The 104,411-nt window shown below is 58.6% G+C and carries 87 protein-coding genes and 6 pseudogenes; 57 read left to right on the plus strand and 36 right to left on the minus strand.

The window, feature by feature from the left end:
- A partial coding sequence (locus GUY40_RS13745) for a transposase domain-containing protein (protein WP_166569492.1) occupies window positions 1-185 on the plus strand: 185 nt, incomplete at its 5' end.
- A 201-nt stretch (window positions 186-386) separates the two neighbouring features.
- On the opposite strand, the pseudogene GUY40_RS13750 reads toward GUY40_RS13745, so the two are convergent.
- Window positions 387-715: pseudogene (locus tag GUY40_RS13750) on the minus strand (transposase); the annotation flags it as partial.
- 495 nt (window positions 716-1,210) lie between these two features.
- Here GUY40_RS13750 and GUY40_RS13755 point away from each other — a divergent pair.
- Entirely contained in the window at window positions 1,211-1,528 is a 318-nt protein-coding gene (locus GUY40_RS13755) for a helix-turn-helix transcriptional regulator (protein ID WP_166569493.1), read from the plus strand.
- Window positions 1,521-2,807, plus strand: a complete 1,287-nt coding sequence (locus GUY40_RS13760; RefSeq protein ID WP_166569494.1) for a type II toxin-antitoxin system HipA family toxin — start codon at window positions 1,521-1,523, stop codon at window positions 2,805-2,807. Before GUY40_RS13755 ends, GUY40_RS13760 begins: the two co-directional genes overlap by 8 nt.
- Before the next feature lie 532 nt (window positions 2,808-3,339).
- Here the strand turns inward: GUY40_RS13760 and GUY40_RS13765 are convergent.
- Window positions 3,340-4,377, minus strand: a complete 1,038-nt coding sequence (locus tag GUY40_RS13765) for a LacI family DNA-binding transcriptional regulator (protein ID WP_166569495.1) — start codon at window positions 4,375-4,377, stop codon at window positions 3,340-3,342.
- Between the two features lie 510 nt (window positions 4,378-4,887).
- On the opposite strand from GUY40_RS13765, the gene GUY40_RS13770 reads away from it, so the two are divergent.
- The 9 genes from GUY40_RS13770 (at window position 4,888) to GUY40_RS13810 (ending at window position 15,640) form a co-directional block, all read left to right on the plus strand.
- Window positions 4,888-6,474, plus strand: coding sequence for an acyl CoA:acetate/3-ketoacid CoA transferase (locus GUY40_RS13770; RefSeq protein WP_166569496.1), 1,587 nt, complete (start codon window positions 4,888-4,890; stop codon window positions 6,472-6,474).
- On the plus strand, window positions 6,471-7,256 hold the full coding sequence (locus GUY40_RS13775; RefSeq protein WP_166569497.1) for an enoyl-CoA hydratase/isomerase family protein: 786 nt from the start codon (window positions 6,471-6,473) through the stop codon (window positions 7,254-7,256). Before GUY40_RS13770 ends, GUY40_RS13775 begins: the two co-directional genes overlap by 4 nt.
- A 1-nt stretch (window position 7,257) precedes the next feature.
- Window positions 7,258-8,769 carry an aldehyde dehydrogenase family protein gene (locus GUY40_RS13780; RefSeq protein ID WP_166569498.1) on the plus strand — a complete coding sequence of 504 codons (1,512 nt, stop codon included), beginning with the start codon at window positions 7,258-7,260 and terminating at the stop codon, window positions 8,767-8,769.
- A 58-nt stretch (window positions 8,770-8,827) separates the two neighbouring features.
- Window positions 8,828-9,613 carry a 3-ketoacyl-ACP reductase gene (locus GUY40_RS13785; RefSeq protein WP_166569499.1) on the plus strand — a complete coding sequence of 262 codons (786 nt, stop codon included), beginning with the start codon at window positions 8,828-8,830 and terminating at the stop codon, window positions 9,611-9,613.
- 8 nt (window positions 9,614-9,621) lie between these two features.
- Window positions 9,622-11,259 (plus strand): GMC family oxidoreductase, encoded by a 1,638-nt coding sequence (locus GUY40_RS13790; RefSeq protein ID WP_166569500.1) that lies wholly within the window; start codon window positions 9,622-9,624, stop codon window positions 11,257-11,259.
- Entirely contained in the window at window positions 11,234-12,406 is a 1,173-nt protein-coding gene (locus GUY40_RS13795; protein WP_166569501.1) for a dihydrodipicolinate synthase family protein, read from the plus strand. Before GUY40_RS13790 ends, GUY40_RS13795 begins: the two co-directional genes overlap by 26 nt.
- A gap of 114 nt (window positions 12,407-12,520) precedes the next feature.
- Window positions 12,521-12,889 (plus strand): MHS family MFS transporter, encoded by a 369-nt coding sequence (locus tag GUY40_RS13800; RefSeq protein WP_166569502.1) that lies wholly within the window; start codon window positions 12,521-12,523, stop codon window positions 12,887-12,889.
- A 60-nt stretch (window positions 12,890-12,949) separates the two neighbouring features.
- Complete coding sequence (locus GUY40_RS13805; protein WP_256675738.1) at window positions 12,950-14,158, plus strand: sugar MFS transporter; 1,209 nt, start codon at window positions 12,950-12,952, stop codon at window positions 14,156-14,158.
- A 255-nt stretch (window positions 14,159-14,413) separates the two neighbouring features.
- Complete coding sequence (locus GUY40_RS13810; protein ID WP_166569504.1) at window positions 14,414-15,640, plus strand: carbohydrate porin; 1,227 nt, start codon at window positions 14,414-14,416, stop codon at window positions 15,638-15,640.
- On the opposite strand, the gene GUY40_RS13815 is transcribed toward GUY40_RS13810, so the two are convergent.
- The 6 genes from GUY40_RS13815 to GUY40_RS13840 form a co-directional block, all read right to left on the minus strand.
- Complete coding sequence (locus GUY40_RS13815; RefSeq protein ID WP_166569505.1) at window positions 15,616-16,242, minus strand: TetR/AcrR family transcriptional regulator; 627 nt, start codon at window positions 16,240-16,242, stop codon at window positions 15,616-15,618. The genes GUY40_RS13810 and GUY40_RS13815 overlap by 25 nt on opposite strands.
- 243 nt (window positions 16,243-16,485) lie before the next feature.
- Window positions 16,486-17,385 (minus strand): alpha/beta hydrolase, encoded by a 900-nt coding sequence (locus GUY40_RS13820; protein ID WP_166569506.1) that lies wholly within the window; start codon window positions 17,383-17,385, stop codon window positions 16,486-16,488.
- A 99-nt stretch (window positions 17,386-17,484) separates the two neighbouring features.
- The gene (locus tag GUY40_RS13825) at window positions 17,485-18,435 is read right to left on the minus strand and encodes a PDR/VanB family oxidoreductase (RefSeq protein WP_166569507.1); all 951 of its coding nucleotides are present in this window, start codon (window positions 18,433-18,435) and stop codon (window positions 17,485-17,487) included.
- A 25-nt stretch (window positions 18,436-18,460) separates the two neighbouring features.
- Window positions 18,461-19,513: an aromatic ring-hydroxylating dioxygenase subunit alpha gene (locus GUY40_RS13830; protein ID WP_166569508.1), complete on the minus strand. Its 1,053-nt coding sequence runs from the start codon at window positions 19,511-19,513 to the stop codon at window positions 18,461-18,463.
- 47 nt (window positions 19,514-19,560) lie between these two features.
- Window positions 19,561-20,754, minus strand: a complete 1,194-nt coding sequence (gene fdhA, locus GUY40_RS13835; protein WP_166569509.1) for a formaldehyde dehydrogenase, glutathione-independent — start codon at window positions 20,752-20,754, stop codon at window positions 19,561-19,563.
- A gap of 56 nt (window positions 20,755-20,810) precedes the next feature.
- A complete protein-coding gene (locus GUY40_RS13840; protein WP_166569510.1) occupies window positions 20,811-22,253 on the minus strand; it encodes an NAD-dependent succinate-semialdehyde dehydrogenase in 1,443 nt (480 codons plus the stop codon).
- A gap of 304 nt (window positions 22,254-22,557) precedes the next feature.
- Between GUY40_RS13840 and GUY40_RS13845 the strand changes: the two genes are divergently transcribed.
- The 12 genes and pseudogenes from GUY40_RS13845 to GUY40_RS28785 form a co-directional block, all read left to right on the plus strand.
- Window positions 22,558-23,367 (plus strand): p-hydroxycinnamoyl CoA hydratase/lyase, encoded by an 810-nt coding sequence (locus tag GUY40_RS13845; protein WP_371924807.1) that lies wholly within the window; start codon window positions 22,558-22,560, stop codon window positions 23,365-23,367.
- Window positions 23,368-23,386: 19 nt separating this feature from the next.
- Window positions 23,387-25,492, plus strand: coding sequence for an acetate--CoA ligase family protein (locus GUY40_RS13850; RefSeq protein WP_218585451.1), 2,106 nt, complete (start codon window positions 23,387-23,389; stop codon window positions 25,490-25,492).
- 50 nt (window positions 25,493-25,542) lie between these two features.
- Window positions 25,543-26,007, plus strand: a complete 465-nt coding sequence (locus GUY40_RS13855; protein ID WP_166569513.1) for a DUF3237 domain-containing protein — start codon at window positions 25,543-25,545, stop codon at window positions 26,005-26,007.
- 9 nt (window positions 26,008-26,016) lie between these two features.
- The gene (locus tag GUY40_RS13860; protein ID WP_166569514.1) at window positions 26,017-27,672 is read left to right on the plus strand and encodes a GMC family oxidoreductase; all 1,656 of its coding nucleotides are present in this window, start codon (window positions 26,017-26,019) and stop codon (window positions 27,670-27,672) included.
- On the plus strand, window positions 27,669-28,742 hold the full coding sequence (locus GUY40_RS13865) for an aromatic ring-hydroxylating dioxygenase subunit alpha (RefSeq protein WP_166569515.1): 1,074 nt from the start codon (window positions 27,669-27,671) through the stop codon (window positions 28,740-28,742). Before GUY40_RS13860 ends, GUY40_RS13865 begins: the two co-directional genes overlap by 4 nt.
- Entirely contained in the window at window positions 28,726-29,535 is an 810-nt protein-coding gene (locus GUY40_RS13870) for an alpha/beta fold hydrolase (protein ID WP_166569516.1), read from the plus strand. The genes GUY40_RS13865 and GUY40_RS13870 overlap by 17 nt, the downstream gene beginning before the upstream one ends.
- Before the next feature lie 53 nt (window positions 29,536-29,588).
- Entirely contained in the window at window positions 29,589-30,998 is a 1,410-nt protein-coding gene (locus GUY40_RS13875) for an NAD-dependent succinate-semialdehyde dehydrogenase (RefSeq protein WP_178117823.1), read from the plus strand.
- Window positions 30,999-31,012: 14 nt separating this feature from the next.
- Complete coding sequence (locus tag GUY40_RS13880) at window positions 31,013-32,464, plus strand: aldehyde dehydrogenase (protein WP_166569518.1); 1,452 nt, start codon at window positions 31,013-31,015, stop codon at window positions 32,462-32,464.
- 21 nt (window positions 32,465-32,485) lie between these two features.
- The gene (locus tag GUY40_RS13885) at window positions 32,486-34,177 is read left to right on the plus strand and encodes a GMC family oxidoreductase (RefSeq protein WP_166569519.1); all 1,692 of its coding nucleotides are present in this window, start codon (window positions 32,486-32,488) and stop codon (window positions 34,175-34,177) included.
- The gene (locus tag GUY40_RS13890) at window positions 34,174-35,664 is read left to right on the plus strand and encodes an aldehyde dehydrogenase (protein ID WP_166569520.1); all 1,491 of its coding nucleotides are present in this window, start codon (window positions 34,174-34,176) and stop codon (window positions 35,662-35,664) included. The genes GUY40_RS13885 and GUY40_RS13890 overlap by 4 nt, the downstream gene beginning before the upstream one ends.
- 108 nt (window positions 35,665-35,772) lie before the next feature.
- Window positions 35,773-36,158, plus strand: a pseudogene (locus tag GUY40_RS13895) (transposase); the annotation flags it as partial.
- Between the two features lie 23 nt (window positions 36,159-36,181).
- Window positions 36,182-36,271 (plus strand): annotated as a pseudogene (locus GUY40_RS28785) (hypothetical protein); the annotation flags it as partial.
- 195 nt (window positions 36,272-36,466) lie between these two features.
- Here GUY40_RS28785 and GUY40_RS13905 read toward each other — a convergent pair.
- Together GUY40_RS13905 and GUY40_RS13910 are read right to left on the minus strand one after the other, a co-directional pair.
- A complete protein-coding gene (locus GUY40_RS13905; protein WP_166569521.1) occupies window positions 36,467-37,939 on the minus strand; it encodes a carotenoid oxygenase family protein in 1,473 nt (490 codons plus the stop codon).
- Between the two features lie 44 nt (window positions 37,940-37,983).
- Window positions 37,984-38,943: a LysR family transcriptional regulator gene (locus GUY40_RS13910; protein WP_166569522.1), complete on the minus strand. Its 960-nt coding sequence runs from the start codon at window positions 38,941-38,943 to the stop codon at window positions 37,984-37,986.
- 623 nt (window positions 38,944-39,566) lie between these two features.
- On the opposite strand from GUY40_RS13910, the gene GUY40_RS13915 reads away from it, so the two are divergent.
- A complete protein-coding gene (locus GUY40_RS13915) occupies window positions 39,567-40,631 on the plus strand; it encodes an aromatic ring-hydroxylating dioxygenase subunit alpha (RefSeq protein ID WP_166569523.1) in 1,065 nt (354 codons plus the stop codon).
- Window positions 40,632-40,826: 195 nt separating this feature from the next.
- On the opposite strand, the gene GUY40_RS13920 is transcribed toward GUY40_RS13915, so the two are convergent.
- On the minus strand, window positions 40,827-41,879 hold the full coding sequence (locus GUY40_RS13920) for an amidohydrolase family protein (protein WP_166569524.1): 1,053 nt from the start codon (window positions 41,877-41,879) through the stop codon (window positions 40,827-40,829).
- Window positions 41,880-42,042: 163 nt separating this feature from the next.
- On the opposite strand from GUY40_RS13920, the gene GUY40_RS13925 reads away from it, so the two are divergent.
- The 10 genes from GUY40_RS13925 to GUY40_RS13970 all read left to right on the plus strand — a co-directional run bounded on the left by GUY40_RS13925 (window position 42,043) and on the right by GUY40_RS13970 (window position 55,703).
- Window positions 42,043-43,206 carry an acyl-CoA dehydrogenase family protein gene (locus GUY40_RS13925; RefSeq protein ID WP_166569525.1) on the plus strand — a complete coding sequence of 388 codons (1,164 nt, stop codon included), beginning with the start codon at window positions 42,043-42,045 and terminating at the stop codon, window positions 43,204-43,206.
- Window positions 43,207-43,500: 294 nt separating this feature from the next.
- A complete protein-coding gene (locus tag GUY40_RS13930) occupies window positions 43,501-44,916 on the plus strand; it encodes an MFS transporter (RefSeq protein WP_166569526.1) in 1,416 nt (471 codons plus the stop codon).
- A gap of 43 nt (window positions 44,917-44,959) precedes the next feature.
- Window positions 44,960-47,098 (plus strand): PQQ-dependent dehydrogenase, methanol/ethanol family, encoded by a 2,139-nt coding sequence (locus GUY40_RS13935; protein ID WP_166569527.1) that lies wholly within the window; start codon window positions 44,960-44,962, stop codon window positions 47,096-47,098.
- Window positions 47,099-47,150: 52 nt separating this feature from the next.
- Window positions 47,151-47,582 (plus strand): carotenoid oxygenase family protein, encoded by a 432-nt coding sequence (locus GUY40_RS13940; RefSeq protein ID WP_166569528.1) that lies wholly within the window; start codon window positions 47,151-47,153, stop codon window positions 47,580-47,582.
- Window positions 47,583-47,812: 230 nt separating this feature from the next.
- On the plus strand, window positions 47,813-49,423 hold the full coding sequence (locus tag GUY40_RS13945; RefSeq protein WP_166569529.1) for a DUF1302 family protein: 1,611 nt from the start codon (window positions 47,813-47,815) through the stop codon (window positions 49,421-49,423).
- Window positions 49,424-49,487: 64 nt separating this feature from the next.
- The gene (locus GUY40_RS13950; RefSeq protein ID WP_166569530.1) at window positions 49,488-50,852 is read left to right on the plus strand and encodes a DUF1329 domain-containing protein; all 1,365 of its coding nucleotides are present in this window, start codon (window positions 49,488-49,490) and stop codon (window positions 50,850-50,852) included.
- A gap of 73 nt (window positions 50,853-50,925) precedes the next feature.
- A complete protein-coding gene (locus GUY40_RS13955) occupies window positions 50,926-51,975 on the plus strand; it encodes a YCF48-related protein (RefSeq protein WP_166569531.1) in 1,050 nt (349 codons plus the stop codon).
- A gap of 16 nt (window positions 51,976-51,991) precedes the next feature.
- Complete coding sequence (locus GUY40_RS13960) at window positions 51,992-54,484, plus strand: RND family transporter (protein ID WP_166569532.1); 2,493 nt, start codon at window positions 51,992-51,994, stop codon at window positions 54,482-54,484.
- A gap of 35 nt (window positions 54,485-54,519) precedes the next feature.
- Window positions 54,520-55,011, plus strand: coding sequence for a DUF3237 domain-containing protein (locus tag GUY40_RS13965; RefSeq protein WP_218585452.1), 492 nt, complete (start codon window positions 54,520-54,522; stop codon window positions 55,009-55,011).
- 83 nt (window positions 55,012-55,094) lie between these two features.
- Window positions 55,095-55,703: a TetR family transcriptional regulator gene (locus tag GUY40_RS13970; RefSeq protein WP_166569534.1), complete on the plus strand. Its 609-nt coding sequence runs from the start codon at window positions 55,095-55,097 to the stop codon at window positions 55,701-55,703.
- Window positions 55,704-55,856: 153 nt separating this feature from the next.
- On the opposite strand, the gene GUY40_RS13975 is transcribed toward GUY40_RS13970, so the two are convergent.
- Window positions 55,857-56,327, minus strand: a complete 471-nt coding sequence (locus GUY40_RS13975; protein ID WP_166569535.1) for a MarR family winged helix-turn-helix transcriptional regulator — start codon at window positions 56,325-56,327, stop codon at window positions 55,857-55,859.
- Window positions 56,328-56,501: 174 nt separating this feature from the next.
- Here GUY40_RS13975 and GUY40_RS13980 point away from each other — a divergent pair, with 174 nt between their 5' ends.
- On the plus strand, window positions 56,502-57,482 hold the full coding sequence (locus GUY40_RS13980; protein ID WP_166569536.1) for a MarR family transcriptional regulator: 981 nt from the start codon (window positions 56,502-56,504) through the stop codon (window positions 57,480-57,482).
- A gap of 148 nt (window positions 57,483-57,630) precedes the next feature.
- Here GUY40_RS13980 and GUY40_RS13985 read toward each other — a convergent pair whose 3' ends face one another.
- The 6 genes and pseudogenes from GUY40_RS13985 to GUY40_RS14010 form a co-directional block, all read right to left on the minus strand.
- Window positions 57,631-58,125, minus strand: a complete 495-nt coding sequence (locus tag GUY40_RS13985) for a flavin reductase family protein (RefSeq protein WP_166569537.1) — start codon at window positions 58,123-58,125, stop codon at window positions 57,631-57,633.
- A gap of 145 nt (window positions 58,126-58,270) precedes the next feature.
- Window positions 58,271-59,731: a 4-hydroxyphenylacetate 3-hydroxylase family protein gene (locus GUY40_RS13990; RefSeq protein ID WP_166569538.1), complete on the minus strand. Its 1,461-nt coding sequence runs from the start codon at window positions 59,729-59,731 to the stop codon at window positions 58,271-58,273.
- 13 nt (window positions 59,732-59,744) lie between these two features.
- Window positions 59,745-60,428 (minus strand): TetR/AcrR family transcriptional regulator, encoded by a 684-nt coding sequence (locus GUY40_RS13995; protein WP_166569539.1) that lies wholly within the window; start codon window positions 60,426-60,428, stop codon window positions 59,745-59,747.
- A 443-nt stretch (window positions 60,429-60,871) separates the two neighbouring features.
- Window positions 60,872-62,299, minus strand: a complete 1,428-nt coding sequence (locus GUY40_RS14000; RefSeq protein ID WP_166569540.1) for a carotenoid oxygenase family protein — start codon at window positions 62,297-62,299, stop codon at window positions 60,872-60,874.
- 273 nt (window positions 62,300-62,572) lie between these two features.
- A pseudogene (locus GUY40_RS14005) lies at window positions 62,573-62,770 on the minus strand (transposase); the annotation flags it as partial.
- The gene (locus GUY40_RS14010) at window positions 62,700-63,449 is read right to left on the minus strand and encodes an RraA family protein (RefSeq protein ID WP_256675739.1); all 750 of its coding nucleotides are present in this window, start codon (window positions 63,447-63,449) and stop codon (window positions 62,700-62,702) included. The gene GUY40_RS14010 and the pseudogene GUY40_RS14005, both read right to left, overlap by 71 nt.
- 105 nt (window positions 63,450-63,554) lie before the next feature.
- Between GUY40_RS14010 and GUY40_RS14015 the strand changes: the two are divergent.
- A pseudogene (locus GUY40_RS14015) lies at window positions 63,555-63,665 on the plus strand (LysR family transcriptional regulator); the annotation flags it as partial.
- Between the two features lie 118 nt (window positions 63,666-63,783).
- Window positions 63,784-64,893, plus strand: a complete 1,110-nt coding sequence (locus GUY40_RS14020; RefSeq protein ID WP_166569541.1) for a P1 family peptidase — start codon at window positions 63,784-63,786, stop codon at window positions 64,891-64,893.
- 60 nt (window positions 64,894-64,953) lie between these two features.
- Here GUY40_RS14020 and GUY40_RS14025 read toward each other — a convergent pair whose 3' ends face one another.
- Window positions 64,954-65,736, minus strand: coding sequence for a helix-turn-helix transcriptional regulator (locus GUY40_RS14025; RefSeq protein ID WP_166569542.1), 783 nt, complete (start codon window positions 65,734-65,736; stop codon window positions 64,954-64,956).
- A gap of 130 nt (window positions 65,737-65,866) precedes the next feature.
- Here GUY40_RS14025 and GUY40_RS14030 point away from each other — a divergent pair, with 130 nt between their 5' ends.
- The 3 genes from GUY40_RS14030 to GUY40_RS28315 all read left to right on the plus strand — a co-directional run bounded on the left by GUY40_RS14030 (window position 65,867) and on the right by GUY40_RS28315 (window position 68,077).
- Window positions 65,867-66,682: a carbon-nitrogen hydrolase family protein gene (locus tag GUY40_RS14030; RefSeq protein ID WP_166569543.1), complete on the plus strand. Its 816-nt coding sequence runs from the start codon at window positions 65,867-65,869 to the stop codon at window positions 66,680-66,682.
- A 35-nt stretch (window positions 66,683-66,717) separates the two neighbouring features.
- Entirely contained in the window at window positions 66,718-67,827 is a 1,110-nt protein-coding gene (locus GUY40_RS14035; RefSeq protein ID WP_166569544.1) for a polyamine ABC transporter substrate-binding protein, read from the plus strand.
- A 127-nt stretch (window positions 67,828-67,954) separates the two neighbouring features.
- A complete protein-coding gene (locus tag GUY40_RS28315; protein WP_256675740.1) occupies window positions 67,955-68,077 on the plus strand; it encodes a hypothetical protein in 123 nt (40 codons plus the stop codon).
- 26 nt (window positions 68,078-68,103) lie between these two features.
- Here the strand turns inward: GUY40_RS28315 and GUY40_RS14040 are convergent, their stop codons facing one another.
- The 5 genes from GUY40_RS14040 to GUY40_RS14060 all read right to left on the minus strand — a co-directional run bounded on the left by GUY40_RS14040 (window position 68,104) and on the right by GUY40_RS14060 (window position 71,975).
- Complete coding sequence (locus tag GUY40_RS14040) at window positions 68,104-68,865, minus strand: SDR family NAD(P)-dependent oxidoreductase (RefSeq protein ID WP_166569545.1); 762 nt, start codon at window positions 68,863-68,865, stop codon at window positions 68,104-68,106.
- A gap of 51 nt (window positions 68,866-68,916) precedes the next feature.
- On the minus strand, window positions 68,917-69,696 hold the full coding sequence (locus tag GUY40_RS14045; protein ID WP_166569546.1) for an amino acid ABC transporter ATP-binding protein: 780 nt from the start codon (window positions 69,694-69,696) through the stop codon (window positions 68,917-68,919).
- The gene (locus GUY40_RS14050) at window positions 69,689-70,351 is read right to left on the minus strand and encodes an amino acid ABC transporter permease (protein ID WP_166569547.1); all 663 of its coding nucleotides are present in this window, start codon (window positions 70,349-70,351) and stop codon (window positions 69,689-69,691) included. The genes GUY40_RS14045 and GUY40_RS14050 overlap by 8 nt, the downstream gene beginning before the upstream one ends.
- 12 nt (window positions 70,352-70,363) lie before the next feature.
- Window positions 70,364-71,005, minus strand: a complete 642-nt coding sequence (locus GUY40_RS14055; protein WP_166569548.1) for an amino acid ABC transporter permease — start codon at window positions 71,003-71,005, stop codon at window positions 70,364-70,366.
- Between the two features lie 76 nt (window positions 71,006-71,081).
- Window positions 71,082-71,975, minus strand: a complete 894-nt coding sequence (locus GUY40_RS14060) for a transporter substrate-binding domain-containing protein (protein ID WP_166569549.1) — start codon at window positions 71,973-71,975, stop codon at window positions 71,082-71,084.
- A gap of 200 nt (window positions 71,976-72,175) precedes the next feature.
- On the opposite strand from GUY40_RS14060, the gene GUY40_RS14065 reads away from it, so the two are divergent.
- Window positions 72,176-73,672 carry a PLP-dependent aminotransferase family protein gene (locus GUY40_RS14065; protein WP_166569550.1) on the plus strand — a complete coding sequence of 499 codons (1,497 nt, stop codon included), beginning with the start codon at window positions 72,176-72,178 and terminating at the stop codon, window positions 73,670-73,672.
- Between the two features lie 77 nt (window positions 73,673-73,749).
- Here GUY40_RS14065 and GUY40_RS14070 read toward each other — a convergent pair whose 3' ends face one another.
- On the minus strand, window positions 73,750-75,072 hold the full coding sequence (locus tag GUY40_RS14070) for an aspartate aminotransferase family protein (protein WP_166569551.1): 1,323 nt from the start codon (window positions 75,070-75,072) through the stop codon (window positions 73,750-73,752).
- 202 nt (window positions 75,073-75,274) lie between these two features.
- Here GUY40_RS14070 and GUY40_RS14075 point away from each other — a divergent pair, with 202 nt between their 5' ends.
- The 6 genes and pseudogenes from GUY40_RS14075 to GUY40_RS14100 form a co-directional block, all read left to right on the plus strand.
- A complete protein-coding gene (locus GUY40_RS14075) occupies window positions 75,275-76,066 on the plus strand; it encodes an aldolase (RefSeq protein WP_166569552.1) in 792 nt (263 codons plus the stop codon).
- A 256-nt stretch (window positions 76,067-76,322) separates the two neighbouring features.
- Window positions 76,323-77,180 (plus strand): sugar phosphate isomerase/epimerase, encoded by an 858-nt coding sequence (locus GUY40_RS14080; RefSeq protein ID WP_166569553.1) that lies wholly within the window; start codon window positions 76,323-76,325, stop codon window positions 77,178-77,180.
- Window positions 77,173-78,222: an isopenicillin N synthase family oxygenase gene (locus GUY40_RS14085; RefSeq protein WP_166569554.1), complete on the plus strand. Its 1,050-nt coding sequence runs from the start codon at window positions 77,173-77,175 to the stop codon at window positions 78,220-78,222. The genes GUY40_RS14080 and GUY40_RS14085 overlap by 8 nt, the downstream gene beginning before the upstream one ends.
- A 26-nt stretch (window positions 78,223-78,248) precedes the next feature.
- Window positions 78,249-79,046 carry a transporter substrate-binding domain-containing protein gene (locus GUY40_RS14090; RefSeq protein ID WP_371924810.1) on the plus strand — a complete coding sequence of 266 codons (798 nt, stop codon included), beginning with the start codon at window positions 78,249-78,251 and terminating at the stop codon, window positions 79,044-79,046.
- Window positions 79,047-79,095: 49 nt separating this feature from the next.
- A complete protein-coding gene (locus tag GUY40_RS14095) occupies window positions 79,096-80,643 on the plus strand; it encodes an amino acid ABC transporter permease/ATP-binding protein (protein WP_166569556.1) in 1,548 nt (515 codons plus the stop codon).
- A gap of 31 nt (window positions 80,644-80,674) precedes the next feature.
- A pseudogene (locus GUY40_RS14100) lies at window positions 80,675-80,980 on the plus strand (LysR substrate-binding domain-containing protein); the annotation flags it as partial.
- 119 nt (window positions 80,981-81,099) lie between these two features.
- Here GUY40_RS14100 and GUY40_RS14105 read toward each other — a convergent pair.
- Entirely contained in the window at window positions 81,100-81,876 is a 777-nt protein-coding gene (locus tag GUY40_RS14105) for an IclR family transcriptional regulator (protein WP_166569557.1), read from the minus strand.
- 164 nt (window positions 81,877-82,040) lie between these two features.
- Between GUY40_RS14105 and GUY40_RS14110 the strand changes: the two genes are divergently transcribed.
- From GUY40_RS14110 to GUY40_RS14125, 4 genes are read left to right on the plus strand one after another with little or no spacing between them, the layout of a single operon-like run.
- Window positions 82,041-82,799 (plus strand): ABC transporter substrate-binding protein, encoded by a 759-nt coding sequence (locus tag GUY40_RS14110; RefSeq protein ID WP_166569558.1) that lies wholly within the window; start codon window positions 82,041-82,043, stop codon window positions 82,797-82,799.
- Between the two features lie 60 nt (window positions 82,800-82,859).
- Entirely contained in the window at window positions 82,860-83,516 is a 657-nt protein-coding gene (locus GUY40_RS14115; protein ID WP_166569559.1) for an amino acid ABC transporter permease, read from the plus strand.
- Window positions 83,513-84,259 (plus strand): amino acid ABC transporter ATP-binding protein, encoded by a 747-nt coding sequence (locus GUY40_RS14120; RefSeq protein WP_166569560.1) that lies wholly within the window; start codon window positions 83,513-83,515, stop codon window positions 84,257-84,259. The genes GUY40_RS14115 and GUY40_RS14120 overlap by 4 nt, the downstream gene beginning before the upstream one ends.
- Window positions 84,256-85,545, plus strand: coding sequence for an FAD-binding oxidoreductase (locus GUY40_RS14125; RefSeq protein WP_166569561.1), 1,290 nt, complete (start codon window positions 84,256-84,258; stop codon window positions 85,543-85,545). The genes GUY40_RS14120 and GUY40_RS14125 overlap by 4 nt, the downstream gene beginning before the upstream one ends.
- Window positions 85,546-85,818: 273 nt before the next feature.
- Here GUY40_RS14125 and GUY40_RS14130 read toward each other — a convergent pair whose 3' ends face one another.
- Window positions 85,819-88,656 (minus strand): AMP-binding protein, encoded by a 2,838-nt coding sequence (locus GUY40_RS14130; RefSeq protein WP_256675743.1) that lies wholly within the window; start codon window positions 88,654-88,656, stop codon window positions 85,819-85,821.
- 161 nt (window positions 88,657-88,817) lie between these two features.
- On the opposite strand from GUY40_RS14130, the gene GUY40_RS14135 reads away from it, so the two are divergent.
- Window positions 88,818-90,122 (plus strand): MFS transporter, encoded by a 1,305-nt coding sequence (locus GUY40_RS14135; protein WP_166569562.1) that lies wholly within the window; start codon window positions 88,818-88,820, stop codon window positions 90,120-90,122.
- Between the two features lie 214 nt (window positions 90,123-90,336).
- The gene (locus tag GUY40_RS14140; RefSeq protein ID WP_166569563.1) at window positions 90,337-90,657 is read left to right on the plus strand and encodes a hypothetical protein; all 321 of its coding nucleotides are present in this window, start codon (window positions 90,337-90,339) and stop codon (window positions 90,655-90,657) included.
- A 275-nt stretch (window positions 90,658-90,932) separates the two neighbouring features.
- Here the strand turns inward: GUY40_RS14140 and GUY40_RS14145 are convergent, their stop codons facing one another.
- The 8 genes from GUY40_RS14145 to GUY40_RS14180 form a co-directional block, all read right to left on the minus strand.
- Window positions 90,933-92,204: an OprD family porin gene (locus GUY40_RS14145; protein ID WP_166569564.1), complete on the minus strand. Its 1,272-nt coding sequence runs from the start codon at window positions 92,202-92,204 to the stop codon at window positions 90,933-90,935.
- Between the two features lie 72 nt (window positions 92,205-92,276).
- Window positions 92,277-93,482 carry a 3-(3-hydroxy-phenyl)propionate transporter MhpT gene (gene mhpT / locus GUY40_RS14150; protein ID WP_166569565.1) on the minus strand — a complete coding sequence of 402 codons (1,206 nt, stop codon included), beginning with the start codon at window positions 93,480-93,482 and terminating at the stop codon, window positions 92,277-92,279.
- An 83-nt stretch (window positions 93,483-93,565) separates the two neighbouring features.
- A complete protein-coding gene (gene dmpG / locus GUY40_RS14155) occupies window positions 93,566-94,585 on the minus strand; it encodes a 4-hydroxy-2-oxovalerate aldolase (protein WP_166569566.1) in 1,020 nt (339 codons plus the stop codon).
- Window positions 94,586-94,595: 10 nt separating this feature from the next.
- Window positions 94,596-95,531, minus strand: a complete 936-nt coding sequence (locus GUY40_RS14160; protein ID WP_166569567.1) for an acetaldehyde dehydrogenase (acetylating) — start codon at window positions 95,529-95,531, stop codon at window positions 94,596-94,598.
- A gap of 32 nt (window positions 95,532-95,563) precedes the next feature.
- The gene (mhpD, locus tag GUY40_RS14165) at window positions 95,564-96,370 is read right to left on the minus strand and encodes a 2-keto-4-pentenoate hydratase (RefSeq protein ID WP_166569568.1); all 807 of its coding nucleotides are present in this window, start codon (window positions 96,368-96,370) and stop codon (window positions 95,564-95,566) included.
- Between the two features lie 12 nt (window positions 96,371-96,382).
- Window positions 96,383-97,252, minus strand: coding sequence for an alpha/beta fold hydrolase (locus GUY40_RS14170; RefSeq protein WP_166569569.1), 870 nt, complete (start codon window positions 97,250-97,252; stop codon window positions 96,383-96,385).
- A gap of 49 nt (window positions 97,253-97,301) precedes the next feature.
- On the minus strand, window positions 97,302-98,246 hold the full coding sequence (mhpB, locus tag GUY40_RS14175) for a 3-carboxyethylcatechol 2,3-dioxygenase (RefSeq protein WP_166569570.1): 945 nt from the start codon (window positions 98,244-98,246) through the stop codon (window positions 97,302-97,304).
- Window position 98,247: 1 nt separating this feature from the next.
- Entirely contained in the window at window positions 98,248-99,918 is a 1,671-nt protein-coding gene (locus GUY40_RS14180) for a bifunctional 3-(3-hydroxy-phenyl)propionate/3-hydroxycinnamic acid hydroxylase (protein ID WP_166569571.1), read from the minus strand.
- Between the two features lie 133 nt (window positions 99,919-100,051).
- On the opposite strand from GUY40_RS14180, the gene GUY40_RS14185 reads away from it, so the two are divergent.
- Window positions 100,052-100,834: a DNA-binding transcriptional regulator gene (locus GUY40_RS14185; protein ID WP_166569572.1), complete on the plus strand. Its 783-nt coding sequence runs from the start codon at window positions 100,052-100,054 to the stop codon at window positions 100,832-100,834.
- Window positions 100,835-100,868: 34 nt separating this feature from the next.
- Here GUY40_RS14185 and GUY40_RS14190 read toward each other — a convergent pair whose 3' ends face one another.
- The gene (locus tag GUY40_RS14190) at window positions 100,869-101,546 is read right to left on the minus strand and encodes a nitroreductase (RefSeq protein WP_166569573.1); all 678 of its coding nucleotides are present in this window, start codon (window positions 101,544-101,546) and stop codon (window positions 100,869-100,871) included.
- Window positions 101,547-102,207: 661 nt separating this feature from the next.
- On the opposite strand from GUY40_RS14190, the gene gabP reads away from it, so the two are divergent.
- Window positions 102,208-103,617, plus strand: a complete 1,410-nt coding sequence (gene gabP, locus GUY40_RS14195) for a GABA permease (protein WP_166569574.1) — start codon at window positions 102,208-102,210, stop codon at window positions 103,615-103,617.
- Window positions 103,618-103,999: 382 nt separating this feature from the next.
- A complete protein-coding gene (locus GUY40_RS14200) occupies window positions 104,000-104,218 on the plus strand; it encodes a hypothetical protein (protein WP_166569575.1) in 219 nt (72 codons plus the stop codon).
- Window positions 104,219-104,411: the final 193 nt, after the last annotated feature.

Consider the following 104,411-nt stretch of genomic DNA (forward strand, 5'->3'; position numbering starts at 1 on the left):
ACTGGCTCTTTGCTGGATCGCTGCGCAGTGGCAAACGCGCTGCTGCGCTCATGAGCTTGATACAGACGGCTCGCAACAATGGGCATGATCCGTATGCCTATCTCAAAGATGTGCTGACGCGCCTGCCGACGCAGCGGGCAAGTGAGATTGCGGAGCTGCTGCCGCACAGGTGGCAACCGGCTTAGTTAGGCAAGACGGGTTGGCCGTACGCTTACGGTTGTTCGCCGTGAGCGAGGCGTGGGTGTGGCTGGCCGAGGCACGCATACATGTGCGCCGACTCACCACATGATTTTGTCTACACCCTCTTAGCAATATCTCCAGTCTCTGCACGAAGATTACTGGCCTTGAGGGCATTTTGCCACTGGTGTGGTATTTCGCAAGTAAGGTCGGGACTGTTCCCGGTCCTCTTTTTGCTGGGCCTTTTCCGACTTCTGGCCGGTGATGAAGGCTTGTCGCCACGCGGTGATTTTGCTCGGGCGGGTTAAAGGCCTTTGCGGCGGCAATACTCGCTCAGGTCGATCTCGGACAAGCCGGCAGCTTTAAGGACGACAGCAAACTTGGTTTCGGCTGACCAGTTCTCGGTCGATTGCTTGTTTTCGGACACTGCACTTCCTTCAGCACTGAGCTGCTTGCGCCAGTTGGACAAAGACATTTCGCTGACCCCTTCGTGCCGGGAAACCTCTGCTATCGACAGGTTAAGCGGGGGAAGCAGCATCTTGAGCAATGCGGCTTTACGTTCAGGTGAATAGTACGGCACGACCAGTCTCTTTCCGCCCCCGATATGCTTTTTCAGGAAAAACCGGAGAGGCGACAACTATCCTGACACCGGGGGGTCCTCCGACGTTCATTTGCTTGTGCCCTCCATGTGGCCGAGCTCGGGCGGAAGGCAAGTCGTCACGATAGCGATACCGATGGAAGAAGTTGGTATCGCCGAGTCTCGTCGGGGAGGCCTGCCTCGTGCCGCCAACAATACGATTCTGAGCTGCCCCCGATAGTCAGCGAAGGCCGGGAGATCGCCAGCCAGGGCCAAGAGATCGGCCTGTCCGGCTCCGCCCTTGGCCTGGCTGGGGGTAAATCCAATAAAGTGTGGCCTCTGCCCGTATTCAGGCTATAAAACACCGAATTAGGGAATTACGCTGCTTGATCTAAACTGGGGGCTAATTCTATAATTTTGGGTGCTAACTGGCGCAAAACGAGCTAGGTACACACTATGTTGGATTTAAGCTTCAGCAAGCCGAGTGAGGTCGTCAAGCGACTTTGCGAGCGCCTGCGCACAGAGCGGCTGGCGCTGGAGATGACGCAAGCCGACTTGGCCGGGCGTGCCGGCATCGGCACCAATACCGTGTCCAACCTGGAAGCCGGGCGCAATGTCGGGTTCGAGAGCGTGGTTCGCGTGGCAATGGTCCTTGGCCGAACCAAGGAGCTCGAAGGTCTGTTCCTGCCAAAGCTGGACAGCCTCGAGGACATTCGCCGCTACGAAAACAGCGCCAATCGTCACCGTACAAAGAGGAAGCCCGGCAATGCTTGAGCAAGTGAACGTCTACTACGAAGGCTGGGGTGAACGATGGCAATGGGGCACGCTGATGTCTACGACCGTCCTCACTGGTCGCCCACAGGTAGTGTTCGAGTACAGCAATGACGCAAAGCAAAGAGGCCTGGAGCTGTCCTCTTACAAGCTGCCGTTGCAGGGGCCCCAGTTGCGCCGAGGCTTTCCGCCCCACCAACTGGACCTGCCAGGACCTGTCTATGACTCGTTGCCTGACGGTTGGGGCATGTTGCTGATGGACCGTATGTTCAGGCGCCGCGGTCTCACCACGGCGCGCATCGGTCCACTGGAGCGGCTGGCCTACATTGGTAACAATGCAATGGGAGCTATGACGTTCGAGCCTGTGGCGGCCGAAGGGCAGGAACCGGAAGTGCATATCCCACTGCAACAGCTTGCCGCGCAAGTGCAGGAAGTGCTCCATGGAGAAGGTGGCGAGTTCCTGCAAACGTTGCTGCTGGTGGGCGGCTCGCCCCAAGGCGCCAGACCAAAGGCCCTGGTCTATCGCGATCCCCAAACCGGCGAGTTTACCACCGCCGTCACACCGGGCTTTGAAGCCTGGCTGGTGAAGTTCCCGGCCAGAGAAGAGCATGCCGAGGTGTGCGCTATCGAAATGGTCTACGCCCAGTGCCTGCGCATGTGCAGCATCGAGACCCCGAACACGCAGTATTTCAGTCTGCCCAATGGGTTGGCGGCGTTTGCCAGCAAGCGCTTTGACCGCCAGGATGGTCTGCGCATACCTATGCAAAGTCTCGCGGCCTTTACAGGTGCCGATTACCGGTCTCCAGGGGTCTTGGACTACGTCAACTTCTTGCGTGCAACGCAGATGTGTACCAACGATGCGCGAGAGATGGCGCTGGCCTTCGAGCGTGCCGTCTTCAATGTCGCGTTCAACAACAGAGACGATCACCCCAAGAACTTCTCCTACCTCATGTCGCCAGATGGTGAGTGGAAGCTGGCACCCGCTTACGACGTGACCTTCTGCGAGGGGCCAGGTGGATACCACCAGATGGACGTGATGGGGGAGGCACTGGCGATTTCCCGCGCAGACATGCTTCGGCTTGCTGAGGAAGCTGAGGTGCCACAGGAAGCTGCCAGCAGAATCATCGACGGCATTTGCGACGTGGCCAGCCAGTTTGCAGCCATCGCCGACAATCTGTACCCACAGGTTATTACTCGAGACACCCTGCGCACGATCCAAAGCCGCATCGACCAGAACGTTGCTCTGCTGCGCCAAGGTCACACGGGCCGCAGTCGCAGGTGAAGATCAGGCGGCGAGACCGCGGCTCAGTAGTACTCCAGCCTCTCGTCCGGTAAGGCGTACTGCACACGCTGGTACAAGGGGAACACGGTGGGCAGGAATTACAGTAAACCCTTATATTTCAACGGGTCGGATGCCTGATGTGAGTCTCGTTTCCCGCTCCAATTATTGCGCTGCAGAGTTCCACTGAATTCTGTAAGCGATTGAAATCAGGACCTTCGGGTCCTTTTTTCGTTCCGGCGGAAAACCACTGAAATCCAGCACAATCCGGTACTTTTAAGTCTTGGATTGAGTCCTGATTGGATGCCCTCCAAATCGGATTTATGCTGGAGCAGTGTAGCTTGTGAGACGAGCATTTGGCCTCTGACTGGCACTCTCGGAAATGGCGATTCGTCACGCTCGGATCACCGGCAAGGAATACTCCCTGGCAGACAGCGACGGCCTGTCCCTTCAGATCACAGCTGGTGGCGGAAGCGCTGCCTGTGGCTATGAATTGACGTTCGCTCAGCTGAGTCGTAAGCGCCCGCGCTTCGACTCAGCGGTTTGCGCGTTTGGCGCCGCAGGTGTCACGAACGATCAATTTGGGTTTGAGGAGATACTTCATTGGAGGCGCATCAGGATTCTTCAACCTGGCCAGAAGCATTTCACTGGCGACCTCACCCAGGTGTTCGGGCTCCAGGGCAAGAGTAGTGAGCGGAGGACTGCAGTAGGCCGATCCCGCAACGCCATCGCTCCCGACAATTGCCATATCTTCTCCGGCTTTCAACCCTCGATTGCCAAGCTCGCTGAGGGCGCCAGTCGCGATGAGGTCGTTGTAGCAGACCACTCCAGTGGGCCGATGCGTCTGATCAAGCAGCCGGCTCATCCCGTCCTTGCCACCAGCCAGGCTGATCGCGGTTTCTATCATCCAGTCGGTATTAGGGGTAATGCCGTTTTTCTCAAGGCAGTCACTGTAGCCGCGCAACCGTTCCATGCTGACCGCATAGGTGCTGTTGCGACCGATAAAGGCGATGTCCTTGTGACCCAGGTCAATCAGGTGTTGGGTGGCCATCTGAATGCCGACGTAGTTGTCAGCACCCACGAAATCGGTCTCTTCGCCCTCAAAAGCACGCATCACTGTCACGAAAGGCAAGCCCCACTGCCTTAGTGATGTGACCAGCTCTGCCGGCGTTTCAAAGCTCGGGCAGATGATGATCCCGGCAGCTTTGTGCTCACGCATTGACGCCAATACCTGGCGTTGTACGTTCTGGTCTTCGGCAGTGTGGGCGAGGAGGGTGATGTAGCTGGACTCCAGCATTTTGCGTTCAGCGCCGATGAGCAACTCCACAAAAAAGGAGTTACTCAGGTCGTTGACCACCATTCCGATCACATTTGATACGCCCTGACGCAGATTCGCGGCGCTTCGGTTGTAGACGTAACCCAGCTGCTCCGCAGTGGCGCGCACCTTCTCAGCAGTGGCGGGGCGAACGAGTGGACTGTTGTTCAGTACCAGCGAAACGGTGGATTTCGACACACCGCTCGCTTTGGCGATGTCGGTGATGGTGACCTTTTCTTCGCTTTGGCGCGTGTTCAACTCAAAAATCTCTGCTGGTCGGGGAATCGGAACGTTCCAAACGTACCAATTTTTTGCTCCTCAAGGCTAGCTAGATATCGACGATGTCGCCGATTCTTGGTGGTTTTTCTCAATCAGATTGTTTGTGTTCCTGTAAGTGAGAATCATTGCTATGTCGGCGCCGACGAAGGGCCTTGACAGCGCAAGTGAAGCGAATTACATTTTTGGAACGTTCCAAAAGCAATATGGAACGATTTAATAACAAAAATGGTGATCATCATGAACGTCGTCTTCTCTCTGCTCACTCGGCTCCACTTGCGTTCTCGTACTCGTCCTTCCTCTTCGTTTTCACGTCCATCCGCCCCCGCTGGCCTTACTGCGCAGTCCGCTCGTTTGCATGAGAGTGTCGACCCGTTCGCGGGTGCACTGGGATTGGCCGTGCTCGCGAACATCGCAAGTTTCAGCCCCAGGCATTGAGGGACAGCCGCTCTTGAGCGCTGCCATTTCAAATTCAATACGGCGTAAGGATCTATGAAAAAGCTCATCACTGCTGAACAGGCTGCGAGCCTTATCCACAACGGCGACACGGTCACTGTCAGCTCATCCAGTGGTCTTGCCTGCCCAGATGCAGTGCTGGCCGCCATTGGGCAACGCTACCGTGATACTGCTCACCCTGCAGGCCTGACGATGCTGCACCCCATTGCCGCTGGTGACATGTACGGCATCAAGGGGATTGAGCATCTCGCACAGCCTGGCCTGATCAGCAAAGTGATGGCCGGCTCCTACCCCAGTGGCCCCTCGTCGCTGCCGATGCCAGAGATCTGGCGGATGATCACCGACAACGAGATCGCCGCGTACAACGTGCCAAGCGGCATTCTCTTCGATCTGCACAAGGATGCTGCGGCCAAGCGCCCAGGCGTGCTGACGAAGGTTGGTCTCGATACCTTCGCTGACCCTTCCCGTCAGGGTTGTGCGATGAACGAACTCGGCGCTGAGCACCCGATTGTCGAAAAGGTCTCCTTCGCCGGCGAAGAGTGGCTGTTCTTCCCTACAGTCGTTCCTAAAGTCGCGATCATCCGTGCGACTACTGCAGACGAGCGCGGCAATCTTTCCTATGAGCACGAGGGTGGCCTGCTGGGCGCACTCGACCAGGCCCTGGCAGTGCGCAATAACGGCGGCATTGTCATCGCTCAGGTCAAGCGGGTGGTTCGTGCCGGCTCGCTCAAACCTCATCATGTCCATGTTCCGTGCAACCTGGTGGATCACATCGTTGTTGATCCCGACCAGATGCAAACCACTCAGGTCGCCTACGACCCAGCCATCAGTGGCGAAATTCAGCAGCCCGAGTCGGCCTTCGAGATCGCGCCGTTCAATCCGGAGAAAGTCATTGCCCGCCGCGCGGCTATGCAGGTCGAGCAGGGCATGGCAGTAAACCTGGGCTTCGGTATCTCCGCCAACGTGCCACGCATCCTCCTGGAGGAGGGGCACAACGGTGCTGCGACCTGGGTCATCGAGCAAGGCGCTGTGGGTGGCATGCCTCTGCTGGGCTTCTCCTTCGGCTGCGCCGCCAACGCGGATGCGATCATGCCGTCCTCGGCCCAGTTCACCTACTTCCAGGGCGGCGGCTTCGACCTGACCCTGCTGTCGTTCCTGCAGATCGACCGGCACGGCAACGTCAATGTGTCGAAGCTTCCAGGCAAGCCATACCTCACTGCCGGTTGCGGTGGCTTCGTTGATATCACCACGCATGCCAAGCGCATCGTGTTCTCGGGCTTCTTCACTGCCGGCGCCAAACTGGAGGCGGGTGAGGGCCGGTTGCAGATCCTGCAGCACGGCAAATCTCGCAAGTTGGTCGAAGCTGTCGATCACGTGACCTTCAGTGGCCGGATGGCTCTGGAGCGTGGGCAGGATGTCACTTACATCACTGAACGCTGCGTGATGAAGCTCACCGCCGAGGGCCTGATGGTCACCGAAGTGGCGCCTGGCATCGATCTCGAAAACGACGTGTTGGCGCAGGCGGAGTTCCCGCTGCTGGTGGCCGATAAGGTCGGCGTCATGGATCCCGCCCTGTTCACCGATGCGTTGATGGGCCTTCAACTCAAGGAGCACCAAGCATGAGCTCCCCTGAAGGCTTTGTATCCGTAGAAGTGCAGGATCTGGTTGCCGTAGTTCGTCTTGAGCGTCCCGCCAAGCTGAATGCGCTGACACCAGAGATGATCAACCAACTGGGCCAGATCGCCCTGGATCTGGACAAGCGCACCGACCTGCGTGCCGTCGTTCTGACTGCCAATGGCGACCGTGCGTTCTGCGTCGGCGCGGACATCCGGGTCTGGTCTGGCCTGCAGCCGCTGGACATGTGGCGTCAGTGGGTTCGCGATGGACATCGTGTGTTCGATGCCTGGGCCAACCTTCGCTTGCCCGTTATCGCCGCCATCAATGGTCATGCATTTGGCGGCGGACTGGAGCTGCTTGCGACCGCTGACATTCGTGTGTCTGAGCCTGGCGCGACCTTTGCCCTTCCTGAAGCTGGCATCGCTACCTGCCCAGGCTGGTCGGGCACCCAGCGTCTGGTCAAGTTGATCGGCCCAAGCCAGGTCAAGTTGATGGCGTTGACCGGTCGCCGTATTGACGCCAACGAAGCGCAGCGCGTGGGACTCGTTCAGGACGTCTGCGAGCCAGGCAATGCCTTGGCTCATGCACTGGAACTGGCACAGCAAATCAGCAAGCAGGCACCGATCTCGGTGCAACTGACCAAGCAACTCATCGACGCGGGCACTGGCATCAACGTAGCGGCTGTGCTCGAAGGGATGGCCGGCGCACTGGCCGCCACCACCGAAGACGCGAAAGAAGGCTTGGCCAGCTTCAGCGAGCGTCGACCAGCCGATTACCAAGGAGTTTGAAATGCAATTCTTGACCGTAGATAACACCGCTCAGATCATTGGCCAGCCATACAAGGGCCGCATGCTGATTGATGGCGAATTGTGTGAAGCGCACAACGGCGCTCAGGCCGAGCGTCGCAGCCCTGCCCATGACGTGGTTGTGGGTATCTATCCCGACGCTGCCCGAGGTGACGCCGAGCGTGCTGTAGATGCAGCACGTGCAGCATTCGATGAAGGCACCTGGCCAAACATGTCTGGCCGTGAGCGTGCTGAGGTACTGCTAAAGGTTGCTGAGGGCATCTGCGCTCGTGTCGAAGAGATGGCCCTGATCGAGTGCCTGGAAACCGGTAAACCATTGAGCCAGGCTCGTGGTGAGGTTAGCGGCTGTGTGGATCTGTGGAAGTACGCAGCCTCTCTGGCGCGCACCCTTCACGGCGAGAGCTACAACACCCTGGGTGAGTCGCACCTGGGTGTGGTGCTGCGTCAGCCGGTGGGCGTGGTCTCGATGATCACCCCTTGGAACTTCCCGATCTGGATCCTCAGCCAGAAGCTGCCATTCGCCCTGGCGGCAGGTTGCACCGCTGTGATCAAGCCGAGCGAGCTCACCAATGGCACCACGCTGATGTTGGGTGAAATTCTGCTCGAAGCAGGTCTTCCGAAAGGCGTGGTCAACATTGTTACCGGCCTTGGCCCAGCAGTCGGTCAACCGCTGGTTGGCCATCCGAAAGTGGACATGGTTTCGTTCACCGGTTCCACCCGTGTCGGTCGCTTGATCGCTGCCGAAGCCGGCGCTGCCCTGAAAAAGGTTTCTCTCGAGCTGGGTGGCAAGAATCCACAGATCATCTTCCCTGACTGCGATTGGGATGCTGCAGTGGATGCGGTGGTTTTCGGCGTGTACTTCAACGCTGGCGAATGCTGCAACAGCGGTAGCCGGATCCTGGTGCATAAAGACATCGCCGAGCGCTTCACCGATGCCGTAATTGAGCGTGCCCGTCAGGTACCGGTCGGTGATCCACTGCACCCTGACGTGAAAGTAGGCGCGATCATCAGCGAGATGCAGCTCGGCGGAATCCAGGCCGCAATCGACGAAGCGCGCAAAGCGGGTGCGACCATCAGCCTGGGCGGTGAGCGTCACGAAACAGAGCGTGGCCTCTACCTTCAGCCGACCATCGTCACGGGTGTCACTCCTGACATGACCATCGCCCGGGAAGAGGTCTTCGGCCCTGTTCTGTCGGTGCTCACATTCGAGTCGGTAGACGAAGCCATCGCGCTGGCCAACGACACTTGCTACGGCCTGTCGGCTGCAGTGTGGAGCAAAGATATCGATGTTTGTCTGAAGGCTGCTCGGAAAATCGACGCAGGCACCGTGTGGGTCAACACGTTCCTGGATGGCTTCGCCGAACTGCCATTTGGTGGTTTCCGTGACTCCGGTCTGGGCCGTGAGCTGGGTCACCACGCGGTTGAGGATTACACCGAACAGAAGACCATCCAGTTGCATATCGGTGATCGGCAGAACTGGTGGCTGCCGAAGTAAAACACCGGATTTTTTTTGCATAAAAATTGGAACGTTCCAAACGATTGAGAATGCAGCCATGACAAACAACAACAACGTTTCGCAACGCCCCGTCGCACTGGTTACCGGAGGCCGTCGCGGCATTGGTGCCGCCATCGTTCTGCGACTGGCCCGTGATGGTTTCGACGTTGCCTTTACCTGCCGTAGCGAAGATGAAGTGGCACAACAGCTGTGCGCAGAGATCGAGTCACTGGGCGGACGAGGACTGGCGGTCGCCAGTGAGTTGCAGAGCTTGGAAGCACACGCGCAGTTGCTTGAGCGTGTGCAAGCCTGGGGTGGTGCAGTCGATTGCCTGGTGAACAACGCAGGCATCGGCTCTCCGTCTCGTGGAGACCTCTTGGCCATGAAACCTGAGGCGTTCGATCTGGTGCTGGAAACCAACCTGCGTGGGACTTTCTTCCTGACGCAGCAGGTGGCCAAGCAGATGATCGAGAATCCTTCGTCGCACGCTCGCAGCATCATCAATGTTTCCAGTGTGAGTGTGGAGCTCGCGTCCCCGGAGCGAGGCGAATACTGCATGTCCAAGGCCGCCTTGGGCATGTCCACCAAGCTGTTCGCCCTGCGCCTGGCTGCGGAGAACATCGGCGTGTTTGAAGTGCGTCCGGGGGTAATTCGCACTGATATGACAGCGGGTGTCGCCGACAAATACGAGCAGCGCTTCAAGGATGGTCTGGTGCCGATGGGCCGCTGGGGTGAGACCAGCGATATCGCCTCCATCGTCAGCTCGCTGGCTGCCGGGCAGTTCGGCTTCGCGACCGGCTCTGTCATTCACGCCGATGGCGGTCTCGCCATCCCACGTCTGTGAGTGCCGTCATGACTTACGACTACATCATTGTCGGAGGCGGTTCGGCGGGCTGCGTGCTCGCCAATCGGCTCAGCGAAGATCCCCGCAACAAGGTACTGCTGCTGGAAGCCGGTGGAGGGGATCGCCATCCACTGTTCAGCATGCCTGCCGGTTTCGCCAAGATGACCAAGGGAAGGGGCTCGTGGGGCTGGTCGACCGTCCCGCAGAAGCACCTGAAGAACCGGGTATTGCATTACACCCAGGCCAAGGTCATCGGCGGCGGTTCGTCCGTTAATGCGCAGATCTACACCCGTGGCGCCGCTGCGGACTATGACGAGTGGGAGAGCGAGTGTGGTGCCGAGGGCTGGGCTTACAAGGATGTGCTGCCCTACTTCAAACGTGCTGAAAACAATCAGCGCTATGCCAATAAGTATCATGGCTACGAGGGGCCGCTGGGCGTCTCGAATCCCATCAGCCCATTGCCAATTTGTGAAGCCTATTTCCAGGCCGGACAGGAACTGGGAATCCCATTCAACCCGGACTTCAACGGGGCCGAGCAGGATGGTTTGGGCTACTACCAGCTCACCCAGCTGAATGCCAAGCGCTCCTCCACGTCGGTTGCGTATCTGCGCCCAGCCATGGGCCGCTCAAACCTGACCGTCATGCTGGGTGCCCTTACTCATCGTGTCGTGCTCAACGGCAAACGGGCAGTAGGGGTTGAAGTAGTGTCGCAAGGCGCTACTCAACCTGCTCTCTACCTGGCGTCGCGTGAGGTGATCGTCAGCAGCGGAGCCATCGGCTCCCCAAAACTGCTGATGCAGTCCGGTATTGGCCCAGAAGAACACTTGCGTGAAGTGGGCGTGAAAGTCGAGCACGCGTTGGCAGGCGTCGGCAGCAATCTTCAGGATCACCTGGATCTTTTCGTTATCGCGGAATGCACCGGCAACCACACCTACGACCCATACGGCAAACCTCATATGGCGGCCTGGGCGGGTCTGCAATACCTGCTGCTGAAGAAGGGCCCAGTGGCGTCCAGCCTGTTTGAAACGGGCGGGTTCTGGTACGCCGACCCTGCGGCGCGGTCGCCAGACATCCAGTTCCACCTGGGTCTTGGTTCGGGCATCGAAGCCGGTGTCGCGCAGATGAGCAATCCTGGTGTGACCCTCAACTCAGCATTCCTGCGGCCTCGCTCTCGCGGCACCGTTCGTTTGGCAAGCGCCAACCCGACCGACGCTCCGCTGATCGATCCGAACTACTTCGCCGATCCCTATGATCGCGAGATGTCCATCAAGGGCCTGCGCCTGGCTCGGGAGATCCTTGCGCAGCCAGCATTGAAACGCTTTGTGCTGGCCGAGCGGCTGCCAGGCCTCGACAAGCTCAGTGACGAGCAACTGTTTGAGTACGCCTGCGCCAATGCCAAGACCGACCACCACCCTGCCGGCACTTGCCGCATGGGCCATGGCGACGATGCGGTGGTGTCCACCGACCTCAAGGTACATGGCATCGACGGATTGCGTGTGGTGGATGCGTCGATCATGCCTCGCCTGAACAGCAGCAACACCAACGCTCCGACCATCATGATCGCCGAGAAAGCGGCGGATCTCATTCTTGGCAAAGTCCCCCAGTCAGAGGAAAAGTCTCGTGAATATTCTGTTGCCCACGCTTGATGGCCGTATTGAACGCTACGACCTGCAAAACGCTGACGCGCCGTATGCCAAGTTCGAGAAGCGCCCGCTGAGCCGCATTGCGTATGCAGCTGCCCACGTGGTGATCGATCCTGCTCGTCCGGCCAATCCTTGGGACGAAACCGTCGCCATCGACTGGGACAAGACCCTGGGCTTTCGCGAGTACCTATGGAGCCTCGGTTTCAAGATCGCTGAAGCCATGGACACTGCTCAACGCGGCATGGGCCTGGGCTGGAAGGAATCCGCCGAGCTGATTCGCCGCAGCGTGACTCACGCACGGCAAATCGAAGGCGCTGACCTGAGCTGTGGTGTCGGCACCGATCAGCTGGTTGTTACGCCGTCGACCACCCTGGACGATGTGTTGGGCGCTTACCGCGAACAGTTCGAAGTGGTCGACAGCGTTGGCGGCAGCGCCATCCTCATGGCCAGCCGCGCACTCTGTGCAGTGGCCAAGAGCGGGGAAGAGTACGAGAAGGTCTACTCGACGCTGCTGGGCGAGGCACGCCAGAAGGTTGTCCTGCACTGGCTGGGCGAGGCCTTCGACGCCAACCTGCGCGGCTACTGGGGCAGCACCGATGTACCGACTGCGATGAACACTGTCCTGTCGATCATCGAGTCCAACGTCGACAAGGTCGACGGCATCAAGATCTCGCTGTTGGAAGCGGAGTGGGAAATCGAACTGCGTCGCCGTCTGCCAGAAGGTGTGAAGCTCTATACCGGTGACGACTTCAACTTCGGCGAACTGATCGCTGGGGATGCAACTCACCATTCACACGCGCTCCTGGGGATCTTCGACCCAATCGCTCCGGTAGCTGCCCATGCCTTGGCGGCACTCACCGATGGCGACGTAGCCCGCTATCACGCGTTGATGAATCCGACCGTGGCGCTCTCTCGCGAGATCTTCAAAGCACCGACCCGCTACTACAAAGCAGGCGTTGTACTGCTTGCTTGGCTGAATGGTCACCAGGATCACTTCAGCATGCTCGGCGGCATGCAATCGGCTCGTTCGCTTTCCCACTACAGCGAAGTGTTCCGTCTGGCGGATCAAGCCGGCGTGCTGATTCAACCTGAGCTTGCAGTTGAGAGAATGAAGGGACTCGCCTCGGTGTACGGCGGCATCACCGGCTAATCGACGCAGCACAACCAGGCGTAGGGTTCGTGCGTGCTAACCCTACTGTGCGAAACAAGAACAATAAGGGGATCCCCATGGGCACCATCGCCAATAGAGTTTCGGAAACACCGGGTGACATCGCTGATCACTGCGCTTTGGGCGTTCCCCGCCTTCTGGTTGTTCAACACGATGGACCCGACCCTGATCGTCTTGGGCATGGTCGTTGCCATCAGCTTGGGTGCCTTTGGCATGTACTCGGTGCAAGCCGCGTACTTTCCCGAGTTGTTTGATGCCAGATACCGCTACACCGGCATCGCGGTGAGCAAGGAATTTGCCGCGCTGGCATCAGGCGGTATCGCTCCCTTCGTTGCCGCAGCGCTGCTCAGTTGGTCGGGTAATCACTACTGGCCGGTGGCGACCTACGTAGTGGTGTTGGCGGGTATCTCATTTATCGCGACTTTCTTCGCACCTGAAACACGCGGTTCTGAAATCAGCATCTGACTTTCAGCGATTACACCTATCCAATAAAAAAATGAGGCGTGTATGAACGTTCAACTCGAAATGCCTGTGCAGGCGACTGCACCGTCTGCAACCAAAATTGCCTTCATTCTGGTTACCAGTTTGTTCTTCATGTGGGGGCTTTCCCACGGCCTCCTGGATGTGCTCAATAAGCATTTTCAAGACACGTTGAATGTCAGCAAGGCCCAATCGGGCTACCTGCAGGCCGCCTACTTCGGTGCGTATTTCATCGTTGCCTTGCCCGTGGGGGCGTTCATGGATCGCTGTGGTTACAAAGCAGGCATCCTCGTGGGCCTCGCTTTGTTCGCCCTCGGTGCGTTGCTGTTTATCCCCGCGACCAGTGCCGGTACTTTTGCGGCGTTCCTGGGGGCGTTGTTCATCCTGGCCTGTGGTCTGGGCTGCCTGGAAACCGCTGCCAACCTCTACGCGTCGGTGCTGGGTAGACCAGAAACCGCAGAGCGCCGCTTGAACTTCGCTCAATCGTTCAATGGCCTCGGTGTATTTATCGGCCCTCTGATTGGCGGCTCACTGTTCTTCGCTCCACCCGTAGCTCTGGTTGGATTCACTATCGATCCGGTGATGTTGACCTACGCGACCTTGGGCCTGGTTGTCATCCTGATGATGGTCGTGTTCGCCGCCGTGCCACTGCCTGAAATTCAGGCGCAGAGTTCGTCTTCTGAGAAGGCCGGTACAACTCGCTCGCTGTGGTCGCATTCGAACTTCACCGGCGCACTGATAGCACAGTTCTTCTATATTGCTGCTCAGGTGGGTGTAGGTGCATTCTTCATCAATTACGCCATCGAGCACTGGAGCGGCCTGACCACGCAGAAAGCATCCTACCTTCTGTCTATCGCCATGCTGAGCTTCATGATTGGCCGCTTCGTCAGCACCTGGCTGATGCGCTACATCCCCGCGACCGCCATGCTCATTGGCTATGCACTCATCAACACCGCACTCTGTGCTGTGGCGGTTGCCGGCATTCAAGAGCTCTCGGTCTACGCATTGATCGGCGTGTTCTTCTTCATGTCCATCCTGTACCCCAGCATCTTTGCAATGGGTGTTAAAAACTTGGGCGGGCACACCAAGAAGGCTGGATCATATCTGGTCATGACTCTGGTCGGTGGCGCCATTGCGCCTTACTGCATGGGTGCCATTGCTGACGTCTACGGCACTGGCGTCGCCTTTATCGTTCCTCTTGTATGCTTCTTGGTCGTCGCTGGCTACGGCATTAAGCAGCGTCGCGAGGTGTAATTGCAGGCGATTGATAATACCTAACCAACTTTGGTCTTTCTATCAGTCGCTAGCTACCTGTGGTCACTTTGCACCGGCATTGCCTGAGGCTTTCTCACGCTTTTGCCTGAGGCAGTCCGGTGCCTTTTTTAAATCAAGAATTTTGACTTTGGTTTGGTATCACCTGTTCTGGGTATGCCATGCCCTGCGGGCTACTCAGTAGCTCTGCATTTCGCTGACCTTGACGAATAAATAAAATAACCAAAGGCTTTATCCATGAAATTCAAAACTCTCGGCGTTGTTCTGGGTGCGTTATCTGCTGCTGGTTTTCTGCCTCACGAAGCATATGCAACAAATTTCAGCGGGTATTTCAGGACGGGAGTAGGGGACTCTACTGAAGGGGGCAAGCAATCGTGCTTCCAATTGCCGGGCGCTGGTTCGAAATATCGTCTGGGTAATGAATGCGAACAGTATCTTGAGCTGGATTTGCGCCAAGATCTTCTGGCCCTGGACGATGGTTCAGTGGTCAGCGTTGAAGGGATGGCTCAGTTTTTCAACGAATATGCTCATGCTCCAAAGTTCGACGGTGAGTACGGTTACACCCGGATGGCTCAGCTCTATGCCGAGTGGAGCAAAGTGCCGGTGTTGAACGGTGGCTCATTCTGGGCGGGTCGCCGTTACTACAATCGAAACGATATCCACATTACTGATTACTACTACTGGAATCAGAGCTCGACCGGTTTTGGCTTCGATCAGGTCGCCTTGGGTGATTTGAAGTACAGCTATGTGTTCTCGCGAAAAGACAACATTTTCCAGAAGGAAATGGTCACGCGCCATGACCTGACTGTCAGTGGGTTCAACACCAACCCGGGCGGTGAGCTCCAGCTTGGCGTCAGCTACCTGGACAAGCCGAGCCGTGAAGGGGCCCATCAAGGCTGGTCGGTCATAGCCCAGCACAAGCAGACCGAGTTTCTGGGCGGCGTGAACAAGTTCGCTGTGCAGTATGGCCAAGGCTCTGGTACCGCACTGAGCTATACCGGCGACTCGTCTCTGGATCAGGCCAACAGGAGTTGGCGGGTGGTCAAATTCTTCGATTGGCAGATGACTCACGCCTTCAGTGGCCAGGTACAACTGGTCTATCAAAAGGACATCCGCCCGGACGGTGATGATCAGAACTGGTTGTCGGTCGGTATCCGCCCGGTTTACGCGATCAGTGATCAATTCAAATTCGTCACTGAGGTAGGCCGCGACCAGGTTGAAGCCCCTGGGGGAACGCGCAAGCTCACCAAATACACCATCGCACCAACGTGGTCACCCAAGGGGTTAGGCTTCTGGGATAGGCCAGAGATCCGCCTCTACTACACCTACGCGACTTGGAACAAAGCTGCCCAACGTGCTGCAAGCCTGCAGTCCCCCGGTTCGGCGCTTTCTGATACCGGTTCGTTCGGTACCGATCTGCACGGATCCAACGTGGGTGTTCAGGTCGAGTATTGGTGGAAGTAGCCAGTCGTTTTGCCACTGGCGATAATGCACACGACAAAATGTGTGAGTGCTTCTGTCAGTTGCTGTTCCGTTACCTCAAGACAAACCCACTGTGACTGCCCGTACAGCATTCCAATGACTGCACTCGTGATCAGGTGGACCTCATCATCAAGCTTGCCTTCCTCCCGGTACTCATCAGAGATGCTTGTGCTCAATAGCGTCGCGTAGGCATTTTTAAGCTGGTTAGCCTGGTGCTGGTGCTCTTCGTTGAGATTCACGAACTCACGGGCCACCAGCACCAGCCTGTGCTTTTCACTCAGGCTAAAGGCGACGAAGGCTTGAACAAAGCGGCGTACACGTTCAGATGGGGTCCTTGCGCCCTTCATTCGATGCTTTGTATTGAATAATAAATCCGACAGTGCGGACTCAATCAGCTCGAACAACAAGCATTGTTTACTTTCAACATGGTGGTACAGCGATCCGGCATGCAGACCCAGGTAGCTCGCCAGATCGCGCAAACTGATTGCATGAAAGCCGCGTGTTGCGAAAAGCTCAAGCGCAACCTCAAGAAGTCGATCACGGGTGCTGGGGGCTGGATTGGCTGAGGTGATGGTTACTTCCATTGCGAATTCTCAAAAAAGTATTCACGTTCAATCAATGGGGGAGGGCTGACTGAGTGTGCAGCCAAGTCGCAGATAGCCAAACACGGCGCTTACGCCGATCACAAGCAGCACCACGCAGACGGCGCGCCACCCGTACGTGCCACTCAGCACGCCTCCCAAACTCGATGGCAATGGGGCGCTATTTTCCGTCATCCGACCTGACCGTTGTAGGTCGTCTGGCACAGGTCGGTTGAAAACGTTAATTTATGCTTGGGAGGCAGGGGTGGTTGTAATGAAGTTATGCAATTCTTCAGAGAAAGAATCAAACTCGGCGCCTACTTGAAATATAGGTGATATGTGGTTGTGTCCGGCCAAGAAGTGCATGGGTGGCCAGCAACCATTTCGTTCGAAAAATTGGTCAAGCAATTCTTTGGCTTGTTGCTGGAAGTTAGGAGGATCTAGCTCTGATACGGTAAAAAGTAATGGGATTTTTGCATCCAGAAGCTTCGGCAATGGCGATTGACTAGCAAATTGACTAGCATCATCGCCAAAGTAAGCGGCTTCCCTTTCACTGTGCGCAAGCGTAGTCAGGTCATAAAGGCCCGACATGATGATGGCCGAGGATACCGGTCCGCCTGCGCTGCAGTGCTCCGCAACAAATCCTGCAACGTGAACAGCGCCTGCCGACTGCCCCCAAAGAACGATTCGTTTTGTATCGCCGCCATGTATTGAAGGATTGTCGACAAGCCAGCGGATTGCCGAATGGATATCTTCTTTGCCTGCCGGATAGCGATAATTGGGGGCCAGTCGATAATTCATGACGACCCCGATAAAGCCTTGCCGGGCTGCCCAACGGCCAACGTTGGAATAGAATGGATCGCTTGGGTGACCTTTGGATCCAGCGACAAAGCCTCCGCCATGCACGAAAATTACGATCGGAGGTTTCTCAGCCAGGTGCCCTGCCGGCTGGAAAAGATCTAACCGATGACGCTCGTGTGTGCCATAGGTTAGATCGCGAGTTTCTAAGCAGGTGGTTGAGTCCTGGCGTGGTGCTCCGGGGAGGTACAGTGCTTTGGTGGCAATGATTTGCTCGAGGCTTAGGGTGCTTCCTAACTGGGAAATTTGCGTGCGAAGAACATCGGGCATTTTATTATGAGAGGTCATCAAGGTGCTCCAATTGTAATGCAGGGTGAAGGGTTCCCCACGGCGTAGATTGTGTTATCTGCTGAATCAAGTCCTTGTCAGGGCAACGTTCAATTTAACCTAGATATCCAAGACCAATACAGCTGTTTTAGACCGCGAACAGCAAGGAGTGAATTGATCATTACACGCCTGCTCATCTTCTGTGAGAAACATATCCCGATGCTCAGGAGTTCCTTCCAGTACCCTGGTAAGGCAGGTCCCACATACACCTTGCTCACAGGCAATTGGAATGTCGAAGCCGTGTTGATGCAGTACCTGAACGACACTTTGATCGGAGGTCACCTCTAATAGCTGACCGGTGCTCGCGACCTTGATGGTGAAAGCGTCATCCTGTGAGGTATTGACCGGCGAAGCGCTAAAGTATTCTCGGTGAAGGGCATTGGGAGGCCAACCCAGTGCCTTTGCTGTACCCAGGATGTGCTCCATGAAGCCGGTAGGGCCACACACGTAAAGGTGCGAGCCTGGTTCAGGATGGGCGAGTAGCGCCTCGGCCTGCAATTGTGTTGCCGGCTCTTCGTCAAAGTGAAAGTTTACTCGATCGCAGAATGCCGAGTGCTCCAGACGGTCCAGAAAGGCCGCTCGCTCTTTCGAACGAGAGCAATAGTGCAGTTCAAAGTTTGCCTGGGTCTGCTCCAAACGTTCTGCCATGCACAGAATGGGCGTGATGCCGATGCCACCTGCAAACAATAATGTACGGTTCGCCTGTTGGGTGAGTTCGAAGAGATTGCGAGGTTCGCTGATGTGCAATCGATCGCCACACTGGACCTCTTCATGCATACAGGTTGAGCCACCTCGCGAGTCAGGACTTTTAAGCACACCTATTTGGTAACGATGGCGCTCGTGAGGTGGATTGCAAAGAGAGTACTGGCGGATTATTCCATTTGGAAGATGAACATCAATATGGGCACCGGCGCTGAACACCGGCAGCGGACGACCTTCGACGCTCGCAAGCTCAAATGTACAAATGTCCTTTGCTTCGTCAGTGCGCGACACTACAACTACTTCAATCATGATTAACCCTCTACATCAGCTGGTGTCAGTGGCTGGCAACCCATTGCGCAGTCGTGTGCTCGCAGGCGATAAGGCGATCCAGGACGCGCCGCGATTGAACGCCCCCGGCATCGATGTTGAGTTTGAGCAGGTCGCGATGTGGGTTTTCCAGAAGATTGCGTTGCTGACGTTCGAGCATTTCCAAATCTTCACTGAAGATTTTTCCTTGGCCGTCCCGAATGCTGTCAGTCAGCGATTGGTCCGCGGTGTTGAAGTTACGTGCCATCCCCCAAAAGTACCAGATAGAGGTTTCTGTCTCGGGGGTGATGAAATCCACAACGATACTCGAAACCTTATGTGCCGGGGCCGCGTGGTATCCACCGAACCCAGCATGCGCAACGCCAACTTCGATTAACACGTGACTCGGAGGGGTGAAGCGACAGATCTGCCAGCGATCCACCGGGACGTCATCGGCTAAATTATTGCCTCGTAACGCCATACGCCAGAATGGCGGGGCCATGATGTTTTCCATATGCCGCGCGGTCACTACTTCATCACCTTCAGTCGTTGTAACGGGTGCTGCCTCGTCGATTTCTTTCTGACCAATACTCGAAGCATGGACATAGGTTTCGTGGGTCAAGTCCATGAGGTTGTCGATCATCAGTCGATAGTCACAGGCGATATGGAACAGTCCTCCCCCGTAAGCCCACTCGTCGCTTACGGCCCACTCTAGATGATGAATCAAAGCAGGGTCTGCTTGATGTTGGTCACCAGGCCATACCCATATGAAGCCATAGCGCTCCACCACGCAGTAGCTTTTATTGCAGGGAAATCCGCGCACCCTTTGCCCGGGCATCGAGACTGTTTTGCCGTCACAACCCATGACCAATCCGTGGTAACCGCACACTAGGTTCCCATCTTCTACATAACCCAGTGAAAGCGGTGCCCCGCGATGGGGGCAAAAGTCTTCAACTGCAACGACCTGTTGATCTTTGCCGCGGTAGAATACGATTTTTTCACCACAGATCTGCCGGCCCAACGGCTTCTCGGCAATTTCGTCTGGTGTACAGGCGACATACCAGGTGTTCTTTGGGTACATGCTCACTCTCCTCAGGGGCTTATTTTTGTTGGGGTCAGCTGCGGCACTCACGAACTGAAGAGACGATGTGGGTCGATGACGAATTTTTTTGGTACGCCGGCGTCGAACTCGCCGTAACCCTGGGGTGCCTCGTCCAGGGCGATGACTTGCACTCCAACCACTTCGGCAATGTTGATGCGGTCCCACATGATTGCCTGCATCAACTGGCGGTTGTACTTCATCACCGGGGTCTGGCCAGTGTGGAAGCTGTGGGATTTAGCCCAGCCCAGGCCGAAGCGGATACTCAGGCTACCCATTTTGGCGGCGGCATCGATTGCACCCGGGTCTTCGGTGACATAGAGGCCGGGGATGCCGATCTTGCCAGCGACACGGACCACGCCCATCAGTGAGTTCAATACCGTGGCCGGTGCTTCGTGCTGCGCACCGGCATGACCATGGCCGCGAGCTTCGAAGCCAACGGCATCGACTGCGCAGTCGACTTCTGGTTCACCCAAGAGGGCGGCAATCTGTTCATGCAGTGGAGTGTCCTGCGACAGATCGGCGATTTCAAAGCCTTGGGCTTTGGCATGGGCCAGGCGCACCGGGTTGACGTCGCCAACGATGACCACTGCTGCCCCCAGCAGGCGCGCAGAGGCTGCGGCCGCCAAGCCAACCGGACCGGCACCGGCAATGTACACCGAGCTCCCGGGGCCAACACCAGCGGTTACGGCACCGTGGTAACCGGTCGGGAGGATGTCGGAGAGGCAGGTCAGATCACGGATTTTTTCCATGGCCCGGTCGCGGTCTGGCAGTTTTAGCAGGTTGAAGTCGGCGTATGGCACCAGCACGTATTCGGCCTGGCCACCGACCCAATCGCCCATGTCCACATAGCCATAGGCACCACCGGCACGAGCCGGGTTGACGGTCAGGCAGACGCCCGTGTGCTGTTCCTTGCAAGAGCGGCAGCGACCGCAGGCCACGTTGAACGGCACCGAGACCAGGTCGCCAACCTTGAGGTGTTCTACGTCGCGGCCGGCTTCGATGACCTCACCGGTGATTTCATGCCCCAGCACCAGCCCGACCTGCGCCGTGGTACGGCCGCGCACCATGTGCTGGTCAGAGCCACAGATGTTGGTGGACACAACCCGCAGGATCACCCCGTGTTCAATACGCTTGCCGCGTGGATCCTGCATTTTGGGGAAGTCGATCGATTGCACTTCGACCTTGCCATCGCCCAGATAAACTACGCCTCTATTGGACATATTCCGCCTCTTATTGTTGTTGACCTGATGTCTTTTCAGGCCAATGGGAAACTGCCTCAGCTCAAACTGATCAGTTTGGTAGACAGATAACCGTCAAGTCCCTCGCTTCCACCTTCGCTGCCAAAGCCGCTGTGCTTGACACCGCCAAAAGGTGTTTCGGCAAAATTGATTTGCATGTTGTTGATACCAAGCATTCCGCACTCGACTTCATTGCTCAGTGTGTGCGCTGTCTTGATCGACTCGGTAAACCCGTAGGCTGCCAGCCCAAAGGGCAAACGATTCGCGAGCTCCAGTGCTTCTTCCAAGTGGCTGAAAGTGGACGTCAATGCCAGCGGCCCGAATGGTTCTTCCTGCATGACCCGCGATTCGGCTGGTACGCGAGCCAGCAGGGTAGGGCGAAAGAAATGCCCTTCACGCCCTATGTCTTGTCCACCGCAATGGAGTTCTGCGCCTCTGTCCAAGGCATCCTCGATCAGGCCCTTGAGTGCATGGGGGCGCCGGCTGTTGGCCAAGGGGCCCATCTGAGTTCCAGGCTGCAGGCCGTGACCGACCTTCAACGCCGCCGTCCGTTCGACGAAACGTTGAACGAAAGCGTCATGTACTCGTTCGTGCACATAGAAGCGAGTTGGCGATATGCAGACTTGCCCTGCATTACGAAACTTGTTTTCCACGCAAATCGCAGCTGCCCGGTCCAGATCAGCGTCCTCGAACACCAGGACTGGAGCGTGTCCTCCCAGCTCCAGAGTGCTGCGCTGCAATTGCTGCGCGGCCAGACTGCCCAGTTGACGGCCAACAGCGGTTGAACCGGTGAAGGAAATTTTTCGGATGATATTGCTGCGCAGAAGATAGTCGGAGATGAAGCCGGGATCACCCGTAACAACGCTTAACACGCCTGCGGGTAGGCCTGCGTCGGACAGCGCCTGAGCTAGCGCAAGGCACGTTGCAGGGGTTTCCTCTGCAGGTTTGATGATGCACGTGCAGCCGCTGGCCAGGGCTGCTGCGATCTTGCGCGCGGGAATCACGGCTGGAAAATTCCAGGGCGCAAAAGCAGCTACCGGCCCGACAGGCTCACGCAGTACCTGGTAGCGGATATCCACCGAGCGCGAAGGGATTATCCGTCCATAAGCGCGCCGGCCTTCTTCGGCAAACCACTCAAAAATATCGGCGGCGGCTGCGATCTCGATGCGTGCTTCGGTCAGCGGTTTGCCCTGTTCAAGCGTCAGGTTTGCTGCCAGGGCGGGTAAGCGTTCTCTGAGAAGCTGTGCGGCTCGTTTTAGCAGGTTACCGCGTTCCATTGCGCAGGTTTGACGCCAGGCCTTGAAAGCAGATTCAGCACCATTCAATGCCTGGTCGAGATCATCGGCTGTGGCGTGGGGTAGATGACCAATCAACGTTCCACTTGCAGGATCATGCAATGCTGTTGTGACACGGCCTGCGGCAGCTTGCCAGCGACCGACCAGAAACAGCTGCAAAACGGGATAATCGGCCGCGACAATCATGGCGAGTTCCTTTGGCGGGAGGAGGGGAATGCTTTGTTTGTAAGCAAACCTTATGTAAGAATGATTTCTACGTCAAGCCCTCGCTTGGAGCCAAAACCCATCGGTATGGCAAACAAAAAAACAGCGTTTATGGCTTGACTGCATATATGGCTACCTTATATAAGTATTGTGTGCTTACGCCGCGGCTGTTCAATGTTCGTTGACAGTCCTTCGTCAAGCATATAAGCATTGCTTACATAACGCTCGCCTATACTTACAACAGGAGCTGCCCCTCATGAGCGCGACACCTAAAGATCAACCACCGGTGCTGCTGGAAATCGAAGACGGCATTGCTTGGGTGACCCTGAATCGTCCAGAAAAACGCAATGCCATCAACCCTGGCATCGTCTATGCAATGCGCGAAATCATGGCGCAGGTCGAAACTGATGATCGTTGCAAGGTCATGGTGTTGACCGGTGCAGGCGAAGCCTTCTGCGCTGGAATGGATTTGAAAGAGTATTTTCGCGAAACCGATAACGACCCGGTCGAGCGAGCCCGCTTGGTACGGGCCAACGGTGACTGGCAGTGGCGGCACCTGCGGGTCTTCTCCAAGCCGACCATTGCCATGGTCAATGGTTGGTGCTTTGGCGGGGCCTTCACGCCCTTGATTTCCTGTGACCTGGCTATCGCTTCGCAAGATGCTGTTTTCGGGCTTTCGGAAATTAACTGGGGCATCATTCCGGCAGGTGTGGTCAGTCGCGCTGTGGCAGCCGTGGTGCGCGAACGTGAGGCGATGTACTACATCATGACAGGCGACAAGTTCGACGGCCGTCGCGCTGCGGAAATCGGCCTTGTCAACGAGGCTGTGCCGGCTGAACAGCTCCGTGAGCGGACAGTGGAACTGGCGCGAAAATTGATGGACAAGAACCCCACCGTGCTCAAGCAGGCCAAGATTGCCCATCGTATTGCTTCGGAAATGAGTTGGGAGCAGGGGGCCGATTATCTGATGGCTAAAAGTGATCAGTCGCTGTTGCATGATGCCGAACGTGGTCGTGATACCGGCATGAGCCAGTTCCTGGATGAGAAATCCTTCCGCCCAGGTCTGGGTGCCTACCGCCGCGATACCAGCCTTTAATCTTTTAGGGAGTGACACTGTGGACGTGACTCGCAATTCATTGACGCGGCTGCTGCAACCGCGCTCGCTTGCAGTAGTGGGGGCTTCTCCGGAGCCAGGGACGGTGGGCAATCTGGTGTTGAACAACCTGTTGCGCTTCAACTACCCCGGTTCTCTGCACCTGGTCAGCCGTAGCCGCGACGAAGTGTTGGGTCGCGCCTGCGTGCGCTCTATTGACGACTTGCCCGAAGGTATTGATGCCGCAATCATTGTCGCTCCTCAGGTTGCTATTGCCGATGCAATGGCTGCCTGCGGGCGTCGAGGGATAGGTGGCGTCGTGGTTTTCGCGTCCGGCTTTGCTGAAATGGGTGAAGCCGGTCAAGAGGCTCAGCGGCAACTCACCGAATTAGCTGCTGCGCATAACATCGCCATGCTGGGCCCCAACTGCATGGGGTTCGTCAACTTTCTTGCTGCAACCCCCATGACGTTCGAACAGGTGCAGCCGCAAACGCTCCGGCCGGGTCCGCGGCTGGGAGTGATCGCACAAAGTGGTGCCATGAGTGGAAACCTGCGCCAGGCGCTGTTGGCCAAGGGCTTGAACGTAGCCTGCTCATTGTCCACGGGTAACGAAGCCGCTCTGGGGGCGGAGGATCTGCTGGCCCACTTGGTGGATTCAGACGATATCGATGTGTTTGCCTTGTTCGTGGAGATGATTCGCAAGCCTCAGGTTTTTCTGGAGGCCGCCGCCAAGGCTCGTTCAGTGGGCAAACCGATTGTCTTGATGCATCCGGGACGCAGCGCCAGGGCGAGAGAGGCCGCGCAATCTCATACCGGCGCACTGGCAGGCGACCACTTGATCATGCGCACGCTGGTCGAGCGAGAGGCCGTGGTGGTGGTTGAAAGCCTCGATGAGTTGTTCGATACCTGCGCGATTCTTGCGCGCTACCCCACGCCGGTCAAGCAGCCGGCGATTGCAGTAGCATCCAATTCTGGAGCGGTGAAAGGGATAGCCATCGATTTCTGCGAAGACCTGGGTTTGCCATTGGCAGATCTGCAGCCGCGCACCGTGGCGGCCCTGGCGGCGGTATTGCCGGATTTTGCGACTGTGGAGAACCCTCTCGATCTGACGTCCAAAGGCATGCAGCAGCCTGAACTGTTTGGCTTGTGTGCTCGGGCATTGCTGGATGACTCCGACGTGGGAAGTCTGCTGATGCCATTGATGGGCGGTGGCCCCTCACAGCAGATGGACAAGGTGCGTTCTTTGTTGCCCGCAATGACCGACTCGCAAAAACCCGTGGCTTTTGCCTTCATGGGGGATGGATCGGAGTTGGCCGACGAGGTCACCGCATGTATCAGAGACAGTCAGGTACCGTTTTTCCGTTCACCCGATCGTGCATTGCGTGCCTTGGCGAAGGTGCATGAATACGGTCGCCTGTTCCATGCTGCTCAGGTCCGTAGCGACGTAAGGTCGGTACCTTTGCTCGAAGGCCTGAGCAGCGGACCGTTGGCCGAGTACAAGGGTAAGCAGTGGTTGGCTGAGTTGGGGCTTGAAGTGCCAGACGGTCGCCTGGCGCGGAGCGTTGATCAGGCTGTGGCTATAGCTGCTGATATCGGCTATCCGGTAGTCCTCAAGGCCCAGGCCGATACGCTGACCCACAAGAGTGACATTGGCGGGGTAGCAATCGGCATGAAGGATGAGCCGAGCCTGCGCCAGGCCTGGAGCCGGATGATGCATCAGGTAGGCGACGCGATGCCGGGGCTGACGCTGGACGGTTTGCTGGTTGAGCGTTTGTCGGCGCCAGGTCTGGAGCTGGTGGTCGGCGCGCGTCGCGATCCTCAGTGGGGGCCTGTAATCCTGATTGGGTTGGGCGGTATCCATATCGAGGTGCTCAAGGATGTGCGGTTGATGGCTGCCGATCTGAGCGAGGCACAGATCCTGGAACAGCTTCGTCTGCTCAAAGGGGCCGCACTACTGGACGGAGTGCGTGGCCAACCACCGAGGGACATCAATGCCGTGGCCAAGGTAGTGCGCCGAGTGGCGGATTTGATGCTCGGCAATCCGAATTTGCTGGAAATCGATATCAACCCATTGGTGGTCCAGCCGCAAGGTTGCGTGGCACTGGATGCGCTGTTGGTCGTTGCCTGAGAGGGCCGAAGTTTTTCAGCCTGCTGCATTAAATTGGAGGGATAACAATAATGAACCTCACGTTGCACCAAGAGCACATTTTTGACATCCGTATCGACTTTGACCAGCGCCAGCGCTTCGGTCCAGTCTGTGGCGGTGGGGAAGTCGGCTTTACCTCAGTGGCGGGCGGGGTGGTCGAAGGCCCGCGACTCAATGGCCGAGTGGTCCCCCATGGGGGGGCGGATTGGGCAGATATTCGGCCCGATGGCGTGGTGGTGATCAATGCTCATTACCTGCTCGAGCTCGATGACGGCACCACGGTGTATGTGCAAAACCGCGGTTTTGTGGTGCCAGCCAAGCGCCCTGCCGATGCCACACCGGATCAGTTGATTCAGCCGGCCTACTTTCGTTTGGCGCCAACTTTCAAGGTCCCTTTGGGACCTCACGACTGGCTGAGCCGCACGGTGATCGTTGGTTGCGGCGAGCGACACCTGAACCCGGATTACACGTTGTTTCGCTATTACGCCATGGGCTGAGGCTAACGGATGAACACTTTCGATTTCATCATCGTTGGCGCCGGTTCGGCCGGGTGTGTGCTGGCCAATCGTTTGAGCGCCGACCCTTCTCACCGCGTGCTCCTGCTCGAAGCCGGACGTACGGACAACGTGTCATACATGAGTATGCCGTTGGCGTTCCGCAACATGTTCACCAACCCGGCCATTGACTGGGGCTATGTGAGCGAACCCGAGCCTTATGCCGACAATCGCCGCCTACCGGTTTTTCGCGGCAAGGTCCTGGGCGGATGTTCATCGGTGAACGGAATGCTCTATGCCCGTGGCCATTCCCGCGACTATGACGAATGGCGGGACATGGGCTTGAAAGGATGGGGCTATGAGGACGTGCTGCCGTACTTTCGTCGCAGTGAGTGCAACTGGCGTGGCACGTCACGTTTCCACGGAGGCGAGGGGCCCATGGGCGTTTCTCGGCACCAAGGTGATGCGCACCTCTACGATGACCTGGCACGGACCGCGCAGCGATTGGGACATCGCTCGGTCGATGACTTCCACGGTGAGGATCAGGAAGGCTTCGGCGCGCCTGACTTCACCGTTGCCAAGGGGCGCCGGGCAAGCACTTCGCAGGCATTTCTGCACCCAGTACATGCTCGGCACAATCTGGTAGTGCGAACGGGCTGTATGAGCACCCGCGTGTTGCTCGCGGGGCATCGAGCCACCGGGGTGGAGTACATCGAGCAAGGCCAGCGCCGTCAGGTGTTCGCCGATCGCGAGGTCATCCTCAGTGGCGGTGCGTTCAACTCACCACAGTTGCTGATGCTCTCGGGCATCGGCCCGGCCCAGTCACTTCGCAAGCACGGCATCGACGTGCACCTGGACCTGCCCGGTGTCGGGCAGAATCTTCAGGATCACCATTCCATCCGGGTAGAGTTCGCCGCCAACGGTCCGATTGCCTTCGACTCGCAACTGCGCTACGACCGTTTGGCCCGTTCGGTGATTCAGTGGAAGTTGTTCGGCACCGGGCCTGCGGCTGGGCTGCCGGTCAGCGGCATGCTGTTCTATCACAGCGAGGTGGGGCTGGACCGCCCCGATGGCCAGACGCTGATCAGTCCCGTGGCGGGTCATGCCAAGGTCTGGTACCCACTGGTAGGTAAGGGCGTTGGCCATCAGTTTTCCACCGCCAACGTGCGCTTGCGACCCGACAGCAAGGGGCATGTTCGGCTACGTTCGGCAGATCCCCTCGCCAAGCCGGTGATCCAGTTCAACCTGCTGCAGGCCGAAAGTGATCGGCTGTTCTTTCGCCGTGCCGTGCGCGGCATGCGTGAGTTTTTTGCCACACAGCCGGCTGCGCGATTGATCAGCCACGAGCTGGTGCCGGGTACCACTGTCCAGAGTGATAGCGAGATCGATCAGTTTGTACGGGGCATGATCGGCACTGCGTTTCATCCTGCCGGGACCTGTGCCATGGGCCTGGGGGCCGACGCGGTGGTGGATGCCGGGCTGCGTGTGCATGGCATCGAAGGGTTGCGGGTGGCCGACGCCTCGGTGATGCCTCGCATTGTGGGCGGCAATACCAATGCGCCAGCGATCATGATCGCAGAGAAAGCTGCCGACCTGATCTTGCGCAAACAGGCAAGTAGCGTACCGACGCCTGAATTGATTTCCTCACCAATGGAGATGAGCCAATGAAGTATTTGAAAGAGTGCTGGTACATGGTCGGATGGGCAGACGATTTTGCGCCGGAGACACTCGTGCCGTTCACCTTGCTGGGTGAAGCAGTGGTCATCTTCCGCAAAAGCGATGGCTCGTTCGGTGCCCTTGAAGATCGTTGCTGTCACCGCTTGGCCCCCTTGTCTTGCGGCCGCCTCGAAGGTGATGACGTGCGTTGCATGTATCACGGTTTGAAGTTCAATGCCCAAGGCGCCTGCATCGAGATTCCTGGGCAAGAGCGTATATCGGCCAAGGTGCGGGTACGCAGTTACCCAGCTCTGGAACGCCACAGTGCGATCTGGCTATGGATGGGCGAGGGCGAAGCTGATGAACAGCTGATCCCTGATTTCGTCGGCGTAAATCATCCGGATTGGGCGATGGTTCCCGGCCGTATGGATTATCAGGCCCATTACCGATTGATCAACGACAATCTGCTTGACCTTTCCCATTTGACCTACGTGCACAATGCGTCGGATTCGTTTGCGGCCGAAGATCAATGGGCCCTGTCGAAGATGCAGGTGCAACCGATATCGCGCGGTGTTCGCGTCGGGCGCTGGATCGAAGCTGCTCGCCTACCTGGCACCCTCGGGCAGTCGGACGAAATAACCGACCGCTGGACCACGTACGACTTCCTCGTGCCTGGCATTTTCCTTCTGTACGTCTACGTATTCGAGGCGGGGACGGCGGCACGCTGCAATCACCAGGAACCGCCGGCAAACCTGACACCGCTGCGTCAGAACTTCACTTGCCAGGCAGTCACACCCCTCACCGAGAAGACTTCGAGCTACTTCTTTGCCATCGGCCCAAACGTTGAGCACGCCGATAAAAAACATCTGTTTTTCCAAATGGCCAACACCGCTTTTGCAGAGGACCGGCAGATCATCGAGGCGCAGCAAAAGTGCATTGATCGTTCGCCGGATGTTGCCATCATGCCGCTGGCGATGGACCAGGCCGTGACGCGCTTCAATCGCATGTTTGATGAAATGATCGCTGCCGAGACAGGTCGTCTCAACCTCAGGGAGGTCGAAGCCGATGCAGTGCATCAATAAATGGATACCCACCTTTGATGGTTGCTTGATCCATTGCCAGGTAGAAGGGCCCGTCGACGCTCCCGCGGTGCTGCTGAGCCACCCTCTCGGATGTGATCTGAGCTTTTGGGATGAACTTGCGGCAGTACTTGCAGTGCAATTCAAAGTCATCCGCTATGACAGTCGAGGCCACGGTCGTTCCGACAGTCCCGAAGCCGAATACGGAATCGACACATTAGGCCGCGATGCGCTGGCAGTGCTCGCTGCACTTAACGTGAAACGTACGCATTTTGTTGGGTTATCCCTGGGCGGGATGTGTGGTCTGTGGCTGGCGGCTGAAGTGCCTGAACTCATTGAACGGCTGGTCGTTGCCAACAGCACGCCATTTATAGCCAGAAAGGAGCCTTTCGCGGCGCTGGCTGCAAGGGCTCAGGCAGAGGGGCTGGTCGAGGTTGCACGGACAATGATCGATGGCTGGCTCAGTGATGAATTCAAGGTCCGCGAACCACGCATGACCAACCAATTAAAGACGCAGATGGCCTCAATGTCCGTGGCAGGATTCATTGGCAACCTCGCAGTCTTGAGGGATGTCGATCTGCGTGACTCACTTCGTGCCATTGAGCGCCCGGTGTTGGTCATCTGTGGAGCGCAGGAACATCCAGCACTTCAGATGGCGGCGCAGGAGATAGCAGAGGGCGTGGCGGGTGCCACGCTAAATACGTTGGAAGGCGCGGCTCATCTCAGCAGCCTTGAAAATCCGACCCTGTTCAATGAGCGGGTACTGGACTTCCTGTCGGAGCCGGACAGGCGCTGACGAATTCATCATTTACTCATGAGAGGCCTGCCGTGAACTACCCCGAGATCAAGATGTACATCGATGGCCAATGGATTGCTGCCGACGGCCGCGACACCCAGCCGGTCATCAACCCCGCCACTGGCGCAATCATCGGCCAGGTGCCGTTGGCTACAGCTGACGACCTTGACCGTGCGCTGGACGCAGCGCAGCGAGGATTTGCGCTGTGGCGGGCCACGCCAGCGCTGGAGCGGGCGCGAGTGCTACGCCGCGCTGCGGACTGGTTGCTGGCGCGGCGCGATGAGATCGCCGCCATTGCTACGTTCGAGCAAGGCAAGCCCTTGCTCGAAACTCGCATTGAACTGCAAGCCGCCGCCGAATGCCTGGAGTGGTATGGCGAAGAGGGGCGACGTGCGTATGGAAGGGTTATTCCGCGTCAACCCGGTTCGCGCACAATGGTCGTCAAGGAGCCCGTGGGCCCCGTGGCAGCGTTCGCGCCCTGGAATTTTCCGTTGGGCAACCCGGCGCGCAAGCTGGGCGCGCCGATCGGTGCCGGTTGTTCGGTCATTCTCAAGCCGCCGGAAGAAGCACCGGCCTCGGCGATGCTGATCGCTCAAGCCTTGATTGAGTCTGGATTGCCGGCGGGTGTCATGAACATTGTCTACGGGGTGCCGGACCAGGTTTCGCGGCACCTGCTGGCATCTCCTATCATCCGCAAGCTGTCGTTCACCGGCTCGACTGCGGTCGGCAAGCACCTGATGAAACTGGCGGCCGACGGTGGCCAGCGTACGACCATGGAACTTGGAGGGCATGCGCCAGTACTGGTGTTCGATGACGCCGATCTGGATCAGGCGCTGAACCTGATGGTGGGCAGCAAGTACCGCAATGCCGGTCAGGTGTGCATCTCGCCGACCCGATTTTATGTCCAGGAAAACGTCTACTCGCGCTTTCTTGAAGAGTTTACCTTGCGTGCCCGCGCCGTGACGGTCGGTAACGGCCTGCAAGCAAGTACACGCATGGGGCCGCTGGCCCATGAGCGGCGTGTCGATGCGATACAGGCACTGGTCGAGGACGCCCGTCGCCAAGGCGGGCAGATTCACACTGGCGGTCATCCTATCGCGCTCGATGGAGGGTACTTCTTCGAGCCCACGGTGATTAGCCAATTGCCCCTTAGTGCGCGGGTCATGAATGAGGAGCCTTTCGGGCCGCTGGCACTGATACAGCCGTTCAGGACCTTTGATGAGGTCATCGAACAGGCCAACAGACTGCCTTTTGGGCTGGCCGCCTACGCCTTTACCCAATCGGCGAAAACCGCACTTCTGGTGGGTGATGCGTTGGAGGCAGGGATGGTGGGCATCAACACGACGGCTGTAGGCTCGGCCGATGCACCGTTCTGCGGGATCAAGGATAGCGGCCATGGTGCTGAAAACGCCATCGAAGGGCTTGAAGCCTGCCTGACCATTAAGCAGATCAGCCAAGGCTGAACCCGGGAGGGATCATGCACCATTGCCAATTGTTGATAGATAATAATCCGAGTGCAGCCAGTCAGCGGCGAACATTCGAGCGCATTAACCCACTGACCGCCGAGGTGGCCACCTGCGCCGCCGCCGCAAGCCCTGACGATGCGCGGCGCGCGGTCGACGCCGCCGCACAGGCGTTTCTCGGCTGGAGCGAGACAGGGCCGAATGCCCGGCGCACATTGCTGCTTCGGGCAGCGGAATGCCTGCAAGCCAAGGAGCCGCATTTTGTAACGGCCATGGCCGCTGAAATCGGCGCCACTGCTGGTTGGGCCCGATTCAACGTAATGCTGGCGGCCAATATGCTGCGTGAAGCGGCTGCCATCACCACTCAGATTACCGGTCAGGTCATTCCGTCGGACAAACCCGGTTGCCTGTCCATGGGTATTCGCCAGGCCGCTGGCGTTGTGTTCGGCATAGCGCCCTGGAATGCACCGGTGATTCTGGGGGTGCGTGCACTGGCCTGGCCGTTGGCATGCGGCAACACAGTCGTGCTCAAAGCGTCGGAAATCTGTCCCTATACCCACTACCTGATTGGAGAAGCCCTATGTGAAGCGGGCTTTCCCAGCGGGGTGGTGAACGTTATCAGTCATAGCGCGCAGGAGGCCGCGGCGGTGGTCGAGGCGGTGATTGAGCATCCCGCGGTGCGGCGCATCAACTTCACCGGGTCTACCCGAGTGGGCCGACTGATAGCTGAATCGGCTGCTCGCCAGCTTAAGCCAGTGCTACTGGAACTGGGTGGAAAGGCACCGCTACTGGTCCTCGATGATGCCGATCTGGACGAGGCCGTGAAGGCGGCAGCATTCGGCGCGTTCATGAATCAAGGGCAAATCTGTATGTCCACCGAGCGGCTAGTCGTGGATGAACAGGTTGCCGACGCGTTCGTCGACAAGCTGGCCGGCAAGGCCGCGACCCTCACAGCGGGTGACCCGCGCGAGGGCCGCAGCCCTCTTGGCTCAGTGGTAGACAAGCGCTCGGCACTAGCCCTGCAGGTGCTTGTCAATGATGCCTTGGCCAAAGGGGCCACTTTGGTCTGCGGTGCTGCCAAGGGGGAGTTGCTGATGGATGCCACAGTGCTCGACCACGTCACCCCCGACATGCGCATTTACCATGAAGAAAGTTTCGGTCCGGTGGTCTGCGTGGTGCGGGTCAAAGACGAGACCCAGGCCATCGCTGTAGCCAATGACAGCGAGTACGGGCTATCGGCAGCAATTTTCAGTCGTGACATTGCCCGCGCCTTGCGGGTTGCCAAACGGATCGATTCGGGCATCTGCCACATCAACGGTGCCACGGTGCACGATGAAGCACAGATGCCCTTTGGCGGTGTGAAGGCCAGTGGTTACGGACGGTTTGGCGGCACGGCCGGGATTGATGAGTTCACGGACTTGCGCTGGATCACCGTGGAAACCCAGGCCGGGCATTTTCCTCTTTGAAGCACATGAGTTGAACCTGATATGCACACAACAACAAAAGCGGGTTACGACTACATCATTGTCGGCGCGGGTTCGGCAGGCTGCGTGCTTGCCGAGCGCTTGAGCGCAGACGGGCGGTATTCGGTGCTGTTGCTGGAAGCAGGGGGGAGTGATCGCAGGTTTCTATTGACCATGCCCATGGGTTTTCTCAAGGCTCTGCGTCGGCCCGAATTTATCTGGAACTACAAGTCCGAGACCGAGCCCACCCTCAATGGTCGATCAATCCTGATACCCCGGGGCAAGGCCTTGGGCGGTTCGTCGTCGATCAATGGCATGCTCTACATGCGCGGCCATCCACGTGACTACGATCAATGGCGCGACATGGGCTGCGAAGGGTGGGGCTATGCCGATGTGCTGCCCTATTTCAAACGTGCCGAATGCAGCTGGCGCGGCAGTGACGCCCTGCATGGCGGTACAGGTCCTTTGAGCATTACGCCGATCGAAACCCGGGGGCGCCTGCACGAGCCGTTGATGCGAACTGCCGAAGCGGTGGGGTACCAGACCAGCGATGACCTGGATGCGCAGCCGGAAGGGTTTGCCCGGGGTGAAGTGACCATCGATGCGCGCGGGCGCCGCGCCAGTACGGCGCGTGCCTACCTGCACGGTGCGCTCAAGCGCCCGAACCTGACGGTCATCACCCAGGCGCTGACCCAGCGGGTACTGCTGGACAATGGCTGTGCCGTAGGCGTCGAGTACCTCAAGGACGGTCAGCTGCAACGGGCCATGGCCCAGCATGAAGTGATCCTCAGTAGCGGTACCTACAACTCGGCGCAACTGTTGATGCTGTCAGGCATCGGCCCCCGTGACGAACTGCAGCGCCATGGCATCGAGGTACTCAAGGAACTCCCCGGGGTAGGCCGCAACCTGTCGGAGCACCCACGGGTCAACATCGACTTCGAAGCCAGCCGGCCGGTGACCTTCATCAACGAGCTGCGCCTGGACAAGGCTTTGTGGTCGGTGGTGCGGTGGAAACTGTTCGGTACCGGCGCATTCGCCAGCCAGATCAATAGCTGCAACATCGTGCTGCGTACCCGGGATGATCTGGAGCAGCCCGATATCCAGTTGTTGTGCAACCCGGTTCGCCTCGATGCCGGGCTTTGGTTTCCCGGTGTGGTCAAACCCAAGGCTCATCGCCTGTCCGTGTCGATCTGCCTGCTGCATCCGCAAAGCCGTGGCTGGATGACCCTGCGTTCGCGTAACCCGGCCGACCCACCGAAAGTGCAGTTGAACATTTTCGATAATGAAGAGGATTTTGCCACGCTGAGGCGAGGTATCGAAGCGGTACGCCGGATTTATGCTGCCCGGCCCCAGGCCGACTGGGTCGGCGCCGAAGTCTTGCCGGGCATCGAGATCCAGAGCGACGCCCAACTGGACGCCTTTATCCGCGAAACGGCTGGGGTTACTCAGCACCCGGTAGGCACCTGCAGCATGGGCCATGGTCCGTTGGCAGTAGTGGACCCGCAACTTCGGGTGCACGGGGTAGGTCGGTTGCGCGTGATCGATGCCTCGATCATGCCTACGGTTCCCGGCGCCAATACCAATGCTGCGGCGATCATGATCGGCGAAAAAGGGGCCGATCTGGTGTTGGGGCGCTCAAATTCCGCTTCAAGTGCCACACGACAGAACTCAGCCACTACCCCTCAAACCATTGATAATCAGGAGTTGTCATCATGACCGTACAAGAGCGCATTCAAACGCTGCAGTCGGGCTTTCTCGCCCAGCCACAGCAACTGTACATCGATGGTCACTGGCAGGCGGCCCAGTCCGGCGAGACCTTTGAGGTCTTCAACCCGGCGACAGGGAAAGTATTTGCTTACGCCGCTGCAGGCGCAAGCGCGGATATCGACCTGGCCGTACGTGCGGCACGCCGAGCGTTCGACAGCGGCCCCTGGTCAAAGATGAACGGTGCCCAACGCACCCATCTGCTGTGGAAGCTTGCGGAGCTGATCAGTAGCCATGCCGACGAGCTAGCGTTGCTCGAATCGCTGGACAACGGCAAGCCACTGGCCGCTGCACGGATGATCGACATGAACGGTGCTCCGGAAATCCTGCGATACAACGCGGGCTGGGCAACCAAACTGACGGGCGAGACCATTCCTGTGTCAGTGCCTGGTGAGCACCATGCCTATACGGTGCGCGAACCAGTCGGGGTAGTAGGCCAGATCGTTCCCTGGAACTTCCCGATGTTGATGGCGGTGGGCAAGCTGGCCCCCGCTTTGGCTGCTGGTTGCACCATTGTATTGAAACCTGCCGAGCAAACGCCGCTGACAACGGTGCGTCTGACGCAATTGATTGAGCAAGCGGGCTTTCCGCCAGGGGTGTTCAATCTGGTCACCGGGCTTGGGGAGTCGGCGGGCAAGGCGCTGGTCGAGCATCCGATGGTGGACAAAATCTCGTTTACAGGTTCAACCTCGGTGGGCAAGGCGATCATGGCCTCTGCGGCGCGTACACTCAAGCGTGTCACTTTGGAACTGGGCGGTAAGTCACCCACTTTCATCTTCGCCGACGCAGACCTCGAACGGGCGATTCCGGCTGCGGTACAAGGGATTTTCAGCAACTCCGGGCAGGTGTGTGTGGCCGGGTCACGGTTGTACGTACACCGCAAGGTCTATGACCAAGTGCTCGAAGGCATTACTGCCCGGGCCCGGCAGCTGCGTGTAGGCGCGGGCACGGATGAAGGTACTGAAATTGGCCCGCTGGTTTCCCGCGAGCAGAAGCAGCGTGTCAGCGGATTCATAGAAGCTGGTCGCAGGGAAGGTGCGCAAGTGTTGGTGGGCGGGCAGTCGCCTGACCGTGAAGGCTATTTCGTCAACCCGACCGTGCTGGCTCATACCACACCGCAAATGAGCGTCTTCCGCGAGGAGATCTTCGGGCCGGTACTCAGCGCCATGATCTTCGATGACGAAGACCTGGATACCCTGGCGGAGCGCGGTAATGACAGCCCTTATGGGCTGGCTGCCTCGGTCTGGACCCGTGACATCAGCACCGCACACCGCCTGGCTCGCAAGCTGAAGGCCGGAGCGATCAAGGTCAACACCCCGTTTGGCATGGACTTCGCCTTACCCTTCGGCGGGTTCAAGGAGTCGGGTGTCGGGCGGGAAAATGGGCAGGAAGGTGTACTGGCCTACACCGAGACCAAGTCGGTGATCGTGGGGCTCTGACACGTAACCCGTAAAAAAGCCACCGCGACAGACTGTGTGAAAACCCAGCAGTCTGCGCGGCGCTCAAAGAGAATGCTCCCTATCGAAAGATACGGAGCATTTTTCGTTATGGCTTACATCCAAGGAGAATCCCGCAGCCAGACCAGTCTGTTTCCGGTCTCGCTGGAAGAGTTGATCCCCGAGGACCACCTCGTTCGTGTGATCGACACTTACGTCGCCAAGCTCGATCTTGTGTGTCTGGGTTTCGATAAAGCCCTACCCAAAGGGACCGGGCGCCCCTCCTACGATCCCGCCAACCAGCTAAAACTCTACCTCTACGGCTATTTCCAGCGTACAAGACTGCTTTGGCGCAACTTAAAGTCAGGCACTCGAATAACCTGACTTGCCAGGCGCTGATGAAATCGATGGAGCTTGAGCAATTTAATACCCACGAAAGCGATGCCCGAATGATGCGAACGCACAAAGGGCCACGGGTCGTGTACAACGTGCAAACGAAGCGGGTAAACCGATCATCCTGATGCACCGCAGCGCTCGTGCAAGGGAAGCGGCTCAGTCGCACACCGGTGCGTTGGCCGGCGACGTCCAGGTAATGCGTACCCTGGTAGAGCGCGAGGCCGTGGTGGTGGTGGAAACCATGGATGAAATGTTCGATATCGCCGCCATCCTGGCCCGCTACCTGCGTGAAAGGCCTTCATCCTGTTGCGCAGTCGCCTACCAGGGGCGCGTGCAATTCGGCAAAACGGCGAAAACAAAAAGGCGCGACCATCCAACCATCGGTCGCGCTTTTGTACGCCGTGATGGCTCAAACCACCGACGCTTTGCCTTTGGTCAGCTGATCTGCAGGTACCCAGTTACCGTGCAAGCCGCTGCGCAAGTGCGTCGGAATGTGGATCGTAGCAATAGGGCCTTCGTCGACATGTTGCGCATCGAGGATTACCAGTGCTGACGACATGGTCTCGTAGACATTCATCAGCCCCATCAGATAACCATCGCCTTCGGGGGCGTTTGCATTGCGGGGGACAAAAACTGGCTCCTGCAGGGTGGTCTTCGGCCCGCAGAACCATTGTTTGCTGACTCCGGTGGCCATGTCGATATGGCCCCAAGCATTTATCAGAAGGCCGGAAATACTGCGTCCGGTGGTGGGATCCAGCGGCAGACTGGGATCCATGACACACATGTAGCCGTGGCGATACGAGTGGCAGGCGTAGCGCTCATCGATCTTCGGGAATTCACCCATCATGTTCGAGAGTGTGCGAGCTTCCCAGCTGCCATCCTTGGAGCTCAGGTCCAGGGTCCAGCGCGTCATACGCGCGGAGCCTCCTTCGCGATCGAACGGGGCGCCGGTGATGTCCGGGAAGAAGGGGAAGGCGTTGCTACGAGCTACCGGCGTGTCGAAATGAATTTTTGTGCCATCGTTGAACGCGTTCATCACATGGGAGCAGAATTGATTCGGCGCCCTGAACAGACGCAGGTCCTTGCCCTCGCCGCGGCGCGGCAGAACTGCAAGATAGACATCCTTCGAACTGTCCCAGCCGAATACCGGCTTGCCTTCACGAGCGCGTTCCAGGCTGGTGCAGACGGGCACGATGGGCCAAACAACATAGTCTTCGGTAACGCCGAAGTCATGCATCAGGTTGGCATAGGGAACCTTGAACCAGGTTTCGTGAACCACTTGGCCGTGGCGGTCGATTACGTAGTAGGCGACATCGTCTGACCCTATGCCTTTGGCGTGGTAACCGAAGCCAATCATCTCCCCGGTCGCATAGTCGTATTTCGGGTGAGCAGTGAACGCTTCGCTGGTTACCTTTCCGCCGAAGCTGGTATCGCCAATGGTTTCCAGAGTGAAGGGATCCATCTCCGTGGGAAGGCTGTCTTCCTTCATCGCATACAGGCGTCCCTCGTGGAAGAAAATATTGGTGTTGGCAGTGCTGCGACTGATGCCTTCCACACTCGGGTCGTCGGTGTACGGGTTGCGGTAGGCCCCGAACAGGGGATGGCCAGCCTTCTCCTCAGCGAGGAACTTTTGAGTACGGGCGTAGCGGGTCTTGAGGCTTACGCGCCCCTTCTCGAAACGGAACATGGAGATCATGCCGTCGCCGTTGAAGTAAATGTCATTCCCCAGCAGCGGTGGGTAGTGCGGGTCTGGCCCGACGCGATAGAACGCCCCTTCGATGTCCGGCAGCTGACCCTCGATCTCCAGGTCGGAAATGTCGAGCTCCATGCGGTTTGGTCGGTTGAAGCCGGTATAGATTGGCAGTTGCGGAAAAGTCTTCATCGGGCGTCCTCGCTGAGGTTTTGTAATGGGACCGGGATGACAGGCTAAGTCGTATGTGGGCGTGCGGGTAGGGCCAAGGACGGAATCCGGTGTTCCGTTTCTGGAACGCTCTTGGCTCTGGAGTAGTTACTGAATTCCGCGCGCAGCACCTCGAGAAATGCGTTCAACCGTGCGGGTTGATGTCGTCGTTCGACGTAGGAGGCATAGGCTTGGGTGGGTGGTAACGAAAGCTCGGGTAGCAGGCGTTGCAAGCGGCCGGCGGCCACTTCAGCGGTGCACATGGCCACCGGCAGAATCGATATTCCGACCCCTTCCAGTGCCAGTTGGAAGGCAACGCCAATTTCCGACACCAAGGCGCGCACTCTTGGGCTGTTGGCGTTGCCGGCCTCCACTGGCCAGGCACCGTCGCGTAAATGTGTGTCCAGCAAAACCCAATCGAAGTTTGCAAGGTCTTCGATTGAGTTTGGTTTACCTGAGCGGGCGATGAACTCTGGGCTGGCATAGAGCCCACGTTCCAGTTCCGCTAGCAAGCGGCTAGGTAGATTTGGATTGCCAACCCGGCCGACATGGATGGCAACATCATAGGCGCTTTCGCCGAGGTCCACCGGATTGTTGGTCGCCATTATCTCCAGCTTAACCAGGGGATACTGGCGAGCGAAGCAAGCAATCACGCGGGTCACCACCGCTCCGCCGAAGCCGAAGGGCATGCTGATGCGAAGGGTGCCGGTGGGCTCCGAGTGCGTCTCACTTGCTAGGTCGGTGACGCTCGCCACTTCAGTGCGGATGCGCTCACAGTGCTCCAGGATCGCCTTCCCGGCTTCAGTGAGCATAACGCCCCGGGCGTTGCGCTTGACCAGGACCAATTCCAACTGCTCCTCCAGAGCCCGCAATTGGCGGCTGAGGGTGGCCTTGGGTACGCCGCAACGAACACTTGCGCGGGCCAGGCTCCCTGCAGTGGCGATCTCGTGAAAAAGCATCAGTGCATTCAGATCGATGGTCGGCACGAAGGATCCTGCTAAGTAAGGAGACCTGATGGATAGTACCGCAGATGAAACGGTGGGTGGTGGGGCGGGGAATGTGGCCGCGCTTGCGGAGGCCGAGTAATGGGCTCTTGCGAGCATCCAGGTAGGCTGCGGCGCACCGAAAGCGGGGTACGAGCAGTTACCGTATGAAAATAGCAAGCAAGCCTTATGTAAACAATGCGATGACGTCAAGACTGTGTTCGAAACCGTTGACGCAGGCCTGCTGGTTGCCTTATATAAGAAATGCTTACTTGTGTGATGAAGAGATCACATGGCAGGACGAGAGCACCAACAATAATGAGCCTCATACCGGAACGCGCGCATGCCCCTCAACACTCCCATCGGCACTGATGCCGTTAAGCCCATAAGCGTTGGCTGGGATGCTTGCGAAATCGACTCCGCTCTACTGCTTCGAGAGTGGGAGGATGGTCCTGAGCTGGGTGGCACTGAGCTGCCTCGACTCCTGTCGGCTAATCGTGGAGCCGCTTCTCAGGGGCGCGGGGGGTAGCTGCGTTCAAGGGGCTGGAAGGAATAGGGGAGTCGGGGTTTGATTCGGCCGCACATGTTCCGGCGGCATCCATCAAACAACCATAAGAGGATTAGCTATGAAATACGTAAGAAATTGTTGGTACATGGTCGGCTGGAAAGAAGACTTTCCTGCCGGTGAAATCAAGCCGTTCACTCTTCTTGAAGAATCCGTAGTGCTCTTCAGAAACGCAGATGGCAAATTGGTGGCCCTGGCTGACCGCTGCTGCCACCGCTTGGCCCCGTTGTCGGTCGGGCGTCTCGAAAGCGATGGGCTGCGCTGCATGTATCACGGATTGAAATTTGCAGATGATGGGCGGTGCATCGAAGTGCCCGGGCAGGACAGGATTTCGCCCCTTCTCCGCGTGCCGACTTATCCAGTAGTGGAGTTGCACGGTGCCGCATGGATCTGGATGGGGGATCCGGCAAAGGCTGACGAATGCTTGATTCCTCCCTTTGTCGGCCATATCCATCCTGACTGGTCGATGATTCCTGGTCGAATGGACTATGACGCGCACTACCGCCTGATCAATGACAATCTGCTGGATTTGTCGCATTTGACTTATGTGCATGGCGCCCCCGACTCCTTCGCTGCAGAAGAGCAGTGGGTTGGTGCCAAGGTAAGCGTGCAGCGTTTGGAGCGGGGGGTTCGAGTTTCTCGCTGGATTGAGGGAACCCCTGGGTTGGATGGGAATGGCGGGAAGAGGGACCTCTGGACCAGTTACGACTTTCTGGTGCCGGGAATCTTCCTTCTTCGAGGTGATACCTATCCGCTGGGCACGGCGGAGAAGTTCAACCGCCAAGAGCCGGACTCAAGCGTAGAGCCGTTGCGTAAGACGCTGTCCTGCCAGGCGGTTACCCCTCTCACTGAATTTACCAGCTGCTATTTCTTCGCGTTTGGTCCTTGGTCGAAGGAGCCAGACAAGAAAGAACTCTTCCTGAAAATTGCCCAGCAAGCATTCAGTGAGGACAAGGTCATCGTGGAAGCGCAGCAGCGTACCATCCTGCGCTCGCCCGGGGTGCGCGTCATTCCGCTTGCCGCGGACCAAGCCATTGTTCAGTTCAACAAGTTGCTTGAGCAGATGATGGAGGAGGAGGCGCGGGTCGCAAGTGCTCCGGTAGAGGTTCACTCCGCAGCGGGTTGATCCCCCCGATCGCTCGATGCCGGCACTGAATGGATTCTAGTGCCGGCCGGCTTTGCTCCGCTTGTATTGTTTCAGTCGATGGGAGGCTGCTTGCTGCGCGGTTTCCAAGCGGATGCTGAAAGTCGGGGGCACAAAAAAGGTATCCGGTGTCCCGTCCTGAAGGTTTACACCTGTTTCAGGACGGAACAGGGTGTTTCAATCGAGCTTGAAGAGTCGCGTGGCATTGGTCTCGAAGAACTTCTTCTTGGCCTGGTCACTGATGTTCATGTTGTCCAGGGCCGTGACTTCGGCAGGATCGTATTGGTAAGGGTAATCCATGGCATACATGACGCGGTCTTCGCCGATCTGCTCTTGGGTGAATTGCACTGCAGGCTCCCAGGCCATGCCACTGTTGGTGATGTAAAAGTTTTCCTTGAGGTAGTCACTGGGCTTGCGCTCGAGCGGTTGCATGCTGGCGTAGCGCTTTGAACGTACGGTCGCGGCATGCATGTAGTCCAGGCGGAACATCCAGAAAGGTAGTGCCTCGCCCATGTGCCCGAGGATCATCTGCAGTTTGGGGAAACGGTCGAATACTCCGGCTGTGATGATGCGCAAGGCGTGCATACCGGTTTCAACCCCAAAGCCGAAAATGGCACCGTCCAAGCCACAGTCGAGCATCGGCTCGATCATGTTTTTTGGTGGCGTCATGGGGTGTAGGTAGATCGGTACACCCAGAGCTTCGGCTGCTTCGAAGATTTCCCAGAATTTGGGATCGGACAAGTATTCGCCGTGAGTATGGGAGTTAATGATAACCCCCTTGAGCCCAAGCTCGGTGACTCCGCGGTGAATCTCCTTGGCGGCCGCAGCTGGGTCTTGAGGGGCTGCGGCTGCCAGGCCAGCGAGGCGACCAGGGTGACGTGCGACGGCCTCTGCAAGCCAGTCATTGGAGTAGCGGGCGAAGGAGACGGCGTCGGCTTTGTCCATGACCTGTACGCCCGGGGATGTCAGCGAGAGGATCTGCATGTCGATACCGGCAGCGTCCATGTGGCGCAGGCGCTGAGTCTCCATCTCTTCCAGGCCGTCGATGATAAAGCGCGCACGCTCACTGGTACCACTGAGGTAAAAGCTCCACATGGTATTGAAGCCAGGATCATCCAGGGTCTTGCCCGTGGTCATGCGTCGATAGATATCGATCATCTCCGGCGGAGCGAAGGCTTCTTCGGTGGCGATGCGTCGATAGGGGGCCTTGCTCGGGGGCTGGTTTGTCATTGTTGTGCTCCAGATGGGTTGTTGGAAGTATAACGTATATAAGGTTTACGTATCTTGTAAAGGTGCGTCCATACGATTTTGGTCAGAATAGAGGCTTTACAATCTATATAAGATAGGCTTACATGTGATGCATAACTCCAATCAACCCACAGGGATCTGCTCCATGGCCAGCGCATTTGATTCTCAAAGCTTTCAGGCACTCCTGGATACCGTCGAACGTTACGTGAAAAACCGTCTGATGCCTCTCGAAGAGCTCGTCGAAGAGAAAAACGCCGTGCCGGAAGAAATCGTTGCCGAGATGCGCGAGATGGGCCTTTTTGGCTTGGGTATCCCTCAGGAATATGAAGGCCTGGAGCTGGATATCGAGCAGGAGATGCAGGTACAGATGCTGTTCAGCCAGACCTCCCAGGCCTTTCGCCTGGTGTTCTGGCCTAACGTGGGGATTGGCAGCAAGGGCATTGTGTTGGCTGGTACTCCCGAGCAGAAACAACGCTACCTGCCCAAGTTGGCCAGCGGTGAATACCGAGCGGCCTTCTGCCTGACGGAGCCTGAGGCAGGCTCCGATGCTGCCAGCTTGAAAACCACGGCGGTGCGTGACGGTGACCACTATGTGCTCAACGGCACCAAGCGTTTCATCACCAACGCCTTGCACGCCGATATTTTTACGGTGATGGCCCGCACGGACAGGAGCAAACCTGGCGCGGACGGTATCAGCGCCTTTATCGTGGAGCGCAATACGCCCGGCCTGCACATTGGCAAGCAAGAAAAGAAGATGGGCCAGCGAGGCTCGGCCATTTGCGATGTGATTCTCGAGAATGTTCGCGTGCCGGCCGATGCCATCATTGGCGGGGCGCAAAATGAAGGTAAGGGCTTTCGCATTGCCATGCAGGTGCTCGATAGCGGCCGTGCCAGCGTGGCCGCCTCTGCCGTAGGGTTGGCTCGGCGGATTATCGACGAGGCGGCGCGTTACGCGTTGCAACGCAAACAGTTCGGTCAGCCCATCGCGAATTTCCAATTGATCCAGGCGATGCTTGCTGACTCTGAAGCCGAATACCTTGCGGGTCTGGCGCTGGCCCTGCGGGCGGGTCAGGCCCTGCAGCAGGGCGAAGATGCGCGCACGCTAGCGGCCTCTGCCAAATATTTCTGTTCGGAAATGGTGGGCCGTGTCGCTGATCGCGCCGTGCAGATCTTCGGTGGTAGCGGATATGTCGCCGAGTACCCGGTGGAGCGCCTTTATCGCGATGCGCGGGCCATGCGCATCTACGAAGGCACCAGTCAGGTACTGCAACTGGTCATCGCCAAGACCATGCTCAAACGCTACGAGTGAAACCTTGGAACGTCCCGTAACGGGCCGAGTTGATATGGGCCTGGAGCCCTTGCAGTCTGGTCTTGGTGTGTAGATCAAGTGCGATCTCGTCGTTCTGAAGGTGGCTGACCCCTTCAAAGTCATTGTGGGTGAATCGCGCGCTGTCAAATGCTGGCTATTATTTAAGCAATACTTATATAAGCTATATTGCCACTGCTGGCTGAAGTCGCTAGGCTAGGGCAACAAACGTCTGCTCTGGCCCAAGCGTTTCCAACAACAAATAGAAGTCGCGCAGCGGCTCGACAGGAGTATGTGATGAGTCTCTCCAGCACCCGCCAGACCCCCGTGTCTGTGCAATCACCCGTGTCAACGACACTCAATTCACGTGGTTATCGAGCCTGGCTGCTGTGCATGCTGGTGCTGGTGTATGCGTCCAGTTTCATGGACCGCATTATCATGGCGACGGTGGGCCAGGCCGTTAAAGAGGACTTGCAACTGAGCGACTTACAGCTTGGGTTGCTGGGCGGCCTGGCATTCGCACTGTTCTACACCGTGCTGGGTTTACCGATTGCTCGTTTCGCCGAACGTCGAAGCCGTGTTCGCATCATTGGCAGTTGCGTAATTGTGTGGTCGGCGATGACCGCCTTGTGCGGCACCGCCAACAACTTTGTCCAGTTGTTGCTGTTCCGCATGGGGGTCGGGGTAGGGGAGGCAGGGTGTGTCCCCGCTGCGCATTCGCTGATTGCCGATCACTTCCCTCGCGAGCGGCGTGCCACGGCCCTGGCCCTGTTCTCCCTGGGCGTGCCACTGGGCGCCGCGGGCGGTGCTGTGTTGGGAGGGTGGATGGTGCAGCACTATGGCTGGCGCGAGGCGTTTTACGTGATGGGCTTGCCGGGTATTGCCCTGGGCCTGCTGGTGTACGCAACACTCCGCGAGCCCCAGCGTGGTCTGTCCGAAGAGCGTTATCAGGACAGTGACAATGTCCCGTCGTTCGTGACCGTATTGAAGCGAATGTTCGGTCTGGCAACGTTTCGTCGAATATCACTAGGTGCTGGGTTGGGCGGGTTTGCCGTCTACGGTATCAATCTGTTCATACCGGTGTACATGATCCGTGCCTTCGATATGAGTTACGCCAAGGCTGGGTTGATGTTCGCGATCATTTCCGGCGGTGCGGGGATGATTGGTGGTGCGCTGGGCGGTGTGATCAGTGATTGGGCTGGGCGGCGTGGAGAGAAATGGTATGGCTGGGTACCGGCCTTGAGTTTTCTGGCCGCTGCTCCTTGCTACGTAGTCGGTTTCCTGCAGGAGAGCTGGCAGTTGAGCGTGGTTTGGATTGCCATCGGTTGTATGTTCGTGATGTTTCACCAACCTCCAACGTTTGCTGTGACCCAGAACCTGGCCGAGCCACGGATGCGAGCATCGGCGTCGGCCATCCTGCTATTTGTACTCAATCTCATTGGAATGGGCCTGGGGCCACTGTTTATTGGCTTGGCCAGTGACCTTTATGCCGCTCGCGACTTTTCGCTCGGTGATTACAGCACGCTATGCCCAGGTGGTATGGCTCCGGCGAATGCCGAAGCGATACTGGCCGAGGCCTGTCATGGTGCCTCAGTGATTGGCTTGCGCAGTGCCATCGTGACCTGTGCTGGGGGCTTCATCTTGGCGGCAATGGTGTACTACCTCGCTGGCAGGAGCATGGCCCGCGACTTGAATACCAGCGTACACCCCTGAAGTAGCCAGGCGGGACAGCTACCAGCCGGACGATGAGGACACCATGAGTTTAATGCCTACCTATACGAGAAAACATGTTTTACGGCTAGTGGTAACCCTGCTGGTGCTGACAGGCCTTGGGCCAGCGCAGGCAGAAGAGCAGGCACCAGCCGCCGACAGTTGGCCGCAGGGCGGGGGCTTTCGGAAGCAATACTACTCACCTTTGCAGCAAATCGATGAACGCTCGGTCGGACGTCTGGGGTTGGCCTGGGAGGTCGACGCCAGTGTCCGCCGAGGTCGGGTTCAACGCGGTATGCAGGCGACACCAGTGATGGCCGACGGAGTGCTGTATGCCGCGGGCCCCTGGGGTGTTGTGCAGGCCGTCGACGCTGTCACGGGCAAGGAACTATGGCGTTTTGATCCGCAATTGGATGGTGCTTGGGCCCGCAAGACCTGTTGCGATGTCAGTAACCGTGGGGTGGCCTTGGCGGACGGTCGCATCTATGTCGGCCAGTTAGATGGTTACCTGGTCAGCCTCGACGCAAAAACTGGCAAGGTGCTTTGGAAGGTCGATACTTTCGTAGATCGCAGCCGTGGCTATACCCTATCCGGCGCCCCACAGGTCGCTGGCAATACTGTAGTAATTGGCAACGCTGGCGCCGAGTTCGGCGTGCGTGGCTATGTCACAGCCTACGACCTGAAGACCGGTGAACAGCGCTGGCGTTTTTTCACGGTGCCGGGCGATCCGAAAAACGGTTACGAAAGCCCGGAAATGGAGATGGCGGCCAAGACCTGGAGCAAAGACACGCTATGGGAGGCGGGTGGCGGCGGCACTGTTTGGGACAGCATGGTCTACGACCCACAACTTAACCTGCTGTACATCGGTGTTGGCAATGGCGCACCCCATCCAGTCTGGCTGCGTAGTCAGGAGCAGACCGACAATCTGTTTCTGTCTTCAATTTTGGCTATCAACCCGGACACCGGACGTATGGTCTGGTACTACCAGACTACGCCGGGTGACAGCTGGGACTTCACCGCGACCCAGCCGATGGTGCTGGCAGAACTGAAGATAGATGCGCAAATCGTACCTGTGCTGATGCAGGCACCGAAGAACGGCTTCTACTACGTACTGGATCGGCGCAACGGCAAACTGATCTCGGCCGAGAAGTACGTCACGGCAACCTGGGCTGACCATGTTGATCTAGCCACCGGGCGTCCGGTCAAGACCGAACAGGGCGACTACAGCAAGAGCGCCAAGCTGATCTACCCTTCACCCCTTGGCGGTCACAACTGGATGCCCATGGCGTTCAGTCCCCAAACCGGCCTTGCCTACATTCCTGTGATCGATGTAGCCATGGTGTTCTCCACCGAAAAAGCCTGGCATTACCAGAAGGGCAGCATGGATTGGGGATCGACCTACACGCCCTTTTTTGCCCTTCCTCAGCAGGCCTTGGCGCAATTGACCGCCAACCAGCCCAAGCCGCGCTTCGAGGAATACCTGATGGCCTGGGATCCTCTCAAGCAGAAAGAGGTTTGGCGGGTACCCAATAGTGGCATGTGGAATGGTGGGACTTTAGCGACTGCCGGAAATCTCGTGTTCCAAGGTACCACCGATGGTCATTTGCGAGCCTACCGAGCCACGGATGGTCAACTGCTCAAGGACATCGACGTTGGCACCGGCATCATGGCTGCGCCCATGAGTTACTCGATCAACGGTGAACAATACATTGCTGTCCTGGCAGGTTATGGCGGCCTGGTCGGCTCCCAACTGATGCCGGGCGCCGCAGCTTACGAAAACTCCAACCGTGGTCGATTGTTGGCATTCAAGCTCGACGGCACTCCCACGCCTTTGCCCGAGAGACGCCCAGAACCGGGGTTAAACGAGTTACCAGCGCGATTGCCAGTAAACGCCGAAGACCTGGCCCAGGGGGCGAACTTGTTCGCTCTGCATTGTGCGCGCTGCCATGGAGGCGGGATCGGCGTAACGCGTTCCAATTACCCGGACCTGTTCAACATGCCGCTGGGCATGCACACCGCGTTTGAGCAGATCGTGCTCGGCGGCATCCTGGCCAATGGTGGTATGGCGTCTTTTGCTGATGTGCTGGATGCCAAGGGAGTGAGCAGTATTCATGCCTATCTGATCGACACGGCCCACCGGCAGCGTGACGGTGAAAAAGTCGCGCCGTCAGTACGTGGCCACTGATAACAATAAGCACTTTTGCAGGAGAGTGGCGAGATGATCCAAGCCAGGCGAGATGATCGAAGAGACTACGATTGGCCCGCCAGGCGATTTTCCACGGGTTGCGGATAAGGACTTCATGGTCAATTACCGCATTGGCTACTACCAGGGTTACAACCCGGAAAACGGCCCACCACTGATCAGTGGGCCCGTTGGGGCGGGGTTCAATACCATTATGCGTCTGGACCTGCATACGGGCGAGATCAAGTCTTTCGCACCGGGACCGTCCTGTACCGTGCAAGAGCATGTACACATCGCTTCCCGACAGCCGGGGCATGAAGGCTACCTGGCATTTGTCGTGGACCTGCATGACCAGCAACTCAGCGAGATCCTGTTGCTGGAAGCCGAACACCCCGAGAGTGGGCCGATTGCCCGCATCAAGTTGCCCCTGCGCTTGCGTTGCCAGGTTCACGGTAACTGGGTGAGCGCCCAAGCTCTGGCCCGCTGATCCCCACTATCCTGCCGCAACCTGCCGTACGCACGGTCTGACTGCCCATTCGAGGCGGTCGACCGCTGCCTGCGCGTGTCACCATCATTTATTTTTTGCCTTACATAAGGCTTCCTGACATTTACTCGTTGAAAAGAACATTTATATAAGTAATATTGTCATTGTGTGCAGCGTCGACAACGACCTGCTGGCGGAACGACGTTCTTATAAAAATAAACGAGGAAGACGTTGTGAAGAATTATCTCAACCGTAACAAGCGCATGTGGTTCGTGGTCCAGGCAGCGAGCGCCTGCATGGTCAGTTTGGCGGGCACGACCAGTGTGCAGGCTTACACCTTCGACACCGGCAACCCTGATTACAACCTCAGCCTGGGCAGCACGCTGCGTTACAACCTGGGCATGCGTGCCGAAGGCCGCCAGGATGATGTAGTGGCCGCCGGCAACAACAGCACCTACAGCTACGCCAAGGGTGGCATCTACACCAACCGCCTGGATCTGCTGACCGAGCTGGATGCCGACTTCCGGCAGACGGTAGGCGTAAGGGTCAGTGGCTCAGCCTGGTACGATCAGGCCTTCAACAACTCGCCACCTGACGAGGTCACGAACTACACCAACAATCACTGGTCCGACACTGCCAGACGCTATAGCGAGGGACCTTCGGCCGAGTTCCTTGATGCGTACGTCTGGGGTGCTCATTCGTTCGCCAACGGCATGGATGTCACCGGGCGGGCAGGGCGTCAGGCGGTGCTTTGGGGCGAGGTCATCGCCTCGTCGGCGCACAGCATCTCCCACGCCCAGGCACCGACGGATCTGAACAAACTGTTTTCCAACCCGGGTGCCACGGCCAAGGAAACCGCCTTGCCGGTTGGCAGTCTGTGGGGCCAACTGCAACTGAACCCGCAGTGGTCGGTAGAGGGCCAGTACTTCTATGAGTGGCGCCCCAACCGTTGGCCCGAAGGTGGTACGTTCATGGCGCCGCTGGACTTTGTCCTGGAGGGGCCGGACACCGGCTTTGGCAGATTGCGCAACGGCGGTATCGACTCGCCCCATGCGCCCCAGTTTGGTGTCGCCGTACGCTATGCCCCGCAATGGTTCAGTGGCGCGACGCTTGGCCTGTATGCGCGACAGTTCAACGAAACCAGCTTCTGGACAGACATTGACTTTGCCGGCGGTGAATACAATTTCCGCTACGCCGAAAAGACCAAGTTGTATGGCATCAGCCTGGCCAAGAGTTTCGAAGGCGTGAGCACCGGTTTCGAAATGAGTGTGCGCCAGGACGCGGCACTGAACTCGACTTCGACACTGATTGATGGTGAAGGCGCCACAGGTAATACATTTCACGCCTTGGTCAACGGACAGATGTTTCTGGGCAGCAACCCACTGTGGTCGTCCGCCTTGCTGATGGGCGAATTGGCTTACAGCCGCTGGATGAGCGTCGACCACAATGAGCAGTTGTTCAACCGCTGTGACACCGACGCTCGACGCACTGCCGGTACTGACGATGTCGACTATGGCTGTGTCACCAAAGATTTCGCCTCCGCCTTTCTGGTGTTTACCCCCCAATGGACCGCTGTCGCACCAGGGTGGGACCTGTCCGCGTCCAGCAGTCTGAGCATCGGCTTGCACGGTAATGCCGCGACGCTGAGTGGTGGCAACGAGGGGGCTGGAAGCTATGGCCTTTCGCTGACGGCTTCTTACAACCAAAAGCATGACTTTACCCTGGCGTTCAACGACAACCTGGCCAACAGCAAGCGCACCCCCGCGGGTATCGACACCACCAACGGGCTGCCGTTGCAGGATCGAGGCCGCATTGTGTTCACCTATCAGACCTCAATTTTCTGATCGCCCAGCCGGCGACCTGTACGTACTGAATAAAAACAATCAAGCATTGACAGGAGATTGCAGAATGAAAACGACACACTCGATGCTCACCACCGTGCTCGCGACCTTCACACTGGTCGGTCATGCATTGGCAGTTCCCAGCGCTGCGGAAATCGCCGAGCTAGGCAACAAGCTCACCCCTTGGGGAGCTGAAAAGGCGGGCAATGCCGATGGCAGTATCCCGCCTTATACCGGCGGCCTGACAACGCCACCCGCAACTTATGATCCTGCCAGGCCGGGCTGGCGCACCGACCCGTTCCCGAACGACAAACCGCTGTACACCATCGATTCCAAAAACATGGACAAGCATCCGGATAAGCTTTCGCCGGGCACTCAGGAGTTGATGCGCAGATACCCAACGTTTCGTATCGACGTGTACCCCACTCGGCGTACCGCAGCCTATCCACAAGCTGTGCTGGAGAACAGTCAGGCCAACGCAAGCCGTTGTACGCTCAATGAAAAGGGAGGGATAGCCGATCCTGCGGTCTGCTATGGCGGTATTCCATTCCCGATTCCCAAGACGGGTCAGGAAGCGATTTGGAACCTATTCGCGCGCTATTATGGCAAGGCGATCGAATATCAGTGGACTGCCAATTACGTAAAACCTTCTGGCGAAGTGGTCAGCCCCAGTGTGACCAACCGACAGGAAGCTTCGGGTTTTTATTCAGACCGCAAGCCGAACTGGCGCGGCTATACCCGAACTGAATACACGGGGCCCGCGCGGCTTCGTGGTCAAGCCACCTATTGGTGGGACATGTACAGCGATCTGGACCGCCAAGCCTGGACTTACAGCCCGGGTACCCGGCGCGTCCGCCTTTCCCCTGACTTGGCTGCAGATACGCCCATCGCGGCGTTGGGTGGAGCCGTGCTGTACGACGAGGCTTACCTTTACGACGGCAATTTCGATCGCTTCGACTTCAAGCTGGTCGGTAAGCAGGAAATGTACATCCCCTACAACAATTACAAACTGATGTACGCCGACACCAATTCACCTTGCCATGCCAGCAAAGAATTGCTGCAGGCCAACTTCCCCAACCCCAATTGCATGCGTTGGGAGCTGCGCCGCGTGTGGCATATCAAGGGCACATTGAAATCTGGGCAGCGCCATGTGTTCGCAGAGCGCGACATCTATGTGGAAGAGGACGCTTGGTATGGTGGCATCCATGAAGGTCGTGATTCCGCTGGCAAGCTTTATCACATGACCCCAGTCGGCATTGCCGCGTCCTACGATATCAAGGCCCCGGCACAAGGCACTGCGATGTCGTTCGATTTCAGCACTGGCATTTACGTGTACAACGCCTTGGGGGTCAACGGCAATCGCCCGGTTGAGCCTCACTCGGAAAATCAGATGACCTCGAACTCGCTGAATCGATTCATTCTCAATCCTTGACGTAAGGAGGCGTGTGCAATCGCAACGAGGTTGCGCACCCTTCACCAGTACAAGAATAACAAGGTGAAAGATTATGCTGATCGAAAGAGTTGCCCAACTACTGGTTCTTATGCTGTTTGTTGTCAATGGGTCCCCTGCCATGGCCGACTCACAGGATATCCCGGCACGGGTCAGTGACAAGTCATCGGTGAATCGCTTGACAGCGGTCGCTCGCACTCCGCAGGGGCTGGTGGCTGTAGGCCCATGGGGGCGGATTTTGTTGGGCGACGCCGCAGGTAAACACTGGCAGCAGGTACCTGTGCCAGTCAGTTCGGACCTGGTAGCTGTCAACTTTCCCGATGCACTCAATGGTTGGGCTGTGGGTCATGACGGGGTCATCCTGCACAGTCAGGACGGGGGGCAGAGCTGGTCCAAGCAACTCGACGGCCGACACCTTGGAAAGTTGCTCACCGAATATTATGAGCCGCGAGTCAGCAGGGGCGAGGTGGATGCGAGCGTCATGGACAGCGTCAATCGCATGGTTACGGACGGTCCCAACATGCCTTGGCTCGATGTGTCGTTCAGCGACGCTCGCAATGGCCTGGTGGTGGGTGCGTTCAATCTCGCTCTGATGACTCACGACGGCGGTCAGACCTGGATACCGTTGCTTGAGCGTACGGCCAACCCGGAGGGCATGCATCTTTATGGCCTGGCGCGATCGGGGGCCGACCTGTATCTGGCGGGCGAGCGCGGGCTGCTACGACGCTGGAATCAGGCACGTAACACCTTCGAACCTTTACCCACGCCCTATCGCGGCACCTTTTTCGGGCTCTCGGCCAACGGCAATACATTGATCGCCTACGGACTGCGGGGCAACGCGTTTGCCAGCCATGATCGCGGCGATCACTGGCAACGTATCGAGACAGGAGCAGACGCATCCATTACCGGTAGCGCGACCCTGGCAGACGGCTCTTTGGTGTTGGCCTCCCAGAGCGGCCAGCTCATGGTCAGTGATCCTGCAGAGAACACCTTCGCCCCAATGACCCCTACACGATCGATGCCCTATTTTGGCATCGCCGCGGGGCCGGGCCGTTCAGTGATAGCGGTGGGCCCCTACGGTGTCCGCGTCGAAACGATCAAGTAATTTATCAGGGGGCACTATGGCTATCGACATGAATCAAAATGGCCTGTCTGGCGCACCTGTCACGCTGCACGACTTTGACCGGCGTTCGGGCAATCTGATGGAACGCGCGTTGTTCAACCATCGGCTGCTGTTCATCCTGCTCTGTCTGTTCGCCACACTGGCGCTGGGTTGGCAGGCAACCCGCCTGGTAGTGAATGCGGGATTTGACAAGGTCATTCCTCAAAATCACCCCTATGTGCAGAACTATTTCGCCAACCAGGACAAGTTGGTCGGCCTTGGCAACTCGGTGCGAGTTGTAGTGGAAAACACCCAGGGTTCGATACTCGATCCTGGCTTTCTCGATGCCAGCTTCAAGATCAATCAGGCACTGTTTCTCACGCCCGGGGTGGACAGAGCGTGGATGAGCTCGATCTGGATGGCCGCGGTGCGTTGGACCGCGGTCAACGAGGATGGCTTCGAGGGTGGGCCGGTCATGCCGGAAACCTACGACGGTTCCAGCAAGAGCCTTGAGCAATTGAACGCCAATATTCACAAGGCGGGCATTCTGGGCAGCTTGGTGGCCACCGACATGAAGTCGATTATGTTGGTTGTGCCCATGCAGGACCGGGACCCCGAAACCGGTGTGCGTCTGGACTACAGCACTTTTGCCGCCAATCTCGAGGCTATTCGGCAGCAGTACTCGACGGTAGGCAAGGGCGGTAACGTCGACGTGCATATCATCGGTTATGCCAAGCTGGTGGGTGATCTGATCGATGGGCTGGCTAACATCGTCAACTATTTTCTGATCTCGATCGCCATTGCTGCCTTGTTTCTTTACGCCTACACCCGCTGTGTGCGAAGCACTGTGTTGGTGGTGGTCGCCTCCTTGGTCGCAGTGCTCTGGCAACTCGGCATCGTGACCAGTCTGGGCTTTGAGTTGGACCCGTACTCGGTGCTGGTGCCCTTTTTGATCTTCGCTATCGGCGTCAGCCATGGCGCACAGAAGATGAACGGCATCATGCAGGATGTTGCCCGCGGAACTCCGGCCTATGTCGCGGCACGTTTTACTTTCCGCCGGCTATTTCTGGCGGGACTCACTGCCATTCTCGGCGACGCGGTGGGGTTTGCGGTATTGATGATTATCGATATTCCGGTAATCAAGGAGTTGGCCCTGACCGCCAGTATTGGCATGGCGACGCTGATTTTTACCAATTTGCTGCTGTTGCCGGTGGTGCTCTCATACACAGGCGTAAGCCGCACCGCGGCAGCTCGGGCATTGTGCATCGAGAAAAACGAAGACGCCGGCAGGGGACTGGGACGAGTGCTGGACGGCCTGGCACGGTTTACCGAGCGCCGACATGCGGTGGCGGCATTGTCGGTGGCTCTCGTGCTGGCGGTGGTAGGGTACGGAGTTCGCAGCCACCTGGCCATCGGTGACCTGGATCCTGGTGCTCCCGAGCTTTGGCCTCAGGCGCGCTACAACCAGGATATCAATTTCATAAACGATCATTATCGATTGTCGAGCGATCAGTTTGTCGTCATGGTCAAGACGCCAGCAGACGCTTGCTCCACAAGTGAGACGCTCAAGGAGGTCGAACGTTTCACCGTGATGCTACAGGAGTTACCCGGGGTTCTGCAGGCGAGCGCCTTGTCGGATAACGTGCGCAACATGATTGCCGGCCTTAACGAAGGCAGTCCCAAGTGGCTGACGATCTCGCGTGACCCCGCACTGACCGGCGTGGCGTCCTTTCAGGCCATGACAGACAACCCAGGGGCTGCAGACCGCATTTGCACCCTGTTGCCGGTGATCGCCTACCTCAAGGACCACAAAGCCGAAACCTTGAAGGCCGTGGTGGCTGCCGCCCAGGCTTTTGCCGACGAGAATTCCACCCCTGAGCGGCAGTTCCTTCTGGCCGCCGGCAGTGCCGGGATAGCGGCCGTGACCAACATTGTGGTCGAGCAGGCCAACCACACGATGCTCTTCTACGTCTTCGGTGCTATCACGGTGCTTTGCCTGATCACGTTCCGCAGTTGGCGCGCAGTACTGGTGGCGATCATCCCGTTGATATTGACGGCGATTCTGTGTGAGGCCCTGATGGTGTGGCTGGGCATTGGCGTCAAAGTGGCGACCTTGCCGGTTATTGCTCTTGGAGTGGGCATCGGCGTCGACTATGCGTTGTACCTGTTGTGTGTGCAACTGGTGCTTCAGCGTCGCGGTGTGCCTTTGAACCAGGCCTATCGCCAGGCGCTTGGTTTCACTGGCAAGGTGGTGGGCCTGATCGGTGTGACCATGGCGGCAGGTGTGGTGACGTGGATCTGGTCACCGATCAAGTTCCAGGCTGACATGGGTATTCTGCTGACCTTCATGTTCGTCTGGAACATGTTCGGGGCACTGATCCTGATTCCGGCGCTGTCGCATTTTCTGTTGCAGACCCGCGTACCGTCACCTCAATCTGCCGCGGAAGATACGAGCAAAGTGCGGCGCAAGGTCGATGCGGATGTCTGCCGGGTTGAAAATCTGAGTGTCTGAACGCAGTCATCATGACAATAACGAGAGAGATCGATATGAGCGAGCAAGTATTGCCCCCGCATCCATTTGAACCCCGCTTCGAGTTTGCTTTCACCGTCAGTATCAATCTGAGCAAGGGCCGCTATCTGCGGCCAGGCAATATGGGCGCAGAGCGAGCAGCGGTGTACGTGGAGTCAGGAACCTTCGAGGGGCCGAGCATCCGCGGGACAGTCGTCCCCTTCAGCGGGGGCGACTGGCCGCTGGTAAGGCCCAATGGGGTCATCGACTTCGATGCTCGCTATTTGCTCGAGGCTGACGACGGAACCCTGATCTATATGCAGAACCGAGGATACCGGTGGTCCAGCCCTGAAGTACTGGCGCGGCTGATGCGCCAGGAACCGGTCGATCACGACGAATACTATATGCGAGTTTCGCCCAAATTCGATGTGCCGGCAGGCCCGCATGACTGGCTGGATCGCCATGTGTTCGTAGGGGTTGCCGAGAAAACACCTGGGTCCAACCGAATTCACTATTTCAAAGTGCTTTAACGTACTGCGCTGCAGGTTGAACCAGCGGCTTGTAGCGCCTTAATTAGCTTCTTCGCTTTGCTGGAGAATAGGGAAAGTTTGCGATGGGTAAACGATGTGCCGCAGACAGTGCGATTACCCGGCAAGCGCTCCTGGATGCAGCTCTGGATGTATTTGCCGAGTCAGGATGCGCATTTGCCACCATGGAGAGGGTGGCAAGCAGGGCAGGAATGAGTCGCGGTGCCATCTACTGGCACTTCAAAGGACGGGCCGCACTGCTCGGTGCACTGCTTGATGAGCGACGATTGCCAGTTGAGGATCTGAATTGTGCAGGCTTGGATTTGGAAAGTGGTATTGGCCAGTTGCAAGCAGCAGTAGAGGCGACACTCAGCGATCCTCGATCACGTCAGTTGTGTGAAGTGCTGTTGCATAAAAGCAAGCTTGCGCGTGAAGACCGCATGATCTCGAAACGGCTAGGAGAAGCCCAGTATCGATTGGCCAGGCAGCTCGAAATCATGTTGGATAATGCTGTTGAAAATAGCCAGTTGATGGCTGATTTTAACATCTCAACGACGATTCACTTTTTCGAAATCTGCTTTACGGGGTTGATGTTCGAGTGTCTGCGCAAGCCAGTAGAATGCACGCAGAAAATTGCTTCGGTACTGCTTTGGCTGCGTGCCGCGGTTGAGTCCGGTCAAGAGGTTGTTATTTAGCGATCTTCGTCAGCTTCGCCGGGGGCATCCCCGCAATGATTTGATCACTCTGTATCGTGGGGGCAGAGCCCCCGGCTTTAATCGGACCAACTGTTTCAAGGTAGATTGACCCCAGCTGTTGTCAGGCAGAGTGGGCTGATCGCTGCGCGGCTCCTACCTTTCGCGGATCTTGCCAATCACCTTGTGCAAGGTGCCGCGAAACTTCTCCAACTCCTTCTCACTCAAGCCGCCGAACACCTGTTCTTCGATCAATTGCATGTCAGCTTGGCACGATTCGACGAGTGCGTGGCCTTCTGCTGTCAGGCTCATGGACAACAGTCGACGGTTTTCCGGGTTCTCTGCGCGTATGAGCAAACCGCGGGACTCTAGTGCTGTCAGCACCTGCCCCATCGTTTGAGGGGTGACGTAGAAACGCCGAGATAAATCAGCTGACGACAGGCCTGAATGGCGAGCAACCACTGCCAGCAGGGTGAACTGCAGCGACGTGATGTTTTTTTCTTTAAGGGCGGGCTCGATCCACAACGCTCGCAAGGCATGGAAGGCCTGGGCCATTATGTACATGGTGGTTTGCGTGGACGGGTGTTTGGCTTTGACGGTTGTTTCGGACTCAACGGATATGTTCATAGGGTTGCCGTTAACGCTATAAGAATGATTTCTATAAGGTAGCATTATATAGAGGCGGGCTCCAGATCGTTTCAGAGTGAGATCGACAAGATTCACCTCGGCCGCTTACGTTACGCTATGATCAGCGATTAGCTTGACCTCCGTAATGAACCCTTTACCTTGGCTCTTTCAAGCATGACAAATCAGAAACACGTGGATCCGAACCTGGAGGCTCTCGGCCACCTTTACGCGCGAATCCCATTTCTCGTGCAGCGGCTGGATCAGGTTACCGCTGCGTTGTTTGCCCTTCATCACGGGCAGCGTAGCACACCTACCCAGTTCCACTCGTTGGCTGTTCTACAGTCACGCGGCCCCATGATGCAGGTCGAGTTGGCAAGGCTGATGGGAGCGGACAAGTCAACTATCAGCTTGGTCGTTGCGAACCTTTTAAAACATCAATTGATAGCGCGCGCGGTAGATGAGGATGACAGGCGCAGAAAGCTTGTCTCGCTAACAGAGAAAGGGAAGGAGTTCTTACATGCGGGACACGAGAGTCTAGAGAACGCTGAACGCGCTCTAATGGCTCCTCTTTCAGAGAGGCAGTGGGAGCAGCTCTCTTTCCTGTTGAATAAGTTGGCCCCCCAAGCGCCGACCTCCGAGCCTCTATCTTGGGTGCACAACCGGCCAACCTGGCTTGCCCACCGCTGCCTGCAGTCCATCGAGTCAAGGTTATCAGGTGAAACCGGGCTGTTTGGGCTGACCCTGCGCCAGTACGCAGTGCTGTACATCGTTTTCTGTCATCCAGGCATCAGCGAATCACAAGCAAGGCGATTTTTGGGTTACGAGACGTCCAATATCACTCTGGTCGCAAATATCTTGGCCGATAAAGCGATGATTGAAAGGGGGCAGACGGCTCGTTTTTCTCGGAAATGCTATCGCGCTAGCACGTTAGGAGGGGATGTGCTTCGTACAATTGAGCCTCGACTCCGAGCGATAGAATTTGAATGGCTATCAGGAATGAGCGAGGAGGAAAAATGCACACTGATCGAATTACTTTGCCAACTTGTGGTGGCGCACGCGGATAAGGTCAAGGCACCTATTGAACCGCTGGAAGATGTATCGCGAATCCCCACCTGGCCGGTCAGCTGTATCCGTAGTTCCACTTTCATTGAATGATCATCAGTTCCGCCCCTGATATGTTCGTCGCTACGCGCTGCACCAGCAATCCCGAGCCCATACTCATGAGAACGTATAGGCTGCTCTAGACAACGATGGAGCGCCCGCTGGCCTGATTTAACCAGATCGGGCGTATAGAACACCTATTTCACGCGGATTTTGCAATATTAAAACGACCGTACTGCCCGTCTCCGTACAGTAGGCATTCCGATCGCTCTTGCGACAACAAAATCTCTTTAATACTGCCAAGAAATATAGTGTGCGTACCGACATCAATGACCTGCGCCGTCTCGCAGTCGAAACAAGCTTCTGCCGTCAAAAGTACCGGTGCTCCAGTGGCTAATTCCCCCCAGTCTCCGTCCTGAAAGCGCTCATCGGCACTCAATCGGCCAGCAAAACGGGTGGCGATTGAATTGTCGCGCGTCCCTAACAGGTTGACCGCAAACCGCCCACTTTTCAAAAATGAATCGTAAGATCCATTGCTGCGATTCATACAGCACAACAGCATAGGAGGATCGGCGGTTACCGAGCAAACGGCAGTCGCGGTAATTCCATACCGTACACCCATCAGGTCTTGGGTTGTGATAATGCAGACACTTGCGGCGAGCCGCCGCATTCCTTCCTTAAATATTTCCGGCTGCATGGCCCCCTCCGTTATTGTTTTTTGAGCAGACGCTCAACCACTGATTTTTTCGTCGCCCGAAGAGGGTCTGGAAAACCCGCACATGAAAAATGCGGGTCAATAACCAGGTCACTTGTGGGCCTGCAATTTCGTGAAAAAGGGATTTTCAGAGGAGCCCTGGTTTGCGAGGCACGGGTTCGCTCAAGAAACGAGCGACCAGAGCACGGGCTCTCTCTTTATTCGCAACGCGTTGGCTAACTTCGAAAGCGCGTGGCGAGGAACCTAAATAGAATCGCTCGTAGAGATCGCCGCGGCTTGCCAGGGCTGATCCAGCGAAGTCCCATGCCAAACGACACAAGCGGGTACGCAGCTCCACATCCACATCACCTGCTCCCCGCAGATACTTGTTCAGCACCGGCCGGAGTTCCGAATTTTCCAGCATCGACAAGGTAGGAGTGGTCAACAGGTGGTGCGAACCCACCTGGCGAATAATCTCACTCACTCGCGGCATCCAGATCGGCATCATTGCCTGCAAAGGTTGGAGCAACTCTCGATTCGGTAGTACCAATCCGTTGCCATAGTCCATGGCTTGTTCTTCCGCCGCGACCAAGGCGGCCCGAGTCAGCGATGCGTAGCTCCAGATTTCCCCCAATAATTGCGCAGTGCGGGGCGAGCTATCGCCAACCGCTTCGGCCATAGCAGTGGCGATCCCCCAAGCAAACTCAAGCTTCGTCTGGGCTCGAATAAAGGTCTGTTGAAAAACGTTTGCCGCCCATGTGCGCCGGGTGACCTGGTTGTGTACAGAGACGTTCCCGTCGATAAAAATCCGCTCCCTGGGCACTTCTACGTTGTCAAACACAACAAAGGCGTCCTGCTCATCAAAGCGAGCTGAAAACGGCTGATCAAAGATATTGTTTGCAGTTGTATAGCTGTCGCGGCAGAAGAACTTCAGCCCCGGCGTATTGATAGGGATAGCGAAGGAGAGTGCGAATCGCTGGCCATCCTCTGAAACCGGGGTGGGAGAATAGACAAGGAGTTCGTCTGCAAAAGGTGCAAGCGTGGCCAGCACTCGTGCTCCCCGGACCAGGATTCCCTGCTCAGTGTCCTCGACCTTCTGCAGACAGACTTGGGCGTTGTCGCCGCTGTTAGGATGCTGTGATTTGTCGGCCGTGGCATTCAGCAGCGCGTGTGTCAGCAACAAATCATTACGTCGCAGGTGCTTTTGATATTCCACCAGCCGTTCTGCACCCGCTTCGTTACCATTCTTCGCCCATTCAACGTAATCACCTGCAAACCCAGCAACGGTGACATTTTTGTAGCACGGTGTTCTTCCCAATACACCGACAGTTTTCTCGGCGACGCGTTGTATGCAGCGATGGCGATTCTGCAGATCCTCTTTCGAGCGAGGAATGACATGGGTTATGTTGATCATTTCTCCGGTTTCAGGGTCAACCGTAAGACAATCCTCCGCTGCTTCATGCTGGAGGTCATAGATATCGGCCAAAACGTGAGCTGTAGCACTGAGTTGAGGATGTTCCGTGACATCTTCAACGCGCTGGTCCCCCATCCAAACCTCGCGCTCGCATTTCATGCCTTTTAAAAGTTCTGCCCCAGTTCGTGCTGTCATAATGACCCCTGTTTTATACTTGTTTTGGGTTGCTGCCGACCGTAAAGCCACCTGGCTCAAGACCGGAAAACAACATATGGATGAATGAGTCGTATTTTGAGTTCATTTCCTGCCGAGCAAGGTTTCCGTTTAGCCAGTCACGCATGACCAGCATGAAAATGCCGAGCACCAGTTCCGCCAAATGGTCTGCATTAACGTGATCTGATATTTCTCCTTTTGTCTTGGCTTCATCGATTAACTTTGCGATGCGCTCAATCCAACTGCGAATAAACCGCTTGAGCTCGACTCGGCAGGCGCCGTCCAGGTAAAGGATCTCTTTCAGAAAGTGGCGGCAGAGCGAAAAGTTTTGTTCATGGTGGTCTGCCACTACGTCGAAGATAGTGCGTAACTGTCTCTGCAAACCATCGCTTGGCAACGTTTCAAATCCAGCATTAATGAGCGGCTCGAGCTCCTCTTCGAATACCAGTAGCAGGAGTTCTTCTTTAGTCTTCGCATAGAGAAACACGGTTCCCGTTGCCACCCCGGCCGAAGCTGCTATATCCCGAAGCCTCGCCATTTCAAACCCTATTTCTGCGAATGCCTTACGAGCCGCAGCCATGATGGCTGATCGCTTGGCCGTTTTATTGCGCTCTCGGAGTCCGGTTGATAGTTCCATTTCGCCATGCACCGTTGCTGCGTAGATAATGATCTGGATCATAAATGATCCAGATCATTTATCAAGGGAAATTTTTGACTGCTGACGTTTTTTGAGGCTTGGCTGCCTTGAACTTCGGGAACAAATACGCCGAAACCCAAAGACCATGGGCCTTCCCTTGATCGGCGTGATGCGGTTTTTGATGCTCTCAAGCGAGTAACTGGTTCTGGATATCAATGTAACGCTGAGCAGAAAAGCCTCGGCCTAGCCGAAAGCGCCACTGAGTAGGGGCATGAAGGGGGCTGCAGTCAGGCATTACGAGGTCATCGTATGACTGGCTGCATGTTACGTTGCCTGGCGCGGCACTTTTGTACAGGTCCGCGCGATGCGGCCGGCGCGAGAAGGGGAGACTTGACCTGCGTTCCATGGGGGCGCAGGTCAAGCTTGAACTCAGGTCCGCGATAAGCGTGATCCGTCAATTTACGGGACTGGTAACTCGCTTGCCATTAAGGCTCATAGTTCTTGAGTTCATCTTCCGGGATAAAGCATCCGTGGAACTGGTATGGCATGTTAAAAGGTAGTTTAACGGTTGCCAGAGGCGGTTGCGAAACGTCCCGCCCATCCAGAATCACCAGATCGGCGCGGTTTTCTTTTGGGCGGTTGACCACGGTGAGGAGAAATCCATCCCCTTCGGGAGCATCCTTGTGCCGCGGGACGAACAACGGTTCTTGGCTTGTGGAGTCCGACATGTTGTGGATTTTTACCTCTTTGGTATTCCAGTCCACCTGACCAATGCCGAAGTGAGGCGGATTGCGATAGCCGAAGTAGCCAAAGTTGTACTTCGACATCGAGAAACGTTCGTCGAGTCTAGGCATGTCACCAAAAGCGCCATCCACGGGACTCAGCGTGATCGCTTGGTCATCTGGTTTGCTCAAGTCAAAAGATAAACGCGTGATGGTGGTAGTAGCTTCACGTGGATCGCTCCAGGTGCCGTCGACGTTAGGGAAGAAGCAAAAGACATTTCCTGGACTTATAGCGGCATCGATGTGAACGACATTACCCTCAGTGAAGCCATTCATGATGTGGCTCATCATGACATTAGGGAGCTTAAACCAACGGATGTCGGACACCTTACCGTCGCGAGGCATAATACCCCACATCGACGGGAGGCTCGGATCCCACGCATAGAAGGGCCCCCCTGCTTCGATGCGCTTGATATCCGCGGTGAGCGGCATAACGGGGAAAATCACGTGATCGCGAGTCACTACCCAGTCGTGGGCGACCCCCGGATAGGGCGTTTTGAAAAACTCTTCTCGTATCAACACACCATTTTTATCGAACACGTGAAGCGACATGTCAGTGGTCGGCTCGCCATTTGCAAAGAGGCCAATCGACCACCACTCGCCAGTGACCGGATCAATCTTTGGGTGTGCCGACACGCTTTTGCTTTTCAGGTCGCCAGCAAAGTGCTCAACCGGAAGCGTATCCAGCGTGATCGGATTTATTTGGTACGGATGGGAGTCCTCACGTAGAGCAAACAGACGTTGGTGGTGGGTGAAGGCGAATGTATTGGCGGTATTGTTGCGATTGGTACCCTGGACGGAAGGGTCGTCTGTGAATTTGTTGCGATAGTTACCATAGAGGCGACGACGAGCTTCCCGCTCCTTCAGAAGTCTCTCAGTCTTGACGTATCGCATCTTGAAAGAGACGTGGCCATCTTCGAACCGAAACATCGACAAGAGGCCATCGCCGTTGATGATGTTGTCATCCTTCAGACTGGGGAACTCCCGGTCGCCACCCACGCGATAGAGGGCTCCGTTTAGCTCCCTGGGGATTTCTCCGATGACCTCACATTCAAAGACGTCTGCTTCGAAGCGGACTGATTGCTTGGTGACGCCACCGAAGGATGCAACAGGATAGAAAGTCTCTGGCATTTTATTTTTGTCCCTTTCAAAAGGTCTGCGGTTCGAGGTCGGCTGAAACCATATTTCGCTGAAGTCTTCTCAATCGGTGATTAGTAAGACATCCTTACTTTATGGCCATTCGAGCCATACGGTCAATGCCGTTTCTACCTTCATAGATCGCGTGGGGTCTGCGTGGAGGCGTTGAGCGGAGAAATCATCACCTGCGCGCCGGCAGGGGGACGACTGAACAGTCGGCAACCTTCGTGTAGTCGAGACGCCCCTCCGGGCGATGACAACGTCAACTCAGTTCAGCGAGACCATCGCCGCAAAGCTTTTCGCGAGCTTGTCGAAGCGTGTTGCGATACGGCGGTTCACCTTCAACCAACCAAACATCCGTTCGATGATATTGCGCTGTCGATACTTTGGCCGATCAAACAGCCTGGGAAGGCCAGGCTTGGGCTTGCGTTTCATGGTACGCAGCGGGGTGACGGGCTGTATGCGTTGTCCGAAGCGGTGTCTCGGTACGGAACGCTTGCTGCAAATCGGGCTGAAAGCCTTTCCCATCGGGTGGCTTCGGGGGGAACTCAAAAGCCAGCATTGGAAAACCTGAATCGCCTGTACTTGATACCCCCTGAAAACGAGTCTTGTCGATATGCCCTTGGGGGATGAAGACCGTGCCGCAGTTGTCGGCGATTACATAGTCGCCTTCGTTGACCGCAACACCTGCCATCTGGACGGGACAGGCCGCGTCGACCTGAACCACGCGGTTGCGCGCGCTGATCATGGTCACACCGCGGCCATAGACCGGGTAGCCGATTTCGGCACTGCCGTCGATGTCGCGGCTGCAACCGTCGATGATGCTGCCGCGTACGTTTTTGGCAACGGCGGCGTTGGCCAGGATGTCGCCCCAGCAGGAGATTCCCTCGATACCGCCGGCGATTACCAGCACCCGGTCTTCACTTTCGATAGCTTCGATCACCGGGGTGATCAAATGAACGGTAGGTGCGCGGTCGGTCTTGGCGGCCAGCTGTACGGTGCTGGCTCGGCCGACCACTTTGGGGCAGTTCCACAGTGGACGCAGCCCGAACGTCGCGCCAGGCAGGCCGAGGAAGTCGAGGGCGTCGGACACGGTATTGGTGTCCAGTGCCTCCAACCGTTCTAGAACGGTGTCTTGGCTCATGGGTGAACCTCTCTGGTGAAGGAGGTTCTGAGTGTCGGACAGGTCAGCTCATAGGTATATTACTAATAAAGGATGTTTAACATACGCCGAACCTATGGAATAACCTTGATCAACTTTCGCCTGATTCGGCACCTATGGCTGTTCCTCGCTGTGGCTGAGGAGCAGAACTTTGGCCGCGCCGCCAAGCGCCTGGGTATGATCCAGCCGCCCTTAACCCTCGAGCGAGTTTCTGACCTGTACCTACTTGGGGGTAACGAATGCGGGTTATCGCTAAGTACCTGTCAGGTTTCTAAACTCCTCGCACTCTCAATCATCGAACGTGGAGAAGGGAACAATGCGCTTACGCGATCTAGGTATCAGCATCGGCCTGGGTAAACCCGGCGTTTACAACGCCATCACCGATGTGCCGGGCGTGCGAGTCGGCCATCACACGCTCAATGTCGAATCGGGCGAAACCTCTATCCATACCGGCGTCACCGTCATCGAGCCGCGGGCCGGTGCGGCACATCTTCAACCCTGCTTTGCCGGGGTGCATGTGCTCAATGGCAATGGCGATGCCACGGGGCTGGAGTGGATTCGCGAAGCGGGCTTGCTGACCACGCCCATCGCTTACACCAACACTCACAGTATCGGCGTGGTACGCGACGCCCTGGTGGCTGCCGAGCGGGACATGGCCAAGCAGCACACTTACTGGTGCATGCCGGTGGTACTGGAAACCTACGATGGCGTGTTGAGCGACATCTGGGGCCAGCATGTCACCGCCGGGCATGTCCATGAAGCCCTGGCTGCCGCGCGTCCCGGGCCGGTGGCAGAGGGTTGCGTGGGCGGTGGCACGGGCATGATCTGTCACGAATTCAAGGGCGGCATCGGTACCGCTTCGCGGGTCTTGAGTGCCGAGCAGGGGGGGTGGACAGTAGGCGCGCTAGTGCAGGCCAATTACGGCGTGCGCGAAGAACTGCGCGTGGCGGGCTATCCGGTCGGCCGGGTGCTTTCTGACACGCCGTCGCCGTATCGCAGTGCAGTCAATGTCGGGGTGCCAGGCATGGGTTCGATCGTGGTGACCATTGCCACCGACGCGCCGTTGCTGCCGCACCAGTGCACACGCCTTGCACAGCGGGCCAGCGTTGGCCTGGCCCGGGTGGGGGGCGGCACGGAAGACGACAGCGGCGATATCTTCGTGGCCTTTTCCGTGGGCAACAGCAATTTGCCGGCCGCCAACCATGGCCATCCCGGCGAGTCGACCACGGCCTTGCAGATGGTCAACAACGACTATATCTCGGCCCTGTTCCTGGCGGCCGCCGATGCGGTGGAGGAAGCCATCCTCAATGCCATGCTGGCCGCTACCGACCTGGAGGGCTGCGGCAACCGCGCGCTGGCGCTCAAGCCCGAGCAGTTGTTGTCGGCCATGGCAAAAGTCGGTTGGCGCGCCGACCAGACAAACTGATTGCCGGCCCTTATAGCCCCCGGCACGCCTGGCGTGCCGGGGGCTATTTCATTGGCTATTTCATTCCTGGGCCTGCAAAAACAGCGAAAACAACTCAGACTGCGACTTGATCCCGAGCTTGCTGTACATGTGCTTGCGGTGCACCTTCACGGTTTCGGCGGAAATCGCCAATTTGCGGGAGATTTCCTTATTCGAGCAGCCGCTGAGCATCAAGCGGGCGACCTCCAGTTCGCGCGCCGAGAGCGGTGATGCCATCTGCCTGGCGGTCGAGTCCAGGCGGCTCTGCCAGCTGGGTGGCGGGGCCGGGGCTTGTTCCAGTTCCCGTTCGAATACCATGCGTTGGCGCATCAGGGCGGCGACCCAGGGTTGGATCAGGCCCAGCAAGGCAATTTGCTCCAGGCTGAAACGGCACTGACTTCCCAGGGACAGGCTAAGAGTGCGCTCGGCATCGAGCTGGACGTTGATGTGCACCTCGTCGGTGACGATGTTGAGGCGGAAATAACGCTGGTAGTAGTCGGTCTGCTCGAAGCATTCCGGGGCCACGTCATCCAGGCGGAACATCCCGCTTCGCGGTGCCTCGCGGTTGGCGATATAGAAAGGGTCGAGCAGGTACAGGCCCTTGAGGTAATCCTGGAACAGTGAATCGAGCCCTCCGTCCGCGCCAGGGGATTCGGCCAGCACCTGCGGCCGGCCGGCGCTGAAGATCAGCACCACCCAGTTGTCCACCGGCACATAGCGGTCGAGCAAGCGCACCAGCGCGGTCCAGAAATTGGGCCGGTCCAGCGTTTCGATCAGCCGGCCCACGGCGTCATGCCAGGCCACGTCCTGCAGTGTCAGGTTCATGTCGCTACCCATTGAGGGGTACCCCATCGATGTAATTACTTGTCGCCGTGCGGCGCCTCATACTCTGCCCAGCCCTGGCGGGTGCTGTTTGCAGATCGGGCCCCTCATTTAACCTGTGCAAGGAACAAAGATGAAGATTGAACTGGTACAACTGGCAGGCCGTGACGGCGACACCGCTTATAACCTGGAGCGAACCCTCAACGCCATCGCGACCTGCGCAGCCGCCACGGACTTGCTGGTTTTCCCCGAGACCCAGCTGATGGGGTTTGCCGGCGCCGACCAACTGGCCAGCGTTGCCGAACCCCTGGACGGCCCGGCCTTGCAAGCCGTCCTCAATGCAGTGCGCGAGCGCAATGTCGCGGTCGTGGTCGGCATCGCCGAAAATCATGCAGGTACCTTTTACAACACCTCCGTACTGGTGACGCCTGAAGGTATAGCCTTGAGCTACCGCAAGACCCACCTGTGGCCTTCGGAGCGCGGCGTATTCTGCCCAGGCGACCGCTATGCCACGGCCCTGTGGAAGGGTGTGCGCGTGGGTATCCTGATCTGCTACGACATCGAACTGCCGGAAAGCAGCCGTGCCCTGGCCCAGCTCGGCGCCGAGCTGATCATCGTCACCAATGGCAACATGGACCCGTACGGCCCCGTCCACCGTACCGCGATCATGGCCCGGGCCCAGGAAAACCAGGCCTTTGCGGTAATGGTCAATCGGGTGGGCGAGGGCGATGACGGCCTGGTGTTCGCCGGTGGCAGCGCGGCGGTCGACCCGTTCGGGCGCGTGCTGTTCGAAGCCGGACGCCAGGAGTGCCGCCAGATCGTGGAACTCGATCTCAAGCAACTGCAACGTGCCCGCCGCGAATATGACTACTTGTGCGACCGTCGCTTGCACCTGCCAGGCGAGCGCATCGACCATGTCGATGGTCGTCGTGAACTGCTGATCCCCTGAACCCATACAATAACAATATGTTCTGGAGTACTGCGATGAGCCCCAAGCGCTGTTTGCCCGTGGCCCTGGCCGCGCTGCTGATGTCAGCCTTCACCTGCACCGAGGCATCCGAGAGTGCCAACCCCAGCGTGCATATCTACAACTGGTACGACTACATAGCCCCCGATGCGACCAAGAAGTTCCAGCAGGAGATGGGCATCGATCCGGTGTATGACGTGTTCGACAACAGCGACGTCATGCAAAGCAAACTCATGGCCGGCCGCAGTGGCTATGACGTGGTGTTCGCCAGCGGCGACCTGCTGCCGAACCTGATCAGGGCGGGCGTGCTCAAGGAACTGGATCGGACTCAGTTGCCCAATCTGCCCCATCTCGATCCGGAAATCCTCGCCAAGCTGCAGAACAACGACCCAGGCAACCGTTACGCGGCGCCCTATATGTGGGGTACGACCGGTATCGGCTACGACGCTGACAAGGTCAAGGCGATTCTCGGCACAGAGGCCCCCGTCAACTCCTGGGACCTGATCTTCAAGGAAGACAACATCGCTAAATTGAGCCAATGCGGCGTGGCCATGCTCGATGCGGCCAATGAGATCGTGCCCATTGCCCTGCATTACCTGGGGTTGCCCTATAACAGCCAGAACCCGGACGACTACCGCAAGGCCGAAGCGTTGCTACTCAAGGTACGGCCGCACATTCGTTACTTCGACTCGTCGAAATTCATCTCTGACCTGGCCAATGGCAACGTCTGTGTGGTGCTGGGCTGGTCGGGCGGGGTGCTGGAAGCCAGGGGCTCGGCAGAAGCGGCAGGCAATGGCCGCACCCTGCTTTACAGCATCCCCCGTGAAGGTGCGCCGGTGTGGGTGGAAAGCATGGTACTGCTCAACGATGCGCCCAATCCGAAGGAGGGCATGGCGTTCATCAACTACATGCTGCGCCCGCAAGTCATTGCTGAGTCGTCCAACTACCTGGGCTACCCCAACGCCAACAAGGACGCCACGGCGCTGGTCGAGCAAAAGATCCGGGACAACCCGGCCGTCTATCCGCCCAGGCAGGTGCTGGACACACTGTTCCCGCTTGAACCCTTGCCATTGAAGCTCGAGCGTATAAGGACGCGCCTTTGGAGCAAGGTCAAGACCGGGAGTTAGTTGTTTGGCCGGCAACTGTCCCGGTGGTCTGGTTGCGATGCTGCGCTTCTCTGTGGGAGCTGGCCGGCCTGTGTCTGCTTGGCAGTGTGCTGGTGCTGGTTAAACCCGCCGCCGTGCGCCGGCGCTGGTGGGTAATCTGCTGGGGCAATGGTTGTTTCGCTACAAGCCGATGTCGCTGCAACGGGTGATTGGCGTGTTGCTGGTATTGCTGTCAGCGGCGACCCTGTTCAACAGTGTTGGAACGTTGTAGGTCGCCGCACCGTGCAGGAGGTCCGATCACTTATCGCGGTCTACCGCAAACGGCGACCACGCCTGTCGGCTCGGCATGATTTCCAGGCGGTTGATGTTGATATGGTCGGGCAGGGTACAGACGTAGTAGATCTGCTCGGCGATGTCTTCTGCGCTCAGCGGTGTGGTGGTGCCGTACATGGCATCCGACGCCGCCTGGTTGCCCTTGGTGCGCACCAGGGTGAATTCGGTTTCGGCCATGCCTGGCGCAATGTCAGTGACTCGCACACCTGTGGCGATCAGGTCGCAGCGCAGATTGTAACTGAACTGTTTGACGAAGGCTTTGCTGGCGCCATAGACGTGGCCGCCCGGATACGGCCACTCACCCGCGACCGAACCAATGTTGACGATGCTGGCGCCCTTGCCGGTTTCCAACAGTTTGGGCAGCACCGCGTGAGTGACATTGACGAGGCCGGTGATGTTGGTGTCGATCATGGTGTGCCAGTCCTGCAGCGCCACGTTTTGTGCAGGCTCCGGTGCCAGCGCCAACCCGGCGTTGTTGATCAGGCTGCGCACGTTGCGAAAATCTCCCGGCAGGTCGTTGACCATCTCTTGCACGGCCTTGGTATCACGCACATCGAGGGCGGCGATATGCACCGGGACCTTATCGCCGAGTTCCTGTTGCAGCGCTTCAAGACGTTCCAGGCGCCGACCGCTGAGTACCAGTGCCCAGCCTCCGTCGGCAAAGCGTCGCGCGGTGGCACGACCGAAACCCGATGTCGCGCCTGTGATGAAAACCACCTTGTTCATGTTCTACCTCGTTTGACTGTGCGTAGGTAACGGCAGAAACTCGGCGGCCTGTCAGGCCGAGATCTCCAGGAATTTTCGCACCCGCTCGGCATCCGGGTTGCTGAAGAATTTTGCTGGCGGTGCTTTCTCGATGATGATGCCCTTCTCGAGGAACACCACCTGATCGGAAACGGCGCGGGCGAACTCCATTTCGTGGGTCACCACAATCATCGTGTAACCCTCGCTGGAGAGGTTTTTCATCACGGTCAGTACCTCGCCGACCCGCTCTGGGTCGAGTGCCGAAGTAGGTTCGTCGAATAGAATCACTTCCGGGCTCATGGCCAGTGCTCGGGCAATGGCCACCCGTTGCTTCTGCCCACCCGAGAGGGTGAAGGGGTAGGCGTCGTGTTTGTCGGCCATGCCGACCTTCTCCAGCAGCTCGATGGCGACAGCGCGGGCCTGTTCCTTGAGCATGCCTTTGACGTAGATCGGTGCTTCCATGACGTTCTGGATCACGGTCAGGTGCGGCCACAGGTTGAAACCCTGGAACACCATGCCGGTTTTGGCCCGCAGGGTCGCCAGCTCCTTGTTGGCCATCTTGCGCCCGGTCCGTTCGTTGACGCCGATACGCTCCCCGGAGATATGAATGGTGCCGCGGTCGGGCTCTTCCAGCCAATTGATGCAGCGCAACATGGTCGATTTACCGGAGCCGGAGGATCCCAGCACGCTCACCACCTCCCCCTTGTGGACCACCAGATCGATATCGCGCAGCACCTCGATGTCGCCAAAACTCTTGGACATTTTCTTGATGCTGACAGCCGGAACGCGGGCAGCGGATGTTTGTTCAGACATAATCGAAACCTCGTTTGGCGCCGAACCGGGCGGCCCACTTGAGTGCCAGTTCGAGGCAGATGCTGATCAGCCAATACAGCGCGATCACCACCACGAAGGCCAGGGTTGGAATGAAATAGGTCGACTGCACCGAGTTGGCGGCGGCAGTCAGCTCCTGCACAGTGATGATGGTCAGGAAGGCGGTGTCCTTGAGGGCGATGATCAACTGGTTGCCCAGCAGCGGACGGGTCTTGATCACCAACTGCGGCAGGATAATCCGCAGATACAGCCGCAACGGCGTAAAACCATGGGCCTTGGCCGCTTCAACATAGCCCTCGGGCAGCACCAGGCGGCTGCCACGCAGAACTTCGGCGAAGTACGCCGAGTGGTAGGCAATCAATGCCAACAGCCCGGCGGTCCAGGCGTTCATGCGCAGGCCGAGTTGTGGCAGGCCGTAGTACAGCAGGTAGGCGAGGATCAGGAACGGCAGGGCGCGCATCAGATTGATCAGGATCCGCAGCAGTTTTGCCAGACCGTTGTCTTCCTCCAGCAGATAGACCAGCACGCAGCCAAGCATGAAGGCACTGATGGTCGAGAGACTGAACAGCACCAATGTGCTGATCAACCCGTTGAGGAAAGCCTCGCGGGCCTCCCAGAGAATGCTCCATTCAGTCATGTCGGTGGCTCCTTACATGGCCAGACGGTTGGCTTTCTTTTCCGCAATTCCCTGCAGCTTGAGCAGTACGCTGATGATCAGCATGTACAACAATGCGGCGGCGAGGATGGGCGGTAGTGGATCGTAAGTCACGGCGGAAATGCGGTTGGTCACGCGGGTCAGGTCGACAATGCCGATGACGGCAATGGCCGGGCTGCCCTTGATCAGGAAGGACATCTCATTCACCAGACCGGGAAGGCTGGTGGTGATCATCTGCGCCAGCATGATGCGACGAAAAAACACCCTGCCGGTCATGCCGCAGGCCAGCGCTGCTTCCTTCTGCTCGCGGGAAAAACCGAGAAATGCCGCGCGCCAGATCTCCGCATTGAAGGCTGCGGTATTGAGGGTCATGGCCACTATCGCGGCGGTGGTGCGGTTCATGTTGATGCCGAACATCGGTGCCGAGAGAAACAGAAACAGCACAAAGGTCACCAGCGGGGTGGCGCGGGCCAGGCTGATGTAGAGCACCAGCAGTTGTTCGACAAAGGGAATCCTGGCCATGCGTATCAGGGCGATACCCAGGCCGAATACGACGCCCATGGCGATGGCGATAGCGCAGATCCACAGGGTCGTCCAGGCGCCTTCGAGTAGCAATAACCAGGCTTGTCCGTTCATGCTCGGCTCCTATGAAATACGCAGGTGTCCAGCCGAACGGTTGCGGGGGGTGCGCTCGGCTGTTATGGCGAGTGAGTCACTGCATGCCGGCGAGTCTATGGAATTGTTCGACGGTGCTGATCGGCTCTTTGGGCATGTCCGGGAAAGCCTCGCCGAACCATTTGGTCTGCAGGGCAGCCAGGCGGCCGTCTGCGCGGATGTGGTCCATAAAACCAGTAAGGAATTTCAGCAGCTGCGGGCTGCTTTTCGGCATTGGCCAAGCGGCGAATCCGGGACCGGAGACGGCGATGCCCTTGGCGAAGACATCGCCACGGGTTTTCACCAGATCATTAACGGAGATCAGCGCGTTTACCGCATAGTCCAGACGGCCGTTGGCCAGGTCGGCGTAGACCTCCGGGTAGGATGGGTACTCGATCACTTTGCCCATTTCGCAGCCCTTTTCGGCCATCATTTTTTTCAGTTCCGGCAGACGCGCCAGCAGTGCGCTGCCGGCCTGTACCCCGACGGTTTTGCCGCACAGGCTGGCAATGTCGCTGAGGCTTTTGTCGCCGGCGCGTTTGACGTAGAAGTGCTGAGCAGAGGCAAAGGGTGGGCTGAAGTCGAATACCCGCAGGCGTTCGTCGGTCACCAGAGCGCCGGTGAAGGCCACGTCGTACTGACCAGAAGACACCGATGCGAGCAGGCCGGTCCAGGGCAGAATGTCTTGCTTGATCTCGAACTTCTGCTCTTTGGCGTAGGCCTTGAGATCTTCAAGCAGATCTTTGTGGAAACCCTCGGGCTTGCCATCAACAATGAAGTTGAATGGCGCGTAGTCGTCCTCGGTGGCGACACTGAGCAAACCCTTGCTCTTCACCTCGGCGAGGTCCGCATGCGCGCCGAAGGGTACCGACAGGACAAAGCCGGCGAGGGTCAGCTTGCGCAACAGGTCAAGGGATTTAACGCAGATCGAATCCTTGCTTGAGTGCTTCATCTTTGCTGCTCCAATGGTGAGAAGTGGTGAGCCTGGCCGCTTTCGTCGGGGGCTTTGTACTGGCTTGGCTTCAACCATAGAGAGGCGCTTTGACGCAGTGATAGGGACAGTTCAGTGCATTCGCCTGGCCAGTCGAAACGGGTAAAAATCATGGCGCGCTATTTGCTTTGGTCATAGGTCAGCAAGCGAATGGAAAGGCTATGATCGACCATTTATTTCACCTGGACTTCGACCATCAGCGCGGCCTTCAGGAGCAGCTCAGAGAGTCCCTGGTGTCGACCATTCTGGGTGGCGGGTTTCCCGCAGACGAGCCACTACCGTCATGCCGCAAGCTGTCGCAACAACTGTCGATTTCCCGCAATACCGTGGCGCTGGTGTACGAGAGCTTGCTGGACAATGGCTATCTGGTCAGTCGCCCGCGCAGTGGCTACTACCTGCACCCGGATTACTGCGGCGCTGAATTTGACGATGCCGTGCTGCGTTTTTCGCTGGAGCGCAAACAGGTGCATTGCGATGAACCGGGTAGTGAGCGCGCACCGGATTGGGCCAGGCGCTTCAAGATGTTGCCCAGCTTGAAGCACGGCGTACTGCGTCCAAGTAACTGGCCGAGCTTTACCTACCCCTTCGTCTACGGCCAGCCGATCCGCGATCTGTTTCCGCTGGAGCGTTGGCGCGAAGTGTCGCGTAATACCCTGCGTAGCGAGCGCGACCAATGCTGGATGCATGACCGCTTCGATCGCGACGATGAAATGCTGATCGAGCAGTTGCGTACTCGGGTCTTGCCCAAGCGCGGGATCTGGGCTCGCGCCGACGAAATTCTGGTGACCCTCGGTTCGCAGAACGCACTGTATCTGCTGGCGACGCTGTTGATGAGCAAGGGCGTCAAGGTGGCGATAGAGAACCCCGGTTTTCGCGACGCCCTGAGTATCTTCGATCTGCAAGGCGCACAGGTGCAGTTACAGAGCGTCGATGATCAGGGGCTGGTGGTCGATTCGCGCCTCGATGATTGCCAATACCTGTATGTCACTCCCGGCCACCAGGTGCCGACCGGCATTGCCATGAGCCCGGTGCGGCGCGACGAGCTGTTGCGACAGATCCGCCAACACGACCAGGTGCTGATCGAGGATGACTACGATGCCGAACTCAACCTCGATAACCACCCACTGCCGGCACTCAAGGCCAGCGACAGCAACGGCCGGGTGATTTACCTGAGCAGTTTGTCCAAGGCTTTCTCGCCGGGCCTGCGCATCGGTTACATGGTGGCCGATGCCGAACTGATCAATGAACTGCGTGCCCTGCGCCGCCTGATGTACCGCCATCCGCCGCTGAACAACCAGCGCATGCTCGCCGAGTTTCTTGCTCAGGGACATTACGATGCACACTTGCGGCGTTTTCGCGAAGAACATGGCCGTCGCCGCGAGATGCTGCGCAAGGCTGTCAGCGAGGACCTCAGCTGTTGCCGGCACGTTGGCAGTCGGGGGTCCAGTGCGTTTTGGCTGGCGACGCCGGAGGGCGTCGACACGCAAAAGCTGGCTTGGGCAGCGGCTCAGCACAGTGTATTGATCGAGTCGGGGGCGCAGTTCTTTTTCAATCAAGCGCCGCCGGTGAACTTCATGCGGCTGGGCTTTCATGCCGTTGATGCAGAGCGGATTCGGCCGGGGATTCGCAAATTGGCGGACGTTTTGGAGCGGCTGTAAAGACCTGCGAATTTCTCCTGGTCCAATGGCCTGACAGGCGCCCAGGCAGGATGCCTGCCTGGACAGCAACCTGAGTTTCAGCTGGCGTATTTAGCTGAAAATTCGCCGATCACTTCATCGAAAATCCCCAACGCCTGCGCTACCTGGGCTGGGCTGACGATGCACGGAGGGACGACATGCAGGCGATGGTCGACCACGAAGGTCAGCAGTCCGCGGGCCTGGAACGCCGCCTTCATCTGCGCCATCACCGGCGCTGCCAGCGGGGTTTTGTGTTTTACGTTGCTGACGAACTCCAGCGCCCAGAACAACCCGATGCCGCGGACTTCGCCAATCAGCGGGTGCTTCGCCGCCAGCGCTTGAAGGCCCGGCCCCAGCAATTCCTGGCCGATATGGCGGGCGTTGTCGACGATGCCTTCCTCGTCCATCACATCCAGGGTGGCGACGATGGCGGCCATGGCCAATGGGTGGCCGGAGTAAGTCAAGCCACCCGGAAAGAAGTGGTTGTCGAAATACTCGGCAATCGGCTGGGAAATCATCACGCCGCCGGCGGGAACGTAGCCGGAGTTGACCCCTTTGGCGAAGCAGATCAGGTCCGGGACCACGGCGAAATTGTCCAGGGCCAGCCAACTACCGGTACGGCCAAAACCGGCCATGACTTCGTCGAGGATCACTAGCATGCCGAACTCGTCGGCCAGGGCGCGCACGCCCGGCAGGTAGCCGTTGGGCGGCACCAGAATGCCGGCGGTGCCTGGCACGGTTTCCAGGAGTATGGCGGCAATTGCGTTAGGGCCTTCGCATTCGATCACCCGGCGCAGATGCTGTAGCGCCCGTTGGCATTCTTCTTCTTCACTGTTGGCGTGGAATTCGCTGCGGTACAGGTAGGGGCTGAAGAAATGCACGTGACCACGGGCGAATTCATTGGGTACCCGACGAGGGTCGCCGGTGGCGACAATCGCAGCACCGGTGCTGCCATGATAGGAGCGGTAGGCTGAGAGAATCTTGTCGCGACCAGTGAAAATGCGCGCCATGCGCATGGCGTTTTCATTGGCGTCGGCGCCTGCGTTGGTGAAGAACACCTTGCTGAAGATGCCGGGGGCATGGGACAGAATGCGTTTGGCCGCTTCACCGCGCATCAGGTTGGCGGTGGCGGGGGCTACCGTCACCAGTGTGCCGGCTTGCTCCTGGATAGCGGCAATGACTTTCGGATGCTGATGGCCGATGTTGGTGTTGACTAACTGGCTGCTGAAGTCGAGGTACTCGCAACCATCGTAATCCCACAGCTTGCAGCCTTCGCCGCCGGCGATCACAAGCGGGTTGAGGTTGCCCTGGGTGGACCAGGAGTGAAAGACGAACTGGCGATCCAGGGCATGGACGTATTCATTGGAAGCAGGCTTGCTCATGTTCGACCTCTCTACCGACGATGGGGTGGCCAAGAGGCCACGGCTCTGCAGCCACGATAGAAACAAACGCCGACGCGTCCGTAGGGCCAGATGGGGGGAAAGGGCGGGTCAGGGGGCTGACACGGCAAATCCGCACAACTGTCCCTTGGCGTGGTTGGGGATTTGGCTAGTCTTTGGCACATTCCCCTTCAGGACATGAACCATGGCACACGCATTCGAAATCAACCACGCGCCGGTCGCGCCAAACCTCGCTGACGAGTTGGACAGTCCGGCGATTCGCCTGGCGCGCATCGATCTGGCTGCGTGCTTTCGCATGGCGGCACGGCTGGGGATGGGTGAAGGCATCTGCAATCACTTCTCCTTTGTGCTGCCGGAGCATCCCGAGTTGTTTCTGGTCAATCCGTTCGGCCTGGCGTTCGCCGAGGTGACGGCGTCATCGCTGCTGATCTGCGATTACCACGGGCGCGTCGTGGTGGGTGAAGGCAAGCCCGAGGCCACTGCATTTTTCATTCATGCACAATTGCATCGTCTTAATCCGCGCGCGACAGCCGCCTTCCACACCCATATGCCCAACGCTACAGCGCTGTGCATGCTGGAGGGCGATCCCTTGGTCTGGGCCGGGCAGACCTCGCTGAAGTTCTACGAGCGCCTGGCGGTCGACGAGGATTACAACGGCCTGGCCCTGGACTTTGCCGAAGGCGAGCGCATTGCCAGGGCCGCGGGCACGGCGGACGTGGTGTTGTTGAAGAATCATGGCCCGCTGGTACTGGGACCGAGCATCGCCGAGGCGTGGGATGACTTGTATTATCTGGAGCGCGCCGCCCAGGTGCAGCTCAAGGCGATGTCCAGTGGCCGGCCTTTGCTGCGCGTACCCCACGAAGTCGCCAGCGCGACCTGCAGACAGATGCTTATCGGCAATGCTGACAGTGCGCGTCTGCACCTGGACAGCATTAAGCGGCAACTGGCACGTACAGAACCCGAATTCGCTAAGTAGTGTGCGTCCTGTGCAGATGGCCGACATCACGGTCATAGGCGGCCTGATCTTTGCCAAGGAAAACCGGCGTCGATAGTTCATGAATTTCTGAACTAACTATTTGCTGCAGCCTATTCAATCATTTGCCACCCTGGCCTTAGGATCCGCCAAACGGGACTGAAGCCATCAGAGCAGCAGCCCGCAGCATCTCCTTTTCGACTGCCCAGCAACGCCACAGCCCAATCCGCTAGTGGCTCGACGCAGCCGAGAGGAATGCATGAAGCTAGATATTTTCCGTACTTTGTGGGGTTATACCGGCAGCAAGACATCCGCCCTGGATGAACTGCTCGCCGCCGGCTTCGATGGCCTCGAAGCGCGCCTGCCTCTGCAGGCCGATGAGCGTGGCGAGTTCGGCGCTTTCCTGCGCAGCAATCAGCTTCCCTACATCTGCACCCTGTTCAGTGCCTACGATGTCTTGCCCGACCAGAGCGCCACGCCTGCCCAGCACCTGGCCGACATTGATCGCAAGCTCGGCTGGGCCTCGGAACTGACCCCTCGTTTCGTCAATCTGCTCGCGGGCAACGACCGTTGGCCACTGACGCAGCAGGTCGAGTTCTTCGGCCAGGCCATGGAATTGGCCTCCAGGCATGGGGTGTTCTGCAGTTTCGAGACGCACCGCGCCCGCTCCTTATACAGCCCATGGGTGACCCTGGAACTGATCCGCCAATTGCCGCAGCTGCGCTTCACCAGTGACATCAGTCACTGGGTGGTGTGTTGTGAGCGGTTGCTGGACGACCCGGCCGACGATCTTTCGAGCTTCGTCGAGCGTGTGCATCACATTCAAGCCCGGGTCGGTTATGACCAGGGCCCGCAAGTCCCCCATCCAGCCGCCCCGGAATATGCCCGTGAACTGGCGTTTCACCAGCGCCACTGGGAGGCCGTCTGGGCCTCTCAGCTTCAGCGCGGCTACCCGGTCAGCACCCTGACCCCGGAGTTCGGCGCCGATGGTTATCTGCATCACTTGCCCTTCACCAACATGCCGGTGGCCGATCTCTGGAGCTTGAACCAGTGGATGGCACGAACCGAGCGCGAACACTTCGACCGTTTCTCCTGTGAAGGAGCCCACCATGAGTAAGACCTCGCCAACCCAGGCCAACTTCAACTGCATCCCGGTTGTGAATATCGCCGGACTCTTCAGTATCGAACTCGAGCATCGCCTGGCCGTGGCCGAAAAGCTCGGGCGCGCCGCCAGCGATGTGGGCTTTCTGTATATCACCGGGCACGGCATCGATCCGGCGCTGATCGAAGGGCTGCGCCAGGCGGCCAGGGATTATTTCGCACAGCCACTGGACACCAAGATGCAGCACTACATCGGCGCCTCAGAAAGCCACAAGGGCTTCGTGCCAGAAGGAGAGGAGGTCTATTCCAAGGGCAAGCCGGACCATAAAGAGGCCTTTGACATCGGCTTTGAAGTGCCGGTGGATGATCCGCTGTTCCTCAGTGGTACGCCGCTGCTGGGGCCGAATCACTGGCCCGACGTACCGGGTTTTCAGACCTCCGTACAAAACTACTATCAGGCCGTGTTTGCGCTTGGCCGGCGATTGTTCGATGGCTTCGCACTGGCCCTGGGCCTGGAGGAAGGCTACTTCGATGCGCTGGTGACTCGGCCGCCTTCCAAACTGCGGTTGATCCATTACCCCTTTGACGCCGACGCCGTGGATGCCCCGGGCATTGGCGCGCATACCGACTACGAGTGCTTCACCATCCTGCACGCCGATCAGCCGGGGCTGGAGGTGCTTAACGATCAGGATCAATGGATCGACGCACCGCCAATGCCCGGGGCGTTCGTGGTGAACATCGGCGACATGCTGGAAGTCATGACCGCCGGGACCTTTGTGGCCACCGCTCACCGGGTGCGCAAGGTGGCTCAGGAGCGTTATAGCTTCCCGCTGTTTTACGCCTGCGACTACCACACGCTGATCAAACCGCTGTCGGCATTCGCCAGTGACACTCAGGACTACGAGGCGCTGGCCATTGGTGAGCACATGTGGAGCCAAGCCCTGCAGACCTACCAGTACCTGCGCAAACGCGTCGAGAACGGCGAGCTTGAGCTGCCGTCCCGGGCCCGAAAGCCATCGAGCTTCGGCCGCCTGAAGAACACCGCCACACATTCCTGAAAAAACAACCCACGGAGCTTCCCATGATGAAAATTCTCTGCGCCTCGACCCGACTGAGCCTGATCGCTGCTGGCCTGTTCTGCGCCGGTGCCGCCCTCGCCAGCACCGCTACCCCCGGTATGTTGAAGATTGGTATGGAAATCACCTACCCGCCGTTCGAGTCTTATGACGCCAACAAGAATGTGGTCGGCTCGGACCCTGAGTTGGCGCACTCTTTGGCCAAAGCGATGGGGGTCAAGGCCAACTTTGTCGATACCAAGTTTCCCAATCTGATCAACGGCCTCAACGCCGGGCATTACGACGCGATCATTTCCGGCATGTACATCACCCCTGAGCGCCAGCTCCAGGCGCGTACCATCGCCTACGCCAACACGGGCGCTGCGATCATGGTGCCCAAGGGCAGTGAGTTGAACCCGCAGGTTCCAGAAGACCTGTGTGGCCTGAAGATCGGCCTGGAACAGGGCACCACCTGGGTCGGCAAGTTCCGTCAGTTGTCCAGCGACTACTGCGTACCGAACAACAAAGGCGCCATCACCGTCAACGAGTACCCATCGGCCCCCGAGGTGACACAGGCGCTGCTCTCGAAGAACATCCAGGCCCAGGTAGAAATCGCCGGTGCCGCGCACATGATCGCCCAGCGTACCAATGGCCGGGTGGTGGTCAGCTCGCAGAAGCTGGTTTACCCGCAGACCTTGGGCATCTACGTCAAGAAAGACGCCGACGCTACCTACCAGGCGCTGGTCAAGGCGCTGGCCGAAAGCAAGGCTAACGGCGAATACGCCGCCATTCTCAGTACGTATGACCTGGAACCGGTCTCCGAGTAATGCCTGAATCTGCGCCCTCGCTCGAGGGCGCGGCTTGCGCGAGGTGTCTATGCAATTCGATTGGGCTTACTTTATTTCGCTGTTCACCATGGCTGACTTCTGGGCGGCGAGCCTGACCGTCATCGAGTTAAGCGCACTGGCCTGGTTCCTGGGTATGCTGCTGGGTTTCGTCCTGGCGTCGGCCAAGCTGTCGAGCTTGCCCTGGCTGCGCATACCGGCGTCGCTCTATATCTGGTTCTTTCGCAGCATTCCGCTGCTGGTGCTGGTGGTCTTCATCTACAACCTGCCGCAGCTGCTGCCCGGTGCCGGGCCGGTGCTGTCGGTGCCGTTCTATTCCGGTCTGTTGGCGTTGGTGGTCACTGAGGCCGCCTACATGGCCGAAATTCATCGTGGCGGGCTGATTTCGGTCGCCAAGGGCCAGAAGGAAGCTGGCCGCGCCCTGGGAATTGGCCTGTTCGGCCTGCAACGGCTGATCGTCATTCCCCAGGCGTTTCGTATCTCACTGCCGACGTTGATCAACGAATACATTACGGTGGTCAAGCTCACCTCGTTGATTTCGGTGATTTCACTGACCGAGCTGCTGACGGTGGGCCAGCGGCTGTATGCCCAGAACTTTCTGGTGATGGAAACCCTGGCGGCAGTGGGCGTGTACTACGTGCTGATCGTCACTGTGTTCGGCTTCGCCCTGCAACGGCTGGAACGCTACCTGGATCTGAACCTGCGTACACCGCAAACTCTGGAGAGCACCTCGGCACAAGTGCTGCGTGACAGTCTGGCGCCCGTAGCTCCGAGCAAGGTCAACCTCCCGGCCAAAGGCGCGGCCCCGGCCCTGCAACTGCAGGACGTGCACAAACGCTACGGCGCTCATCATGTACTCAAAGGCATTGACCTGAAGGTGCAAAGTGGCCAGGTGATTTCTATCATCGGTCCGTCCGGCTCCGGCAAGACCTCGCTGATCCGTACCATCAACGGTCTGGAGCACATCGATCAGGGCGAAATCCTGTTGTTCGGCGAAGATTTCATCAATGCCGGGGACAAACCGAATGGCCGTCGGGTGAGTCAGGGTGTCCGGCGCATCGGCATGGTGTTCCAGAATTTCAATCTGTTCCCGCACCTGACGCTGCTGGACAACATCAGCCTCGCCCCGAGTTATCACGGCGTCAGCCGCGCACTGAGCGAACAACGCGCCTGCCAGCTACTCGACAAGGTCGGCCTGCTGGCACACGTCCACAAATATCCACATCAGCTATCCGGCGGCCAGCAACAACGGGTGGCGATTGCCCGGGCCATGGCCATGGACCCGGACATCCTGCTGTTCGACGAACCGACCTCGGCGCTGGATCCGGAACTGGTCGGCGAGGTACTTACGGTGATCGCCGACCTGGCCCGCGAAGGCATGACCCTGCTGATTGTCACTCACGAAATGGACTTTGCCCTGTCGATCTCCGATCGGGTGATCTTCATGGAAAATGGCAACGTGCAGCTGGATGCCTCGCCTCAGGCGATCCGCGAAGAGCCTGGGGCCCAACGCGTGCGGCGGTTTATCGGATTGGAGGAATCAGAGGCGCAGCGTTGCCTGGCCGGTGAATTAAATTGAGCGTGTTTCAAGCAAGTTCTCATAGGTCTGAAGTGGCAAGATCGGGCCGTGGTTGTTCTGCCTTGACGGGAAAAATATCGAATGGCTGCCGCAAGCCAATGTGGAGGTTTCGGATGATGTGCTGGGAATCGTTTCGCTGGCCGAAAGCGGTCTGGGTATCTGCCAGACCTATGACTTCATCATCCGGGACAGAGTGCAGCGGGGGCAATTGGTGGAAATACTTCCAGAGTTGAGCGGGCGCAGTCGGCCATTCTCGATCATTTACCCGCCTCACCGGCAATTATCAGCCGCATCCCGAGCGCTGATTGAGTTCATCCTGGACAACACCCAGGCCTGAACTTCGATTCCGTTCAGGTTCGGGCGCGCCGCACGTTATGCGCCGCTTTGGCCTACATCGAGCGCCATGGCGCCCCTCGCTCCCCTGATGACCTACGTCAGCACAACTGCGCTAACCGGCTAGAGGGTCCTTATCGAGGTCCGTATCGCGCGCGCGCATTCGATCACCGCTGGCGCCAGCTTGCGCTCGGCTTCCTCCATGGTCCAGCGGCTGGTAGGCACCACCACATGTACTGCGGCGACCGGCAAGCCTTGACTGCCAATGATCGGGGAAGCAATCGTCATGTCGCCGAGAAACAGTTCCTCTTTGTTGATGGCATAGCCCTTGCGCCGTGTGGCTTCGATTTGCTCGAGGATGTCGTCTATCGCGGTCAGGGTGTATTGGGTGTGCTGTTTGCGCTCACTGGCCTCTAGTGCAGCGACGGGCTCGCTGCCTGGCAGAGCACTGAGATAGGCCCGTCCGGAGCCGGTGCAGTACATCGGTATGCGGCTGCCGATGGGCATGTGGATAGGGATGAATTTTGGCGCTACGAACCGTGCGACATAAACCATGTCCAGCCCGTCGGGCTCGGTCAGATTGGTCGTTTCCCCGGTGGCCTGCGCCAGCTCGGCAAGGAACGGGTTGGCCACGTCAACCAGCGTGTCGGCAGCCAGGTAGTTGTAGCCGATCTCCATGACCTTCGGGGTCAGCTGGAAACGCTTGGTCTGCGGATGTTTACGCACATAACCCAGCTCCTCCAGGGTGTGGATCATGCGTTGCGCGGAGCTTTTGTTGATGTCTGCCGCTTGCGCGATCTCCGCCAGATTCATCGTGCGCCGGGATGCGTTGAATGCCCGCAGCACTGCCAGGCCTTTTTCCAGTGACTGATTGAACAGGGGATGAGGGTTATCGCTCATGGCAGATCCTTTGTGTTTTGCTTATTTCGTATCGATAGTCGATATTAATAAATCTCTTTACGATTCTTGTAAAGCGTTTATAGTTGTTTCGAGCCTCCTGCCATTCAACTGGGGCAATCCATACCGGACTTAATACAAAAAAAGCGTCCAATGGGAGATACGCCATGCTTACTCGCTTTCGTGCACTCGCATTCGTTGTTGCTCTGACTACCGGCATCGCTTCAGCCAATGTCGTCGCCGAGCCTGTCTACAAGGTCGGCGCAACCGCAACGGGTATTCCCTTCACCTTTCTCGACGTCAAAAGCCAGAGCATCCAGGGCATGATGGTCGACGCCGCACAGGCGGTGGCCAAGGCCGGTGGATTTGAGGTGGAGATCCAGCAGACCACCTTCGCTTCGCTGATTCCGTCACTGACTTCAAGCAAGATTGACCTGATTTCCGCTGCCATGCTCCGAACGCCGGCGCGGGAAAAGGTGGTGCAGTATTCCGATCCGGTCTTCAGTTATGGCGAGGGTCTGATCGTCAGGGCCGACGATCAAACGCCCTACACCCGGATGGAGGATTTGGCCGGTGAGGTAGTAGGCGCCCAGGTCGGCACCGTGTTCATCGACGAGTTGAACAAGCGTGGCGTCTTCAAGGAAGTCCGCGGCTATGACTCGATCCCCGATCTGATGCGTGACCTGGCGCTTGGCCGTATCAAGGCAGGCTTCGCCGACCGCCCGATCGTCGCCTACCAATTGGCTCAGGGCACCCAGAACAAGGTCCATCTGGTACCGAGCTACCAGCCAGTGGTGATGGGTGACGTTTGCCTGATCGTGCGCAAGGGTGACACTGCAACACTTGCGCAGGTCAACAAAGGCATCGCTGCGATCAAGGCTGATGGTTCGCTCGAACGCATCATCGAGAAGTGGAAACTCAACTGATGGTTCCATCGCCCGCCCGCGATGGCGGGCGGTTCCACTCATTGTTTCGTGGGTAGCCTTATGATTCTCCAGAACGCATTGGACTTCCTCCCCATCTTGCTCAAAGGGGCGGTGGTCACTGTTCAAGTGACGGCCGGGTCGTTTGTACTCAGCTCGCTGATCGGGCTGCTCTTCGCCCTGATGATGGTCTCGAAAATACGTGCGATCGCCTTGTTCGCCATTAGCGTGGTGAACATCATTCGCGGTCTGCCGATCATCGTGCAGCTGTTCTATATCTATTTCGTCCTGCCCGAATTCGGCATCCAGCTGACCGCAATGCAGGCCGGTATCATTGGCCTGGGGATCGCTTATTCGGCGTATCAGGCAGAAAACTTTCGGGGCGGTATCCAGGCCATTCAGCAAGGGCAGATCGAGGCCGCAGAATCCCTGGGGATGCGCGGTGCGATGGTGATGCGGCGAGTGGTGCTGCCCCAGGCATTCCGTATTGCCTTGCCGCCTTATGGCAATACGCTGGTCATGATGCTCAAGGACTCCTCGCTGGTCTCCACCATCACCGTGGCCGAGATGACGCGCGCGGGGCAACTGATCGCCTCCTCGACCTTCGAGAACATGACGGTCTACACCCTGGTGGCATTGCTCTACCTCGCGATGAGCCTGCCACTGTCCTTTGCGCTGCGTCGTCTGGAAGCACGCTTCAGCACCCGGAGAACGTCATGATCGAGATCAAGGGTATTCACAAGAGTTACGGCAGCGTGGCGGTCCTCGAAGGCATCGACTTGCAAGTCAACAGTGGTGAAGTGGTGTGCCTGATCGGCCCTTCGGGGTCGGGGAAGTCCACGTTACTGCGTTGTATCAATGGCCTGGAAAGTTATGATCAGGGCGACATTCTGGTCAGCGGCGAACGTGTCGACCGCAGTGCCAGGAGCATCCACGACATTCGCAGCCGGGTGGCAATGGTCTTTCAGCGCTTCAATCTGTTCCCGCACCGCACGGCCTTGGAAAATGTCATGGAGGGGCCGATCTACGTGAAGAAGGAAAACCCTCAGGCCGCCCGCAAGAATGCTGAGGCGCTGATGGAAAAGGTCGGCTTGTCCCATCGGATGAATGCCTACCCGGACGAACTGTCCGGTGGTCAGCAGCAACGTGTCGCCATTGCCAGAGCGTTGGCGATGAACCCCCAGGCGATCCTCTTCGACGAACCGACCTCGGCGCTTGACCCGGAACTGGTCGGCGAAGTGTTGGCGGTGATGCGCAAACTCGCCGACGAGGGCATGACGATGATCGTGGTGACGCATGAGATGGCTTTCGCTCGAGACGTCGCCGACAAGGTGTGTTTTCTGCACAGTGGCAAGATCGTCGAAACAGGGCCGCCCGGGGAGGTGCTGAGTACGCCTGCGCATCCACGCACGCAGGACTTTCTCCGCCGACTGCTCAACCACAGCGGGGAGGTGCCGGCATGAATGCACCTTTCGCACCTCAACTGCCAGCCTCTCTCTGGGCCGCGACTGCGTCACCGGCGGTGGAAACGCCGGCGCTGGCTGAAGACAAACAAGTGGACGTAGCCATCGTCGGTGCCGGCTACACCGGTCTGGTGACGGCGTTGCGATTGGCTGAAGCGGGTGTCAGCGTCTGTGTGCTGGATGCTGGCGAGCCGGGCTGGGGGGCCTCGGGGCGTAACGGCGGACAGGTGATTCCAGGGTTGAAGTTCGACCCGGAGCAATTGCACGCCAAATTCGGTCCGGCCCGTGCCGAAGCGATGATCGGTGCGGCCGGTTCAGCCGCAGACGAAGTGTTTTCGTTGATCCGCCAGTATGGCATCGAGTGTGATGCGACCCAAAAAGGCTGGATTCAACCGGCCTGTTCAGCCACCGCGATGAAGGCCATCGAGCAACGCGCCGCGCAATGGCAACGACGGGGGGTCAAGGCGCAGCTGTTGGACCGGGCAGCGGTCAGTCAGCGCATTGGCACTGACAACTATCTGGGTGGCTGGGTCGACCCGCGAGCCGGCAGCCTGCATCCGTTGAGTTATGCCCGTGGCCTGGCGAAGGCCGCAATGGGGCAGGGCGCGATGATTCACGGTCACAGTCGTGTCACGGGGCTGCAGCGACAGGGATCAGGCTGGAACTTGTCCACTGCGCAAGGATTCAAGATCAATGCGCAGCGGGTGCTGTTGGCCACCAATGGCTATACCGATGACCTGTGGCCCGGTTTACGCCAGACCGTCGTCGCGGCCAATAGCTTCATTATCGCCACCCGTCCGCTCCCGCAGGCAATACGCAAGACCATCCTGCCGGGTGGCGAGGTCTGTTCGGATTCACGGCGCTTGCTGCTCTATTTCAAGCAAGATGCGCAGGGCCGTTTGCTGCTTGGGGGGCGTGGGCCATTCTCGGAACCTTCGCGACAGAGCGACTGGGGACACCTGGAGCGTTCGCTCAGTGCGCTGTTCCCGCAACTGGCGGATGTTCCTGTCGAGTATCGCTGGAGTGGTCGGGTTGCTCTGACCCAGACCTTTCTGCCGCATGTTCACGAACCTGCCCCCGGGTTGTCGATCCTGCTCGGCTACAACGGTCGTGGCATTGCGCTGTCCACCGCGTTAGGCAGGCATCTGGCAGCAAAGCTGTCAGGGGTTACGCAGGACTTCCCGTTCCCGATCACGCCGCTGCGCAGAATTCCATTTCATGCGTTACAGCGCCTCTATCTTGCCGCTGGCATTACCTATTACCGGGTACTGGATGCCTTGTTTTGAAGACTTGAGGTTTGCAGAGTTCTTTTGAATTCTGTAAATCGTTGAAAAAAGGACCTTCGGGTCCTCAGGTTGCTGACAAACCCCCTGTAGGAGCAAGGCTTGCCTGCGATGCAGGCGCCGCTGTCTGCCTGATACATAGCGGCGCTTGCATCGCAGGCAAGCCTTGCTCCTACAGTCGAATCCAGCAGGTAGATTTGAGTTTGTCAGCAGTCTGAGGACCTTCGGGTCTTTTTTTCGTTCCAGCGCAAATCCAGCAGTGTGAGCATTTACCTCCTAACCTGCGCGCTGGGCCCGTTCCGATTCATCCAGGTGCTCCAGCAGCACCGCTATCGTTGCATCCCGCAGCTTGATTGCCTCCGTCCAGCCCGGCCTCTGCGCCAACAGCGGGGGGCAGACGTTGACGTGGATTGCACCGTGGCGCGGGAACCACTGACCGTCGCGCAGTACTGTACGCGTGCCGCGGATGGCGACCGGCAGCAGCGGCACGCCGGCACGCGCGGCGAGCACAAAGGCGCCCATGTGGAAGGTGCGCAAGCCTGGCTCGCGGGTAAAGGTCCCCTCGGGGAAGAACACCAGGGACTGGCCAGCCTGTAGCGCCTCGGCGAGGGGCTCGATGTCTGCGGCGCTGCGCTGCAGGTCGAAGCGTTCGACGAAGCGGGCGCCGAGCTTGCGCAGGAACAGGCCGGCGATCCACTGGTCAGCCAGTTCGCGCTTGGCAACGAAGCTGAACCGCGGCGGCAGGGCCGCGCAGAGAATGACGCCGTCGAGGTAGCTGGCATGGTTTACGGCCAGCAGACTGACCCCTGACTCAGACAGGCGCTCCAGCCCCGTGACGTTGAACGGCACCCACGCCAAGCGCAAGAACAGCCGTGCGGCCGCGCGGGTAAAGCTGCGGCACCAACGCTGGCGCGGCAGGAGCGCGACGCCCAGCCAGGTCAGCGGTGTGACCAGGCAGAACAGCAGCCAGATGTAAGCGGCATACAGCGCGGCGCGGCAGGTCCGCCAGCTGCGGCCGAAATGCCCGCGTACGGCCTGCAGCACCAGGCGCAGTAGCTGGCGCCATACGGCGAGGTGCGGCCGACCGACTTCGCCGCGCTCATACAGTTCGCGGCTGGCAGCACGGCGAATCTTGCCGCTGGAGGTCTTGAGTACGCTATGCGGTGGCGCCAGTACGATATCGTCGGGTGCCACACCGGTGAGGTCGACCACAATGCGGTTGACCTCCTGCTGCAGGCGTTGCCGTGCGGCAGCTTCCTTCTCATTGCTTTCCGCCAACACCACCAGGCGCTCGGTACCGGTGGCCGGGTCAGGGCTGCCGAACACCGCTATGCAGCCTTTGCGCAGTCCGGGCAAATTGCCGACCGCCGCTTCCACATCGTAGGGGTAGATGTTGCGCCCGGCACGGATGATCAGGTCCTTGGCGCGGCCAGTCAGATAGACCTCACCGCCGGCCATGTAGGCGAAGTCGAGCGAGTCGAACCAGCCATTGCGCAGCACCCGGCGAGCCTCTTCGGGGTTACGGTAGTAGCCACCGGTGGTGGACGGCCCGCTGAATTGCAGGTGACCTTCGCTGCGCTCGGGGAGTTCGACCCCACTGCCATCGACGATGCGAATCTGATGGCCCGGCAGCGGCCGGCCGCTGGAAACGAAGCGCAGCGTTGCGCTGGCGTCCGCTTCGGCAGGCAGTGCCTTGCCGTGGGTCTGGAACGCCTCGCGCTGCACCCGGTCGATCAGCGGCCCTCGGCCCAAGGGAGGAAAGGCCACGCCCAACGTGGCCTCGGCCAACCCATAGACGGGTGCCATCGCGGTGGGTGCAAAGCCGTAACGAACGAAACGCTCGGCGAAGCGCTGCAAGGTATCCGGGCTGACCGGCTCGGCACCGTTGAAGGCCAAGCGCCAACTGCTCAGGTCCAGAGCCTCGAGGTCGCCGTCAGTGGTTTTGCTCAGGCACAGTTCGTAGGCGAAGTTGGGCGCCGCCGACAACGTGCCGCGGAAGCGGTCGATGGCCCATAGCCAACGCGCCGGCCGCGCGAGGAAAGCCAGCGGCGACATCAACACCAGACTGTAGCCGTAATACAGGCTACCCAGCCAGGCACCGATCAGGCCCATGTCGTGGTACATGGGCAACCAGCTGACGAACACGTCCTGTGGCCCCACCTTCAGAGCCCCACCCATGGCGCGCAGATTGGCCAGCAGATTGGCGTGGCTGACCATCACGCCCTTGGGCTGGCCAGTACTGCCCGAGGTGTACTGCAGGAAGGCGATGTCATCCGGTTGCCGCGCAGGTGTGACGCACTCGTCCCCCTCGGCGGTCAGTTCGGCCACGCTGGCAATGCGAGTCAGGCTCGGGACCTGTGGCCGGAGCAGCTGGGCGAGCAGCTTCGCTTGCGTCACGGTAATCAGCACTTTGGCCTCTGCGTTGCGCAGGATACCGGCCTGGCGGCGCAGATGATCCTCTATCTGCGACAGGCGCAGCGGTGGATAGATGGGCACCGGCACACCACCGGCCAACAGGATGCCGAAAAAACCATAGAGAAAGTCGCGCCCTGTGGGCAGCATCAGGGCCACGGTCTGACCGGCGTGCAAGCCACTGCGTTGCAGCCCTGCGGCAACGCCCAGGGCGCCCTGGTGCAAAGCGCCATAGCTGATGTCTTCCGGCTGGTCACTGTCACCCAGCAGGCGCACATGGGGATGCTGGGGCTGATGGCGCACATGCCATTCCAGCACCTCGATCAAGGTCCGCGCGGCGTCCGGCGTCTGCCCCATTGCTGTCGGGGCCTCGCCGGGTTCGCTGGAGGGCAACGAGCGTACCGCCTCGGCGCCCTGTCTGCTGTGCAACACGCGCAGTACATCGGCGGGGGTGTCCGCCGAGGCAAACAGGGCTTCCGGTAATCGCACACCGAATTCGTGCTCGATGCGCGACCAGAGCTCGACCCGGGCCAGGCTGTCTATGCCCAGGTCCCGGTCCAGCACGCTGTGCAAGGTGACTTGCAAACCTTGTGCCGCCTGCGGGCGCAACTCGACCACGGTGCGCTGGACAATTTCGAGCAATTTTTCCGCGTCCCCATCGGAACGGGGAACGGCGCGGGTTTCTGGAGACGGACGAGACATCGGCGGCCCCTCATGACAGGACACTCTGTGTGTAGATCCTTGCCAATTGCCATTATGCGCCTATCGCGGCGACTGGGAATGCCATCATGAACGCAAGCGCTCGCAGGATGAGTGAGCCGGGGCTAGGCTCTATAGGACGCAGCGTCTGCAGAGAAATCACCATGTCAGCCAGCCTTGCCCCCGGAGTGACACACCGAGAAATCTGGGCTTGGGCGATGTTCGATTTCGCCAACTCCGGCTACACGACGGTGGTGATCACTGCCGTGTTCAACGCCTACTTCGTCGCGGTGGTCGCCAAGGGCGAAGCCTGGGGTACGCTGGCCTGGACCAGCGCCACCGCTCTCTCCTATGTCCTGATCATCCTGACCGCGCCGCTGATCGGCGCCTACGCCGACGCCTTCGCCTGCAAGAAGCGCCTGCTGCTGTTCAGCACGGTCGGTTGCGTCGTCTTCACCTCTGGACTCGCGCTGGCCGGGCCGGGGGAGCTCGGTGTCGCGATCCTTTTCATCGTGCTATCCAACTTCTGCTTCGGCAGCGGCGAGAACCTGATCGCCGCCTTCCTGCCCCAACTCGCCCGTGCAGAGGCCTTGGGCAAGGTGTCCGGTTGGGGCTGGGGGTTTGGCTATATCGGCGGCCTGGTCAGCCTGGGCACTTGCCTGGCCTTCGTCAGCTGGGCCCAGGCGCAGGGCCAGACGGCGGCGCAGTTCGTGCCGGTGTGCATGTTGATCACCGCGGCCTTGTTCGCCATAGCCAGCGTGCCGACCTTCCTGTTCCTGCGCGAACGCAGCCAGCCGCAGCCACGGCGCGCCGACACGCCTATCGCGCAAGCAGCGCTAGCGCGCTTCGCGCAGACGCTGCGCGAAGCCGACCGCTATCGTGACCTGCTGCGCTTCCTTGCCTGTACCGTCTGCTACCAGGCCGGTATCTCGGCGGTGATCGCCCTGGCTGCCATCTATGCCAATCAGGTCATGGGCTTCAGTACCCAGGACACGCTGCTGATGATCTTCGTGGTGAATATCACGGCCTCCATCGGTGCGGTGCTGTTCGGTTGGCTGCAGGATCGCCTCGGCCATCGCACCACGCTGGCGCTGACCCTGCTGGGCTGGCTCGGCATGGTCGGTCTGGCCTGGGTCGCGAGCGGCCCCGGGCTGTTCTGGCTGGCGGCCAACCTCGCCGGCCTGTGCATGGGCGCCAGCCAATCGGCCGGCCGCGCGATAGTCGGTTTGCTGACGCCGCCGACCCGCCTGGCGGAGTTCTTCGGCCTCTGGGGGCTGGCGGTCAAACTGTCGGCCATCCTCGGCCCCATGACTTACGGCTTGACCAGCTGGCTGTCCGACGGCGATCACCGCCTGGCGATGCTGATCACCGGCAGCTATTTCGTTGTCGGCCTGCTGATCCTGGCCAGCGTCGACCTGCAGCGCGGGCGGCAGGCGGCTGTCAGCGGTAGCGAGAGTCTCGGAAAGTGAGAGGGGCGAAGGAGGGCCGCACAACCGCAGCCCTCTACCGACAATCTTTCCTTTCCGACGATTAGCACGCTGTTTTTTCTCGCAATAGGAGAAACCGGCCGCAGATCATTGTCGTATCACCTGCAGGCACACCGTTGCTATCAAGACGCTGATACGGTGGGCTACGGGAAAGCCTGGCCTGCCGAGTAGTGTCTTTTATTGCAGAGGTGGTGAGATGAGCGTGAGACCCATGGTGGGTATGTGGGTGGTGGCTGCAATTGGCTCAGTCATGTTGACGCCAGCGTCAGCGGATCACTGGCGAGACGGACGCGAGGGTGGCGAGTGGAAGGACGAGTACAGGGACGGGCCATGCAAGGTCAAGATCGAATCCAAAGACGATGAATACAAGGAAGAGATCAAATGCCCGAATGGCCGCGGCAAAAGTTGGCGTCGCGGCGAGTGGAAAGACGAATTCTGGGAGCACGGCTGCAAGGTCAAGATCGAAGCCAAGCGAGAGGAGTACAAGAAAGAGATCAAGTGCGATGACGATGATTGATCGGTTGATCGGGCAGCGCGTGAAACGGCGTAGTCAGCGCGATTACTGATCTCCTCTTCATTGATTGTCGAAAAACATGCCCCCAGATGCCCAATGCCGGTCAGTTAAGGAATGGAGCGCCGAAAACCTGTGGGAGCGGATTTATCCGCGAATGTAGGCGCCGCGCAATGCCTGATAAACCGCGGTGTTTTCATTCGCGGATAAATCCGCTCCCACATGGATCTCACCTTAACTGACTGGCATTGCCCAGATGTGCAAATAATCGCGGGCCGGTCTCACCACAACTTCCACGTGTAATCGATATTCACCCGCAGTTCATTGTCATCCCGATGGCTGGCCTGTGCGCTGAAGTCGTTGCGGTACCAGGCGTTGCGCACCCGCAGGGCCAGGCCTTTCAGGGTGCCGCCCTGCAGCACGTAGGACACCTCGATATCCTTTTCGCTCTCCGTCAGGTTGGAGCCTCCCAACCTGGCCAACTCGATATTGTCGCCACTCACGTAGCGCAGCATGCCATTGAGCCCCGGAACGCCCAGGGCTGCGAAATCGTAGTCATACCGCACCTGCCAACTGCGCTCCTTGGGGTTCAGAAACTCGGAGCTCAGGGTGCCCTCGGTGATCACCAGCGGCTCGGTGCCGAACAGGTAGGGCATGGCGGTCTTGCCGGTCAGGTGCATGTAGCCAGCGCCGAACTTGTGGGACCCCAGGGCATAGGTCAGCATCAGCGCCGCATTCTGGTTGTCCACGGGACCTGCCTTGGCCGCGCCGTCCTCGCCGGTGACGAACAGGCGGAAATCGCTTTTCAGGCTGCCGGGGCCCAGAGGGCGATTGTCGACAAAGCCGTAGAAGTCCTTGCGGTACATGTCAGCGAGTTCTGCGTGGTAGTACTTGAGGGTCAGTTGCGGTGACCAGGCGTAATCGCCGCCGGCGAAGACGAAGCGATCCGACTCGGCGGCGCCGTTGAAGCGTCCGTTGGGTGCGCCCACCGACATTTTCTGGTAATTGGTGGAGTCGCGCAGGTTGATGCGGTCCAGCCAGCCGACGTGCAGGGTCAGGCGATCGAGTTCCTGGGATTTCAGGTACGCGCCGCGGAATGTCTGTGGCAGCAGGCGGGTAGGGCTGGCGAAGGCGATTGGCAGTAAAGTGCTGAGGGTGCCCAGTTGCAGCTCGCTTTTCGATGCCTTGACCTTGGCCGTCAGGCCCAGCTCCGAATACTCATCGGCGGGCTCCCGGGTGCTGGGGTTGTACGGCAACAGGCCGGTACCCGTATGAGCGCGGGAGGAATCCAGGCGCACACCCAGCAGGCCTTTGGCGTCCAGGCCGAACCCCACCGGCCCTTCTGTATAGCCTGAACGCAGGTTGAGGATAAAACCCTGGGCCCATTCGCGGGCGGCCGCCTGGGGCGTTGCGTTCACGTAGTTGCGATCGAAGTAATAGTTGCGCATCACCAGATCGGCGTGGCTGTCATCGATAAAACCGTTGGCGCAAGCCTGGCCAATGGATAAAACGCAGGTGCAGGCGGCGAACGCCCGAAGAGGATTCTTGAGCATGCAAGTGTTCACTTTTTATTGTTGTAGGGATAAGCCCGCGCCGTCCCGGCGCGGGGTGTTTCGGGGGCGTTGTCAGTCGGGCTGAAGGCCCTTGCGCCGGACCGACAGGTAGAACATTGCCGCCGCGGCGATGACGATTCCCGGCGCCGAGGCCAGCATTACCCCGGCTGTGCCGGTGCCCAGGGCGAGCATCTTGCCTGCCACCAGCGGGCCGCTCATGGCGCCCAGCCTGCCGATGGCGACCGCGCTGCCCACGCCTGTGGCGCGCACCGAAGGGCGATAGAAATGCGGCGCCAGGGCGTACAGCACGCACTGCCCGCCGGTCGCGAAAAAGCCGGCGATGAAGCCGGCCACCAGCATGCTCTCCAGGCGGCTGGCCAGGCCCAGGGCGGTCAGCGAGGCGAGGATGCCCAGGTAGATCAGTGCCGACAGTGCCCAGGCCGGCAGCCGGTCCATCACCCAGCCCAGCAGCAAGGTACCGACTGCGGCGCCCAGCTGCAGGGCGAGCATCACCCAACTGGCCTGACGGCCACTGAAGCCCTGGCCGATCAACAGGCTGGGCAGCCAGTTGATCAGGATGTAAACCACCATGAGGGTAAAGAAATAGCTGACCCAGATCAGTGCGGTGGGCAGGGCCGCGCCCTCGCGGAACAGGCCCTGGACCACGCCGATGGGCGCCACGCCCTGGGCGCTGCGAAACTGCTGCGACTCCGGCAGGTATAGCCCCAGCAGAGGCACGATCAACAGCGGCACCAGGCCGCCGACGTAGAACACCACTTGCCAGCCGCCGGAAAAACCGGCAATACCGATGCTCGCCGCCAGCGCCGCGCCCAACGGCACGCCGCAGTACATCAGGCTCACTGCACTGCCGCGCAGGCGCGGGCCGGCCACTTCACTGCTCAAGGCGATCAGGTTGGGCAGGGCGGCGCCCAGGCCGACACCGGTCAGGCAGCGAGCCGTCAGCAGGCTGCTGAAGTCCCAGGCGACGGCCGTGACCAGGGAGAACAGCCCGAACAGGGCAACCGAGGCCATCAGTACGCGCTTGCGGCCGATGCGGTCGGCCAGCCAGCCGCCCACGAACGCACCGGGTAGCAGGCCTAGAATTCCGGCGCTGAACACCCAGCTCATGTGCAGTATGTCCAGCTCGAAAGCCACCGCCATGCCTTGGGCAGCGATGCCGGCGGCCTGCAGATCAAGGCCTTCCATCAGGGCTACGAGGAAACACAGACCGATGGTCCGCACCTGGTGAAGCGGTGTTGTCAGGTTCGATGAAGTCATGGCAATACCCGTTTTATTGTTGTAGTGGGCAAAACAGGGCCGACTGACCGCGCGTGGGCGGCCAGCCGGTGTGGTGCACGCTGTCAGCGGTTGAGCAGATCGAGAGCAACGTCGACGATCATGTCTTCCTGGCCGCCGACCATGCGCCGCTTGCCCAGTTCGACCAGAATGTCGAGGGTCTTGAGGCCATACTTGGCGGCGGCGATTTCGGCATGGCGCAGGAAGCTCGAATAGACGCCGGCATAGCCAAGGGCCAGGGTTTCACGGTCGACCCGCACCGGGCGGTCTTGCAGCGGGCGGACGATGTCGTCGGCCGCATCGAGCAAGGTGTAGAGGTCAGTGCCGTGGTTCCAGCCCAGGCGGTCGGCGGCGGCGATAAACACTTCCAACGGTGCGTTACCGGCACCGGCCCCCATGCCCGCCAGGCTGGCGTCGATGCGGTCGCAGCCTTCCTCGACGGCGGTGATCGAGTTGGCCACGCCCAGGGAGAGGTTGTGGTGGGCGTGCATGCCGGTTTCGGTTTCCGGCTTGAGCACGGCCTTGAACGCACGGAAGCGCTCGCGCACGTCCTGCATGTTCATCGCGCCACCGGAGTCGGCCATGTACACGCAGGTGGCACCGTAGCTTTCCATCAGCTTGGCCTGTTGCGCCAGCTGATCGGGAGCAATCATATGGCTCATCATCAGGAAGCCAACGGTATCCATGCCCAGCTCGCGGGCATACTCGATGTGCTGTTTCGAGACATCCGCCTCGGTGCAATGGGTGGCGATGCGCACCACCCGGGCACCGGCGTTGTAGGCCGCTTTCAGGTCATGCACCGTGCCGATACCGGGCAACAGCAAGGTGGTGATCTTGGCGTGGCGGATGACATCGGCGGCAGCCTCGATCCACTCCAGATCGGTGTGCGACGCAAAGCCGTAGTTGAAGCTCGAACCTTGCAGGCCATCGCCGTGGGCGACTTCGATGGCGTCGACCCTGGCCTTGTCCAGGGCGCGGGCGATGTCTTGCACGTTCTGCAGCGAGTACTGGTGACGCACCGCGTGGCTGCCGTCACGCAGGGTCACGTCGCAGATGTAGAGCTTTTTACCGGGATTGAAAGTCATGTCGGTCTCCTCAGGCGTTCAGCATCGACTGCGCCATGCGCTCGGCGGTGGCCAAGGCAGCGGAGGTCATGATGTCGAGGTTGCCGGCGTAGGCTGGCAGGTAATGGGCGGCGCCTTCGACTTCGAGGAAGATCGAGGTCTTGAGGCCGGAGAATTTGCCCAGGCCGGGGATGTGCAGTGGTTCGTTTTCAGGGATGACGTCGAACTGCACTTTTTGCTTCAGCCGATAACCTGGCACATAGGCCTGCACGGCGGCAGCCATCTCGACAATGGAGGCCTCGACCTCGGTCTGATCGGCCGCTTCGGACAACACGAACACCGTGTCGCGCATCATCAGCGGCGGCTCGGCCGGGTTCATCACGATGATCGCCTTGCCCTTGGCCGCACCACCGATCACTTCGATGGCCTGGGAGGTGGTCTCGGTGAACTCGTCGATGTTGGCTCGAGTGCCGGGGCCGGCGGATTTGCTGGCGATCGATGCAACGATCTCGGCGTAATGTACCGTCGCCACGCGCGACACCGCCGCCACCATCGGGATGGTCGCCTGGCCGCCGCAGGTGACCATGTTGACATTGAGCTGGTCGAGATTTTGTTCCAGGTTGACCACCGGCACGCAGTACGGGCCGATGGCGGCGGGCGTCAGGTCGATCAGGCGGATGCCGGGTTTGATCGAGCGCAGAAAGGCATCGTTCTTCACGTGGGCACCGGCACTGGTGGCATCGAAGACGAAGTCGATGTCCTTGAACACGTCCAGGCGGGTCAGGCCTTCAACGCCTTCGTGGGTGGTGGCCACGCCCATGCGCTGGGCGCGGGCCAGGCCGTCGGAAGCCGGGTCGATGCCGACCATGGCCGCCATTTCCAGGTGCTGGGCGTTACGCAGGATCTTGATCATCAGGTCGGTGCCGATGTTGCCGGAACCGATGATGGCGACTTTGAACTTATTCATTATTGTTGCCTCATTTGCATGCACGTCGCCAATCACTCGGCGCTACTCTCTACCTTGAAGTCCACACCGACCCGGCCGATGCCTTCGATCTCGGCCTCGAAACGATCCCCGCCGGCCACCGGTACCATGGGTCCCAGGGCACCGGTGAGAATGATGTCGCCGGCCTTGAGCGGATCACCGAGGCGGGCCATGGTGCGGGCCAGCCAGACGGCGGCGTTGAGGGGATGGCCGAGGCATTCGGCGCCGCTGCCGCTGGACACTTCTTCACCATTACGGGTCATGCGCATGCTGGCCTGACGCAGGTCGAGGCCATCGAGACGCCGCGCCGGACCGCCGAGCACGAAGCAGCCACTGGAGGCGTTGTCCGCCACGGTATCGACGAAGCGGATGTTCCAGTTCTGCACCCGGCTGCCAACGATTTCCAGCGCCGGCACCACCCAGCCGGTCGCCGCCATCACCTCGGCAAAGCTGGTGTCGGCACGGGGTAGATCCCGTTCGAGGATCAAGGCTATTTCGGCTTCGATCTTCGGCTGCAGCACGCTATGCACGGGTACGACCTGGTTGTCGCCGTAGCACATGTCGGCGAACAGCGTGCCGAAGTCCGGCTGGTCCACGCCCAGTTGGGCCTGCACCTTGGGGTTGGTCAGGCCGATCTTGCGCCCGACCACGCGGCGCCCATTAGCCACGCCATGGGCGACGTTGAGCCGCTGGATGGCGTAGGCCGCTGCGCTATTGTCTTCACCGATCAGACCGCGCAACGGCTCGATCGCCTTACCGTCGAGTTCGGCCTGGCGCAAGGCGCCGGCCAACTGGTCCAGGGTGTGTTGAGTGATGTTCATGCATTACCTCGATCAGTGGCTGAGGAAGTCCAGCACCATGCGGTTGAACTTGTCGGCGTGCTCCCACTGCGCCCAGTGGCCGCAGCTGTTGAACACGTGCAGTTCGGAGTTGGGAATCCCGGCGATCAGCCGCAGGCCGGTGTCCATGGGTACGAAGCGGTCGTTGCGGCCCCAGATCACCAACGTCTGTGCCTTGATTTCGCCCAGACGCGGACTGAAGTCGGGGAACTGCTTGGGATTGATATTCAGGCTCTCGACGAAATTGGACAGGTGCTCGCGACGCGACAGCATGTTGTCCAGGCGGGTCTGGAACAGCTGCTCGGTCAGGTCGCTGGTGTCGAAGACAAACACATTCATCATCTTCTTCAGGTTCTCGACGGTCGGCTCGCGGTACAGCCCCTGCAACAACTTGATGCCTTCGGTGGGCATCGGCACGAACGAACTCGCCCCGCCGGTACCGCCACCCATCAGCACCAGTTTGCCCACGCGCTGCGGGTGGCTCAGGGCGAAGGCCACGGCGCTGTGGCCGCCCATGGAGTTACCGAGGATGTGCACGCGCTCCAGACCGAGGATATCGAGCAGGCCCTTGAGGGCGTTGGCATTGAGGTCCGAGCGCGAGCCTGGGCACACGATCGGGTCGCTCTTGCTCCAACCCGGGCAGTCCATGAGGATCACCCGGTAACCCGCCTCGACCAGGGGTTCGATGTTGCGGTTGAAGTTGGCCCAACCACTGGCGCCTGGGCCAGAGCCGTGCAGCATCACCACCGTCTCGGCACCCTGGCCGCAATCGTTGTAGTGAATCTGCAGGTCGAGGTCGCCTTCCTGGATGCGGGCGAAGTGGCTGGTGCTGGCTTCGGTCAAGCTTTGGCAGGTAGTGCTCATTAGATAATTCCTTGAATTCAATGGAGGACGTGGCGAAGTCGTAACGATCTCAAACCGAAGACTGGGCAGTGAGCGCGCCGTAACCGGCGATCCATTCGGGGATCGGTCGGTAGTAGCGGTCACTCGCCTGATAGGGGCCAAAGGCCGAGAGTGCGGCGCAGGCCGCAACCCAGGTTTTCACCTCATGCGTCGACTTGCCGGCCAGTGCCGACAGGTTGTCATTACTCAGCTCGTCGAGCTCGGCCAGGCGGCCTTGGGCGAGGGTGTCGAGGAACTGTTGATCCCACTCGGGGTTCAGCGGATGCAGCGTGTGCGGGTCTTCGACAAACCGTTGGGCGGCGAGGATCACCCGCTGCTGGCGGGCGTCGCGTTCCGCGGCCGGCAGGTCCCGACCACTGCCCATCAGCCGATCGGCCATGCGCGCATCGACCTTGGCCAGCTCCGGCACCGGCGGCTGATGCGACAAGCCACCGGAGCCGAGCAACAGCACCCGTTTGTTCAAGGATTTGGCGAAGCGCCCGATGGCTTCGCCGAGCAAGCGGGCGCGCTTGAAAGACGGCAACGGAGCCGCCACCGCGTTGATAAACACCGGGATCACCGGGCAACGATCGAGGCCACCGAGCAGCAGTTCGAGCGGCTGGGCAAAGCCGTGATCGACCTGCATGCGATAAGACACGGCAATATCTACGCCTGCGTCCAATACCGCAGTGGCGCAAGCCTCGGCCAGTTCCCTGGGAACACTGAGCGGACCGGCAGCAGTGCCGAAATCGCCAATCGCCTCGGCCGCCATGCCCAGGCAGAACGACGGCATCACGTCATAGAAAAAGCCGTTGTAGTGATCCGGTGCGAACAGAATCACCAACTCGGGATCGAACTGTGCAATCCGCTGCCGGGCATCGGCCACCACGCCGTCAACCTCGGCCAGCACCGCAGGCAGCGGATCCACATGACCCACCAACGGGGTATGGGACAGGCATTGCAAGTAGGCACTCATTTCAGGCCACCTTGCTCATGCTCGGCGCGACGGCCGTTTGCGGCGTTGCTGACACAGCCTTGGCCAGAGCGTCACAGACGGTGCCAAGGGTTTGCGGGATGGCCAGGCCAGCGAGGAACCGGTCCGGGCGTACCAAGGCGATGGAGGCGGGGTAACGACCGAACCACTCCTTGAGGCGACCCGTGCTGTCACCGATGCGAATGACGTCTTCGCTGACCGCACGCGCAGCCTTGAGCTGAACGCTGGGCAGAACTTGAATGAAGCAAGTCCCCAGATTGCGCCAGAACGCCACTTGTTCGGGGCTCAGGCCCCAGGTGGGATCGCTGCCCCAGGCGATGATCGCGAAACGGCTGCCGATGACCTCGTCCAGCAGGACTTCGGCGCCTGTGTCGGTCAGCACTTTGGGTTGGATGAACATGCGCCCGACCGGTGAGTCCTTGACCTCGGAGGAGGCGGCCACCAGCACACCAGCATGGTATTGCGGCATGGGCTTGAAGCGCATTTCCAGGAAGTAGCGCTTGACCGGCGGCACGTAGTTCAACAGCCAGGACACGCCGTCGCGCACGGTACCCAGCCAGCGTTTGGGCGGAGCCAAAACATGGCCGGCCAGTACCGACAGGTCGATCATCGCCTTGGCGTGGTCACGGCGCTCTTGCTCGTAGCTGTCGAGCAGCGCGTCACTGGCCAGGCCCTTGACCACCAGCGCCAGTTTCCAGGCCAGGTTGCAGGCATCACGCATGCCACTGTTATAGCCTTGGCCTTGCCACACCGGCATGATGTGCGCGGCGTCGCCGGCCAGGAGCACCCGTTCGACACGGAACTTGCCAGCCAGCCGTGCGTTGTGGGTATACACCCGACTACGGATCAGCTCGACCCGATCCGGATCAGGCAAAACCTTGCTCAGCAGGCGCCGCATGTTGGCCGGCTGGCTCAGCTCTGCCTCGGTTTCTCCGGGCATGACCATGAACTCGAAGCGCCGCACGCCATGGGGTAGCGCCGCCGAAACATAGGGCCGTACCGGGTCGCAGCATAGGTAAACGTTCGGTGTGCCCAGCGGGTCGTTGGCGATGTCGACCACAATCCACTGGTTCGGTGCGGTCTTGCCTTCAAAGGCGATATTCAGATTGCGGCGTACCAGGCTGTTGCCGCCATCGCAGCCGATCAGGTAGCGCGCCTGCAATTGTTCGCTGCGGCCGTCAGCGTCTTGCAGATCAAGCACAACGCCCTGTTCGTCCTGCTGGAAAGCGCACAGCTCACGAGAGAACAGTACCCGTACATTGTCGAAGCGCTGCAACCCCTCGAACAGCACACGGTCAGCCAACGGCTGGATGAAAGCGTTACGCCGGGACCAACCGAACTCGTCGGTCTTGGGCTGGATATCGGCGAAGCAGCGACCCTTGGGTGTCAAGAAGCGCATGGCATGCCAGGGAGTGGTATGAGGCAAGACGCGCTCGGCCAGACCGACGGCCTGGAAGGTGCGCAGGCTTTCGTCATCCAGGCCGATGGCGCGGGGGTAGTCGATCAGGCGGTCGAGCTTTTCGATGATCACCACACTGACGCCGCACTGGCCCAGGTAGTTGGCGATCATCAGGCCGACGGGGCCGGCACCGACAATGGCGATGTCAGCTTGCAAGGGCTGCGCGGGCGAGGGGTGTTCAGGCAAAGTGCTCATGGTTATCTCCGTGAGGCTTATTGGCTTTCTTGTCGGCTGGAGTATGGGAACCGCCTCGCTGGCGGACAACGACGATCATTGCTACCGTGCACTGAGTGCACATCGTTGATTAACAAGAATAAATGGGTGCTGTATGAGCGAAACCGAATACAAGGCCGTGCGCGGTCTGATCCGTGGCCTGGCACTGATCAATGGCTTGAATCGCTTCGATGGCGGTGCCAGCACGGCGCAACTGGCCGAGCACAGCGGGCTGCATCGCACCACCGTGCGCAGGCTGCTGGAGACCTTGCAGGCCGAGGGCTATGTGCGGCGCAGCGAGTCGGATGACAGCTATCGACTGACGTTGAAAGTCCGTGAGCTCAGTGAGGGGTTTCGCGATGAACAATGGATTTCTTCCATCGCCGCGCCCTTGCTCGGTGAGTTACTGCAGGAAGTGGTCTGGCCTACCGACCTGTGCACGCTGGACGTCGATGCCATGGTCATTCGCGAGACGACCCACCGCTTCAGTCGACTGTCGTTCCACCGCTCCATGGTGGGCCGGCGGCTGCCGTTGCTGATGACGGCGACGGGGAGGGCGTACTTCGCCTTTTGCCCGGCTGCCGAGCGTGAGGAATTGATCGAAATCATGATCAGCCGGGACGACGAGCAATCGGTGCTGGCCCGAGACCGGCGCTTTATCGAACGACTGGTCGAGCACACCTTGAACAAAGGTTACGGTGAGAACTATGCGCACTGGGGGAAGGAGCGAAAAATTGCCGCCATCGCCACGCCGATCCTGCAGGGGCAACGGGTCATGGGGTGTTTGAATCTGGTGTACATCGCCAAGGCGATGCCCATCGAAGAAGCGGCCCGCCGATATCTGGGGGCCATGCGTCGAGTCGTGACGAAGATCGAGGAGGGGGTCACTGGGAGCTAACGTCAGAAGTGAGTTGTCTCTGAGACAGTACCACTCATTGATCAAAGCCATGAAAGGTAGTGAAACCGGCAATCGGTTCACGTGCAGTGTTGAAATTATTTTCAGGCGCAGTGCGATCTTCGTGCCCTAAAGCGATTCCACAGACCAGTATGTGGTCATCCGGTAGAGGGAGGTGTTGGCGCACAATCTTGTGATACCACGCAAAAGCTGCTTGGGCACAAGTGTGAAAACCCTGGCCTCGCGCGGCGAGCATGATGTTCTGCATAAACATGCCGAGATCCATGTAACTACCGGTATTGAGTCGACGATCAAGGCTGATCAATAGCCCGACAGGGGCATCGAAGAACAAGTAATTACGTAAAGTCTGACGCTCGCGAGCCTCCAGATCGCCACGCGCGATCCCCAGGGCTTCATCGAGATCGACGCCCACTTCGCGGCTGCGACCTGAGTAAGGCTCAAAGCATTGGTCCGGGTAATACTGATATTCAGGAGTATGTTCATCGCTTTGTGTTGCAGCCGCCTCGAGGATATCGCGACACAGCGCTTGTTTGGCGGCGCCTGTCAGCACATGGACATGCCAGGGTTGTACGTTGTTGCCGCTCGGTGCGCGAGCAGACAGCTCCAGTATGCGCTCGATCGACGGGCGAGGAATGTGTCCAGAGAGGAAGCGGCGGACCGATTTACGAGAGCGGATGGCAGAGTCTACATGCATGACGAGTCTCCTGAGACAGAAATGGAAGCGGGCGCAGTGCCCGCTTTCGTTGGGGGTTACCAAAATTTGAAGGAATAATTGATCAGTGCCCGATGTTCATCGACAAAGTGGAAGTAAATACCGTTATTGAGTGCCCACGGATCGGCGACCAGAAGGAAGGGCAGTCCGGTCTTGCCGTCTTGATTCTGGTAGGCCACGTCCAGGGAGTGCCCGGAGGAGGACAGCTCAACATCGCTCCGAGAAAACGATTATCAACGCTAGTGTGCCCCTCGCCATCACTATCAAAGTAGCGCAGGTCTGATTTGAGTGTCGTGCCGCTCGTCAGCGGTAGCGTGTAAATCAAGCCATGCGCCTATTGATCGTTCTCGCCTGGCGATGTCGCAAACAGGACAAAGCATGCCGCTTTGAGTCGCTTCGACCGAAGATCGAAGGCCTTAGCATGAGGATGGCTCATAAGGAGTTGGCATTATGATGAAGATCATAATTATAAAAGGTGCACTATGTTTTCTTATAAATCGCACAACCCAATACCCGGCGCTTTCCTGTCGCCAGACTAAATTCCCGCATTAGAAATAGACTGTTTAAATTCCAGGCTTATCGCTGTGATGCTTGTCACGGCGCCTCGGTAGCGTGCCTTCATAAAAAAAATAAGGGCTTACTCATGTCGATCAATACAGACGCATCGAAAGGTGACAACTTGTCACCTGGGTTCAAACAGCGCCATGTCACGATGCTTTCCATTGCCGGTATCATTGGTGCTGGACTTTTTATTGGTTCGGGTCATGCGATTGCTGCGGCAGGACCTTCAGCCATAGTCGCCTACGCCTTGGCCGGGTTATTAGTGGTGTTCGTCATGCGAATGCTCGGTGAAATGGCAGTCGCTTCCCCGGACACAGGGTCATTCTCTACTTACGCCGATAAAGCGATAGGGCCTTGGGCGGGGTTTACAATTGGTTGGTTGTACTGGTGGTTCTGGGTCTTGGTAATACCGCTCGAAGCCATCGCGGCCGGGGTCGTGCTCAATAGTTGGTTTCCCCAGATAGAAACCTGGATGTTCGCTGTGAGTGTGACGGCACTGCTGACCCTCACCAACTTGTTCAGTGTCGCCAAGTACGGCGAATTCGAATTTTGGTTTGCGATGGTTAAAGTCGTGGCGATCGTATCGTTCATCGGGCTCGGCGCCTGTGCCATCGCGGGTTGGTTGCCGGGGCGGGAGGTCAGTGGCGTCGCTCGTCTTGTGTCTGATTTCGGCGGCTTCATGCCCAACGGCTGGGAGGCGATCATCGGCGCTCTGCTGACCACGATGTTCAGCTTTGTCGGCACCGAGGCGGTGACCATCGCAGCGGCAGAATCCAAGGACCCTGCGAAAAATATTGCAAGGGCTACAAAATCGGTTATCTGGCGGATCTGTATTTTTTATCTGCTCTCGATTTTCGTGATTATTTCCGTGGTGCCGTGGAATGATACTTTGCTGCCCGTTCAAGGGTCGTATCAACGAGCACTGGAGATCATGAACATACCCCATGCAAAAATGATGGTTGACGTGGTCGTACTGTTCGCTGTTGCCAGTTGCTTGAACTCGGCGATTTATATTTCCTCTCGAATGGTCTACTCGCTGAGCAAGCGCAATGAAGCGCCCGGATTCCTCCAGCGCACATCATCGGCGGGCGTGCCTCGGGCCGCGGTGATCGCCAGTACGGCAATAGGTATTGCGACGACGGCATTGAATTTCTTCGCACCGTCTGAAGTATTCGCGTTTCTGCTGGCCAGTTCGGGTGCCATTGCATTGCTCGTCTATCTGGTGATTGCCTTTTCACAATTGCGTATGCGAGCAAAGCTTGAAAAGTCCAATGCCCGAATCGAATTCAGGATGTGGCTGTTTCCTTGGCTGACTTGGTTGGTGATTGCTTTCATCATCTTTGCGCTGGGCGTCATGATCGCCATGCCCGCGCATCGCAATGAGGTATTGTCTACCGCAGCATTGACGATCGTCATCATCGCCTTGAGCCTTATGAAAACTCGTCAGCACTCGCATAAGACCCAGTATTCATCGGTTTCCGGGAAACGGTGATTCGACTGCCGGGATGATCGGTAGGTATGGCCGATATAAGATCGGCCATACCTCAGGCTGCTGACAAACCTCGCGCCTATCGTAGGAACCGGGCTTGCCCCAATGCCAGTCAGTTAAGGAATGGAGCGCCGATAAACCTGTGTGCGGATTTACCGGATCGCCGGACCGCCGCGAATGAACGATGACGCGTAATGCCTGAAAAACCGCGGTGTTTTCGTTCGCGGATAAATCCGCTCCCACATGTTCTGCGCCTTAACTGACCGGCATTGGGTCTTGCCCGGGACGCTGCTGACAAAGTTATCGGCATGCGGGAAATTGAAGAATCGCCCATACTGCCTGAAATCGAAGCCGAGTCGCGGCAATATAACGATGGTGAACCACGATGATTACTTTCACAGGGAACAACTGGAACCAAGCCTTGTGCGAAGCCTATGCGCTGGTGAAGTTTCTCAGCGATCAGCAGAATATCGACAGTTGTCTAGCCGAGTTTTCTGGCGCGATCATGGACGACGGTGTGGTCGCGCCAGCTGATGTGCACCTGTGCGCTGAATTGAATGCAGAAGGCCAGCTGACCATTACTGCGGTAGAGGTTGCCGAGTAATGACACCTTTGGGCGTGTCACTGAACGGCCAGTTCTTTCTTCCGATAACGAAGGGCCGGATCGCACGGTCGGGTAGTCAGACGCGGTTACCCGCGTCCAACCCCCTAAGAACCGTGCATGCGAGTTTCCCAGCACACGGCTCAAGCCTCTACAAAGGCACTATTAAGTACCCGGCTATACCTCTTTAACATTG

This window comes from Pseudomonas sp. R5(2019) (assembly GCF_009905435.1).
Lineage (GTDB): Bacteria > Pseudomonadota > Gammaproteobacteria > Pseudomonadales > Pseudomonadaceae > Aquipseudomonas.

Excerpts from the sequence above, each read along its gene's own strand:
- fdhA (WP_166569509.1), bottom strand. The coding sequence starts at position 20,754 with ATGTCCAATAGAGGCGTAGTTTATCTGGGCGATGGCAAGGTCGAAGTG.
- GUY40_RS14125 (WP_166569561.1), top strand. The coding sequence starts at position 84,256 with ATGAATGCACCTTTCGCACCTCAACTGCCAGCCTCTCTCTGGGCCGCG.
- GUY40_RS13930 (WP_166569526.1), top strand. The coding sequence starts at position 43,501 with ATGAGTCTCTCCAGCACCCGCCAGACCCCCGTGTCTGTGCAATCACCC.
- GUY40_RS13955 (WP_166569531.1), top strand. The coding sequence starts at position 50,926 with ATGCTGATCGAAAGAGTTGCCCAACTACTGGTTCTTATGCTGTTTGTT.
- GUY40_RS14145 (WP_166569564.1), bottom strand. The coding sequence starts at position 92,204 with ATGCTCAAGAATCCTCTTCGGGCGTTCGCCGCCTGCACCTGCGTTTTA.
- GUY40_RS13810 (WP_166569504.1), top strand. The coding sequence starts at position 14,414 with ATGAAATTCAAAACTCTCGGCGTTGTTCTGGGTGCGTTATCTGCTGCT.
- GUY40_RS14140 (WP_166569563.1), top strand. The coding sequence starts at position 90,337 with ATGAGCGTGAGACCCATGGTGGGTATGTGGGTGGTGGCTGCAATTGGC.
- GUY40_RS14105 (WP_166569557.1), bottom strand. The coding sequence starts at position 81,876 with ATGAGCGATAACCCTCATCCCCTGTTCAATCAGTCACTGGAAAAAGGC.
- GUY40_RS13770 (WP_166569496.1), top strand. The coding sequence starts at position 4,888 with ATGAAAAAGCTCATCACTGCTGAACAGGCTGCGAGCCTTATCCACAAC.
- GUY40_RS13990 (WP_166569538.1), bottom strand. The coding sequence starts at position 59,731 with ATGACAGCACGAACTGGGGCAGAACTTTTAAAAGGCATGAAATGCGAG.
- GUY40_RS14040 (WP_166569545.1), bottom strand. The coding sequence starts at position 68,865 with ATGAACAAGGTGGTTTTCATCACAGGCGCGACATCGGGTTTCGGTCGT.
- mhpD (WP_166569568.1), bottom strand. The coding sequence starts at position 96,370 with ATGAACATCACTCAACACACCCTGGACCAGTTGGCCGGCGCCTTGCGC.
- GUY40_RS14130 (WP_256675743.1), bottom strand. The coding sequence starts at position 88,656 with ATGTCTCGTCCGTCTCCAGAAACCCGCGCCGTTCCCCGTTCCGATGGG.
- GUY40_RS13985 (WP_166569537.1), bottom strand. The coding sequence starts at position 58,125 with ATGCAGCCGGAAATATTTAAGGAAGGAATGCGGCGGCTCGCCGCAAGT.
- GUY40_RS13785 (WP_166569499.1), top strand. The coding sequence starts at position 8,828 with ATGACAAACAACAACAACGTTTCGCAACGCCCCGTCGCACTGGTTACC.
- GUY40_RS14055 (WP_166569548.1), bottom strand. The coding sequence starts at position 71,005 with ATGAACGGACAAGCCTGGTTATTGCTACTCGAAGGCGCCTGGACGACC.
- GUY40_RS14090 (WP_371924810.1), top strand. The coding sequence starts at position 78,249 with ATGAAAATTCTCTGCGCCTCGACCCGACTGAGCCTGATCGCTGCTGGC.
- GUY40_RS13755 (WP_166569493.1), top strand. The coding sequence starts at position 1,211 with ATGTTGGATTTAAGCTTCAGCAAGCCGAGTGAGGTCGTCAAGCGACTT.
- GUY40_RS14065 (WP_166569550.1), top strand. The coding sequence starts at position 72,176 with ATGATCGACCATTTATTTCACCTGGACTTCGACCATCAGCGCGGCCTT.
- GUY40_RS13830 (WP_166569508.1), bottom strand. The coding sequence starts at position 19,513 with ATGTACCCAAAGAACACCTGGTATGTCGCCTGTACACCAGACGAAATT.
- GUY40_RS13970 (WP_166569534.1), top strand. The coding sequence starts at position 55,095 with ATGGGTAAACGATGTGCCGCAGACAGTGCGATTACCCGGCAAGCGCTC.
- GUY40_RS13915 (WP_166569523.1), top strand. The coding sequence starts at position 39,567 with ATGAAATACGTAAGAAATTGTTGGTACATGGTCGGCTGGAAAGAAGAC.
- GUY40_RS13925 (WP_166569525.1), top strand. The coding sequence starts at position 42,043 with ATGGCCAGCGCATTTGATTCTCAAAGCTTTCAGGCACTCCTGGATACC.
- GUY40_RS13855 (WP_166569513.1), top strand. The coding sequence starts at position 25,543 with ATGAACCTCACGTTGCACCAAGAGCACATTTTTGACATCCGTATCGAC.
- GUY40_RS14185 (WP_166569572.1), top strand. The coding sequence starts at position 100,052 with ATGAGCGAAACCGAATACAAGGCCGTGCGCGGTCTGATCCGTGGCCTG.
- GUY40_RS14190 (WP_166569573.1), bottom strand. The coding sequence starts at position 101,546 with ATGCATGTAGACTCTGCCATCCGCTCTCGTAAATCGGTCCGCCGCTTC.
- GUY40_RS13885 (WP_166569519.1), top strand. The coding sequence starts at position 32,486 with ATGCACACAACAACAAAAGCGGGTTACGACTACATCATTGTCGGCGCG.
- GUY40_RS13775 (WP_166569497.1), top strand. The coding sequence starts at position 6,471 with ATGAGCTCCCCTGAAGGCTTTGTATCCGTAGAAGTGCAGGATCTGGTT.
- mhpT (WP_166569565.1), bottom strand. The coding sequence starts at position 93,482 with ATGACTTCATCGAACCTGACAACACCGCTTCACCAGGTGCGGACCATC.
- GUY40_RS13875 (WP_178117823.1), top strand. The coding sequence starts at position 29,589 with ATGTACATCGATGGCCAATGGATTGCTGCCGACGGCCGCGACACCCAG.
- GUY40_RS14075 (WP_166569552.1), top strand. The coding sequence starts at position 75,275 with ATGGCACACGCATTCGAAATCAACCACGCGCCGGTCGCGCCAAACCTC.
- GUY40_RS14160 (WP_166569567.1), bottom strand. The coding sequence starts at position 95,531 with ATGAATAAGTTCAAAGTCGCCATCATCGGTTCCGGCAACATCGGCACC.
- GUY40_RS14020 (WP_166569541.1), top strand. The coding sequence starts at position 63,784 with ATGCGCTTACGCGATCTAGGTATCAGCATCGGCCTGGGTAAACCCGGC.
- GUY40_RS13935 (WP_166569527.1), top strand. The coding sequence starts at position 44,960 with ATGAGTTTAATGCCTACCTATACGAGAAAACATGTTTTACGGCTAGTG.
- GUY40_RS13940 (WP_166569528.1), top strand. The coding sequence starts at position 47,151 with ATGATCGAAGAGACTACGATTGGCCCGCCAGGCGATTTTCCACGGGTT.
- GUY40_RS13805 (WP_256675738.1), top strand. The coding sequence starts at position 12,950 with ATGCCTGTGCAGGCGACTGCACCGTCTGCAACCAAAATTGCCTTCATT.
- GUY40_RS13790 (WP_166569500.1), top strand. The coding sequence starts at position 9,622 with ATGACTTACGACTACATCATTGTCGGAGGCGGTTCGGCGGGCTGCGTG.
- GUY40_RS14120 (WP_166569560.1), top strand. The coding sequence starts at position 83,513 with ATGATCGAGATCAAGGGTATTCACAAGAGTTACGGCAGCGTGGCGGTC.
- GUY40_RS14025 (WP_166569542.1), bottom strand. The coding sequence starts at position 65,736 with ATGAACCTGACACTGCAGGACGTGGCCTGGCATGACGCCGTGGGCCGG.
- GUY40_RS13965 (WP_218585452.1), top strand. The coding sequence starts at position 54,520 with ATGAGCGAGCAAGTATTGCCCCCGCATCCATTTGAACCCCGCTTCGAG.
- GUY40_RS14060 (WP_166569549.1), bottom strand. The coding sequence starts at position 71,975 with ATGAAGCACTCAAGCAAGGATTCGATCTGCGTTAAATCCCTTGACCTG.
- mhpB (WP_166569570.1), bottom strand. The coding sequence starts at position 98,246 with ATGAGTGCCTACTTGCAATGCCTGTCCCATACCCCGTTGGTGGGTCAT.
- GUY40_RS14035 (WP_166569544.1), top strand. The coding sequence starts at position 66,718 with ATGAGCCCCAAGCGCTGTTTGCCCGTGGCCCTGGCCGCGCTGCTGATG.
- GUY40_RS14010 (WP_256675739.1), bottom strand. The coding sequence starts at position 63,449 with ATGAGCCAAGACACCGTTCTAGAACGGTTGGAGGCACTGGACACCAAT.
- GUY40_RS13920 (WP_166569524.1), bottom strand. The coding sequence starts at position 41,879 with ATGACAAACCAGCCCCCGAGCAAGGCCCCCTATCGACGCATCGCCACC.
- GUY40_RS13980 (WP_166569536.1), top strand. The coding sequence starts at position 56,502 with ATGACAAATCAGAAACACGTGGATCCGAACCTGGAGGCTCTCGGCCAC.
- GUY40_RS13825 (WP_166569507.1), bottom strand. The coding sequence starts at position 18,435 with ATGATTGAAGTAGTTGTAGTGTCGCGCACTGACGAAGCAAAGGACATT.
- GUY40_RS13760 (WP_166569494.1), top strand. The coding sequence starts at position 1,521 with ATGCTTGAGCAAGTGAACGTCTACTACGAAGGCTGGGGTGAACGATGG.
- GUY40_RS13950 (WP_166569530.1), top strand. The coding sequence starts at position 49,488 with ATGAAAACGACACACTCGATGCTCACCACCGTGCTCGCGACCTTCACA.
- GUY40_RS14200 (WP_166569575.1), top strand. The coding sequence starts at position 104,000 with ATGATTACTTTCACAGGGAACAACTGGAACCAAGCCTTGTGCGAAGCC.
- GUY40_RS14085 (WP_166569554.1), top strand. The coding sequence starts at position 77,173 with ATGAGTAAGACCTCGCCAACCCAGGCCAACTTCAACTGCATCCCGGTT.
- GUY40_RS14045 (WP_166569546.1), bottom strand. The coding sequence starts at position 69,696 with ATGTCTGAACAAACATCCGCTGCCCGCGTTCCGGCTGTCAGCATCAAG.
- GUY40_RS14170 (WP_166569569.1), bottom strand. The coding sequence starts at position 97,252 with ATGAGCACTACCTGCCAAAGCTTGACCGAAGCCAGCACCAGCCACTTC.
- GUY40_RS13865 (WP_166569515.1), top strand. The coding sequence starts at position 27,669 with ATGAAGTATTTGAAAGAGTGCTGGTACATGGTCGGATGGGCAGACGAT.
- GUY40_RS13995 (WP_166569539.1), bottom strand. The coding sequence starts at position 60,428 with ATGATCCAGATCATTATCTACGCAGCAACGGTGCATGGCGAAATGGAA.
- GUY40_RS14110 (WP_166569558.1), top strand. The coding sequence starts at position 82,041 with ATGCTTACTCGCTTTCGTGCACTCGCATTCGTTGTTGCTCTGACTACC.
- GUY40_RS13905 (WP_166569521.1), bottom strand. The coding sequence starts at position 37,939 with ATGAAGACTTTTCCGCAACTGCCAATCTATACCGGCTTCAACCGACCA.
- GUY40_RS13960 (WP_166569532.1), top strand. The coding sequence starts at position 51,992 with ATGGCTATCGACATGAATCAAAATGGCCTGTCTGGCGCACCTGTCACG.
- GUY40_RS13880 (WP_166569518.1), top strand. The coding sequence starts at position 31,013 with ATGCACCATTGCCAATTGTTGATAGATAATAATCCGAGTGCAGCCAGT.
- GUY40_RS14095 (WP_166569556.1), top strand. The coding sequence starts at position 79,096 with ATGCAATTCGATTGGGCTTACTTTATTTCGCTGTTCACCATGGCTGAC.
- GUY40_RS14180 (WP_166569571.1), bottom strand. The coding sequence starts at position 99,918 with ATGAGCACTTTGCCTGAACACCCCTCGCCCGCGCAGCCCTTGCAAGCT.
- GUY40_RS14030 (WP_166569543.1), top strand. The coding sequence starts at position 65,867 with ATGAAGATTGAACTGGTACAACTGGCAGGCCGTGACGGCGACACCGCT.
- GUY40_RS13815 (WP_166569505.1), bottom strand. The coding sequence starts at position 16,242 with ATGGAAGTAACCATCACCTCAGCCAATCCAGCCCCCAGCACCCGTGAT.
- dmpG (WP_166569566.1), bottom strand. The coding sequence starts at position 94,585 with ATGACTTTCAATCCCGGTAAAAAGCTCTACATCTGCGACGTGACCCTG.
- GUY40_RS14000 (WP_166569540.1), bottom strand. The coding sequence starts at position 62,299 with ATGCCAGAGACTTTCTATCCTGTTGCATCCTTCGGTGGCGTCACCAAG.
- GUY40_RS14080 (WP_166569553.1), top strand. The coding sequence starts at position 76,323 with ATGAAGCTAGATATTTTCCGTACTTTGTGGGGTTATACCGGCAGCAAG.
- gabP (WP_166569574.1), top strand. The coding sequence starts at position 102,208 with ATGTCGATCAATACAGACGCATCGAAAGGTGACAACTTGTCACCTGGG.
- GUY40_RS13890 (WP_166569520.1), top strand. The coding sequence starts at position 34,174 with ATGACCGTACAAGAGCGCATTCAAACGCTGCAGTCGGGCTTTCTCGCC.
- GUY40_RS13820 (WP_166569506.1), bottom strand. The coding sequence starts at position 17,385 with ATGACCTCTCATAATAAAATGCCCGATGTTCTTCGCACGCAAATTTCC.
- GUY40_RS14115 (WP_166569559.1), top strand. The coding sequence starts at position 82,860 with ATGATTCTCCAGAACGCATTGGACTTCCTCCCCATCTTGCTCAAAGGG.
- GUY40_RS14050 (WP_166569547.1), bottom strand. The coding sequence starts at position 70,351 with ATGACTGAATGGAGCATTCTCTGGGAGGCCCGCGAGGCTTTCCTCAAC.
- GUY40_RS14135 (WP_166569562.1), top strand. The coding sequence starts at position 88,818 with ATGTCAGCCAGCCTTGCCCCCGGAGTGACACACCGAGAAATCTGGGCT.
- GUY40_RS13840 (WP_166569510.1), bottom strand. The coding sequence starts at position 22,253 with ATGATTGTCGCGGCCGATTATCCCGTTTTGCAGCTGTTTCTGGTCGGT.
- GUY40_RS14070 (WP_166569551.1), bottom strand. The coding sequence starts at position 75,072 with ATGAGCAAGCCTGCTTCCAATGAATACGTCCATGCCCTGGATCGCCAG.
- GUY40_RS13780 (WP_166569498.1), top strand. The coding sequence starts at position 7,258 with ATGCAATTCTTGACCGTAGATAACACCGCTCAGATCATTGGCCAGCCA.
- GUY40_RS13860 (WP_166569514.1), top strand. The coding sequence starts at position 26,017 with ATGAACACTTTCGATTTCATCATCGTTGGCGCCGGTTCGGCCGGGTGT.
- GUY40_RS13870 (WP_166569516.1), top strand. The coding sequence starts at position 28,726 with ATGCAGTGCATCAATAAATGGATACCCACCTTTGATGGTTGCTTGATC.
- GUY40_RS13975 (WP_166569535.1), bottom strand. The coding sequence starts at position 56,327 with ATGAACATATCCGTTGAGTCCGAAACAACCGTCAAAGCCAAACACCCG.